Source organism: Streptomyces odontomachi (assembly GCF_024435355.1).
In the GTDB taxonomy this organism is placed as follows: Bacteria; Actinomycetota; Actinomycetes; order Streptomycetales; family Streptomycetaceae; genus Streptomyces; species Streptomyces odontomachi.
In genome coordinates, this window is record NZ_JAMJWG010000008.1 from 115,344 (window position 1) to 230,686 (window position 115,343).

77 protein-coding genes and 4 pseudogenes (2 of these 81 cut by a window edge) are annotated in these 115,343 nt (G+C 70.0%); 35 read left to right on the top strand and 46 right to left on the bottom strand.

Going from position 1 to position 115,343, the window contains the following annotated elements:
- The 4 genes from NQO67_RS18380 to NQO67_RS18395 form a co-directional block, all read right to left on the bottom strand.
- On the bottom strand, positions 1–1,758 hold the 5' portion of the coding sequence (locus NQO67_RS18380; RefSeq protein WP_255951130.1) for a glycoside hydrolase family 2 protein. The gene continues 1,077 nt to the left of window position 1, outside the view; only the first 1,758 of its 2,835 coding nucleotides appear in the window; its start codon is at positions 1,756–1,758; the stop codon falls past the left edge of the window.
- A gap of 278 nt (positions 1,759–2,036) precedes the next feature.
- Positions 2,037–3,074, bottom strand: a complete 1,038-nt coding sequence (gene ltaE / locus NQO67_RS18385; protein WP_255951131.1) for a low-specificity L-threonine aldolase — start codon at positions 3,072–3,074, stop codon at positions 2,037–2,039.
- A 139-nt stretch (positions 3,075–3,213) separates the two neighbouring features.
- Complete coding sequence (locus tag NQO67_RS18390) at positions 3,214–5,868, bottom strand: glycoside hydrolase family 48 protein (RefSeq protein ID WP_255951132.1); 2,655 nt, start codon at positions 5,866–5,868, stop codon at positions 3,214–3,216.
- A gap of 319 nt (positions 5,869–6,187) precedes the next feature.
- Complete coding sequence (locus NQO67_RS18395) at positions 6,188–8,170, bottom strand: glycoside hydrolase family 6 protein (RefSeq protein WP_255951133.1); 1,983 nt, start codon at positions 8,168–8,170, stop codon at positions 6,188–6,190.
- Between the two features lie 496 nt (positions 8,171–8,666).
- Between NQO67_RS18395 and NQO67_RS18400 the strand changes: the two genes are divergently transcribed.
- Together NQO67_RS18400 and NQO67_RS18405 are read left to right on the top strand one after the other, a co-directional pair.
- The gene (locus NQO67_RS18400; RefSeq protein WP_255951134.1) at positions 8,667–9,077 is read left to right on the top strand and encodes a hypothetical protein; all 411 of its coding nucleotides are present in this window, start codon (positions 8,667–8,669) and stop codon (positions 9,075–9,077) included.
- 235 nt (positions 9,078–9,312) lie between these two features.
- On the top strand, positions 9,313–12,906 hold the full coding sequence (locus tag NQO67_RS18405) for a protein kinase domain-containing protein (RefSeq protein ID WP_255951135.1): 3,594 nt from the start codon (positions 9,313–9,315) through the stop codon (positions 12,904–12,906).
- A gap of 110 nt (positions 12,907–13,016) precedes the next feature.
- Here NQO67_RS18405 and NQO67_RS18410 read toward each other — a convergent pair whose 3' ends face one another.
- The 3 genes from NQO67_RS18410 to NQO67_RS18420 form a co-directional block, all read right to left on the bottom strand.
- Positions 13,017–15,137, bottom strand: coding sequence for an MMPL family transporter (locus NQO67_RS18410; RefSeq protein ID WP_255951136.1), 2,121 nt, complete (start codon positions 15,135–15,137; stop codon positions 13,017–13,019).
- 190 nt (positions 15,138–15,327) lie between these two features.
- Positions 15,328–15,642, bottom strand: coding sequence for a hypothetical protein (locus NQO67_RS18415; RefSeq protein ID WP_255951137.1), 315 nt, complete (start codon positions 15,640–15,642; stop codon positions 15,328–15,330).
- Complete coding sequence (locus NQO67_RS18420; RefSeq protein ID WP_255951138.1) at positions 15,639–15,992, bottom strand: ArsR/SmtB family transcription factor; 354 nt, start codon at positions 15,990–15,992, stop codon at positions 15,639–15,641. Before NQO67_RS18420 ends, NQO67_RS18415 begins: the two co-directional genes overlap by 4 nt.
- Positions 15,993–16,277: 285 nt before the next feature.
- On the opposite strand from NQO67_RS18420, the gene NQO67_RS18425 reads away from it, so the two are divergent.
- The gene (locus tag NQO67_RS18425; protein ID WP_255951139.1) at positions 16,278–16,643 is read left to right on the top strand and encodes a hypothetical protein; all 366 of its coding nucleotides are present in this window, start codon (positions 16,278–16,280) and stop codon (positions 16,641–16,643) included.
- A 187-nt stretch (positions 16,644–16,830) separates the two neighbouring features.
- Entirely contained in the window at positions 16,831–20,727 is a 3,897-nt protein-coding gene (locus NQO67_RS18430; RefSeq protein ID WP_255951140.1) for a glycoside hydrolase family 2 TIM barrel-domain containing protein, read from the top strand.
- A 140-nt stretch (positions 20,728–20,867) separates the two neighbouring features.
- Here the strand turns inward: NQO67_RS18430 and NQO67_RS18435 are convergent, their stop codons facing one another.
- A complete protein-coding gene (locus NQO67_RS18435; RefSeq protein WP_255951142.1) occupies positions 20,868–22,121 on the bottom strand; it encodes a glycoside hydrolase family 5 protein in 1,254 nt (417 codons plus the stop codon).
- A 637-nt stretch (positions 22,122–22,758) separates the two neighbouring features.
- A complete protein-coding gene (locus NQO67_RS18440) occupies positions 22,759–23,064 on the bottom strand; it encodes a helix-turn-helix domain-containing protein (RefSeq protein ID WP_255951143.1) in 306 nt (101 codons plus the stop codon).
- Positions 23,065–23,605: 541 nt separating this feature from the next.
- On the opposite strand from NQO67_RS18440, the gene NQO67_RS18450 reads away from it, so the two are divergent.
- Both NQO67_RS18450 and NQO67_RS18455 read left to right on the top strand, forming a co-directional pair.
- Positions 23,606–26,455 carry an alpha/beta hydrolase gene (locus NQO67_RS18450; RefSeq protein ID WP_255951144.1) on the top strand — a complete coding sequence of 950 codons (2,850 nt, stop codon included), beginning with the start codon at positions 23,606–23,608 and terminating at the stop codon, positions 26,453–26,455.
- Positions 26,456–26,880: 425 nt separating this feature from the next.
- Positions 26,881–27,855 (top strand): YihY/virulence factor BrkB family protein, encoded by a 975-nt coding sequence (locus NQO67_RS18455; RefSeq protein ID WP_374119025.1) that lies wholly within the window; start codon positions 26,881–26,883, stop codon positions 27,853–27,855.
- Between the two features lie 79 nt (positions 27,856–27,934).
- Here NQO67_RS18455 and NQO67_RS18460 read toward each other — a convergent pair whose 3' ends face one another.
- Positions 27,935–29,011, bottom strand: a complete 1,077-nt coding sequence (locus tag NQO67_RS18460; protein ID WP_255951145.1) for an NAD-dependent epimerase/dehydratase family protein — start codon at positions 29,009–29,011, stop codon at positions 27,935–27,937.
- A 655-nt stretch (positions 29,012–29,666) separates the two neighbouring features.
- Between NQO67_RS18460 and NQO67_RS18465 the strand changes: the two genes are divergently transcribed.
- The 6 genes and pseudogenes from NQO67_RS18465 to NQO67_RS18490 all read left to right on the top strand — a co-directional run bounded on the left by NQO67_RS18465 (position 29,667) and on the right by NQO67_RS18490 (position 34,255).
- Positions 29,667–29,990, top strand: a complete 324-nt coding sequence (locus NQO67_RS18465; RefSeq protein WP_255951146.1) for a plasmid stabilization protein — start codon at positions 29,667–29,669, stop codon at positions 29,988–29,990.
- A 317-nt stretch (positions 29,991–30,307) separates the two neighbouring features.
- A pseudogene (locus NQO67_RS18470) lies at positions 30,308–30,421 on the top strand (NAD(P)-dependent dehydrogenase); the annotation flags it as partial.
- Positions 30,422–30,581: 160 nt separating this feature from the next.
- Positions 30,582–31,967, top strand: a complete 1,386-nt coding sequence (locus tag NQO67_RS43855) for an FUSC family protein (protein WP_305125975.1) — start codon at positions 30,582–30,584, stop codon at positions 31,965–31,967.
- 215 nt (positions 31,968–32,182) lie between these two features.
- Complete coding sequence (locus tag NQO67_RS18480; RefSeq protein WP_255951147.1) at positions 32,183–32,863, top strand: HemK2/MTQ2 family protein methyltransferase; 681 nt, start codon at positions 32,183–32,185, stop codon at positions 32,861–32,863.
- The gene (locus tag NQO67_RS44290; RefSeq protein ID WP_255951148.1) at positions 32,847–33,149 is read left to right on the top strand and encodes a CDGSH iron-sulfur domain-containing protein; all 303 of its coding nucleotides are present in this window, start codon (positions 32,847–32,849) and stop codon (positions 33,147–33,149) included. Before NQO67_RS18480 ends, NQO67_RS44290 begins: the two co-directional genes overlap by 17 nt.
- The gene (locus NQO67_RS18490; RefSeq protein WP_255951149.1) at positions 33,146–34,255 is read left to right on the top strand and encodes an iron-containing redox enzyme family protein; all 1,110 of its coding nucleotides are present in this window, start codon (positions 33,146–33,148) and stop codon (positions 34,253–34,255) included. The genes NQO67_RS44290 and NQO67_RS18490 overlap by 4 nt, the downstream gene beginning before the upstream one ends.
- 31 nt (positions 34,256–34,286) lie before the next feature.
- On the opposite strand, the pseudogene NQO67_RS18495 reads toward NQO67_RS18490, so the two are convergent.
- The 4 genes and pseudogenes from NQO67_RS18495 to NQO67_RS18510 all read right to left on the bottom strand — a co-directional run.
- Positions 34,287–34,521 (bottom strand): annotated as a pseudogene (locus tag NQO67_RS18495) (hypothetical protein); the annotation flags it as partial.
- 26 nt (positions 34,522–34,547) lie between these two features.
- A complete protein-coding gene (locus NQO67_RS18500) occupies positions 34,548–34,943 on the bottom strand; it encodes a DUF2267 domain-containing protein (protein ID WP_255951150.1) in 396 nt (131 codons plus the stop codon).
- A 104-nt stretch (positions 34,944–35,047) separates the two neighbouring features.
- On the bottom strand, positions 35,048–35,443 hold the full coding sequence (locus tag NQO67_RS18505; protein WP_255951151.1) for a DUF2267 domain-containing protein: 396 nt from the start codon (positions 35,441–35,443) through the stop codon (positions 35,048–35,050).
- A 99-nt stretch (positions 35,444–35,542) separates the two neighbouring features.
- A complete protein-coding gene (locus NQO67_RS18510; RefSeq protein WP_255951152.1) occupies positions 35,543–35,974 on the bottom strand; it encodes an Hsp20/alpha crystallin family protein in 432 nt (143 codons plus the stop codon).
- 128 nt (positions 35,975–36,102) lie between these two features.
- Here NQO67_RS18510 and NQO67_RS18515 point away from each other — a divergent pair, with 128 nt between their 5' ends.
- Positions 36,103–36,771 carry a type III effector protein gene (locus NQO67_RS18515; protein WP_255951153.1) on the top strand — a complete coding sequence of 223 codons (669 nt, stop codon included), beginning with the start codon at positions 36,103–36,105 and terminating at the stop codon, positions 36,769–36,771.
- Positions 36,772–36,788: 17 nt separating this feature from the next.
- Here the strand turns inward: NQO67_RS18515 and NQO67_RS44585 are convergent.
- A pseudogene (locus tag NQO67_RS44585) lies at positions 36,789–37,061 on the bottom strand (Tn3 family transposase); the annotation flags it as partial.
- Between the two features lie 728 nt (positions 37,062–37,789).
- On the opposite strand from NQO67_RS44585, the gene NQO67_RS18520 reads away from it, so the two are divergent.
- Positions 37,790–38,026, top strand: a complete 237-nt coding sequence (locus NQO67_RS18520; RefSeq protein ID WP_255951154.1) for a hypothetical protein — start codon at positions 37,790–37,792, stop codon at positions 38,024–38,026.
- 278 nt (positions 38,027–38,304) lie between these two features.
- On the opposite strand, the gene NQO67_RS18525 is transcribed toward NQO67_RS18520, so the two are convergent.
- The gene (locus NQO67_RS18525) at positions 38,305–40,896 is read right to left on the bottom strand and encodes a penicillin-binding transpeptidase domain-containing protein (RefSeq protein WP_255951155.1); all 2,592 of its coding nucleotides are present in this window, start codon (positions 40,894–40,896) and stop codon (positions 38,305–38,307) included.
- Between the two features lie 515 nt (positions 40,897–41,411).
- Between NQO67_RS18525 and NQO67_RS18530 the strand changes: the two genes are divergently transcribed.
- The 4 genes from NQO67_RS18530 (at position 41,412) to NQO67_RS18545 (ending at position 54,497) form a co-directional block, all read left to right on the top strand.
- The gene (locus NQO67_RS18530) at positions 41,412–41,807 is read left to right on the top strand and encodes a hypothetical protein (RefSeq protein WP_255951156.1); all 396 of its coding nucleotides are present in this window, start codon (positions 41,412–41,414) and stop codon (positions 41,805–41,807) included.
- A 1,058-nt stretch (positions 41,808–42,865) separates the two neighbouring features.
- Complete coding sequence (locus tag NQO67_RS18535) at positions 42,866–43,846, top strand: hypothetical protein (RefSeq protein WP_374119026.1); 981 nt, start codon at positions 42,866–42,868, stop codon at positions 43,844–43,846.
- 466 nt (positions 43,847–44,312) lie between these two features.
- Complete coding sequence (locus NQO67_RS18540) at positions 44,313–47,831, top strand: laminin G domain-containing protein (protein WP_255951157.1); 3,519 nt, start codon at positions 44,313–44,315, stop codon at positions 47,829–47,831.
- 156 nt (positions 47,832–47,987) lie between these two features.
- Complete coding sequence (locus tag NQO67_RS18545; RefSeq protein ID WP_255951301.1) at positions 47,988–54,497, top strand: RHS repeat-associated core domain-containing protein; 6,510 nt, start codon at positions 47,988–47,990, stop codon at positions 54,495–54,497.
- 809 nt (positions 54,498–55,306) lie between these two features.
- Here the strand turns inward: NQO67_RS18545 and NQO67_RS18550 are convergent.
- Positions 55,307–55,540, bottom strand: a complete 234-nt coding sequence (locus NQO67_RS18550; RefSeq protein ID WP_255951159.1) for a hypothetical protein — start codon at positions 55,538–55,540, stop codon at positions 55,307–55,309.
- Positions 55,541–55,810: 270 nt separating this feature from the next.
- Positions 55,811–56,725 carry an IPT/TIG domain-containing protein gene (locus NQO67_RS18555; RefSeq protein WP_255951160.1) on the bottom strand — a complete coding sequence of 305 codons (915 nt, stop codon included), beginning with the start codon at positions 56,723–56,725 and terminating at the stop codon, positions 55,811–55,813.
- A gap of 478 nt (positions 56,726–57,203) precedes the next feature.
- On the opposite strand from NQO67_RS18555, the gene NQO67_RS18560 reads away from it, so the two are divergent.
- On the top strand, positions 57,204–58,106 hold the full coding sequence (locus NQO67_RS18560) for a class I SAM-dependent methyltransferase (protein ID WP_255951161.1): 903 nt from the start codon (positions 57,204–57,206) through the stop codon (positions 58,104–58,106).
- A 733-nt stretch (positions 58,107–58,839) separates the two neighbouring features.
- Here the strand turns inward: NQO67_RS18560 and NQO67_RS18565 are convergent.
- The 8 genes and pseudogenes from NQO67_RS18565 to ychF all read right to left on the bottom strand — a co-directional run bounded on the left by NQO67_RS18565 (position 58,840) and on the right by ychF (position 68,354).
- Positions 58,840–59,910, bottom strand: coding sequence for a Dyp-type peroxidase (locus NQO67_RS18565; RefSeq protein WP_308295672.1), 1,071 nt, complete (start codon positions 59,908–59,910; stop codon positions 58,840–58,842).
- Positions 59,907–60,392 carry an Imm21 family immunity protein gene (locus NQO67_RS18570; RefSeq protein ID WP_255951162.1) on the bottom strand — a complete coding sequence of 162 codons (486 nt, stop codon included), beginning with the start codon at positions 60,390–60,392 and terminating at the stop codon, positions 59,907–59,909. Before NQO67_RS18570 ends, NQO67_RS18565 begins: the two co-directional genes overlap by 4 nt.
- Entirely contained in the window at positions 60,382–61,632 is a 1,251-nt protein-coding gene (locus NQO67_RS43865; protein ID WP_308295673.1) for an RHS repeat-associated core domain-containing protein, read from the bottom strand. The genes NQO67_RS18570 and NQO67_RS43865 overlap by 11 nt, the downstream gene beginning before the upstream one ends.
- Positions 61,633–62,383: 751 nt before the next feature.
- Positions 62,384–63,109: pseudogene (locus tag NQO67_RS44880) on the bottom strand (hypothetical protein); the annotation flags it as partial.
- A 452-nt stretch (positions 63,110–63,561) separates the two neighbouring features.
- A complete protein-coding gene (locus NQO67_RS18590) occupies positions 63,562–64,614 on the bottom strand; it encodes a hypothetical protein (protein WP_255951163.1) in 1,053 nt (350 codons plus the stop codon).
- Complete coding sequence (locus NQO67_RS18595) at positions 64,595–65,716, bottom strand: AAA family ATPase (RefSeq protein WP_255951164.1); 1,122 nt, start codon at positions 65,714–65,716, stop codon at positions 64,595–64,597. Before NQO67_RS18595 ends, NQO67_RS18590 begins: the two co-directional genes overlap by 20 nt.
- Positions 65,713–66,891, bottom strand: a complete 1,179-nt coding sequence (locus NQO67_RS18600; protein ID WP_255951165.1) for a DUF262 domain-containing protein — start codon at positions 66,889–66,891, stop codon at positions 65,713–65,715. Before NQO67_RS18600 ends, NQO67_RS18595 begins: the two co-directional genes overlap by 4 nt.
- Positions 66,892–67,265: 374 nt before the next feature.
- Positions 67,266–68,354 (bottom strand): redox-regulated ATPase YchF, encoded by a 1,089-nt coding sequence (gene ychF, locus NQO67_RS18605; protein WP_255951166.1) that lies wholly within the window; start codon positions 68,352–68,354, stop codon positions 67,266–67,268.
- A 788-nt stretch (positions 68,355–69,142) separates the two neighbouring features.
- Here ychF and NQO67_RS44295 point away from each other — a divergent pair.
- Positions 69,143–69,934, top strand: a complete 792-nt coding sequence (locus tag NQO67_RS44295; protein ID WP_308295674.1) for a DUF6542 domain-containing protein — start codon at positions 69,143–69,145, stop codon at positions 69,932–69,934.
- A 207-nt stretch (positions 69,935–70,141) separates the two neighbouring features.
- On the opposite strand, the gene ppgK is transcribed toward NQO67_RS44295, so the two are convergent.
- Positions 70,142–70,891, bottom strand: a complete 750-nt coding sequence (gene ppgK, locus NQO67_RS18615) for a polyphosphate--glucose phosphotransferase (protein ID WP_255951167.1) — start codon at positions 70,889–70,891, stop codon at positions 70,142–70,144.
- Between the two features lie 119 nt (positions 70,892–71,010).
- The gene (locus tag NQO67_RS18620; protein WP_255951168.1) at positions 71,011–72,051 is read right to left on the bottom strand and encodes a 4-hydroxy-3-methylbut-2-enyl diphosphate reductase; all 1,041 of its coding nucleotides are present in this window, start codon (positions 72,049–72,051) and stop codon (positions 71,011–71,013) included.
- Between the two features lie 126 nt (positions 72,052–72,177).
- Here NQO67_RS18620 and xseA point away from each other — a divergent pair, with 126 nt between their 5' ends.
- The 4 genes from xseA (at position 72,178) to NQO67_RS18640 (ending at position 78,423) form a co-directional block, all read left to right on the top strand.
- Positions 72,178–73,557, top strand: coding sequence for an exodeoxyribonuclease VII large subunit (gene xseA / locus NQO67_RS18625; RefSeq protein ID WP_255951169.1), 1,380 nt, complete (start codon positions 72,178–72,180; stop codon positions 73,555–73,557).
- Between the two features lie 9 nt (positions 73,558–73,566).
- Positions 73,567–73,881, top strand: coding sequence for an exodeoxyribonuclease VII small subunit (locus tag NQO67_RS18630; RefSeq protein WP_255951170.1), 315 nt, complete (start codon positions 73,567–73,569; stop codon positions 73,879–73,881).
- Between the two features lie 202 nt (positions 73,882–74,083).
- Positions 74,084–74,674 (top strand): malonic semialdehyde reductase, encoded by a 591-nt coding sequence (locus NQO67_RS18635; protein WP_255951171.1) that lies wholly within the window; start codon positions 74,084–74,086, stop codon positions 74,672–74,674.
- Positions 74,675–74,973: 299 nt separating this feature from the next.
- Positions 74,974–78,423: an AfsR/SARP family transcriptional regulator gene (locus NQO67_RS18640; protein ID WP_255951172.1), complete on the top strand. Its 3,450-nt coding sequence runs from the start codon at positions 74,974–74,976 to the stop codon at positions 78,421–78,423.
- A gap of 504 nt (positions 78,424–78,927) precedes the next feature.
- Here the strand turns inward: NQO67_RS18640 and NQO67_RS18645 are convergent.
- Positions 78,928–79,446 (bottom strand): DUF4245 domain-containing protein, encoded by a 519-nt coding sequence (locus NQO67_RS18645; protein ID WP_255951173.1) that lies wholly within the window; start codon positions 79,444–79,446, stop codon positions 78,928–78,930.
- A gap of 285 nt (positions 79,447–79,731) precedes the next feature.
- Here NQO67_RS18645 and glpX point away from each other — a divergent pair, with 285 nt between their 5' ends.
- A complete protein-coding gene (gene glpX, locus NQO67_RS18650; RefSeq protein ID WP_255951175.1) occupies positions 79,732–80,760 on the top strand; it encodes a class II fructose-bisphosphatase in 1,029 nt (342 codons plus the stop codon).
- Between the two features lie 275 nt (positions 80,761–81,035).
- Here glpX and NQO67_RS18655 read toward each other — a convergent pair whose 3' ends face one another.
- Positions 81,036–81,413, bottom strand: coding sequence for a WhiB family transcriptional regulator (locus NQO67_RS18655; RefSeq protein WP_255951176.1), 378 nt, complete (start codon positions 81,411–81,413; stop codon positions 81,036–81,038).
- A 244-nt stretch (positions 81,414–81,657) separates the two neighbouring features.
- Positions 81,658–82,338 carry a DUF1707 SHOCT-like domain-containing protein gene (locus tag NQO67_RS18660; protein WP_255951177.1) on the bottom strand — a complete coding sequence of 227 codons (681 nt, stop codon included), beginning with the start codon at positions 82,336–82,338 and terminating at the stop codon, positions 81,658–81,660.
- Between the two features lie 147 nt (positions 82,339–82,485).
- Here NQO67_RS18660 and NQO67_RS18665 point away from each other — a divergent pair, with 147 nt between their 5' ends.
- From NQO67_RS18665 to NQO67_RS18685, 5 genes are all read left to right on the top strand, one after another.
- Complete coding sequence (locus tag NQO67_RS18665) at positions 82,486–84,186, top strand: fumarate hydratase (RefSeq protein WP_255951178.1); 1,701 nt, start codon at positions 82,486–82,488, stop codon at positions 84,184–84,186.
- A gap of 262 nt (positions 84,187–84,448) precedes the next feature.
- Complete coding sequence (locus tag NQO67_RS18670; protein ID WP_255951179.1) at positions 84,449–85,918, top strand: class II fumarate hydratase; 1,470 nt, start codon at positions 84,449–84,451, stop codon at positions 85,916–85,918.
- A 131-nt stretch (positions 85,919–86,049) separates the two neighbouring features.
- Positions 86,050–86,826 (top strand): cytidylyl-2-hydroxypropylphosphonate hydrolase, encoded by a 777-nt coding sequence (gene fomD, locus NQO67_RS18675; RefSeq protein WP_255951180.1) that lies wholly within the window; start codon positions 86,050–86,052, stop codon positions 86,824–86,826.
- Between the two features lie 140 nt (positions 86,827–86,966).
- Positions 86,967–87,623, top strand: a complete 657-nt coding sequence (locus NQO67_RS18680) for a class I SAM-dependent DNA methyltransferase (protein WP_255951304.1) — start codon at positions 86,967–86,969, stop codon at positions 87,621–87,623.
- 75 nt (positions 87,624–87,698) lie between these two features.
- A complete protein-coding gene (locus NQO67_RS18685) occupies positions 87,699–89,963 on the top strand; it encodes an ATP-binding SpoIIE family protein phosphatase (protein ID WP_255951181.1) in 2,265 nt (754 codons plus the stop codon).
- Positions 89,964–90,204: 241 nt separating this feature from the next.
- Here the strand turns inward: NQO67_RS18685 and NQO67_RS18690 are convergent, their stop codons facing one another.
- Together NQO67_RS18690 and NQO67_RS18695 are read right to left on the bottom strand one after the other, a co-directional pair.
- Positions 90,205–92,475, bottom strand: coding sequence for a transglycosylase domain-containing protein (locus tag NQO67_RS18690; RefSeq protein ID WP_255951182.1), 2,271 nt, complete (start codon positions 92,473–92,475; stop codon positions 90,205–90,207).
- A 370-nt stretch (positions 92,476–92,845) separates the two neighbouring features.
- Complete coding sequence (locus NQO67_RS18695) at positions 92,846–95,794, bottom strand: discoidin domain-containing protein (protein ID WP_255951183.1); 2,949 nt, start codon at positions 95,792–95,794, stop codon at positions 92,846–92,848.
- A 423-nt stretch (positions 95,795–96,217) separates the two neighbouring features.
- Between NQO67_RS18695 and NQO67_RS18700 the strand changes: the two genes are divergently transcribed.
- The 4 genes from NQO67_RS18700 to NQO67_RS18715 all read left to right on the top strand — a co-directional run bounded on the left by NQO67_RS18700 (position 96,218) and on the right by NQO67_RS18715 (position 102,468).
- Entirely contained in the window at positions 96,218–98,584 is a 2,367-nt protein-coding gene (locus tag NQO67_RS18700) for an ABC transporter permease (protein ID WP_255951184.1), read from the top strand.
- A 322-nt stretch (positions 98,585–98,906) separates the two neighbouring features.
- Positions 98,907–99,431, top strand: coding sequence for a PadR family transcriptional regulator (locus NQO67_RS18705; protein ID WP_255951185.1), 525 nt, complete (start codon positions 98,907–98,909; stop codon positions 99,429–99,431).
- Positions 99,428–100,117, top strand: a complete 690-nt coding sequence (locus tag NQO67_RS18710) for an ABC transporter ATP-binding protein (RefSeq protein WP_255951186.1) — start codon at positions 99,428–99,430, stop codon at positions 100,115–100,117. The genes NQO67_RS18705 and NQO67_RS18710 overlap by 4 nt, the downstream gene beginning before the upstream one ends.
- Positions 100,114–102,468 (top strand): ABC transporter permease, encoded by a 2,355-nt coding sequence (locus NQO67_RS18715; RefSeq protein WP_255951187.1) that lies wholly within the window; start codon positions 100,114–100,116, stop codon positions 102,466–102,468. The genes NQO67_RS18710 and NQO67_RS18715 overlap by 4 nt, the downstream gene beginning before the upstream one ends.
- 209 nt (positions 102,469–102,677) lie before the next feature.
- Here the strand turns inward: NQO67_RS18715 and phtC are convergent, their stop codons facing one another.
- From phtC to NQO67_RS18775, 12 genes are all read right to left on the bottom strand, one after another.
- On the bottom strand, positions 102,678–103,451 hold the full coding sequence (gene phtC, locus NQO67_RS18720; protein ID WP_255951188.1) for a 3,4-dihydroxyphthalate decarboxylase: 774 nt from the start codon (positions 103,449–103,451) through the stop codon (positions 102,678–102,680).
- The gene (locus NQO67_RS18725; RefSeq protein WP_255951189.1) at positions 103,448–104,770 is read right to left on the bottom strand and encodes an NAD(P)/FAD-dependent oxidoreductase; all 1,323 of its coding nucleotides are present in this window, start codon (positions 104,768–104,770) and stop codon (positions 103,448–103,450) included. The genes phtC and NQO67_RS18725 overlap by 4 nt, the downstream gene beginning before the upstream one ends.
- Positions 104,767–104,970 (bottom strand): ferredoxin, encoded by a 204-nt coding sequence (locus NQO67_RS18730; protein ID WP_255951190.1) that lies wholly within the window; start codon positions 104,968–104,970, stop codon positions 104,767–104,769. Before NQO67_RS18730 ends, NQO67_RS18725 begins: the two co-directional genes overlap by 4 nt.
- 70 nt (positions 104,971–105,040) lie before the next feature.
- Complete coding sequence (gene hcaB, locus NQO67_RS18735) at positions 105,041–105,826, bottom strand: 3-(cis-5,6-dihydroxycyclohexa-1,3-dien-1-yl)propanoate dehydrogenase (protein WP_255951191.1); 786 nt, start codon at positions 105,824–105,826, stop codon at positions 105,041–105,043.
- Positions 105,823–106,176, bottom strand: coding sequence for a hypothetical protein (locus NQO67_RS18740; protein WP_255951192.1), 354 nt, complete (start codon positions 106,174–106,176; stop codon positions 105,823–105,825). The genes hcaB and NQO67_RS18740 overlap by 4 nt, the downstream gene beginning before the upstream one ends.
- Positions 106,177–106,199: 23 nt before the next feature.
- Positions 106,200–106,829 carry a 3-phenylpropionate/cinnamic acid dioxygenase subunit beta gene (locus tag NQO67_RS18745; RefSeq protein WP_255951193.1) on the bottom strand — a complete coding sequence of 210 codons (630 nt, stop codon included), beginning with the start codon at positions 106,827–106,829 and terminating at the stop codon, positions 106,200–106,202.
- Positions 106,826–108,247, bottom strand: coding sequence for a Rieske 2Fe-2S domain-containing protein (locus NQO67_RS18750; RefSeq protein ID WP_255951305.1), 1,422 nt, complete (start codon positions 108,245–108,247; stop codon positions 106,826–106,828). Before NQO67_RS18750 ends, NQO67_RS18745 begins: the two co-directional genes overlap by 4 nt.
- Positions 108,248–108,421: 174 nt before the next feature.
- Positions 108,422–109,342, bottom strand: a complete 921-nt coding sequence (locus NQO67_RS18755) for an ABC transporter ATP-binding protein (protein WP_255951194.1) — start codon at positions 109,340–109,342, stop codon at positions 108,422–108,424.
- Positions 109,339–110,160 (bottom strand): ABC transporter ATP-binding protein, encoded by an 822-nt coding sequence (locus NQO67_RS18760; protein ID WP_255951195.1) that lies wholly within the window; start codon positions 110,158–110,160, stop codon positions 109,339–109,341. Before NQO67_RS18760 ends, NQO67_RS18755 begins: the two co-directional genes overlap by 4 nt.
- Positions 110,157–111,182: a branched-chain amino acid ABC transporter permease gene (locus tag NQO67_RS18765; RefSeq protein ID WP_255951196.1), complete on the bottom strand. Its 1,026-nt coding sequence runs from the start codon at positions 111,180–111,182 to the stop codon at positions 110,157–110,159. The genes NQO67_RS18760 and NQO67_RS18765 overlap by 4 nt, the downstream gene beginning before the upstream one ends.
- Positions 111,179–112,057, bottom strand: a complete 879-nt coding sequence (locus tag NQO67_RS18770; RefSeq protein ID WP_255951197.1) for a branched-chain amino acid ABC transporter permease — start codon at positions 112,055–112,057, stop codon at positions 111,179–111,181. Before NQO67_RS18770 ends, NQO67_RS18765 begins: the two co-directional genes overlap by 4 nt.
- A gap of 10 nt (positions 112,058–112,067) precedes the next feature.
- A complete protein-coding gene (locus NQO67_RS18775; protein ID WP_255951198.1) occupies positions 112,068–113,231 on the bottom strand; it encodes an ABC transporter substrate-binding protein in 1,164 nt (387 codons plus the stop codon).
- 196 nt (positions 113,232–113,427) lie between these two features.
- Between NQO67_RS18775 and NQO67_RS18780 the strand changes: the two genes are divergently transcribed.
- Positions 113,428–114,222, top strand: coding sequence for an IclR family transcriptional regulator (locus tag NQO67_RS18780; RefSeq protein ID WP_255951199.1), 795 nt, complete (start codon positions 113,428–113,430; stop codon positions 114,220–114,222).
- Between the two features lie 202 nt (positions 114,223–114,424).
- On the opposite strand, the gene NQO67_RS18785 is transcribed toward NQO67_RS18780, so the two are convergent.
- A protein-coding gene (locus NQO67_RS18785; RefSeq protein WP_255951200.1) for an AI-2E family transporter crosses the window boundary here: on the bottom strand, positions 114,425–115,343 show its 3' portion. The gene runs 533 nt beyond the window's last position; only the last 919 of its 1,452 coding nucleotides appear in the window; its start codon lies off the right edge, out of view; its stop codon occupies positions 114,425–114,427.

Sequence of the window (115,343 nt, forward strand, 5' to 3'; positions counted from 1 at the left end):
CAGGAAACGGTTGATCGAGTCGAGCGTGGGGACGGTGTTGCCGGCGCTCTGCTCGCTGTCGAAGCCCCAGGCGCCCCCGGAGTTGGTCAGGTCGCCGCCGCCCGAGTGCGTGGTGTCGTACCAGTAGGAGGGCGGCACCCAGTCGTAGGGGCCCTCCTTCTCCCCCGCGGGGCCGAGCTGGGGGCTGCTCTTGTACTCGGCGGACGCGATGAACGGGCCGCTGTAGTCGGCGGCGTCGAAACCGGCGAGCGCCAGGGACTCCTGGGTGGCCGTGGGGCTGTTGTCGCTCCACTCGAAGGCGAACACGGCGGGATGGTCACGCAGGCTCTCCCCCCACTCCTGCGCCGACTGCTGGTAGACGGCCTGCTCGGCGCCGGTGTAGTCGGTGGACTCCCAGAAGTCGCAGCAGGTGAACCCGGCGAGGACCAGGATGCCGGCGGCGTCCATCTGCCGGTACCAGTCCTGCGGCATCAGGTGTCCCTCGACCCGGATCGAGTTGACCCCCATGGACTTCATCAGCGCGATCTGCCGGGCCGTGTCGGCCCGGCTGTAGCGCAGGAAGAGGTCCGGGTCCCAGCCGCCACCGCGCATCACCAGAGGCACGTTGTCGATGTGGAAGGAACGGACCCCGCTGGGGGCCAGCTCCGAGGCTCCGACCAGCGACGAGGTGACCGTGCGTATCCCGAACGAGTCGCTCGTGGTGCCGAGCACGGTGCCGCCCTGGGCCACCGACGTGACCACGCGGTACATCGGCTGGTCGCCGAGCTGGTAGGGCCACCAGATCTCGGGGTCGGTGAGCGTCAGGCCGGGGTGGTCGGCCGGGGTGAACGACACCGTCCGTGTCGTGTCGGCCGGCACCGACACCGACTGGCTCACGGTGATCGGCGTGCCGCCGCCGGGCGGGGTCACGGTCGCCGTGACGGTGCCGGTCTGCGCGCTCGGCGTGGGATTGGTGACGTCGGTCCGGACCGTCAGGGCCGAGCGGCCGAGGTCGGCGGCGGTGTCCTGGAGGACCCGGGTGTTGCCGTCGATCAGCGAGCCGCCGCTCCGGAGCTGCACGGGGAACTGGATGCCGGTGTTGTTGTCCGGCGGGATCTGGCTCCAGTCGAGGCTGCTGAGGGTGAACATCGACGAGGGGTCGTTCGGGTACATCTCGATCGCCACGGAGTTCGTTCCCTGCCGCAGCAGGCCGGTCACGTCGAAGGCATGGCGCGCGTAGGCGCCCGCGACGGTGTCGGAGGTGGCCACCTCGGTGCCGTTCACCCAGACGTCGGCCTTGCCGACGACCCCGTTCAGGACGAGCTCGGTGTGCCGGCCCGCGGCCGGTGCCGTGAAGTCGGTGCGGTACCACCACGGCATGGAGAACAGCGGGAGCGTGTCGGGGCCCCGCTTGGTCATCTGGCCGTAGCACGACCGCATGGTGTCGGAGAAGAAGACGTTCGGGCAGGACCCGTTCTGGAGCAGCGCGTTGATCTCGGTGCCCGGCGCTCCCGCGTCGTCGTTGGTGACCGAGAGCCAGTCGCCGGTGGGGAAACCTGGAGTGGAGATCTCGGCGCCCGGCTGGGTCGCGGTGCTGCTGGTGAGCACCTTCCACCCGGTGTCGGCGCCGAGCGTGGTGAGCGCGCTCGCGCCCGGATCGTCCGCCGTGGCCGCGGCGGAACGCACCGCCGCGGCACCGCTGTCGGCCGCGCCCGCGGTCGACACCGCCACGGCGTCGGTCTGTGCCAGCAGCGCGGCCAGCCCCAGACCGACCACCATGACGGCCAGCCGTCGTCTTCGGAGTCCTCCAAGTCCTCGAAGTCCTCGGAGTCCTCGCTGTCCTCGGAGTCTTCGGAGTCTTCGGAGTCCGCAAAGTCCGCGAAGTGCCATGTTCTTCCGCTCCTCGGCCTGGGGTGGGGGGACAGGCGGGGGCCAGGCGCGGGGAGGCGCCGGGTCCACCGGGATCTGAGCGCGCGCGGGTCCACGACGGGGCACATCAATTAAGTTAAGGAGCTTTCCTTATTCCAGGGTGAAAGTAATGCGCCTTCCGGCGACCGTCAACGTGTCCCGGCCAGGGTCTCCCTCACCACGCTCGCCGCGCGCTCCGCATCCCCGCGCGAGACGTCCAGGTGGAACACGAACCGGAACTCCGGGCGCCCGCCGGTGCACAGCACGCCCCGGGCCGCCAGCCGCTCCACCAGGTCCGGCGGTGTGACGCCGGCAACGGGCCGCGCGAACACCATGTTGGTGCGTGCCGCGCCGACCTCGAGCCCCGGCACGTCGGCGAGGGCCTCGGCGAACAGTGCGGCGTTGGCGTGGTCCTCGGTCAGCCGCTCGACGTGGTGGTCCAGCGCGTACGACGCGGCCGCCGCCAGCACGCCCGCCTGCCGCATCCCACCGCCGAGCGCCTTGCGCCACCGCCGGGCCCGGCCGATGAACTCCCGCGAGCCGAAGAGCAGCGAGCCCACCGGCGCCCCCAGGCCCTTGCTGAAGCACACCGACACGCTGTCGAACTGCTCCGCGATCTGCCGCGCACCGCTGTAGGGATCGCCGCCGCCGGCCACCGCGGCGTTGAACAGCCGTGCGCCGTCCAGGTGGGTCGCCAGGGCGTGCTTGCGGGCCACGCCCGTCGCCGCCTGGAGCTGCTCGCGAGCGATCACCCTGCCGCTGAACGTGTTCTCCAGACACAGCAGCCGGGTCCGCGCGTAGTGCGGATCGTCCGGCTTGACGGCCGCCTCGATGTCCGCCGGGTCGAGCGTGCCGTCCCCCCGGTCCGGCAACGGCTGCGGCTGGATCCCCCCGAGCACGGCAGCCCCGCCGCCCTCGTGGGTGTAGAGGTGCGCTTCCCACATGGCGATGTACTCGTCGCCCCGCCCGCAGTGGCTGAGCAGGGCGCAGAGATTGCTCTGGGTGCCCGACGAGACGAACAACGCGGCCGGGAAGCCGAGCAGGTCGGCCGCCCGCTCCTGGAACGCGTTCACCGTGGGATCGTCGCCGAACACGTCGTCGCCCAGGTCGGCCCGTGCCATGGCGGCGCGCATCGGCTCGGTGGGGCGGGTGACGGTGTCGCTGCGCAGGTCGATGACGTTGTCCATGCCTCATTCCTACCGGTCGGCCCGGGCACCGTCGACAGGGGGACAGGAGCACGGGGACGGCGGAGCCCGGACCCTCCGGCCTCACCTGTACGTGAGGCCGGAGGGTCCGGTCGCTTCCCGCGGTCGCCCGTGGCCGGGGTCAGCCCGCGGTGACCGTGAGCGTGGGTGCCGCGTTGCTGCCGCTGTACGTGGCCTGGAACCCGAACGAGGTGCTGGATCCGGGTGCGACGACCCCGTTGAAGCCGGCGCTCTTGGCGGTCACCGACCTGCCCGAAGAGGTCACCGTCGCGTTCCAGGAGTTGGTGATCTGCTGGTTGCCCGCCCAGCTCCACGCCACCTGCCAGGCCGACGTCGGCGCGGTGCCGTTGTTGGTCACCGTCACCGTCGCCGTGAAGCCGGCGCCCCAGTCGTTGTCGACGTGGTAGGTGGCCGCGAGCGTGCCGCCTCCCGTGCCCGCCTTGGTGGTTCCGGTGACGGGGGCGGACGCCGCGGAGGTGTTGCCCGCGGCGTCACGTGCCTTGACGGTGTACGTGTACGCGGTGGAGGCCGTGAGGCCGGTGTCCGTGTAGCTGGTCGAGGAGGACGTGCCGACCTGGGTGCCGTCCCGGAAGACCTGGTAGGCACTCACCCCGATGTCGTCGGTCGACGCCGTCCACTTCAGCGACACGCTCGACGTCGTGGTCGACGTCACCTGGAGCCCGCTCGGCACGGACGGCGTCTGGGTGTCGCCGTTCCCGGGGTCGCTGCCGCCGCTGCCGAACAGTTCGGCGTAGACGGCCAGGGCCATGGCGATGTCCGCCTGGGCCCAGAAGCGGTGGTACGTGAGCGTCGGTACGGAGCCGCCGTCCAGGTAGGCCTGCACCTTCGGCCAGTCGGGGTCGTCCTTGTACCAGGACCGCAGGGACAGGAAGGTGGCGTTCGAGTCGATCTTGTCGCCTCTGGGCATGGTGCCGGTCCAGCCGGACGGGATGTACACCGTGTCGTTGAACCGGTTGTAGTCCTTGCGGGTCTCCGGGACCGCGATGCCCTTGGCGTCGGTGTTCGCTGCGACGGCGTCCAGCAGCTTCTTGGCGACGTCGGCGGTGGAGGTGTCGTTCGCCTTCTTCGCGTAGTACAGCAGCGCCTTGATCAGCGCGGCCGCGACACCGACGTCACTGCCGCTGTCGACGACGGAGACGTGCAGCCCGGAGTTCTTTCCGGGGCTCGACGGGTTCCAGGTGTCGGGCTGGCCGGTCCAGCTCAGCGTCGACGGGATCGAGAAGGCCCCGCCGGAGCCGACCGTGATCAGCGGCACGACCCACGAGACCCACTTGTCCAGGATGGCCTTCGTGGTGGCGTCGCCGGTCACGTAGTAGTACTCGGCGACGCGTTCCATGCCCCACGCCTGCATGCCGAACCAGTTGTTGCTCGGCGGGTCGTGGTAGACCGGCTGCCAGTCGTAGGCCATGCCGTAGAAGGTCGGGGTGCCGGACGGCGGCTGGCCGTACTGGCCGTCCCAGCTGTTGGTCGCACCGCCCGCGATGGCGCCCTCCGCGGACTGCAACCACCGGATGAACTCCAGCTGGCGGCCGAGGCTGGTGGTCCAGTCGCCCTTCGCGGTCGCCGACTTCGGCGTCAGCTCGGACACGCTGGACAGCGCCCAGGCCGCGAGCAGGTTCTGGTAGCCGTGGTGCATGGCGCCGTCGCTGATCCGCCAGGACCAGCCGCCGCTGCCGACGGCGCCGCCCCAGGCGTAGTACCAGCCGAGCATGTAGTGCTGCGAGCCGCGCCCGGTGCCCGCGGGGCAGCCGGTCGGGCTGGTGCAGTCACCGATCTTCTTGAAGTACTTGTCGAACATCGCGTAGCGCAGGTAGTCGCCCATCTTGGCGGCCTTGGCGACGGTGGCCGAGACGGCGCTGGCGTTGCCCTGGTCGGAGGCCCACTTGTAGGCCCAGTACGCGGCCTGGACGGCGCGCGCGTCGGCGTCCGGCGCGTTGGTGTACTTGTACTGCTGGGAGTAGCTCTTGTCCCCGGTGAACAGGTCCAGGTAGCCGTTGGTGCCGCCGTACTTGAACAGGTCGGTGCACGGCTGCGGCACCGTCTCCCACACGGACTCCTGGGCACCGCGCTGGTAGCTGTTGATGAACGACGGACCGGACGAGGACGGCCCGTCCTCCGAGCCCTTGCCGGGCGTGTTGCCGTAGCCGTAGACGTTGTCGACGTCCATCAGCCAGTGCATGCCGTAGATGTCCGAGCTGCCGTAGGCGGACTTCAGCTCGGCGGCGATCGGGTCCGAGCCGACCGGGACGGTGCTGTCCAGCTGGCTGGGGTACTTGGACGGGTCGGACCACTCGGGCGCGTACGTGGCGGGGCTCGCGGCGTTGTACGAGTCGTTGCTCGGCTGGTCCGCGTGCTGGGGGATGATCGACTTCTCGGCGGTGGCCCAGGCGTTGTTGAAGGGCGCCCAGTCGCCGGTCACCCGGCCGTAGGTGGCCTCCAGCCAGAACCAGTAGCTGAACGCCTCCGAGGTCGTCTCGTGCCCGTGGTCGGGTGCCTCCACCATCAGGGTCTCCACCGAGTGGTAGGGGATGCCCTGGGGGCTGAAGTACCCGTTCGCCGGGTCCTTGATCTTGTCGTACTGGTCCAGGAACGCCTGCGCGTACGGGTCGTCGGCGGCGGCCGCGCTGCCGGCGGACCTGGACACGGGGACCGGTGCGGCCTGGGCGATCCGGGGCACGGCGGCGATGGCGGCCGCGGCGCCCGCGATGGCGATCAGCTGTCTTCGTGACAGGGCGGGCCTGGGGGAATCGGACATGTGGAAGGCACTCCTTATGCGGATGCGTCGAGGGGTGACGCCTGCGAACGCGTCGAGGGGTGACGCCGCCGGAGAGGAGGGCGACGGAGCTGGTCGAAGCGACTGCTGAGGTGTGGGGGGCGCGTTGACGGTGGTGGGGTTCCGGCCCGGTGGTGGGGTGGCCGGACGTCCGGTCCGCGCTCTGGGGGTACCCCCTGCTCGAAGAGCCTGGGGGATTGCAGTCGCCCCGCACAGCCCCGTGCCCTCGGCGCCTGGGGTCCCCGAGTTCTCGGGCGGCGCGTGGCTGAAGTCTGCGAGCGGCGTCAGGCTGCGCGTGGCGTCAGCCGGCGGTGCAGGTGAGGGTGGGTGCGGCGTTGCTGCCGCTGTAGGTGCCCTGGAACCCGAACGAGGTGCTGGCTCCGGGGTTGAGCGCACCGTTGTAGGAAGCGCTCTTGGCGGTCACCGACGTGCCCGACTGGGTCACCGTGGCGCTCCACGAGTTGGTGATCTGCTGGCTGCCCGGCCAGGTCCAGGTGACCTGCCAGGACGGCACCGAGGCCGTCGAGCTGCTGGTGACGGTGACCGTCGCGGTGAAGCCGCTGCCCCAGTCGTTGTCGACGTGGAACGCCGCCGTGCAGGCACCGTCGCCGGGGTCGCCGGGGTCGCCGCCCGAGCCGGCGGTCGTGGCGGTCACGGCGCTGGACGCCGCGGAGGTGTTGCCGGCCGCGTCACGCGCCTTGACCGTGTACTGGTACGCGGTGGACGCCGACAGACCGGTGTCGGTGAACGTGGTGCCGGTGGCCGTGCCGACCTGGGTGCCGCCCCGGTAGACCAGGTAGCTCGCCACGCCCACGTTGTCGGTCGACGCCGTCCACGACAGCGACGCGCTGGCGGCCGTGGTGCCGGTGACCTTCAGCCCGGTCGGGGCGCTGGGGGCCTGGGTATCCCCGGTGCCGGGGTCGCCACCACCGCTGACCGGCGGGTAGGCGTTGGCCAGGAGCTGCCGGAACTGCGCGGAGAACCAGTGGCCCGCCAGCGGCGAGTTGGGGAGTGCACCGGACATGCTGTTGCCGTTGCGCCCGTTGCCCGTGTAGGTGGGGTCGCACATCTGGTCGAAGCCCTTGCCCTCGTCGTTGTCGACGGCCTGGCTGGCGCCATCCGACTCGCCCGGCGGCTTGATCCAGACGTAGGCGTCGACACCGGCCTCGGGTGCCGCCGCCGGCCGCTCGCCGAGTCCCGCACCCGACTGGTTGCACCAGTTGCCGGGGTGGATACGGCGGTCGATGCGGCCCCCGTTGACGTAGTCGTCCACGCTGGTCGTCGGGCCGGCGGAGGTGGGCCGGTCGGAGCCGCCCCAGCCGTTGCGGGACGTGTCGATCAGCATGCCGATGCCGGACTCGAAGCCGGCCGAGACCGCGGCACCGCGCATGCCCCCGGCGAACGACTCCTCGTCGACGTACTGGTTCCAGTCGACCCACTTCGACTGCCGCACGCTGGTGCCGTTGACGGTGTCGGTGACGGAGAAGTTGGGCTCGTGCAGGGCGCTGTAGTTGGCGGTGTTGACCGCGAACCCGGCGACGTCGGCCGGCGTCGCGCCGGTCGAGGTGGCCGCCTGGTACGCCATCTTGGCGAACGGTGCCAGGTTGGTGTCCCAGCCGAGCCATCCGTGGTGGCCCGCGTCGATGTAGTTGTACACGTTCGACAGCGCGCCGAGCTGCGCCAGCGCGTAGCCGACGCCCTTGACGTAGTTGCCGTTCTGCTTCATGGTCGCGCACGCCGCCGTGGCGCCGGCCTGGCCGTCCGCGTTGGTCACCAGGTTCGGCAGCGAGTCCGGTTCGATGACCGCGGCGATCTTCAGCCCCGCGTACGCCGAGTCGGCGAGGATGGCCTTGATCGGGTCGATGTAGCTGTGCTCGTAGGCGTCGAGGTCGTCGGGGCCCAACTCACCGTTGGACGCCAGCGCGGCACAGTCGCGGCCGGGCAGGTCGTAGACGACGATCTGCACGAGGTCGGCGCCCTGCGCCTTGGCGGCGTCCAGGTGGTCACGCAGACCCATGCCGCCGTTCACGCCGTCGATCGCCGCGATGCGGTCCAGCCACACGTAGGTCGGCTGGTCGGAGACGGCGCTGCCGCCGGGCTCCGCTTCGGCGTTCGCCTGCCATTCCGGGTTCACGTACGGCGTGGCGCCGACGTAGGGGTTGTCCACACGGGCCGCCACGGCGCCCTGCGCCGCGTTCGCCGGTCCGGACGCCACGGTGAGCGCAGCGCCGACGGCGAGAGCGGACCCCAGGGCCAGCCCCTGCCAACGTCTCTTCCAGTGCATGGTCAGTGTCCCTTTCCCATCCCGGCCTGACGGGCCAGAACCTCTCTCCCTGGCCCGGCAACCCGGAGAAGTGTCGATCCGGCACCGGCGTCTCTCCCGCCGCGCGCACGGACCCGCGGGTGGGCGGATCCGGAGGTGCACGGTGCGGGGTCGATGCCGGTGAAGTGCGGATTCTGCCTGTACCCACGGGAGGTCCCGAATGACCGAATGGGAGCGCTCCCATTCGAAAGCTAGCAGCCCGTCACGACATACGAACAGAGGTAGTTCACAACTTCTCCACCCCGCCTTTCCGTGCGAACGGGTCCGGCACTTCAACTTGACGGAGGAAACCGCACGGTATGCATGTATATGACAGGATGTAAGCCACGATTCTGACGTGCCGTCAGTCCGGCTCGTCGGCCGGCGCGGGACAGCGGTCGCGAGGTGCCGAAGCCGCACGGAAACCGGCCGCCCCTCGCTACCATCGTCCGGCTCCACGCACCCAGGGGGGAATGGCATGGCTTCCTACGGACGGCCGGACAGCGAGTGGGACGAACTCACCGACGCGGGCCGGGAGTTCCTGATCGAGGTGGCACGCAGACGCGCGTTCACCACCTACACCGACCTCAACACGGCCCTCGTCCAGCGCACCGGATGCCGGCCCTTCGACTTCGCAGGCCCCGGCGGACGGGCCGCGATAGGGCACCTGCTCGGTCTGATCGTGACGCGTGACCAGGACCTCGACCCCCAGGACCCGCCGGTCATGCTCTCCGCGCTGGTGATCTATCAGGGCGGAAACGACGCCGGCACCGGCTTCTACCAGCTGGCCAAGGAGCTGGGCCTGTTGTCCATGGGCGCGTCGAAGGACGAGCGGGATGTGTTCTGGACGGAGCAGGTCAAGCGGTTGCAGAAGATCCACGCCGGCTGACGTCCGTACCCGTGGTGCCGCCGCCCGGCCCGCCCACCGGTGCCGACCCGGACCGCCCGGACCGCCCGGACCGCCCGGACGCCGACACCCCACGCCCGAACGGATCGCCTCGGCGGGACCGCACCGGGACTTGTAGCGTGAGGTCAGGCATCCCGACTCCACGAACTCGGGGCGGCTGAGAACCCCGTGGACGGTCGACCGCGGGGTTCGCGAACCACTCAGGCGGAGGGCAGCGGTGACAAGGCAGCCGGCATGGGATGACCCGGAGCGGATCGGCGGGTACTGGATCGCCGCCCGGTTGGGTGCCGGCGGGCAGGGCGTGGTGTACGAGGCGTACGACGGCGCCGGGGCACGGGTCGCCCTGAAGGTCCTGCACCGGGAGGCCAGCCCGGCGATGCAGGAGCAGTTCCAGAAGGAAGCGCAGGCCGCTCGGGCGGTGCCCCCCTTCTGCACGGCGCGCGCCCTGGCGGTCTCCTCGGACCGGGGAAGGCCCTTCCTCGTCAGCGAGTACGTGCCGGGGCCGACCCTCTCGGCCCGGGTCGGCCAGGAAGGACCGTTGGACGAGGGCGGCCTGCTCCGGCTGGCGATCGGGGTGGCGACGGCCCTGGCCGCGATCCACAGCGCCGGCGTGACCCACCGCGACCTGAAGCCGGGCAACGTGCTGCTCGGCCCCGACGGGCCACGGATCATCGACTTCGGTATCGCCCGGACCTCCGAGATGTCGCTGACCACCACCGGCGCACTGCTGGGAACACCGGGATACATGGCACCGGAGGTCCTGGACGGGCAGCGGGCCACCCCGGCGTCGGACGTCTTCGCGTGGGCCGCGGTGGTGGTGTTCGCCGCGACGGGGACGGAGCCGTTCCGGGGCTCCCACATCGGCGAGGTCGTCTACCGGACCAGCAAGCTGGACCCCGACCTGTCCGCGCTGCCCGCGCAGATACGTCCCCTGGTGGCCGCCGCCCTCTCCAAGGACCCGCAGCAGCGTCCCACCTCCGTCGGGCTGCTGGCCGGGCTGGTGGGAACGCGGCCGGGACCGCAGGCTTCGTCCACCGCGCTCCTGGAGGACGGCGCCCAGCAGGCGGACCGCGCCGGAGGCCCCCGGTGGGCGCCGCCCACCCTGGTGCGGCCGCCGTTGGGGCAGGTGGCGGAGGCCGCCCTGCGTGAACTGCCCCCGTCAGCCCAGTCGGCAGCCCGAGAACTCCTGCTGCGCATGGTCGAACCCCGAGACGTCCCGGACGGCTCGGAGGACACCGTGCGGACCACCACGTGGGAGGAGCTGTACGCCGGGCGCTCGGACCACGAGCGGGACGCGATCTGGCGATGCGTGGACGCCTTCGCCCGGGCCGGTGTCCTGAAGACGTCCGACGACGGGTCGTGCTGGCCGGTCAGCGCGGCCCTGCTGCCGGCGTGGCAGCGGCTGCGCGAGTGGATCGCCGCGGACCGCGAGCACCTGCGCACCCATCGCGCACTGAGCCAGGCCGCGCACGCATGGCACACCCACGGCGAGCGTGCCGAGGACCTGCTGCACGGCAGCACCCTTCAGACCTACCTCCAGTGGGCGGCCCACGCACCCACCTGGATACGGCCCAACCCGCTCGAACGAAGGTTCCTCGAAGCCGCGCGTGCGCGCACCGCGCGTACGGTGCGCCGCAGGCGCCAAGCGCTGTCCGCGGGAGCGGTGCTGGTGGTCATGGCCCTGACCGCGGGGGGCGTCTTCTGGCACCGGGCGAGCGAGAGCGCACGTCAGCGCGATCGCGAGACGGCCCGCTCCACCGTGCGGGCCGCCGAGGACCTCCGCACCAGCGCACCGGACACCTCCAAGCTGCTCACCCTGGCCGCCTGGCGCATCGCGGAACTCCCCGAGACCCGTGGCGCGCTCCTCTCCGCGGCAACCCGTGGAGCGGACGAGACGATCACGCTTCCGGCGGCCAGCGGTGGCGCTGAAGGGACGGCGCTGTCCGCCGACGGCATGACCCTGGCCCGGAACACCCCCTCCGGCCTCGAGTCCTGGGACCTGAGCCGGCACCAGTCCGGAGCGGAAAAGCCCGTCCTGCGGGACGACGCGGTACTCACCGCCCCCGGCACGACGGTGCCGATCGTGAGTCCCGACGGCCGTACCGCCCTGGTACAGGACGAGCCGTATCGCCGCGTGTCGACCCGGAAGCCGACCGACAAGGGAACGCCGGTCGGCGGCTTCGGTGCCTTCGTGCCCGTGCAGCTGACGAATGCAGGAGACCTGCTGCTGCGTTCCGGTGGCACGGACAGGGTGGTGGACGCGACGGGGAAGGAAGTGACCAGCGCCGCCGGCATCAAGGCGCTCTCCCCCGACGGCCGTTACCTCGCCGGTTGCGGGGGCGACGACCTCACGATCCGGCCCTTGCGCTCTCCCGCGGCGTCAGCCGTCAGCACGGACAGTACGTGTGCCGAAGTGGAGAGCGCGCAGTTCTCCCCCGACGGCCGGACCCTGGTCGTCTTCGGGGGCGGCGAGGTCGACGAGGTCACGCTCTACGACACCCGCACGGGGCGAGCGCTCAACGACACCTGGCTCCAGGGATTCCACCGTCCCGCGTTCAGCTCCAAGGGCAGCTACGTCATCGGCCAGTCGGAGGACAACGGACTGGAGGTACGGTCCCGGGAGGACGGGTTCGGCAGCCCCCTCTTCTCCACGGCCGAACCCGGCGGCGAGGTCGAGCAACTCGCCCTGGACGAGGCGACGGGGACGCTCTCCTACCTCACCCCCGGGTCGCGCGAGGTCCACCAGATCGATCTGGCACCCGTGCTGGACGGCGGCCGGAAAGCGCAGTTCCCCAGCGCGGCGTCCGCCTCCGCGACGCAGTTCTCGTACGACGGCGGCAGGGCCCTCGTCCGGATCAGTCCGCTCGGCAAGGACCCGGTCCTCCGTGTGGTCGACACGGACACCGGACAGGCGGTCAACGACCCCTTCACCCAGACCGGCTGGGGTGCCACCGAGGGAGCCCCCTCCGCCGCGCTCTCCGGCAACGGCCGCCGGCTCGCCTACGACCGGATATCGGGCGCCGGATGGCAACCCCGAATCGTCGACCTCACCACCGGCAAGGAGACGACACCACCCGTCTCGCTGCCCTCGGGGCACCAGCCGGAAAGCATGAAGCTCTCCCCCGACGGACGCTATCTCTCCTTCACCTCCCATGTCGCCGGGGCGGGCATTCCGGACACCGACTACACCACCCAGATCTACGACCTGCGCGCGAGGAAGAAGGTCCACCAGTACCAGGGCAAGCGGGACGACGATGCCTTCACCCCGGACGGCCGCCACCACGTCACCTCACGCGGCGAGTTGCTGGACCTCACCTCGGGCACCGTACGCAAGCTCCCCTTCAAGGGAACCGGGTACGCCAAGGTCGCCGTCGCCCCGGACGGCACACGCCTGGCGGCCGTGGACTCCTCGGGCCGACTCGACCTCTGGGACCTGGAGAAGGCCACGCGGATCGCCCGGATCTCCCCGGACCGCGTCAAGAACGATCCTGATTCCGCCGCGCTGAACGGTGCACCCGTCTTCTCCCAGGACGGCACCCTCCTGGCGGAACCCCTCTATTCCGGTGGAGTCCGCCTCTGGGACATCTCCAACGAGGCGTACCTGAACACCCTCACGCCGCTCGTCCCCCACCTGGACAGCATGACCTTCCGGCACGACAGCCTGCGCTATCTCGACCACGGCTGGCTGCACACCACGGATCTCTCATCCGACGCCCTGGCGACGACCATCTGCAAGGACGTCGGACGCGACATCACCCAGGCCGAGTGGCAGAAATACATTCCGAGCATGGAGTACCGCAAGGTCTGCTGACGCCGACCTGCTGGTCTCGCCCGGCACGAGACGCAGCAGCGGGTCAGACGGCGTCGACGCGGGTGGCGGGGAACCCGCGTCGACATCGCCCCGTGTCAGGCCGGTCCGTGTCAGGCCGGTCCGTGTGCCCGGCCGCGTCCGGAAGGCTGGGTGTCGCTGCCCGGCGCGGCTTCACGGTCGTCGGCCGGCCGGCGGAAGAGCCCGCCCGGCCACCAGAACCAGCGGCCCAGGTCCAGGGCGAGGGCGGGGACCAGCACCGTGCGGACCAGGAACGTGTCCAGCAGGACCCCGACACCGACGAGGACCCCCATCTGGGCCATGGTGACCAGCGGCAGGCCGGCGAAGATCGAGAAGGTCGCCGCGAGGACGACGCCCGCGGCGGTGATGACGCCTCCGGTGCTGGTCAGACCCTCCAGGACGCCGTGCGTGTGACCGAGGCGTGCCGTCTCTTCCTTCACGCGGTGCATGAGGAAGATGTTGTAGTCGTTGCCGAGTGCGACCAGGAAGACGAAGCCCAGCAGCGGGATCGACCAGTCGACGCCCGCGAAGCCGAGGACGTGCTCGAAGAGCAGGTTCGACGCACCCAGCGCTGCGACGTACGACAGAACCACGGTGGCCAGGAGCAGCAGGGGGGCGACGAGGGCCCGCAGCAGCCAGATCAGGACTCCCAGGACGACCAGGAGCACGATCGGGATGACCGTGGTCAGGTCGCGGTCGGCGGCCCGCTGGGTGTCGAGGGTCTGCGCGGTGGTACCGCCGACGAGGGCGTCCGCGCCCTGGACCCGGTGTACGGCGGCCCGCAGATCGTCGATCGTGTCCTTGGCAGCCTGGCTGTCCGGGGCGTCCCGCAGCACCACGGAGAGCATGACGAGTCGGCCGTCCCGGGTGGGGTCGCCGCTGTTCTCGATGCGGGCCACGCCCTCGACGGCGGCCGCGGCCGCCCGGACTTCGGCGGCCTTCCCGGCGCTCGTGACGATCTTCGCGGGGTCGGAGGCGCCCGACGGGTAGTGCGCCGAGATGTGCTCCTGAGCGACGACCGACTCGGGGGTGTCCTGGAACGTCTGGGCCTGCGTCAGTCCCATGTCGATGCCGGCCGCGCTCAGGGCGAGGACACCGGCGACGGCGCCGGACATCATCCAGGACCAGCGGGGCCGCCGGGCGACGGCGGTCGCGATACGGGACCAGACGGTGCGCGGTCTGCGGGCGGGCGTTCCGTGGTGCGGTACGAACGGCCAGAACACCCAGCGGCCGGCGATGACGAGCAGCGCGGGGAGCACCGTGACCATCGCGAGGAAGCCGCAGACGACGCCGACCGCGCCGACCAGCCCCAGCGAGCGTGAGGAGTTGATGTCGGCGAAGGCGAGGCAGGCCAGGCCGGCGGCGATGGTGCCGGCCGACGCGAGGATCGCCGGGCCGGACCGGCCGAGCGCGCTGCGCATCGCCTCGTGGCGGTCGGACCGGCGGTGCAGTTCCTCGCGGTAGCGGGCGATGAGCAGCAGCGCGTAGTCGGTACCGACGCCGAAGACGAGCACCATCAGCACTCCCGCGCTCTGCGGGTCCACCGGCAGCCCGGCGTGCTTGGCCAGCAGGTAGGTGGTGACCTGCGTGAGGACGGCCGCGAAGCCGACGGCGAGCAGGGGGAACAACCAGAGGATCGGGCTGCGGTAGGTGATCAGCAGCAGTACGGCCACGACCAGGCCGCTGGCGAGCAGCAGGGTCGAGTCGAGGCCGTCGAAGACCGCCACCGAGTCGGTGAGGGAGCCGGCCGGCCCGCCCACCTCGACCGCCACGCCCGGCGGGGCGTTCGCTGCGGCGATCTCACGCAACTCGCCGATCTTGTCGGTGACGTCATCCTCGCTGTCCAGCGGTACGACCGTCATCAGGGCCGCGCCGTCCTCGGACGGCAGCGGCTGCGAGACCTCCTCGCCCGCCGGGACGAAGCGCGCGAAGGCCGTCCGGTCGGCGGCCGCCTTCCCGTCCGCACCCGCACCGGTGTAGACGACGACGGCGGGCATCACCGTGTCCGTACGGAACTTCTCCAGCTCGGTGGTGACGCGCGCGGACTCCGCACCGCGCGGCAGGAAGGCGTTGGCGCTGGAGTCCTCGACGTCGCCGAGCTTTCCGGCCAGCGGCCCGAGGGCGACGGCCACGATCAGCCAGGCTGCCAGGACGAACCACTTGCCACGCCGCCCGCCTGGGGCACGGGCGGCGAGTTTGAGCAGCGCACGCATGAGTAGTCTCCTTCGTGGGAATGCGCGCCGCCGGTAGCCGGTGCGGCACACCGGCACAGGGCGCACGCGGCCCGCACCACGGCGCATGAGGTGTGACGACCTGCCGTGGTACAGGATGTGTGTCCGGGATGAGTGTGTTTCCCGGTACGGCCGGGAGTTGGCGCTCCCGGCCGTACCGCTACGGCCGCTGTTATTCGATCTCGCGCATCATCTTCTCCATCGAGCCGACCGCCAGCCGGGTCTGCGTCAGCTCGTCGAGGGTCTGCCGCTGCTCCTCGACGGTCCGACGCTGCACCTCCACGGTCTCTTCGAGCAGTTGGGCGTATTTCGTGGCGAGTTCCTTGTATTGCTCCTCGCGCGCTGCGAGCATCCGCGCCCGCCAGGTGGCGGCGGACTGCCAGACGATCACGATGAGCAGGGCGAAGACTCCGGCTGCGCCAACGGCGCCGACCAGAGCCTCCGCTCCGGATCCGTCGACGGCGAGAGTCAGCGGTTCCTTGTTCACTTCACTTCCTTCTTCGCGGTCCGACCGGCGGTCTCGGTGATCGTCGCGGCCGCCCGGGCGATGGCGTCCGGCGTGAGCTCGTAGCAGAACGGGGCCACGTCGAAGTACTTCATGACCTTGCCGTCCTCCGCGGGTTCGAGCGTGCCGACGACCAGTCCGGCGGCCTCCAGACGCTGTAGGTGCATGTGCAGCAGCGGGCGGCCCATACCGATCTCGCGGGCCAGCGCGCTGACGTAGTTCCGGCTCTCCATCAGTGCCGCGATGATCCGCATGCGGTGTGGGTTGCCGAGCGCGGAGAGCACCTTCAGCAACGCGTCGCCGGTTGCTGCCGGAGGTGGGTCCTCGGGCATGGCGGCACCTTTCCGTTGCACCTGTCAGAAAAGGCTGACGGATGCTTTGGGCACCTGTCAAAGATTGCTGACACATCTCGGGGTGAGATTCGGGGTGAGACTCGGGGTGGCATGGGGGACGTCTCAGGGTCGACTCGGGGACACCGCTGCGTTCCAGACGCCACCGAGCCCCGCGCCCTCGGTTCTCGACCCTCGACCCTCGACCCCCGGCCGAGCAGAGCCAAGGTGTTCACGAGGGGGGCCGCCTATGCTGGCCTCGGAGGAACCCAGGGGGAGGGGCAACAGGTGGACTGGTTCTGGTGGGTTCTCATCGCCTTCTGGACGGGCGGCTTCGCATGGGTGGCCGACAACGTCCGCACCGCACTGCGCAATCGGCACGCTCGGAAACTCCAGTTGATGGAGGCGGCGAAGCAGGAGCGCCTGGCCGTCGAGGCCGCGAACAAGCCGCCGGAGCCGGTCTGCGGATGCACGCACCACCTCGCCAAGCACGACAAGCAGGGCCGGTGCCACGAGCGCGTCGAGATACCGACGGCCTGGGACGAGAACAAGAAGCCCCTGCGCTACGAGGCCGGCCGGTGCAACTGCCAGCAGTACGTGGGCCCGCAGCCCCTGTCACAGGTGTTCGCCGAGGACCTGACGGACCGGCTTTGACCGGGCCGGCGGGTAGCTCGGCGACGGGCAGCCGCCGACGGAGGCCGACGGGCCGCTCCTCACCCCTGCTTCATCAGAAGGCCACACAATCGCACGGAGTTATTGAATCGTTTCTGTGCGAGTTCTAGTGTGAGCGCGGCTCAGCGGTCACCCCGGGACACCACCGTCCCCTAGGAGGGTCATGATCATGCCTCGCTCGCCCATGTCACCCGTGGTCATCAGCCGTCGCCGGCTCCTGGAGGGAGGTGCCGCCGTGCTCGGCGCGCTCGCGCTGGGCGCGGGACCGGACGGCATGACGTCGGCGCACGCCGCGGCGGACGCCGCGCCACCCGAGTGGAACGGGGCCGTCGACCTGTTCCAGGTCGGCACCGAGTCCCCGCACACCACGCTCATGCCGTACGCGGACGTCACCCAGGCCCTCGCGGCAGACCGCACCCGCTCTCCGTTCCGCGTCGGCCTCGACGGCACCTGGAAGTTCGCGTACGCCGACCGTCCCGACGACCGGGACGAGGACTTCTACCGCACGGACCTCGACGACGGCGACTGGGACTCGATCCCCGTCCCCTCGGTCTGGCAGAAGCAGGGCTACGACCGGCCGATCTACACCAACATCACCTATCCGTACTGGGGCGCCAACGGCCTCGGCGAGGAACCGCAGCCGCCGGCCGCGCCGACCCGCTACAACCCCGTCGGCCAGTACCGGCGCACCTTCACGGTCCCCGACAGCTGGCGGGAACGGCGGACGTTCCTGCACTTCGAAGGGGTCAAGTCCGCGCACTACGTGTGGATCAACGGCGAGTTGGTGGGCTACCACGAGGACTCGTACACGCCCGCCGAGTACGACATCACCGACCATCTGAGACCCGGCACCAACCGGATCGCCGTCGAGGTCTACCGCTACAGCGACGGCGACTGGATGGAGGATCAGGACATGATCCGGCTGAGCGGCATCTTCCGCTCGGTCTACCTGTACTCCACGCCGCCCGTCCACCTGCGTGACTTCAAGCTCGACACCCCGCTCTCCGACGGCTACGAGGCCGCCGACCTGGCGGTCACCGCCGACGTCCGCGCCTACGGCACCGGCGCTGACGGGCGGTACACCGTCGAGACCCAGCTCTACGACGCCCAGGGCCACCCCGTGTGGCCGCGTCCCTTGCAGCAGACCGCGGACCTCGCCTCCGCGCCCCGCGGCCAGGACGTCACCGTCCGGGCCTCAAAAGCCGTGCCGAACCCGAGACTCTGGTCGGCCGAGGACCCGTACCTCTACACGGCCGTGCTGCGCCTGCGTGACCCCGCGGGCAAGGTCACCGAGACCCTGTCGCACCGCGTGGGCCTGCGCGAATTCGCGCTGAAGGACGGGCTGATGCGGATCAACGGCAAACGGGTCACCTTCCGCGGCACGAACCGCCACGAGATGCACCCCGACCGCGGCACCGCCCTCACCCAGGCGGATCTGGTCAGGGACATGGAGATCATCAAGCGGCTCAACATGAACTCCGTCCGCACCTCGCACTACCCGAACAACCCCCTGTGGCTCGAACTCGCCGACGCGTACGGCATCTACCTGGTCGGCGAGACCAACCTCGAGACCCACGGCATTCGCGACGAGTACCCGGGCGACCACCCGGACTGGACCAAGGCCTGCGTGCAGCGCGCCCAGAACATGGTCCACCGGGACAAGAACCACGCCTCCGTCGTCATCTGGTCGCTCGGCAACGAGGCGGGCAGCGGCTCCACGTTCACCGCGATGCACGACTGGATCCGCTCCTACGACCCCACCCGCGTGATCCAGTACGAGGGCGACGACCGGCCCGAGGTGAGCGACATCCGCTCCAGGATGTACGAGACGCCCGCCCGCGTGGAGGAGCGCGCCAAGGACGCCTCGGACACCCGGCCCTACGTCATGATCGAGTACTGCCACGCGATGGGGAACTCCACCGGCAACTTCAAGGAGTACTGGGACCTCGTCCGCCGCTACGACGTCCTCCAGGGCGGCTGGATCTGGGACTTCGTCGACCAGTCCCTCACCTGGCCCACGCCGACGAGGAAGCTCGTCACCGAGCAGGGCCCGCTCGGGCTGCGCGGCGAGATCATCGCCGCCGGCGGCACGTTCGACCGGGACAAGGGGGTCTCCGGCGCGACCGTCTTCTCCCGGGACACCCGCCTGGACCTCACGGGCTCGCTCACCCTGGAGGCCTGGGTCACCCCCAAGGCGATCGGCTACCACCAGCCCGTCATAGCCAAGGGCGACACCCACTACGCCCTGAAGCAGAACGGCGGCAGCCTGGAGTTCTTCATCTACTCCGGCGGGCAGTGGATCACCGCGACCTGGACGCTGCCGGACGACTGGACCGGCAGCGAGCACCACGTCGCCGGGGTCTTCGACGCGGACGGGGGCACGCTGACCCTCCACGTGGACGGTACGGTGCGGGCGACCCGCACGACCACGGCACGCCCGGACGCCAACACCGCCCCGCTCGCCCTCGCCACCGACGTCGACAACCCGACCCGCGAGTTCAGCGGCACCATCCGGCGGGCCCGGGTGTACGCCCGCGCGCTGAGCCCCGCCGACCTCGCCTCGGACGGGCGCGGGCCGGACGACGACGGGGTGCGGTTCTGGTTCGACGCCGGGTCCGCCGGGTTCGGCGAGCAGCGCCCCGGCGAGCGGACGTTCCTCTCGTACGGCGGCGACTGGTGCGACAACCCGAACGACGGAAACTTCGAGGCCGACGGCCTCGTCACCGCCGACCGCGCCCTCAACGGCAAGACCACCGAGGTCAAGCGGATCTACCAGTACATCGGCGTGAGCCGGGCCGACGACGCGGCGCCCGGCGCCGTGACCCTCACCAACGAGTACCTGTTCACCAACCTCCGTGCGTTCGACGCCTCCTGGCGGCTCGTCGCCGACGGAAAGCAGGTCGCGCACGGCACCCTCAGCCGCGAACAGCTCGATGTCGCCCCGCTCACCGGCAAGGACATCACCCTGCCGGTGCGACTGCCCGAGCGTCCGGCGCCCGGCACCGAGTACTTCCTCGAACTCTCCTTCACCACACGCGAGCCGCAGCCCTGGGCCAAGGAGGCCGGCTTCGAGGTGGCCCGAGCGCAGCTCGCGCTCGACGCGGGCAGCCCGGCCGTGGCACCGGTCCCGCTGCGGGGTGTCGCGAAGCCGCGGCTCGACGACGGCGACGACACGGTCAAGGTCTCCGGCCCCGACTTCTCCGTCACCTTCTCCAAGGCGGACGGCGTCATCACCTCCTACGAGACCGGCGGCGTGTCCCTGATCGGCTCCGGCCCCGCCCCCCACTTCTGGCGGGCGCCGACCGACAACGACCACGGCACCGGCCAGCACACCCGCAACCAGACGTGGCGGGACGCCGGCGCCCGGCGCAAGGTGACCGGCGTGACGGTACGCCAGCTCGACGGCGGGGCGGTGGAGATCAAGGTCGCCGGCACCCTGCCGACCACCGTCGAGTCCACGTACACGACGACGTACACGGTGTTCGGCAACGGTGAGATCGAGGTCGGCAACACGCTGCACCCCGGGGCGGATTCGCTGCCCTACATCCCGGAGGTCGGCACCCTGCTGTTCCTGCCGGGCCGCCTGGAGCACCTGCACTACTACGGACGCGGGCCCGAGGAGAACTACTGGGACCGGCATGACGGCACCGACGTGGGCCTGTGGTCCGGGACCGTCTCCGGCCAGTGGACGCCGTACATCCGCCCCCAGGAGAACGGCAACAGGACCGACGTCCGCTGGGTCGCCCTCACCGATGCGCGGGGAGCCGGCCTGCTGGCCTACGCCGAGCCCGGGTCGCTGGTGGAGTTCAACGCCTCGCACTTCACCCCCGAGGACCTGTCCGTCGGGGCCCGCCACGACTACCAGCTCACCCCGCGCGAGGACGTCGTCCTGCGCCTGAACCACCGGCAGATGGGTGTGGGCGGCGACAACAGCTGGGGCAGCCCCACGCACGACGCGTACAAACTGTTCGCGGACCGGGACTACGCATACACCTACCGGCTGCGCCCGATCACGGACGTGAAGGAGGCCACGGCCCTGTCCCGGCGGCCGGCCGCCGCGGAGTAGCCGGCGCGCCCCACGGATGGACGGCTGCCGTCGTGTCGCGCTCCGCGACCACGGCGATGCCCCGGGCCCGGCGTCATCCGGCCGGGCCCGGGGCTCTTTCGCGCTGGTCGGTCAGGTGGGACGGCGGAACCAGGGTGCCGTCAGCCGCTGACGCCGCTCATGATGGCGTCGATGATGCCCTGCTGGGTCACGGCGTGGGTGTTCCGGTCGAACAGCCCCAACCCGTACTGTCCGTTGAACCCGTTGTCCCAGTACACCGCGGCTGCTCCGTACTTCTTGGCAGCGGCCGTGACGGTGTGCGCGTAGTCCTGACGGCACTTGCTGTTCAACGAGTCGTACGACGACTTGTCGATCGAACCGTATTCACCGACGACCACCGGGTAACCCTGCACGACGAACTTGTCGTGCACCTTCTTGAACTGCCCGTCCAGATAGTCTTCCTGTCCCCAGGTCGACGTTTTCGACGAGTTGGTCGCCGAGGGACCCCACTGCGTGATGGTCCCGCTCTCGTCTCCGGCGAAGTCCCAGGGGTCGTAGTAGTGAACGGAGATCATGATCCTCTTCTCGTCGCTGGGGATGGACGAGGACCGGTACTGATCACTCGGAATCGCGAAGCCGTAGTCTCCGACGGTGTAATCGATGTTCGTGTTCCAACCGGGCACGAGCAACCACCGTGAACTGTTGTTCCCGCCGGCCTGCCGCACGGTGTCCACGAAGATCTGGTTGTACGCGTTTATGTTCGAGTAGCACGGCTGGGTCGGATTGCCGTACTGACCGTCGAACTCCTCGTTCATGGACTCCATGATCAGGTGATCGTCGTAGCCCTGGAACTTGGTCGCGATCTGCTGCCAGACCTTCTGGTACTTGGCCTTGATCGTGGTCTGGTCGGATGAATCACAGATCAGCCAGGAACCGCCGACTGACTTGTAGCCGTCGCCATGCATGTTGATCAGCACATACATGCCCTGGTCGTAGGCGTAGTCGACGACTTGCTGGACCCTGTTCAGCCAGGAGGAGTCAATCGTGTAGTTCGGACCGGACCCTATGTCGTTCAGATAGGACACCGGTATCCGGATTGTCTTGAACCCGGCCGCCTTCACCTTGTCTATGAGACTTTGCGTGACGGCTGGATTACCCCACGCCGTTTCGCTGGGCACTCCATTGGAGTTGGCCTCCAGCTGGTTCCCCAGATTCCAGCCTGCACCCATGTCGGCAATGATCTCCGAGGCGCTTGCCTGCGCCGTGGCATGGGCCGGCGTCTGGCTCACCAGACCGGTCAGGGATACGACCGCCGTCAACACGACGGCAATGAGGATGGTTCTGATCCGCCTTACTGCTGAAACCACCGGTATTTCCTCTCTTTCGGCCTTGAGGGACCAGAACATGCCTGACATGGCGCGGTGGTGTGCACGGCATGGATCGGGGCCCCGATGCACCGTCAGCAGCCGCACGCCTACCCCCGCGTCGCGTCGACCGCGGGCGTGCCCAACCCCTGAAAGGCCACACCCACGAAGACCCTCAACCCGGGAGGGGCAGTCCCGGGGCGGACGGGCGCGGCTCGATCAATGACTCTGCATTCAAGGGGAATTACCGGACACGGGAGGCATAGCCTCCAATAGCGCACAGCATGTGACCGTGTACAGTCAACTATAGGGGATCCGATCGCCCACGGACGATGGTTTCAGGTCTTGGGCAGCGACCAGGGCGAACGTTCCCTCCGCGCGTCCGAGGCAGCGCTGACCCGGCAGGCCCATCCAGCTACGTGCCCCGCCTGCCGAGAACGCCATCCGCACAGCTCAGCGGCGCGCCCGGCGTCGCGACAGAATGAGCCTCGCGCCGCTTCGTCCCGCCTGCCTGACCGCCACCAATACGATCGCCGTGCTGCGGCTACTACCGGACGAGTCCGCAACACGAAGACAATCCGGACAGCACACACACGGGAGTGACCACTCATACACACTGGCCGGCCAGCGCCACAGACCGCCTCAACACAGACACGGAAAGCACCCAGCGCGCCCCTCTCGCTCGGGCTCAGGCAGCATCGCCGAAACTGATGTGCAGAGGCTGCTCGAGCGCAGCGGCAACGCGCAGCAGGGTACGAGTGGACGGCAACGTGAGGCTGGTCTCCAGCCGGGCGATGGCCGGCTGCGACATCCCCGCCCGCCGCGCCAGCTCCGCCTGCGACCAACCCTTCTCGGTGCGTCGACGGTAGACGGAACGGCCGATCTCGATCGCCAGGCCGGTCTCGTCGTAGACCCGCCGCCCCTCCGGTCCGAGATCATCGCCTACCCCCGAGAGCTTCTTGGCCCGGCGGGTCTTCCAGGTGGCGTGCTTCACAGCTCCTCCTCCTTCACAGCCCTGTCGTAGACCTCGTGCTCCTCGGCAGGCACGTGCCTGGCCTCGCATTCTTCCTGCGCTCGTCGCGCGCGCTGTACCTCCGCGGTCTCTTGCATCCGCGTCTTGCGGAACACGGTCCTGCATCGCCTCGACCAACCATCCGTGCCCGTAGATCCGCGGCCATGCTCCGCGTACTCGGCGTCAGGCTGGGGCGGGCCACCGGCAAGGTGTCGGCGGTCGCCGAGGCCGGGCACCAGCCACGTCGAAGGGCAGTCACCGACGACCTGCCCGAGCGCCGACCTTCACGATCGACGCTGGCGACGTCAACGACTGCACCCAATTCGAGGATGGCATGACTAACTGTCAGGTCTTCCGGCAACGTGAGGCCGAGCGCGTCCGTCAGGACGAGCACGCGACGGGTTCGCCGCCCGCGGTCCACACCCTGCCCCTACGTTATGATCCGCCCGGTGCCGGCCATGAGCGGTCATGACTTGGGGGTTACGGCGGGCCTGTGCGGCCCGGTCCGAGTAAAACTGTCACCATGTCACATGACACCTGTCGCAAGAGACGTGCGGGGCGTTCGCTCCGCGTCGCCGCCGTGCTCGTCCTCGGGGCCCTGAGCCTCACCCAGGTCGACGGGGCCGCCGCCGCGGACGAGCCGGCCGCCGCCCACCATTGGTCCGTCACGCGTGTCGCGGGCGGCTTCCGCGTCACCCTCGATCTCGACAAACCCCTCCCCATGACCGCCGGAGTTCCCACCCTCTCGGCGGACGGCACCCTCCTCGGCCCTGCCACGGAGTCGGCCGACGGCACCTTACTTTCCCTCGTCACCACCGATCCCTCGGTGCTGCACGCGACCTCGGTGACCACCGACGCCGTCACCACGCCGTCCGACACCGGCCCGGCGTCCCCCGCCCACCCCCCGGCCGCGCCCGAGGCCCCCGAGGCGTCGAAGACGCTTTCGGTGGACCCGTCGGAACCCGGTCCCCACCATGTCTCCGAGGCCGTCTACGACTTCGGCGACGAAGCGATACCCCTGCTCAACATAGGCGGCGTCCGGGGCGAGCTGAAGGGCAAGGTCTACCTGCCCGACGGCACCGGCAGAAAGCCTGTCGTGATCTTCGAGCACGGCCGCCACACCCCGTGCTACGGGCCGGACGAGCCCAACCCGGCCGGCTGGCCCTGCCGCACCTCGCCCGACAGCACGGAACAGGTCTGGCCCATCCCCAGCTTTGAGGGGTACGACGCGCCCGCCCGCGCCCTCGCGAGCAACGGATACGCCGTCATCTCCGTGTCGGCCAACGCGATCAACGCCACCGACAACCAACTCGCCGCCGACTACGGCGCCCAGGCCCGCGGCGAGCTGATCCTCGACACCCTGCGGATGCTGAAGAAGGCCGACGCCCAGGAGAACGTCGTCTACCACGACGCGTTCACCGACCGCGACGTCAGCCTCGCGCAGGCGCTCGACGGCGACATCACGCCGTCCGACCTCGCCGGCAAGCTCGATCTGCAAGACGTCGGCATCATGGGGCACTCCCGCGGTGGCGAGGGCGTCGTGGCCGCCGCCACGCTCAACGACGCCCTGCCCGTCTCCGACCAGTTCGGGATCAAGGCGGTGCTGCCGCTGGCGCCCGTCGACTACGACCGGATCTCCCTGCCGAACGCGGCGACGGCGACGGTGCTGCCGTACTGCGACGGCGACGTGGAGAACCTGATGGGCCAGCACATCGTCGACGACTCGCGGCACGCCTTCGACGACAACGTGCTGCGCTCCGCGGTGCTCGTGATGGGCACCAACCACAACTTCTTCAACACCATCTGGACGCCGGGCGGCTTCCCCGCCGAGACCGCCGACGACTGGACGACGCTGGCCCCGAACGCCGACGACCCCGTGTGCGACCCCTCGTCCGCCACCACGACCCGGCTCACCCCCCAGCAGCAGGTCGCCGTCGGCACCGCCTACGTCTCGGGCTTCTTCAGGCTCACGCTCGGCGAGGAGGAGCAGTTCCAGCCGATGTTCGACGGCTCGGACGCGATACCGCCCTCGACATCGTTCGCGCACATCAGCGTGGCTGCCACCCAGCCCGCGAAGTCCCGCGTCGACATCGCCACCTTCGAGCACGCCTCCGACGCGGTCGGCACCACCGGTGACGCCACCGCCGAGGTCTGCGAGAGCATGGGCGGCACCGGAGGCGTCACGCTCGAGCAGCCGCTGCCGTTCTGCTCCACCACCCTCAACGAGGCCGCGGTGCCGCACTGGTCACCGGCCCTGTGGGCGTGGAACGTGCCGGCCTCGCCGATGCTGCACATGAAGTGGACGTCGGCGAGCGGCCAGGTGAGCGTGGCGGTTCCGGCGGACGCGCGGGACGTGAGCTCGTTCCAGCAGGTGTCGGTGAAGATGGCCGCGGACGAAGCGGTGGCCACCGGGACCGACCTGGCGGTCACCGTCGCGGACGGCTCCGGGCACACGTGGTCCTCGCCCGTCTCCGCGCTCAACCCGGCGGCGGTGACCCGGATGCCGGGAGTCAGCTCGCCGTGGCTGCGCAAGGTGATCCTGCAACAGGTGACCATCCCGACGTCCGCGCTGGAGGGCCTGAACCTGAAGGACGTACGCGAGGTGCGGTTCTCCGCGACGAAGGACGCTCCCTCGGGCGGCGTCTACCTCTCCGACCTCTCGGTGGAGGACCGGGCGGTCGGCGCGCGGGTTCCCGAGCAGCAGGCGGGTGTCGACGTGGCACCTGCCCGCGTCGACGAGGGATCCGGGTCCGGCACCGCCGAGGTGGCCGCCGTGCTGTCCCGACCGGTGGACCATCCGGTCACCGCGTACGTCAGCGCGTTCGGCGCGGTGGACGGCAGGGCCGGGGACGCCATGCACGAGGTGACCTTCGCCCCGGGGCAGGTGTGCGTCGCGGTGCGGGTTCCCACGTACGGCGACACCCAGCGGAGCGCCACGGCGACCACGTCGTTCAAGGTCTCGGCGACCGACGTGTCCGGGGCGGTCATGGGCGACAAGGGCTTCGGCACCCTCACCGTGCGCGAGGACGACGGGGTCATCGCCGGCGACCCGGCGCCCGAGTTCGGCGTCCCCGGTGACGCCTGCGCCGAGTACGCGGCCTCGCGTACGCCGGGCACCCTCGACGTCGACGGCACCGTCACGGCCGGTACCACCACGCCCGTGACGGCACGCGGCTACCGGTCCGGCGAAAGCGTCGAGTTCCGCCTCGGTGAGGTGACGCTGGGCAGGGCGGTTGCGGACTCCGACGGCACGGTGACCTTCACGGCGCGGATACCGGCGGACACCCCCGTCGGCGCGACGACGCTGACGGCGACCGGCGCCGGTTCCGCACACAGTGACACGGCGACGGTGCAGGTGCGCGCCGCGGGCTGACACGAAGTAGGCCGGCCCACCGGCCGGCCGCCCACCGGACACCCTCTGGCCTGCTCTTATGCAGGCCAGAGGGTGTCCGGCCACCCTGAAGCGTGCGTGTTCGTCCACCGTTGCCGGGTTGCCGGTCCTGCTGTGCTGCCCGACGTGATGGGTGCCGAGTCGCGGGTGATCGGCATGCTTCGCGCGGTGTCCTTCAGGGGCCGATGGTGTGGTGTTCTGCGGCAGGCGGGCGGATTGCGGGCAGCAGTGACGGCGCCCGCGGGCCGGCGGGCCCACAGTGCTGGTGAGCAGGTACAGCAGCGCCGAGACCATCACCCTCGGCTCGGTGGCGGCGATCGTCGACGACACCCGCGGCGCCCTCCGAAAGGCCACCGCCAAGAGCAGGTGACAACCAGCAGGAAAGAGCCAACCAGCAGGAAAGAGCCATGGTGGAGCACCGAGAAGGGCCCCACGGCAGCCACCGCGCCGAAGCGAACGGGCAGCCGCCGGCCAGGAAACCGACGGACATGCCCAAGCGGTCGTGGCAGGCGGCCCTCAAGCGCACCCCGAAGGAGTTCAAGGCCGACAACCTGACCGACTGGGCTGCCGCCCTCACCTACTACGGAGTCCTGTCGATCTTCCCCGCCCTGCTGGCCCTGGTGTCGATCCTCGGTCTCCTGGGCGCCGGCACCATCAGACCGTTGATCGACAACGTCGGCAGTCTGGCCCCGGGTTCCGTACGCAACGTCCTCAACAGCAGCCTCAAGCAGCTGGAGGGCGGCCAGGGCGGGGCGAGCATCGGCCTCGTCGTCGGTATCGTGATCGCCCTGTGGTCCGCTTCCGGATACATCGCGGCCTTCATGCGCGCGTCCAACGCCGTCTACGACATCGGCGAGGGCCGACCGGCGTGGAAGACGCTGCCCCTCCGACTCGCCATCACCGTCGTCGTGGTCGTACTGCTGGCCGCCATCGCGGTGGGCGTGGTCTTCACGGGGGCCCTGGCCAGGCGCACGGGTACGGTCCTGGGGCTCGGCGACACCGCCGTGACGGTGTGGAGCTTCGCCAAGTGGCCCGTGATGGTCTTGCTGTTCATGCTGATCGTCGCCCTGCTGTACTGGGCGTCCCCGAACGTCAGGCGGCCCTTCCGCTGGGTCAGCCCCGGCAGCACCGTCGCCGTGGTCATCTGGATCGTCGCGTCCGCCGCCTTCGCCGTGTACGTGGCGAACTTCAGCAGCTACAACGAGACCTACGGCAGCCTGGCCGCGATCATCGTCTTCCTGGTCTGGCTGTGGATCTCCAACATCGCCATCCTGCTCGGCCTGGAGTTCAACACCGAACTCGAACGCTCACGCGCCATCGACAGCGGCCACCCACCCGGTGAAGAGCCCTACGCCGAACCCCGCGACACCCGAAAGCTCTGAACGGTGACGGGCCATGGGAGCCGTCAGCCGGCCGGGGGCGTGTCCGGGCAGGCGGTCTGCGGCGCCCGGGTGCGTTCGTTCAGGGGCGCCGGCCGACGCCGGTCATCACCTCTTGCGCGCGTCCCTTGGCCAGCCGCGGGACGAGGGGCGGAGTCGGTAGGCCAGTCCTGTCGCGCAGCCCCGCCAGGAACTCGTCGAGGGCCTCGCGCGAGGAGTACCGCGGGCTCCAGCCCAGCTCCTCCCTCGCCCGGCGCGTGCTCATCAGCGGCAGATGCAGCACGGCTTCGAAGAGGTGGGGTGAGGCCGGCACGAGATGCAGATGCCAGGCTGCCGCCAGGGCGCGTCGCGCAGGCCCTGCGGCGAGCGGCACCCGCCGGGCACGCAGCAGTTCCGCCAGCAGGCCCGAGTCCACGACGGGCTCGGCCGCGAGGTTGAACGCCCCGTGCACCGGCCGTACCACAGCCAGCCGATAGCCCTCGGCGGCGTCGCGGGCGTGCAGCGCCTGGAAACGCAGAGCGGAGATGTCCGGCACGGCCGGCACCGTGCTCGGGCGGACCAGCGCGTCCGGCACCAGCGGCCCCGCGAACAGTCGCCGCTGCTGAGGCGCCGCGCCGTGCTGGAAGATGAATCCGGGACGCATGCGCACCACCCGGAGGCCGGTGTGGTCACGCTCCACGCTGTCCAGCACGCGTTCGACGTAGGCCTTCTCGCGGCAGTAGGCGGCGTCCGGCCAGCCGTGCGTCGGCCAGCTCTCATCCACCAGCCGGTCCTTGGGGCCCGGCGAGTAGGCACCCACCGACGATGCGTACACGAGGGCCGGGACGCCCGCCGCCACCGTCGCGTCGAACACACGCATGCTTCCGAGCACGTTGGTACGCCATGTGACCACCGGTTCGTGCGTGGGCTGGAAGAGCCATGCCAGGTGGATCACCGCGTCGGCACCGCGGAAGTGCCCGGCGAGTTCCTCTTCGGACGCCCGGGCGACGTCGACGCCCGCCCACCGTGTCTTCGGGGGCGACCACTGAGGCACCCGACGAGCGATGCCGAGGATCGAGTCCACCTCCGGATCCTCGCCCAGAGCCTCGACGACGGCGGTCCCCACGTTGCCCGTGGCGCCGACGACGACCACACGCAAGCCGCCCTCGTTCCTTGCCATGAACGACCTCCCACGCCCGGCCCGCCCCGAATCCGTCCTGCGGCCCGCCAGCCCGGTGGACCGGTGTTCTGGTGATCCGGTGGACCGGTGCTTTCCGCCCCGTGCGGCTCGCGCCTCCCCGCGGCCGATCAGGGCCTCCCGGCGGGTGCCCGGGGCCGTAACGGCGAAACAGCAGCGGCCCACGCTTCCTGCTTCGTCACCCCGGCTTCGTCGCCCCGGCGGGTGCGAGTAGCAGGGGTCGGGTAAAAGTGTTCATATGGGTACGAACAGCGGAAAAACCTATCGACCCGGTGAGATCGTCCCGGCCAGCGGAATCTACGAGTGCTCCTGCGGCCAAGGCCACCGGGCGTTCGAGAGCACGGACGTGAAGGGGCACACCTTCCCGCCGCCTCCGCAGAAATGCTCGGGAGCCGAGTGGCGGCTGGTGACCCCTGCCCACCCGCCGGAACCCGCACAGGACGAGTGACACCGCGGGGCGGGTACTCCCTGCGGCGAGTGTCGTGCACGGACAGTGGAGAGACGCCGTCCGGAGTCTTACGGGTGCGCCGGCGGACGAATCAACCCGGCCGCATCGGGAACCAGGGCGTACAGCAACCTGTGCCGCACCGGCGTCGTACCACGTCGCGCGTGTGTGGACGCGAAGGAGGGAGAATCAATGCCTGCCGGATCCAACAAGAAGCGGGAAAGGCAGTACGAGCACATCAAGGAGGGCGCCGAGAAGCGCGGCACCAGCAAGGGCCGGGCCGAGGAGATCGCCGCCCGCACCGTGAACAAGCAGCGCGCTCGCACCGGAGAGGCCCGCCGTGCAAGCCGTACCTCCACGCGGGACATGTCGGCCTACGAGCGAGGCGGCCGGCGTTCGCACTCCGGCCCGCAGGGGCCGACCAAGGACCAGCTCTACAACGAGGCCAAACAGCGCAACATCAAGGGCCGCTCCACCATGAACAAGCGGCAACTCGAACGCGCCTTGGGCCATTGAACCAGCGGCACGCAGACCGTGCCGGGACCCGGCTGGCGGGCCCCGAGAAGGCAGTGACCGCACCTGCTGAGCAGTCCACCGCGGCCCATCACGCCCAGCCGGTGCGAGTGCGTCCGGTACCAAGGCCCAGGGGCCGGGACCAGGCTGTGCCGGCGAGGGCGGGCGGGGCGGTGATCGCCGAGCGGGTGGGGCAGTGATCGCCGAGCGGGTGGGGCAGTGGCGCAGGGACGGCGGAGCACCTCGCAAAGCTCCAGTGGGCCCTCCGGCTGGGTGACAAGGCCCCCCGGGTGTGGCGTCCCGGGAGCGCGACCGATGAAGCGCCCGGCCCGGTGTGGATACCCCTGATCCCGGCGCCCCTCCCCGACACCGCGGAGTTCCGCAGGACATCACCGCTGGGCCGTCCCGCCCAACCCGCCGAAATGGCTCCCGCCTGCGCCTGTCCCCTGCCCCGTGCCCCCCATGCCCCGTGCCCCCTCCCTGCCCCGTGACCCGCCTGCCAGCTGACCGACGCGGTCCTGCACACCCAGCGGACGGCAGTGCAGGGCAATGCACCGAAGACGCGGCCTCGGCAACAAGAGGGAGCTGACGACGTTGACATCGACCGAGCGACTCGCCCTCGCGGGCAGGCGACTCGGATGGGAGGCGGCCGAACTGCGCCGTGCGGCGGGCCGCGCGGTGCGTGGACCGGGCCCCGATCGGGACACCGGCGTGCAGTCCTGCAAGGCTGCCGGTGCCGCGATCGCCGCGTGGGCGCTCACCGGGTGGTGGCTCCGGGCGCCGATGGCCCTGCTCGCCCCCTGGACCGCCCTCACACTCGTCGAGGCCACCGTCTACCGTTCGTTCCGCTCCGGGGTACAGCAACTCGCGGTCATCATGGCCGGCACGCTGGGCGCTTCCGCGGCGATGGCGACAACCGACGGCAGCACCCTCGGAGCGATGGCCATCATCCTCCCGATCATGATGCTGTTCGGCAGTTACCGCCGCTTGGGGGCGCAGGGCCTCTACGGGGCGACCACCGCGCTGTTCGTGATCACCTACGGCGACGTCTCGCTCTCCACGGTCGGCCACCGGCTGCTGGAGACGCTGATCGGAGCGGCCCTCGGGATCGCTGTCAACGCTTTCGTCCTGCCGCCGGTCCACCTGCGCAACGTGCGCGAGCAACTCCACCGGCTCCCCCGTGACAGCGCAGCCCTGCTGCACACGATGGCCAGCGGGCTGGACGCTCGATGGACCGCCTCGGACGCCGCCGCCTGGCACGACCGCGCCCGCCGGCTCGCCCGGATCCCGGCAGTGGTCGCCGAGGCCCGGCGGTGGACGGCGGAAGGCTCTCGGGCCAACCCCGGCGCACGGTTGCGCCGCACCGGGCCGCCACCCCCGGCGGTGGAGCACGACGCCCGTTGGGAGAGCGTCGCCTCCCACCTCATCGCCATCACCCGCACCCTGGAATCCACCGCCGGCGACCGGTTCCGGCTGACCGCGCCGGGCACGGCGTTCCTCGCCCGGTACGCAGAGCTGGCCGAACGGGCGGCGATCCTCTGCGAGGCAGAGGCCGACCTCATCCAGGCAGGTGCCGAGCCTGAGTCGCCACACCGACGGCACCACGACGAGGACCGCCGCAGGACGCCGGACCACCGTGCTCAGCCGCAGCGGCACGCGACCCCTGCTCGGTGCGGCCGTGCGCGGGACGAGGCCTGGCACATCCACGATCACCTGGCCGCGGACTTCGCCGAGCGCCCCGGACCCGCTGCCGCGGTCTGCGGCGAACTCCTCGTGGAGACCACCCAGATGCTGTCCGTCCTCGCCCCGCCGGAGACCACCGCCGCCGATGAGGCAAGCCCCTCCCCGGCCGCCGGCCCGAAAACCCACCACACCCCGGCGCTCGGCACCGGCACCGACACCGGCACCGGCACCGGCACCGCTTCCCCGCGGGGTGAAAACGCTCCCATCAAGGCCCGTAGGCTCGGGCAAAGAGCCTGATCCCCCCGAAGGACCCCCATCGCGTTCCCATGTGTAATCGCCGCCGACGGGGTACACGTCGAAAAGTTCCAAGTACGGGGCGGATGTGACCTCAGTGATCCCTGTGACCCGCTAAAGGGGAACGAACGATCGCCATGCCGAGGGGCTGAATCCGAATCTCGTTTCCAGGGTTTTCGCCCGGGAACGAGAGCGCCGACAGGACGGAGACGTCGTCGATGACCCTGGCCGCGGAACCGTTGATCGAACGATCCCTACTGCGTCTACCGGGGGTGTACCCGCCCCAGGAAGACACACTGCTCCTGGCCCAGGCTCTCGACCGTGAGGAAATGCCTCCCGGGACGGAGGTGCTGGACGTCGGCACGGGGAGCGGTGCGCTGGCGCTCCGCGCGGCACACCCGGGGGTGCGGGTGACGGCTGTCGACCGTGACAGGCGGGCCGTCCTGACGGCACGGCTCAACGCGCGACGCTTCCATCGGCGCGTGCGGGTGCGCCGGGGGGACCTCTTCGACGCCGTCGCGGGTCGCGACTTCGATCTGATCGTGAGCAACCCGCCGTACGTCCCGGCTCCGCCGGCACCGCTCCCCCGGCCCCTGGCCAGCCGCGCGTGGGACGGCGGCACGGACGGCCGCGCCGTGGTCAACCGGCTCTGCGACGGCGCGCCGAAGATGCTGCGCCCGCACGGAGTTTTGCTGATGGTGCAGTCCGGGCTCTGCGGCACCGACAGGACGATGCACCGCCTCGCGCGCTCAGGCCTCCGTGCCACGGTGCACGACCGCGCACACATCCCGTTCGGGCCGGTGCTCCGCTCCCGGGCCGAGTGGCTGAGCAGTGTGGGCCTGCTCGAGGGGAGCGAGCAGCACGAGGAGCTGGTGATCATCCGTGCCCAGCGACCCTGACCACGCCACCCACGCCACTCACGTCTGCCACGCCACCCACGCCACCCACGCCTGCCACGCCAGCCACGTCTGCCAGGTGACGCTCGGCGCCGAGGGACCGATCCTGCTGTCCGGACCGGTGGAGGTGACGCTGGAGGACGGCACCGTGGCACGCTCCGACCGTTTCACCGTCGCCGTCTGCACCTGCCGGCGCACCGCGATCCCCCCGTGGTGCGACACCAGTCACCGCCGCCGGCGCACCCCGCACCGGGGTCCTGCCGCCGACGAGAAGGGAACGGGGACGTGACCGCGCCAACCTCGGCCCCGGACCAGGCGGGGCCCGTGCTGCCGCAGGCCCGCGGGGAGCTGTCGGCTCATGTGCTGAAAGCACTGACCGAACTGACGGAACTGACGGAACTGAAGGCACCACCGGGGACATCATCCGGGGCGGCGTGCGCCGTCGAAGCCGTCGAAGCCGACCCGTACGGCGACGACCTTCAGCTCGCCCTGTACCTCCTGTACGAGTTGCACTACCGCGGCTTCGCCGGAACCGACGCGGCGCTCGAATGGAACCCGGGCCTGCTTGAGCTGCGCGGCAGCCTGGAACGACTCTTCGCGTCGGCCCTCCGGCAGGACACCGCAGAGAGCACTCGCACGAGCCCCGAGGAAGCCCTCGACGCCCTGCTCGTAGAGCCTGCCGGGCACGACCCGGACAGCGTCAGTCACTTCCTTGCCCGCCACGGACAGCTGTGGCAGCTGCGCGAGTACGCGGCCGCACGCTCGCTGTACCACCTCAAGGAGGCGGACCCGCACGCATGGGTCATCCCCCGGCTGTGGGGGCGAGCCAAGGCAGCCATGGTCGCCGTCGAGTACGACGAGTTCGGCGCCGGACGCCCGGAGGGCATCCACGCGGCGCTCTTCGCAGCCCTGATGAGCGACCTCGGACTCGACACCACTTACGGCGGTTACCTCGACGCGGCACCCGCCGAGACGCTGGCCACCGTCAATCTGATGTCGCTCCTCGGACTGCACCGGGCGCTGCGCGGTGCCCTCGTGGGCCACTTCGCATCCGTCGAAGTGACCTCGTCACCCGCCTCCGCGCGCCTGGCCAGGGCCATGCGGCGCGCCGGCGCGGGCCCCGCGGCCGAACACTTCTACACCGAGCACGTGGAAGCCGACGCGGTGCACGAACAGGTCGTACGCCGAGACGTCGTCGGCGGGCTGCTCGCGCAGGAGCCCTGGCTCGCGGACGATGTGGTCTTCGGCATCGCCGCCACGGGACTGCTGGACCAGCGACAGGACACGTGGCTCCTCGCCCGGTGGCGGGCGGGAGACAGCGCGCTCCGGACACCGCTCGGACCGCATCGCGCCAGCGGGCCGGGCCGTGATCCCGACCAGACCAGTGGCCGATAAGCGTGGCGAATCGTAGAGCGGCTGACGGCCTGCGCAGGCCGGTGGCGCGAGCGGCGCGGATGCGGCCCTCGGCCCTCGCGCCCCGGCGGTGCCGCAGTTCGAGTGCGGCGACCCGGGCGCCGTCACGGATCTCGCCGCCCGGGAGGCGTGGGTGATGGTCGTGCCGACCGAGTACGCCGGCCACCTTCCCCGCTGGGCGAGCCGGGTGACGACTCGTGGGCGCCGCCTGCGGAGTCGGTCCTGACCAGCGTCCGACGCCCGCGCCGCTACGTCTTCGGCATTCGGGCTTCGCCTATGCGGCTTGGGTGAGTTCGGCGCGGCCGAACAGCAGCGCGTAGCCGGCGGGGAGCTGGCGCAGGACGTCGGTGAGAAGCTCAGAGCCGGCCAGGGCTGCGACGACGCAGAGGACGGATCCGGTGCCCCAGCGGGTGGTTGCCAGGGGGGCGCCGGTGCGGGCGGCAAGGTCCTTGACGAAGGCCCAGCCGGTCAGCGGCTGGGTGTCGGGGATCTGTGCGGTGAGGATGCGTGCGGCTTCGAGGGGGAGCCGGGCGGCCAGTTCGACGCGTTCGTCGCCGGTCAGCTGGCGTCCGAGCCCTGCGAGGACCAGGCGGACGGCTTCCTCGGCCTTCTCCCGGGTGGGGTATGCGCCTTCGTAGCGGACCTTCTCCAGCATCTGCTCGTACGTCATCACGGGCGTGTGCCGGAGGGGTGGACGCCTGTCGGACATGACTGCGGTGGTTGCCTTTCTGTCGCCGTGCCGGTGCACTGGCACCGGCTGTGTGGGTGGTCCCGTCAGGCGGGCCGGGGGTGGCCGAAGAGGAGGTCGTAGCCCGCGGGGAGCTGGAGCAGGATCTGCCCCAGCAGGTCGTCGCCGGTGGCGTCGGCGACCGTGCTGAGGACGGCGCTGACGTCCCAGGTGGCGGTCTGCTCGGTGGCCCCCTCGATCCAGGCCGCTGTCGCCCGCACGAACCGCTCCGGAGTCAGGGGCTCGGCGCTCTGGAGCGGGTTGAGGAGGATCAAGGCGAAGTCCTCCGGCAGGCGGGCCGCCAGCTGGGCGCGGACCTCACCGACCAGGTGCGCGCCCAGCAGGGCGAGCACCACACGGGCCGCGCGCTCTGCCTCCTGCGAGCTGCTGTACTCGCCGCGTTCCTTCACGCGGTCGAGGAACGCTTCCCATCGCAGGGTCACCTCGGCCACCCCCTTCTTCCGTCCAGTGGGGGCGGAGGACGGGATGAGGGGGAGATCAGGTGCCCGTCCTCCGCCGCTGTTCGGCCCGTGCCGCCCGGTTCAGCCGGAGATCTCCTTGCGGTCGGATCCGACGCCGATGGAGATCTTGCGGGGCTTGGCGCGCTCGGCGATCGGGATGCGCAGGACGAGCACGCCCGCGTCGTAGTCGGCCTTGATGTGCTCGGTGTCCAACGTGTCGGCCAGCACGATCTGCCGCGAGAAGACACCCAGCGGCCGCTCGGACAGTTCCATCTGCACGTCGTCGGCCTTTGCGACCGGGCGGCGTTCGGCCTTGACGGTCAGCATGTTCCGCTCGACGTCGATGTCGATCGCGTCCGCGCTGACGCCGGGGAGGTCGAAGGCCACCACGTACTCGTCACCCTCGCGGTAGGCGTCCATCGCCATCGCGGCCGGCCGCGACCAGGTGCCAGGGCCCATCAGCTGCTGAGCCAGCCGGTCGAGCTCACGGAAGGGGTCAGTGCGCATCAACATCACGAAACACCTCCAGCAGGTTCGGACAGTTGCTGCCAATGTGCTGCACTGGAACCGTTGTAACATGTCATCGGAAGGATGACAAACGCAGTGTCGTCCAGTGGACGACAGATCCGAGGGAGGTGCCCGTGACAGCGGCCGACCAGCCAGCCTCTTCCAGCGCCGACGCCCAGAGCCCGGCCTCGTTCCTCGCCGCCGCGGCGGCACTCGAAGCCATAGACGACGCCCTGCACGCGGCCCACCAGCACGAGGCGCCCGAGGCGCCCGAGGTTCCCGGCGCTCCCGGCGTCGGCCCGGAGCAGGCCCTGGCCTCCCTCCTGCTGCTGCGGCAGGTACGCGAGCAGCTCGCCGGATGGGAAACCGGCCTGATCGAAACCGCCCGCCACGCAGGCGCCAGCTGGGCCGACCTCGCCCACCCCCTCGGCGTCGCCAGCCGCCAGGCCGCCGAGCGCCGCTACCTGCGGGGCAGGCCCGGCCCCGCAGGAACCACCGGCGAACAACGCGTCCAGGCCACCCGCGAACGCCGCGCCGCAAGGCGCACCACCGCCACCTGGGCCCGCCGCAACGCCGCCGACCTGCGCCGCCTCGCCGGCCAGATCACCGCCCTCACCGACCTGCCCACCGCGGCCAGCCACCCACTCGACCAGCTGCACGCGGCCCTCGCCCACAACGACCCCGCCGAACTCATCCACCCCCTCAACGCCACCCGCCCCCACCTGGCAGCCGCCCACCCCGACCTCGCCGCCCAACTCGACACCCTCACGAACTCCGCCACACTCCCGGCACCGCCCGACTGACCGAAGTAGCGCGTGAACAGTGCGATGCAGGTATCCGAGACCTGGCGGTACGCCATGCCTCCCGGCTTCCCGTACCGGACGGACGTCTCGGCGAGCAGGTTGTCGAGGTAGAGGTAGGTGTCCATGTGCATGCCGTCCGCGGCCACGGCGGTCCCGTCGCCCCACGCCGGGGAGAAGTCCAGCTCGGCGTGCGCGTTGACCAGGCCGGCGACCGGCTCGTCCGGCAACACGATGGAGAGGTACCGGTTCGCCGTCCACGAGGACGCTCTCGGGCACCCACCTGCCCCCATCGACAGCCGATCTTGACCAGCCACTCAAGCCGATCCAGGAGCGCGTGGCCGCGCGGCTTCGCGACTCACCCGGCCATCACCGCCGAAGGGAAGCAGCTTCCACCACTCGCCGAGAACCGGCCATCCGTAGCTGACGCCACGTCAAGCCATCCCGCAACAATCCAGCAGCCGTCACCGTGAGCACGTCATCACTCACCGCATCGACGTGATGCATCATGCCGCCGACCTACAAGAACACGGAAACGGCTATCAGTGCGCCACATTTGAACGTTTCGCGAGAGTGCCACATGAAGCAGTGGCCGCAGACCACGACAAACCCCCTGACCTGCGACTCCCGCGCCTGAGGTTGAGTGGAGGCGCTTTCAAACGTTGAACCGGAACGTCGGTCCGGCGCTGCCACCTGCGGAAACGACGAAACCAGCCGAACGTTCCAGCACTGATCCAGCACAGGGCACCGCACCACTGGATCAACTCGCCGACCCGCCGCCCGTCAGGGACTCAGCTACCACAGCGCATCCATCGGTAGGGCCGCGTCCGGCCTGGCGCCTATATCGACGCCTACGGCGTCGGTTACGTCAACCGCCTGTTCTTCGTGCTGCGCACGGCGACGGGGATGCCCGCCGGCAACCTCTCGGAGACCGCCGACGCTCAGGGCTCCGTCGAGGGGGTGTCCACCCTGCTGCGGCCCCCGCCGTACGCGTGGCCCGGGGCTCGGCCTCGACAGGCTCATGGCATGCGCGGCAAGCACCGACGGCGATGTGGCCTACTGGTACACCGATGGCCCTGACCCGGGCAAGTGGCCGATCGTGCTGCGCGACAGGAACGGGGCGCGGTGGGAGGCGTACCCGATGTCGCTTGTTGAGCTGCTGCTCGGCATCTACACCGACACGCTCGGCGACCGGTTCGCCGAGGCCGGCTACCTGACCACTCCGATCCGCTTTGAGGCCGACCCGTTCCCCGGGTGAACCGGCCGCGTCCGGTCGGGAGTCGGGGGTACACGCCGCGCGCTGACACCCCCGGCGAAGGGTGCGACAGGCCGTCGCCAGCCTCAAAATCGCAACACGGAGAGAGCAGTTCCTGGCGCATCCTCTCGGCCACACTGCGGACGAGTTCGAGCCCGTCCGCCGAACGTAGTGACTCCAACATCTGGTGGGTCGTGACTCCACAAGAACCGCAACGGCCGTGAGAGGCCAGCACCGGATACCGCTCGTTCGCGGGCGAACGTCGCCTGCCACGGCGTTCGCTAGCCGAGTGCGGCCTTCATGATCTGCCGGGCGATGCTGGCTGGCGCCCTGTCCCCGTGCGCCGTGTCGCCCTCCACGACCACGGCGACGACCACCTGCCCTGCGCCGTCCGAACTCCGGGCGTATGAGGTGAAACAGCTGGCCGGATGTCCGTTGTCGACCACACCGCCCGGCACGCCGCCGACCTCCGCACCGTCGATCCGGGCGGGGGCGCCGGCGCCGTGCTCGACGACGTCGGTCATGGCTCCGCGCAGCGCCTCGGCCGTGCGAGCGCTGACGGGCCGGGCGAGTGAGCGGCGTTCGTCCTCTTCGATCGTCTTGCCGGTCCCGTCAGTCACCCGGGCAACCAGGCGCGGGGCAAGGAGACTCCCGTCGTTCTCCAGGGCGGCGGACACCATGGCCATCTGGAGCGGCGTCGCGGTCACGGAGAACTGTCCGAGGCCCGACAGCGCGGTCTCGGCGGGATTGATGTCCTTCGGGAACTCGCTCTGGTTGGCGTGTACGGGCACCCTCAGTTCGGTGTTGAAGCCGAACTTCTCAGCCATGCCGCGCACCTTGTCTGCGCCGAGATCGGCGGCTGCCTTGGCGAAGACGTTGTTGCAGGACTCACGCAGCGCGGTACGCAGGCTGACGTTCCCGCACGGGGCGTCGGTCCCGTTCTGCACAGTGGTGGTGGAGCCGGGGAGCACGTACGGCGAGGGGCTCTCGGTGGGTTCGTCGAGCGACGTGTACAGGCCCTTGTCCAGCGCCGCCGCTGTCACCACCAGTTCGAAGGCGGCACCCGGCGGATACGTCTGCAGCAGGGCGCGGTCCAGCATCGGCTTCGCCTTGTCGCCCGTCGCCTTCTTCCAAGCAGTCTGGTCACTGCCGGTGCGTCCGCTGAAGGACCCCGGGTCGTACGAGGGCGTGCTCGCCAGGCCGAGTATCGCGCCGCTGGCCGGATCGATTACGACGGCCGCGCCCGTGACACCGCCCAGCGCCTGGTACGCGGCGTCCTGGACCTTCGGATCGATCGTGGTGACGACGTCGCCGGGGGCGCTCAGCCGGTCGTCGGTGCCGTCGAGGACGTCCCGATAGACCCCTTCGAGCCCGGCAGCCCCGAAGGCCATGGAGTTGTACCCGGTCACGGCGGCGTACTCCGGTCCATCGGTGTAGGTGCGCCGGTAGTGGTATTTCCCTGAGGGCAGCCGCTGGGAGCCGGTGACAGGCTTCCCGGCCACGAGGATGTCGCCCAGCGGGCGGGCGTAGCGCGAGACGGCGTCGCCCTTGTGGGCCTGGGCGGGCTGGTCCTTGCCGTCGTCACCGTCGGCCACGAGCTGGGGGATGAGAAACGCGGCCCCACCGACGACCACGAGCGCCGCCAATGCCGCCCCGGCGACGCGGAGCCGGGAGCGTCCGGAACGCCGGGGCACCGGCACGGGAGACGTCGTCGGATGCGGGGGCGGAGGCACGATGAGGGCCTGCGGCATGGCGTGCCGGGGTGGGGATGTGGAGGGCGCTCCTGGAGAGGGGTGGATGGCCGGCGAGGGGGTGGGTGTCCCTGGGGTGTCGTACGTGGGCGGCGCAGTGGGTGGCTGCGGGGGTGGGGTTGCCTGAGGTGTGGGTGGCGCGGGTCTTGATGGCTGCGGTGGCGACGCAGCGGATGCGGTGCTCACGTCGGTCGGGGCGGGTGGGCCCGGCGGTTCCCGGTCCGTGGTGGGCCCGCCGGTCGAGGCTACGGAGGCCGCTTGCCCGGCTGTCATGGCCGGCGGCAGCCAACCGCGGTGGTCGCGCTCCAGCGACCCGCCCGTGGCCCGCTGCCGGCACAACTCGATCACCTCGGCCGGCGTGGGTCGCTCACCCGGCTCCTTGGCCAGACAGCGGCTCACCAGGTCGCGCACCGGCTCAGGGCAGCCGGAGAGCCGGGGTTCCTCGGAGACGATCCGGTACAGCAGCGCGTGTGAGGGGCCCTTCCCGAAGGGATGCTCGCCGGTGGCGGCGTGATGGGCCAGGAGGCCGAGCGCGAAGACGTCCAAGGCCGGGGTGATCTCCCCTGAGGTGATCTGCTCCGGTGCCATGAAGTTGGGGGTGCCGGGACGGCCGTCCGGCCCGGTCAGCGCGGTGGCCTCCACCGCACGGGCAATGCCGAAGTCGATGACTCTCGGCCCGTCAGGGGCCAGCAGGACGTTGGACGGCTTCAGGTCGCGGTGCACCAGGCCGGCCCCGTGGATGGCCTGGAGCGCCTCCGCCACACCGGCCACCAACTGGAGGACGGTCGCGGGCGGCAGCGGGCCGTGCTCCGCCACCGCGATGCCGAGCGCGGGCCCCGGGACGTAGGCACTGGCCAGCCATGGCCGGACGGCCTCCGTGTCACTGTCCAGGACGGCGGCGGTGTACGGCCCGTGAACCCGCCGAGCCGCCTCCACCTCGCGGGTGAAACGGCGCCGGAACTCCGCGTCGTCCGCATACTCGCCCCGGATCACCTTCAGGGCCACGGGCTGGCCACCGGGGGTGTACGCGAGGTAGACGGTGCCCATGCCGCCGGCACCGAGTCGACCCCGCACCCGATACCCCCCGATCTCGTCGGGATCGTCGCTGCGCCGCTCCTCCAAGCCCCGTTCCTCCCCCTTCTTCCTGGGGTACGACGCCGCCAGAGCACCGCACCGTGACAGCGCCTCATGCTACGTGCCCCGGGGGTCGCAGGGAGCCGGGCGACGGATGCGGGTGAACGTCCTGGATGAACGGATACGGGGTGGGTGAGCGTGGACCGTGCACTCGCGCGTGCCAGGGCCCGCGGCGGCGAAAACATGCAACGGCGGGCATGGCCGTCCGTCGGACCGTGCGCCAGGTCAACCTCAAGACCAAGAGTCGTTCAGTCGTTCAGACGGAAGGTCTCTGGTCACCCAGCCGCACGAGCGCTGGGCATTTGGATGGACGAACCACGCCGACCTGCACGAACGCCCCATGCCACGCCAGGCACCCGAGCCACGGGCGGGCGCCGTTGCGGCGCGTGCTGCGGGGTCTCTTCGACGACGACCGCAGGGCCGCCGAGTGACTTTGCCAGGCACTGGACGACGAGGCAGGCGCGCTGGAAATCACCGCAAGGCTCGCTGACGAGGTCGGCCGGGTGACCGACACGCTCACCCAACAGCTCCTGCACCAGCACCCGCTGGTACAGACGCAGAGTGCCCGTCTGGGCGGCCTGCTCATGGCGCTGACAGCGGTCCAGGCACGGGGCTACCGCCTCCCGCTGGCCGGTCCGCTCCGGGCCCTGGTCATCGTGCAACCGGCCTGCCTTGCGCTGTCCCTGCTGGGCGCCTCCACCGGATGGCTCACGATCAGCGCGATCTGGCTGGCCGCGACCGGACGGCCAGCCGCTCCGGCTTGGCCGGTGCTGTGCACGGCTGCCCTCGTGGCAGCAGCGGTCACCCTGGGCGTGCGAGCCCCACACCACATGGCGCCCGCCCGGGTCACAGGAAACGCCGCCGTGGCGCGCCCTACTTCCGGCCACACCAGTACATGACTACATGTCAGACCATCCCGCAACGACCCAGCAACCGGCACCGTGACCGAGCCATAACTCACCGCACTCAGTACATTCGTTACGCCGCCGACCTGCGGAAACACAGAGACAACTGCCATTGCCCCGGCGACTGAACGTTCCCCGAGAACGCCGCAACAAGCAGCCGACACCTCCGGCGGCAAGCCACTGACCTGAGGTTTCACACTCAAGGCCAGAAGGATGAGATTCTCATACGTTGAACCGGAACGTTAGCCGCGACGCAGTCACCTGCGGAAACGCCGAGCCTTGCCGATTGATCCAGCATCTATCCAGCAACCGGCATAGGGTCCGCCGGATCACCGTCCAAACCCCCACCATCCATCAAGTCTGAGTCCCAGGTGCGCCCATGGCAGAGTGCGGATCCGGTCGCCGAACGACAGATGCCGCAGGACGTAGACGACACAGTAAGCGAACTGGCCTGAAGCGGATTCGCGAGATCGCGCACTACTAAGGGGGATACTCAGCACGCACAGTGGCGCCTGCCATGATCTCGACATCGGTCACCCCACTCCGCGGAGTCTCGGTGAAGGCGCCCCTCCACCTTTGTCCTGGGTCGGATAGTGGCAGAGGTGGCCTCGCTGCTTGACGGGCGAGCTCCATGCCACCGTGCGCGAGCCGCAGGAACAAACCGTTTTAGGTCAACATTGCTAGCGGGAGCGTTCCGCCAGCGTTAGCAAAAGGTGGGCCGACTCGGGCCTGAGAAAGTCGGAATGAGCACCAGCGGGCGAGAGTCGGATGTGGCGTCCACCCCGATAGAGCCAGTCGGCGTTGATGTTGACCACCCGATGATCCAGGGTCTGGGGCGGGTATGTCTCGTCCGTGCCTAGCAACTGTGTCGAGAACTGAGGGACCGGGGCCGACCCTGTTCCCGAGTGCCCGATGCCGGGTGCGCCTTCGGCCCGCAGGTGCCAAAAGCCGGTGGCTCTGTCCCAGCGGGAGTGTGTCAGCACGAGTGGGCCCCCAGCGGGGCGCCGGGATTCTCGTCCGTGGGGAAGAGCGTCGCAAAATGGCGGCCGAACATGTCCCTGGGAGCCGCCATCTGGAAGATCAGTGCGCTGTCGATGGTAAAGGGCCGCAGGGCCGAGCAGACAACTCCTTGGGCCGTCGGCGGCCGACCGGACTGGTCCCCGCCCGCCCGAGAACGACGAAGCGCCACCGGAACCGTCGAGCGCGCCGCCGTCCTCCTCGACGGAGACAACGACGACGAAGCCGCCGCCCATCTCGTCGGCGTCGGAGAACTCCTGGATGCGGTCGCCCAGACCTCCCCAGCTGCCACCTGCGCCGAGCTGGCTGCTGCCGCCCGCGCCTTCGAGCGTGCCACCCGCAGCCACGTCCGCGCAGCGCGCGCCGATACCCGAGCGCTCCGCTCGGCTGTCCGGGGCATCGTCCGGGCCGGAGGCGCGCTCGGTCGGGGCGAGGACGGCGGCGCCACCGCCATGCTCGTCTCCACCCTGATCCTGATCACCCTCGCCGCCGCCCGTTGGCACTCCGCCCGCGGCCACGCCCAGCAGGCCCACGCCTCCCGACAGACCGCCGAGCATCTGCGAGCCGCCTACCGCCAGGCTGCTGTCACACCCATGAAGGCACTACACGACCAAGGCCGCGCCCTGCCCGAAACCGAACGCCGAACTCACGAGGCCACGATCCGTGCAGCCCTGCCGGAACAGGGGCCGCGAGCAGCCGCCTCGTCGACGAGGACCGATGCCCTGGCCGCCACCCTTGCGCACGCAGAGAAGGCAGGCCACGACCCCAAGGCCCTCCTCCAGCAATCCATCGACATGCGCGAACTCGACACCGCCGAGGACGTGAACGACGTCCTGGTATGGCGCCTGCGCCGCCTCGCGCAGCTCCCCGCTCACCCTGGCGAAACAACTCGCCGCCCGCAGGCCGGTACTAGCCACTGCAAGACCTCGGTCAACCGCACCAGCACCCGGACGGCACCCACGATTGCAGCTGGCCCCGCCGACTCCGACCTGCGCAACCGCCCACCACGCCGCTGACCGGACTTCGCGAAGCCTCGTAACAACCGGTTCCACCGGCTATTACGGAGGGAACAGGAGGCCCTCGACCGGGCGATGACGCTCGTGCTCAGAACCACCCACCGCCCCGCCGAGCCGACGCCCTTGCTGCCTATCGGCACCTACCTGGACTAGAGCAGAGCTAGTGGCGGGTGTGACGCGTGTCGCCATTGACCGAACACACCAGATCATCACATCATCTTCATCTGTTCTCTTTTGGGTGAATATTTTGGGGCGGGGTGGAGTCGTGTACATGCGCGATCGAAGACGTAGTTGGCGTCAGGCGTTATGTAGAGGGGTGATTACCGTCGCGCTGCTTGGGGGCCTGGCTCCGATCGCAGGGGCGGCGGAGGCTTCAGTACCCACCGGTGAGGCGGCGAACTCGGTGGCTGCCGGGGGGACTGCCAGGTCCAAGGCGAGTGTCTTAGCCGCAGAGACCGGTGAGCGAGTGGAAGTGGACACGGCCACGTCCGAGTCCTCTCAGTTATTTGCCAACCCTGATGGCACCTTCACACAGGAGATGAACGCAGCACCGGTCCGGGCCCGACAAGGTAGCGGGGCATGGGCGCCCATCGACACCACCCTCCTACGCGAAGCGGACGGCTCCGTGCGGGCGAGAAACACGACGGCCGACGTGACCTTCTCGGGTGCGGGCAGCGGGGACGAGGTCGTCACGTTGGAGGACAAGGGGCATGAGCTGCAACTCGGGTGGCCGACTGCGCTCCCCGAGCCAGAACTCGACGGCTCCACCGCCACCTATGCCGGTGTCTTTCCGGATGTCGATCTGAAACTGACGGCGCTGAGCACGGGCTACACCTCGGTGCTCGTGGTCAAGACCGCGGAGGCGGCGCAGAATCCGGCCCTTGAGACGATCAAGATGACCGTATCGAGCGAGGGCCTGGACATCGCTTCGACCGCTGACGGCGGTTTCGTCGCACGCGACGCAGACGGCACCCCGGTGTTCGAGAGTCCCGCAGGACGGATGTGGGACTCGGCCGGTGACACCCCGGCCGGGCTGGCCCCGCAACTGGCCCGCTCGACTTCTTCAGCAGATGCTGGGGACGAGCCGACGGTCCCACTGCCTGCCGCCGGGGGTGAACCGGCTCCTACGGAGGGCCCTAGCAGTGGTGACGCGAAAGCCGACGTCCCGCTCAAGGTCACGAACAGCACGGTGCAGGTACAGCCCGATCTGGGTCTGCTCCGTGGCAAGGACACCGTTTTCCCGCTCTACATCGATCCGCCTACCAAGGGCATCGCATTGGGCGACTGGACCGCGCTGTCCTCGGACGGGGACAAGTTCTGGGAGTTCGACGGCGACAAGGGCGTGGGACGCTGTTCCAACTACGCCGGATACCTGTGCTCGTACAGCCCATATACCCAGCGCCTGTACTTCGAGTACCCGCTGTCGTCGATCCACGGCAAGAAGATCCTGGACGCGACGATGGAGGTGTACCAGAAGTGGACATTCACCTGTGACCCTCACTGGTACGACCTGAGCCGGGTGGACAAGGGCATCGCCTCCAGCACCACATGGTCGTCCCGTCCCACCGGGGTGGACCTGATGGGCGACCGGAACGTGGCATACGGACGGGGCGACGAGTGCAAGCCGTCGCAGCCGGCGAACTGGGTGCGCTTCAGCGACAACGTAGACGAGGAGACGAACGAGAACCTGACCACGACCCTTGCTTCCTATGCTGCCAAGAAGACTTCCCAGATCACCTTCTCTCTGACCGCCCACGACGAGTCTGACGCTGGCGCCTGGGCCAGGTTCCGCAATGACGCGAAGCTGTCGGTCACGTACATCTCCTACCCGGACAAGCCCACGTCGACCGGTGTTCAGCAGGGCACTACGGGGCATGCCTGCAACACGTCCACGCTGCCGTTTGCCACCGGCGACACGACCCCGAAGATGCTGGCCACGGTGCAGTCCGTGGATGGCTCCAATGCACAGCTGCGCGCCATGTTCGAGGTGTGGAAGGCCGACGGTTCTAGCCGCACCTGGTACGCCTACTCACCCGACGGTGCATGGGTGGCCGACAATGCTCCGCGCACTGCGAGTTCCACGGCGCTGCCGGCGCAGACTGACTATCGCATGCGGGTCAAGACTCAGGCGTACTACAAGACCGACCGCGGAGCCACGGGTGTTCTGGACTCGCCCTGGTCGTCCTGGTGCTATTTCCGAGTCGACACCGATTCACCGCCCTCCCCGATAGTGACCAGCGCAGATGGCATCTACCAGCCGGCCGAGACGGATCCGGCAGCTGGGGGCGTGGGCGCTCCCGGCAAGTTCACCTTCACCCCGGCGGACACCGACGCGGCCCAGAGCGGCATCCAGTCCGACGTCACCAGCTACAAGTGGCGGCTGAACAGCGGACCGGTCTCCGACCCGATCACTGTGGACACGGGCACGGCCACCATCCAGACGATCACTCCGAACCAGGCCGGTGAGAACACCATTCAGGTCTGGGGGTACGACGCGGCCGGCCACAGCTCGCTCACGGGCTACTACAGCTTCCTGGTGAAGGGCGCCGAGAAGCCTTCGGGGATCTGGCATCTGGACAATGGGACGGCTGATTCCACAACGGCTATTCCGCACCCGTTGACTTCCTCGGGAGTGACCTGGGACGAGCTGGCGCGCAGCGGTACAGGCGCTGCGAAGCTGGACGGCACCAGCGCGTATCTGTCCACGTCTGGACCGGTGTTGGACACCACGAAGTCCTTCACCGTCTCGGTCTGGGCACGCCTGGCGAAGAAGGGCATCAACTACACCGTCCTGTCTCAGTCAGGCACGAACGCCGCTGGGTTCCAGCTGTACTACTCCAGCACCTACAACGCCTGGATATTCAACCGCCACCAGACCGACGTCACTTCCCCTGTCATCATCCGCTCGATCAGTGCAAAGCCTCCGGTGCTGAACGCCTGGACCCACCTGGCAGGTGTGTACGACGCTGCGTCGCAGACCGTTCAGCTTTACGTCAACGGCGTCCCGCAGGGCAATCCGGTGGCGTTCACGAAGCCATGGAACGCATCTGGCGGTCTGCAAGTGGGACGGCTGGGGCATGCCTCGACCGGTACGGAGAACTTCTCCGGATCCATCGACGAAGTGAAGGTCTGGTCCCGCGCCCTGGCGGACACCGAGATCGCCCACGACGCCTGGCTGGAGGACGAGGACCTCAGCGACGGCACCTCCGGTGACCCGGTCCCCGCCCTCGTCGCGAAGTGGGATGCAACCGATGTGACCAACGCGACCGGTTCCACGGTCAAGGACACCAGCGGCTACGGCCGCGACATGACCCTCAGTGGAGCCGCTCTCACCCAGATTACGACCGGTGACCCGGCGGCAGGTGAAGATGTCACCACGACGCAGACCATGACCCTGAACGGCGCCAGCGCTTACGCCGGTGCCACCGGCCCGATCGTGGACGACTCCGGTTCGTTCACCGCGACCGCCTGGGTGACTCTGGATCCGGCCAAGCTCGCCGACACCAGCAAGGCGTACGCAGTGCAGGTGCTCGGGCAATCGGGTACGACCCAGCCCTCGTGGGGGATCTGGTACGAGCAGCCTGCAGGGAGTACCCAGGGACGGTGGACGTTCGGCCGCCCCGACAAGGACGGTACCGGTGCGGCTTGGACTGAGAGTGAGTCCACCGCGTTCACCACCGCCGAGCTGGGTGTTCCGACCATGCTGACGGTCGTGTACGACGCCCAGGCCGCGGCCGACCCCGACAACACCTCCAAGCTCGGCGCGCTCAAGCTCTACGTCGATAACGCGCTGATGGGTGACGAGGACGGCATCTCGTACTCGGCTCCCTGGCAGGGCAGCGGAGCCTTCGAGATCGGCCGGGCGAAGATCGACGGCGCTGCCACGCGCTACTTCCCCGGGACGATCGACAGCGTCCGAGTGTGGACGGGAGCTACTTCCACCAACACCGTCGCCGACCGGTACAACACGGAGCAGCAGCAGTAGCCGCTGGATCGGGCAGGGCGGGTGGAGACACCGGCCCTGCCCGGTTGTCTCTCCATCGGCGGGCATGTCCGAGGCCATGCCATCGAGATCCCGTGCTCCGGCACCGACCTTGCCGCCCATGCTTCCCCACCCACATCCACGAACCGGGATAACACCATGTCTAGAGCACCCGTCCACAGGCGTGTGCCAGGGGCTGTCTTATGCCGCTGGCTCGGTCGAGGCGCACTCGTCGTCTCTTTCGCGCTTCTCCCTCAAGTCGTGCCCCCGTCGGGCTACGGCCTCATCGCCCAGGCCCAGTCCGCGACAGCTGACAAGAAGCTCGAGGATCGGCCCGAAGCGAAGATCGACAAGGTTGGCGGCTTCAAGCCCGGCACGTCCAAGGCTCCGAAGGACAAGGCCGCTTCTGCCGCCCGCCAGGCACGTGAGCGGATCAAGAAGGCCTCGTGGCCCAAGGCCGGGAAGACCACAGCCTCGGTCGCTGCGACCGGCGAGGCCAAGGTCACCGTCGGTGGGCTCGGCGTGAAGCTCGCGCAAGAAGCCGTCCTGGCACCTCGGTCCGCGAAGCACAAGCAGTCGAAAACCAAGGCGATGGCCACTGGCCCCGCCGAGAAGGTCGCGCTCAACCTCCTCTCCCAGACGGCCGCGAAGAAGGCGGGCGTCAACGGTGTCTTGCTGACTGTCGACCCGGTCGGTGCTGGAAAGGACGCCAGTGTCGACACTGACCGTCTGCGTGTCTCTGTGGACTACTCCTCCTTCAGCGACGCTTACGGCGGCAACTTCGGCCCCCGACTGCGCTTGGTCACGCTTCCGGCCTGCACGCTGACCACTCCGGCCAAGACGTCCTGCCGTATGCAGACCCCGGTGGTGGGTGCCGGGAACGATGCGAAGACCCGGACTCTGACCGGTACCGTCTCCGCTCGCAGCTTGGCTGCGAGCCCTCCCGTGGTGCTGGCGGCGGCGGCCGACAATTCGGGAGCTGGCGGAGACTACAGCGCCACGTCGCTGTCTCCGAGCGCGACCTGGGAAGCCGGTGACAGTACGGGTGACTTCACCTGGGACTACCCGCTGCGGATGCCCCCGGCCACGGCCGGCCCGGAGCCGAACCTGTCGATCTCATACAACTCCGGCTCGGTGGACGGCCGCACAGCCGGGGAGAACAATCAGACCTCTGTTGTCGGTGAGGGCTTCTCCATGACGGAGTCCTACATCGAGCGCAAGTACGCCTCCTGCAAGGACGACGGGCACAGCGACAAGGGTGACCTGTGCTGGAAATACGCCAACGCCACCCTCGTCCTCAACGGCAAAGCTGTCGAGCTGGTCAACGCCTGTGACGACAAGACGGCCTGCGACGCCGCGGCCCTGTCGCAGGCCTCCGGCGGCACGTGGAAGCTGAAGGACGAGGATGGCACTCGCGTCGAGCACCTGACCGGTGCTACGGGCAACGGCGACGACAACACCGAGTACTGGAAGGTCACCGACCCCGCCGGCATCCAGTACTTCTTCGGAAAACAACGGCTGACGGGCTGGAGCGACAAGGGCACCTCCGACACCGCCGACGACGATCCTGTCACCAATTCCGTGTGGTCCGTCCCGGTCGCAGGCGACGACTCCGGCGAGCCCTGCTACAAGTCCACCGGCTTCGCCGACTCCTTCTGCACCCAGGCCTGGCGCTGGAACCTCGACTACGTCGTGGACACACACGGCAACGCCTCCAGCTACTGGTACGACAAGGAGACGAACTACTACTCCAAGAACGCCGACACCACCGTCGACGGTACGGGCTACACCCGCGGCGGCTACCTCAAGCGCATCGACTACGGATTGCGCGATGACCTGATCTACTCCAAGCCTGCCGCCCAGCAGGTCAGCTTCGATTACGCCGAACGCTGCATCACTTCCGATGGCTGCGACAGCCTGACCAAGGACACCAAGGCCAACTGGCCTGACGTGCCTTTCGACATGATCTGTGCGTCCGGCACCAAGTGCACCACCCAGATCGGCCCGGCCTTCTTCACCCGCAAGCGCCTGACCGATGTCACCACCTCGGTGTGGACCGGCACCGGCACGACCCGTCGCGATGTGGACACCTGGCACCTGGCACAGGACTTCCCAAACACCGGTGACGCCTCCTCGCCGAGTCTGTGGCTGAAATCCATACAGAACACCGGCAAAGCCAACAGCACCGCAGCTGTCATGCCACCCGTCATCTTCGGCGGCGTGCAGATGGCCAACCACGTGGAGGGAAGCGGCCCGGACACCCTGCGTTACATCAAGTGGCGGGTGCGCACGATCAAGTCGGAGACCGGCTCGACCCTCACTGTCAACTACTCCGACCCCGAATGCATCTGGGGCACCACCATGCCGGCGCATATCGACAAGAACACGCGCCGCTGCTTCCCCATCAAGTGGTCCCAGTCCGGGGCAGAGCCCGTAACCGACTGGTTCCACAAATACGTCGTCACCTCCGTCTTCCAGGATGACCCCTACGGCCACAACGACGCCCTTGAGACGGACTACGACTACGACAGCCCTGGCTGGGGCTTCGCCGACGACGAGGGCCTGACCAAGCCGTCCAACCGAACCTGGTCGCAGTGGCGCGGCTATGCCAAGGTCACACAGACGTCCGGTGACTCCGAGGGCCCCCGCAGCAAGAAGGTGACGCTCTACATGCGTGGCCTCGACGGCGAGAAGGAACTCGACGGCACCCCGAGGGACGAGAAGGTCACCGACTCCACCGGCACGTCCATCGACGACTCCCGCCAGTACGCCGGCTTCGTCCGGGAGACCATCGCCTACAACGGCACCGAGGAAGTTAGCGGCACCATCAACACCCCCTGGTCTCACAAGACAGGAAGCCACACCTACAGCTGGGGCACCACCGACTCCTGGATCCTCCAGGCAGGCGAGGTCGCCACCCGCACCAAGACCTCCACCGGCACCCGTACGGTCAAGACGAAGACCACGTACGACACCACGTACGGCATGCCGATGACCGTGGAGGACAGCGGCGACGCCGCCAAGACCGGCGACGAGACCTGTACGCGGACCACATACGCCCGAAACACGTCGGCCGGGTTGGTGGCCAACGTCAGTCGCGTCGAGGTGTACTCCGTCTCCTGTGACACCACCCCGGTGGTGCCCGACGACGTCGTCTCCGACGTCACCACGGCCTACGACAACGAGGCGGTCGGCGTGGCGCCCACCAAGGGCGACACCACCGCCACCTACCGGGTCGCGAATTACGACCCGGAGGACAAGACACCCGAATATCAGAAGGTCTCCGGCACTACCTACGACAAGCTGGGCCGCGCTGTCACCGAGACCAACGCCGTCAACGGCACGGTCAAGACCACGTATGTCCCCGACGATTCCGGCTACGGTCCGCTGACGTCCAAGATCTCCACCGACCCCAAGCAGTACACGTCCACCACGGAGGTGGACCCGGCCTGGGGCACGGCCACCAAGACCACCGACGCCAACGGCAACATCACCGAGTGGTCCCTGGACGCGCTCGGTCGCCTGCGGTCGGTCTGGAAGCCGGACCGCTCCCGCGGTCTCGGCGACGCCGCCAGCATCGTCTACGCGTACAGCATCAACAACGACAAAGAGACCTGGGTCCGCACAGACACCCTCAAGGCCGACGGCAAGACCTACAACAGCTCCTACGAGATCTTCGACAGCCTCCTGCGCTCCCGCCAGAAGCAGTCCCCCGCCCCGAACGGCGGGCGAGTGATCTCCGAGACCCTCTACGACGACCGCGGCTTGGCCTACCTCACCAACGAACAGGTCCACGACAACAACGCACCGTCGGGCAAGCTCGCCAACACCTACCCCGGTTCCATCCCCGCCTCCACCGAGACGATCTTCGACGATGCCGGCCGGGCCACCGAATCGATCTTCCGGGTCTACGACCAGGAGAAGTGGCGCACCAAAACCGACTACCAAGGCGACCGCACCGCCGTCACCGCCGCGGCCGGCGGCACCGGCACCATGAGCATCACCGACGCCCACGGCAGGCTCATCGAGCGCCGTGAGTACCGCGGCCCCGACCCAACCGGCGATGACTACACCCGCACCCTGTTCAAAAGCGACGCCGCCGGCCGGCTGACCAAGATGACCGGCCCGGACAACGCCGTCTGGTCGTACGGCTACGACCTGCGCGGCCGCAAGATCACATCCACCGACCCCGACAAGGGCACCGTCACTACCGCCTACGATGACGCCGATCGGCCGGTGACCACCAAGACGACTCTCGACGGGGTGACCCGCACTCTGATCACGGACTACGACGAGCTCGGCCGCAAGACCGGTACCTGGGACGGAGTGAAGGACAACACCCATCAGCTGACCAAGTTCACCTACGACTCCCTCGCAAAGGGCAAGGGCCAACTGACCGAGGCCGTCCGGTACGTCGGCGGTACCAGCGGCAAGAGCTACTCGCAGGCCGTCACCGGCTACAACAGCCTCGGCCGCCCCAAGGGCACCGAGACCGTCATCGACGCCAACGACCCCCTGGTCGCCGCTGGCGCACCGCAGACCTTCCGCACCTCCACCACCTACAACATCGACGGCACCATCCAGTCCACCTCGATGCCCGCGGTGGCCGGCCTGCCCGCCGAGACCGTGACCAATAGCTACAACGATCTGGGCATGCTCACCGGGACCGAGGGCATGACCGACTACGTCCAGGACATCGGCTACTCCCCATATGGCGAGATTGAGGAGACCCGGCTGGGCACCTCCACTGACGCCAAGCAGCTCCAGGTCATCAATCGCTATGAAGACGGCACTCGCCGACTGGCCAACACCCACACCGTCGATCAGACCAACGCCAGCTACACCAGCGACATCGACTATGTCTACGACGCCACCGGCAACGTCAAGTCGATCACGGATCAGGCGAACGGCAAGGACACCCAGTGCTTCGCCTACGACGGCTACCGCCGCCTGACCGAAGCCTGGACCCCGGCCTCCAGCGACTGCACCACGGCCCGATCAGCCAACGCACTGGGTGGCCCGGCCCCGTACTGGACCAGCTGGACCTACAAGACCAGCGGCCTGCGCGACACCCAGACCGAGCACAAGGCCGCGGGTGACACCGAGACGGACTACAGCTACCCCGCCGTCAATGACAACGGCACCGGCCAGCCCCACACTCTGACCTCCACCACCGTCGACGGCGGCACCGCCAAACCCCTTACGTATGACGAGCAGGGAAACACCACGCGGCGCTATGGCCCCACCGGCATCGCGCAGAGCCTCACCTGGGACATCGAAGGAGAGCTCGTCCGCCTCGCCGAAGGCACCAAGACCACCGACTACCTCTACGACGCCAGCGGCGAACTCCTCATCCGCCGCGGCCCCGACAACACCGTCCTCTACCTGCCAGGGCAGGAACTTCACTACGACACCGGAACCAAAAAGTTCAGCTGCCAGCGCTACTACGCGGCCGGTGACGTCACCGCCTTGCGCACCGAGACCGGCCTGACCTGGATGATCGACGACCATCACGGCACTACGTCGATGGCGGTCGACGCCACCACCCAGACCGTCACCCGCCGCTACACCAAACCCTTCGGCGAGAGCCGCGGCACCACACCGTCAACCTGGCCCGACGACAAGGGCTTCCTCAACAAACCCGTCGACACCACCACCGGTCTCACGCACCTCGGCGCTCGCGAGTACGACCCGGTCACCGGACGTTTCCTCTCCGTCGACCCGGTCCTCGTCCCCGACGACCACCAGTCACTCAACGGATACGCCTACGCTAACAACACCCCCGTCACCAAAGCCGATCCCACCGGCCTGCGGCCGCGCACGGCCTGCGAGACGGGATGCAGCGATGGCAAGGGCGGCGGCTACACGGACCACCTGGAGATGGGCCCCGACGGAAAGTGGGTCTACTACTCCACGCAAACCTACGTGACCAAGGTGCCCGGAACGTCGAACACATACCTTGGCACGACGGTGCGGACCAGAGGCCGAAAGACGACCGGGGTCGACATCGTCGTATTCAAGAAGGGGCCGAACCCCAAACCGGAACGGAAGGACGGTCAGAAGGGGCCCGATGGCGAGTCGACCGTAGACCTCTCAGCCGAGGAACTGGTCGCGCTCTGGGCAATCGGTGGACCGAAAGAGATCACCCTTCCCCCGGACGGCGAATTCGTCAGGCAGCTACGCACGGAGGACCACTTCCGATCCTTCACCAGGATGATCCGGGGCCTCATCAAGGACGGTGTGTACTCGACAACGAAGCATTCGTTCGACAAGGATCACTCAAAGCGGACCGATCTCGAGAAGGCATGGGAGGGACTTACCGACGTAACCGGGTTCTTCACATCGGGAATCTACGGAGCCAGCCCCGCAAGTCTCGCGCTCGGTTCCTACAACCTCGACTACCAACTTCTCGGGGTCACCTGCGTGCCGCCCCAGGTAGATTCAGAGTGGGACCATGGCGGATACGTCGGTCATGTGAACGTACAGATCTCCAACCGTATGACGGTAGCCTCGGCCACCCGCAGTCTGTCGGACGACGGGTACAAGAAGGGCAGCAGTAACCCCATTATGAAAGCGGGATCGGATGCCGTTAAACGAATCTTCCCTGATGGACAGAAGGACATCACAGTTAAGATCAACTGGATCGAGGACGTATATGTGCCGTACTAAGATAAAATGGCCGCTATTCCTCGCCATCGTAATCCTTTCCGCCCTCGTCACATGTGTGTCCGCGTGCGGAGTGGAAGATAATTATCCCGTCCCGACAGAAGGCCAAGTCATCGGTTCCTGGAGTAACCCGGGAGGGGACTGGATCAAGTTTCAGAAGGGGGGCACAGGCCTCATCTCCCGGGGCGCGCAACTTCAGCTGAGTGCACTGATGAAACCAGCCGACACCAAGGATGTGTGCACGTTCTCTTGGGGGGTGGACACGGTACCGGGAGGGGGAGGCAAGTGGGTATCCGTTAATATTAAGAGCGGACAGTGCAGAGGGGGTGAATTTGGTCTCTATAGCTACCACGGAGAAAATTCCGGGGAACTATTTCTGTCACCGGCCGTCGAATACCCGGAACACGACGAGGTCTATTCGCGATCGAAAGCCACTCCGTCGGACCCGTGATCGTCGTCACCCCCATCCCTCTCTACTTGCGAGCACTGCACGTGCTTTTGCCCGCGAGGGCGAACACCTTGCCACGCCTGTGCGTCTGCTGCCCCGTTCCTGAGTGGCAGCTGGCTGGGCGAACTGCTTGAGCCGACCGCCGCACCTGCGGGTATGCGGCAGTCTGGGTCGGGCCGCGACCGCCTCCCGGCGTGCGAAGCGCTGGGAGGCAGTTCGTTATGGCTGCACCTCTGGGGTGAGCAGGTCACTCAGCGCAGCCGCCCGCTGCCACAACATGGCGTTCGCCACCTGCCGTGATCCCACCCCTAACGACACCGCCCGTCCGGCTCCCGCCGATGGCGGCAGGCCAGTTGCTGGGTGGTCAGTCGCGGTTGGCGTTCTTCGGAAGTCCACCCCGGAAGTCGCAGCCGGGACACTCGTCCTCGCCTTGGAAGTGATCCTCGTACCAGCCGTGCACGGCCGCATGCAGGATCGCCTCCTCAACCGAGGGTTCGCCGCCGCGTACTGACGCGATGGCGTTGCCGACGACCACTCGGAGCACAGCATTGTCTGGTGAAGAGAACGGCGGGGACGGCATCGGTGAGTCGGACGTCATGGCCGCAGCCTGCGGGCGGGCAGGACTGCGGTCGGGTAGACGGAATGATCTCGTGCTGGGGAGGGCCATACAGGTCACTCCGGAACCCTCGGCCGACAGGTTGCCAACCGCCCCGCAAGATATCGGGCTTCCAGCGAGGCCGGTTCGGCACGCTGGTGTCGTCGCCATCGTGTCTTCCTCATTCGTCGGTGATGAGTACGCCACACGCGGTTGGGAATACGGCAAGGCCGCCCCTGCGGATCGGCGCGGAGCGGCCTTCTATGGTTTCGGTCAGACATGGGCGAGGCGATCCGAGAGGCCGAGGGCGGCGGTCGCGACCGCAAGGGCGGCACACAGGCCGAGCACCTCGTGGATGGTCGGGCGGACCAGGCGCGGCCAGTCGTCCGGGGCGGCAGGCCAGCAGGCGAGATGTTCTTCGGGTGGTGGCCAGGCCCAGGTGGGCGGTGACGTCCCAGCCTGCCCCTGAGGCACCCGCACCGTCACGGAGGTCGCTGTGGCGGACACCAGCCGGGCGGCCGTACCGCCGTTGAAGCGGACCACGTTGTCGGTGAGGTTCGCCGCGAACCCGGACCCCGACAGCACCACCTGCGTGTCCGGTACACCGGATGACGGCGTCAGCTTGGAGACTACCGGCGCCCCGGCGGCCACGGCGAAGGACTCGGTGGATTGCGCGGAGGCATCCCCCACGGCGACGGAGACCTTGCCGTCGGCCGCGCCGGAAGGCACGGTCACGGTCAGCCGCGTTGCCGACGCCGAGGAGACGGTCGCCTTGGCCCCGCCGAAGGACACCGCATCATCGGCCGCTGTCGCAGAGAAGCCGGTACCGGACAGCGTCACCTTCGCCCCGACTGCGGCCCCCGCCGGAACAACCGACAGCACCGACAACTGCGTCGACGGATAGCGATCGACGCCGAGCCGGTTACCCGCCTCGTCGTAGCGGTAGCGGGCCGTCTCACCATCCGGGTCAGTCACCCCGACCAAACGATCCGCCGCGTCATAGGCGTAGACCGCATGATCGGTGGTCGACTCGGCCGCCTCGGCAGCGGTTTTCCGCTTCGCGCCGGAGCTGTGGGCCCCCTCACCTAAGCCGCCCGCTCCGGGATCGTCGTCACGATTGCCGGGGGAATCGGTTGAGTGAGACGCCGTGGCCTCAGAGGACGTAGGGGCGGATGCGCTGGTGCCCACCCTCGCCCTCCCCGGCGGTCTGGTGTCCGGTGAAGCCGCCTGCGCCGACAGGGAACCGCAGGCCAGCGCCAGCACAAGCGCCCCCACCGTGACCGACCGCCGACGAGCCCCCATACGCCCCACGAACCGCTCTCCCCGCCCGCGCACCCCCCAGAGCGACCACACAGATCAGGAACTTCACATGACTGCCACTTTCAGCGCACAAACACGCCGCACTTTAGGCACAACCGCTCAGGAGTGCGAGAGATTATGGAGCGAATGGCCTGAATCACCACACCCCTGACCGTCACCCCCAAGGCTCGACAAGGGACTACTGAGACTCAATGCGTGATGTCGCAGGGCCCTACCGGTTGAACTGCGAAGACGCGTATCCGCCGCACGGCATCATGCGAAGATCACCAGTGACCGAGAGGTACATTGCCAGGAGCGACGGGCAAATCGGTGGCGCTGGCGCCACGAGCGTCGCTAGCGTCGCGCCGTGAAGCACCAGAATCCGCTCGCCTACTTGGTGGGCCTTGAAGGCACTGCCCTGCTGCGATCGTTCACCGGGGAGCACGATCGCGAGTTCGTCGATGCGCGTGTCGGCGAGATCCGGAGGCTGCTTGACGACGAGACGCTGGCGGATGCCGCTGTGGACGTTGCCCCGGTGGGCACCGTCGATGGATACCAGATCTGGTCGAGGACCTATGACGGCCCCAACTCGGCGTTCGACTTCGACGAGCCGGTGGTCGGGGAAATCCTCGATGGAATGCCGACTGGTGTCGCCTTGGACGCCGCCTGCGGCACCGGTCGGATGACGGTCCTGCTGGCCGAGCGCGGTCACCGGACAGTCGGCGTCGACAGCTCGGCGGACATGCTGGCGCGGGCACGTGAGCGGGTACCAGCAGGCGAGTTCCTCCTTGGCGACCTGCGCCGGCTGCCCGTGGCCGATGATGCCATGGACTTGGTGGTCTGTTCTCTTGCCCTGACGCACGTCGCCGACCTGGGGCCGGTGATGGCGGAGTTCGCCAGGGTTTTGCGTCCGGGCGGGCACCTCGTGACCTCGGACATCCACCCGGAATGCGTGGCGCGGGGTTCGATTCCCTCGGTGCGCTTGGCGGACGGGAGGCCGGGGCAGTTGGAAACCTATCGTCATCCGGTCGGGGACTACCTACGTGCCGCGCTTGCGGTGGGGCTACAAGTCCGGCGCTGTGAGGAACCCGAGGAGCGAGCCGGGGGACGGACCGGGGCACAGGATCCGCCACGGAAGCTCACGATCGACTTGGGTCCGTGGGAGGACTGGCCATGGTGCCTGATGGACCTGGTACCCGAGGCTGCTACAGCGGCCAACACCGGGGTTCCGGTGGAGATCATCTGGCACTTTCAACTGGCCGAGACCTGAACGCCCGCACATGACTTCGTCTGCCACCGGAACATCGCTTTCCGGCGCAGAATCATCGCCACCCACAGGCAGGGGGATCAGAGCGGGCGCTACAGTCCGCTCATCTACTGGTGGGTGATCTTCGCATGATGCCGTGCGGCGGATACGCGTCTTCGCAGTTCAACCGGTAGGGTCCCGCGACATCACGCATCGAACCTCAGTAGGACGCTCCCGGTCGACTGGCACACCCCAAACGACAGTTGATCTTGACCAGCCACCCAAGCCGACCTTGCAGCGCGTGACCGCATGGCTTCACGGCTCACCTGGCCATCACCGCCGAAGGGGAAAAGCCTTCACCACTCACCGAGAACCGGTCATCGGTGGCTGACGCTACGTCAGACCATCCCGCAACAATCCAGCAGCCCTCACTGTGACCGGATCATCACTCACCGCACTCAACGCGTACTTCACGCCTCCGGCCTGCGGAAACACACAGACGGCTGCCGCTGCCCCAGCTTTTGAACGTTCCCGGAGAACGCCACAACAAGCAGCCGACGCGTCCGGCGACAAGCCTCCTGACCTCGGACTTCACACCCAAGCCCAGAATGATGTGATTTTCATACGTTGAACCGGAACGTCCAAGATAACGCTGTCACCTGCGCAAACAAGCCTGATGCCGCCATCATCCAGCCCGGATCCAGCAAGGCGCCAGACTCCACCCAGCCGGGGTCCGCCACGGAATGGCACGGTCCCCTCACACCGGGAACAACACGTTGAGCCAAACATCTCCCGGTGGTGGCACGAAGAAGTAACCACCTCCCACGGTGAGGATGTACTTCGCCATGGCCTCGCCCTGCAACCTCTTCTGCACGGCTTCGAACCCAGCAGCCAGGTCCCTCTGGAAGCAGGAGAAGATCAGGCCGCGATCGCCATCGCCGCGATCGTAGTTGTAGCTGCGCCGCACGAGCGGCGGCGGATGACGACGGTCTGGTGCCGCTCGGCGCACGTGCGAGTCCAGAGGCGTGATCCTTCCGTGCGGATCAGGGGCGAAGTCGAGCCGTTCGCTGTTCGGTGTCCCGTCCAACCACCGCCCATCCCGTCCACGACCGATGATCCGTTCCTGCTCACGTGGAGAGTCCTGCCGCCAGAGCTCGTCAGCGAACTTGATGATCCGCACCACCTGGTAACTCCCGCCCACGGCCCAGGTTGGCTCACCCTGGTCTGGCCGAACCAACGCACGGCCGGCCATGGAGTCGTAATCGGCAGGGTTTCCATACCCTTCAGTGAACCCAAACGGATTCCGGGCCAGTCCCCGACCATGCTCCTCACGGTTCTCGGGACGGACTCCGTGAACCCGCCAACGGACTCGGAACTGCGGCAAGGCCCCAAGAAGGTCTTGGGTATTCTTCGCCACCTGGTGCGCCGAAGTCCCGGTGATCTGCACCAGAAGGTCACCGTGGGACAGCTCAGGATCCTGCAGATCCCCGAGAAAAGACGGCATAAGCTTGAGATGGCGGGGCCTTACCACGGGTTCGCGTAGAAGCCCGGCTCCCAGAGCAAGCCACACGGAGACAGGACCGCCGTCAACAGCCGCGACCGTTCGATGTGCATCTCGAACGGCTTCAGCGGCCATTGTTCTCGCCACGGCGAGATCAAGCGCCAAGATCTGCCCATGAGGAAATGGTGCAACGCCACGCAAGAATGCCGGGACTTTATCTCCGTTCCGACGGTCATCACATAGAAAAGGAGTGGCAATGGCGGCAGCGGACCCACCGCCGAGAGCCGCGAAGATGGCGGCGAGAAGGAGTCGCCTCCTACTACTCATCCATCGAACCGATTGAAGCGATGAACCCTGGCGCAGGTTTCATTGTCAAAGTCAATCTCAACCGTGTCGATTCGATAGCGACCCGCAGGCAGGTCTACTCGCGCATATTCCTCTCCGGACTCAACGCCGGGAAGCGCCGCGTCCATCATGAACAACGGCCCATCAATGTCGACCTCTGGCCCCGGAGACCATCCTTGGATCTCTCCCCAGAGATTTCGCAAACCTGAGAACAAAGCAGCCTCGGAAGGCGCTTGAACCCACTGCACAATGGCGGGGAATTCTCGCATGTAGGCCGCTGGGAGCGGATCGCCTCCGATCACGATCGCCTCTCCACGACCTTGGTCGAGTTCGATCAGTCCAACGCAGTCCTCGACTTCACAGGCGAGCTCATAATCACCCTGGTAACCGGACCACTCCTCAATCTGCCTGGTACCGAGTAGCACCAGCGGACCGCCTTCCGACTCGATCCACTCAGTTGACATATCCCCCAACCCTTGCGGCAGACTCGTATATCTTTTTCATCACCGGGGCCAGCTGACGCGCCCAACCCGCTTGCTTCCTGCTGCATTCCAGGCACTGCGGGTAGAGCCTCTGAGGAAATCCGTCCGGCACCCAAGAACTAATTGGCTGGTGATCGGGCACCCATCTCTTGCCGACCGGATCAAGAGTACCGCAGGTGTGGCATCCGTACTTGTATCCGAGATCATCGACTTGCTGCCGGATCCATGCGGGAAATCTTTGACTCTTGCTAATCGAAGGGATTGACTCAACGGCGTACGACCCAATTGTGCAGACGACTTCAGGATCACTTCGGCCAGCGTTGTGGACCAAAACCGCCGCGCCTGCCGCCACGTAATAGGTGTGCAGTCCCTCGACGCTGAGGTTGTAGACCGTGGCCTGCCCGATTCGGTGGCGTATCGCGGTGATCTGTACCCAGGTGCCGGCGCTACTCTGCAGCCACTGGCCAGGCTTGAGATCAGATGCCTGCATCCATTTGTGGAGTTCGGGAACCCAGAAGGGGTGACCGTCTGTGGCGGTGAGGGTAGTGGATTTCCCGTTACCTGAGCGTTCAGGGCCGTAGACGGCGATGGTGATCTCCGTTAGGCGTTTGGTGCCGGTCCCCTTAATGACTGTGTTGACGGTGCGTGGGCCGCTCTCGCCGGTTTCCGGGTCTGTGGAGGCGACTTCGTCACCGACTTGCACGTCCTTGATCGGCTTGGTGGTCCCGTCGGCCATGAGGACCGGTGTGTCGCCGGTGAAGCTGTTGGGCACACATACGTCGTCGGCGACCCGGCTGGCCCCCTTGGCCTCGCCCAGGGCGCCGAGCCCCTCGCCGAGCATGCCGCTGAGGCAGCCGGTCAGGGCCGAGGCGCCGACCTGCCCCCAGTCGACTTTGCGGCCGGACAGGCGCTGGGTGAGCCAGTCGATGCCGCCGTCGACAAGTCCGCCGATCACGCACCCGGCGATCAGCGGGTTGTCGCCGGACGGGTCGGTGTACGTGGTCGGGGAGGACAGGGCGTACTGGTAGAGGTTGGTGCCGCCGGCCTGGCCGGTCGGGTCCTGGGAGATGAACCGGCCGGTCTCAGGGTCGTAGTAGCGGTCGCGGTAGTACAGCAGGCCGGTGCCGTCGTCCTCGCGGCCGGTGAACCGGTACGGATTGGACGCGGCGTCCCCGGTCGCGGTGGAGCTGCCGTTGGGGTCGTAGGTGTAGCGGGTGGCCACCGTGCCGTCGGTGTTCGCCAGGCCCAGCACGCTGCCGAGGGCGTCGGTCAGGTAGACCTGGGTCTTTCCGTCCTCTGTGCGGGTGAGGAAGTCGTCCAGGCCGCCATGGCCACGGTTGCGGTGGTGTCACCGGTGGCGTTCTGCTCGGCCACCGGGTTGCCGCCGTCGGTGAGGTACTTGCCGGTCGTATCGCCGGTGGTCTTCGATGCGCGGCGGCCCAGGGGGTCGTAGGCGAAGCTGCCGTCCTGCCCGGTGCCCCCGGTGCCCGTGCCGTGCCGGTGAGGCCGGTGAGCTGGCCTCGGGCGTTCCAGGTGTAGCCGCGTTGGCCGTCGTCCTTGAGCTGGCCGTCCTTGTCGTAGGTGAAGGAGCGGCCGTTGAAGGTGGTGATGCGGTTGGCGTCGTCGAAGACGGTGCCGGACTCGGCCGTGGGAAGTGCGATGCCAGCGAGGGATCCGGTCAGGCCGGTCTGGAGGCCGCGTGCGTCCCGGGTGTAGTTCAGGTCGCCGATCGTCGCGCCCGTACCGTTGGCGTAGCTGATCGACTTGATGACGCCGGTCGTGTCGTAGCCGGTGGTGCGAGTGATGCCGCCCGGCAGGGTCGCTGTCTTCTGCCGGCCCACGTCGTCCAGGCCGAAGGTGATCTGCTGGGTGCCGGATGTGAGGGTCTTGAGGATGCCGGAGTCGTCGTAGTCGTAGCTGGTCGTCGTTCCGGCAGCGGTCATGGTCTTGCGCTGGTCGAGCGTGTCGTAGTCGTACGTGACGGTTCCGGTCGGGCCGGTGCTGACGTGCAGCCGGTCGTAAACGTCGTAGTCGAAGGACTGCTTGCCGTTCTGGCTGTCGGTGATGGTCTTCGGCAGGTCGACGTCGCCGTAGTCGTAGACGACCGTGGACTCCGCGGTGCCGTCGTCTTTGACGCCGTAAGCGGTGGTCTTCGTGCGGCCGAGCAGGTCGTAGTCGGCTGTCGCGATCTGCCCGGAGCGGCTGGTGACCTGCTTCAGTCGGCCCGCTGTGTCGTACTTGAAGATGGCCTGGGCGCCGAGCGGGTCGGTGACCGTCTTGGGTCGGTCGGAGTCGTCGTAGTCCCAGACCGTGGCGTGTCGGCGGGCGTCGGTGAGGGTCCGCAGGTTGCCGTTCGCGTCGTAGTCGTAGGAGGTGGTGTGGCCGAGCGGGTCAGCGACCTTGCGCGGCTGGTTGAGCGCGTCGTAGGTGACTGCCGTGACGGAGCCCGCTTCGTCCGTCATGGCGCTCGATCGGCCGGCCGCATCCGTGAACTGGCTACTGACGCGGCCTTCGGCGTCCTTGACGGAGATCAGGTCGCCGTTGCGGTAGGTGTACTCGGTCGTCGCGTCGGCGGCGTCGGTGACGGTCTTGACCTGACCGTCCGTCTCGTAGGTGTACTTCGTCACCCGGTTTTCGGGATCGGTGACGGTCTGCAGGTTGTCGTCGGCGTCGTAGCCGAAGACCGTCTTGTGGTTCATCGCGTCCGTTGTCGACGTGGGCTGGTCGAACGGACCGTCGAAGGAGATCGTGCCGGAGGAACGGGCGTCGGCCGTGCCCGCCAGCTCGATGGTCTCGGTGATGTGGCCGGCTGCGTCGTAGTGGAACTCGGTGCGGCGTCCGTAGTGGTCGGTCACGGCATCGACGCGGTGGTAGGAACCGCGCTCGTAACTGGTCTTGCGGGCGAGATCGGTGCCGTAGACAGCCGTCTCGGAGGTGCCGAAGCCGTCCGCGTCGAAGGTCACCCGGCGGACCGCGCCGCCCGGTTCGGTCACCTCGGCGGCCGTGACTTGGTTGTCGGCGTTGGTGGTGTAGCCGAAATAACCGGCAGGACGTCGGCGTACGTGCTGATCTTGTTCCAGAGGGCCTTTGCATATATTCCGTCTGCGGCCCGATCACGCAGCAGTCCCAGCTATAGGCCTACCGTCTACGTTCAGGTCGCCAGGTGCCCCACGAAGACTCCGATCAGTATGCGGTCGTCCCGCTCGGGAATCGGCAGGGAGAAGTGCACCCGGTCACGGTCCCACCGACGCTTGCCGTGCCACTCGCAGCGGTAGGTGTTGCCCTCATGGCTGACGTTGCGCTGTTCCCACGCCTTCGCGTTCTTCTTGGTATTCGAACTCTCGGGTGAGATGTCTAGGTCCATCGCTCTGAATCGGCGCATGACCTGATTCTGATCCCCCCCACACTCGGCCAAGAACCGGGCAAAGTGGTCGTCAAGTGCGCCCAGCAGCCGTACCAGCCAAGGCAGTACCTCGCCGTAGGCACCTTTGAAATGGTGCATACGCAGGGAGTCGGCGAACAGCAGCCGAGGAAAGGCGTGCCGGGCGAAGGCGAAGAAGCGCTCGGCCGGGACGCGTTCATGGGTGTACACGCCGCGCCAGAAACCGGGCATGTCCGCCGCGTAGCGCAGGACGTGCGCCCGTACCTCGTCGTAGCCCTCCTCCGTCTTCCGTGTCACGGCGAGCCACCCGGCGGGCCAATCGGGCTGCGAGACGTAGGGCGCGAGGAGGATGGACATGGCACGCCCGTCGGCGGCCCGTGCCAAGGCGTGAGTGATGCCCCAGGAGCGCTCCCGCTCAGAGCCGTCGGCCACCCGGACAGGCCGGGGCAGGTCCGCTTCGGCGGGCTCAATGACGCGGCACTTGTCCAACAGCTTCTGTAACCGGATCCGGTCGTCGTGGGACAGACCGCTGCCCGGCGAATACAAGGCATCGACCAGCTTGGTCGACGGCAGGCACTCAGCATCGTATGCCGCATCGACAAACGCAGCGGTACGCCCGTCGGCCAGCGGTTGGAGCAAATCTGCGAGCGCGCCGAGAGCGTCCCGCAGCGAGTCAGGTTCGGTCAACTCCCGCCAGTCGAAACACTCCTCGCCAACCACCACTCGATAGTCGTCGGCAGTTGCGTGGTCACTCGGCACGAGCACGCAGCCATCTGGTAAGTCCAGTCCGCTCTGGCCTGCCTCACTTTCCACGCCGGGCACGTGCCAACCTCCCGAGGTCAGTCTCGATCTGGTCGAAGAAGCCGCTGGGCCAGTGACTGAGCTCGCCCTTGTCGTTGATGCCGACAGGCAGCACCTGGTCGTTGTCGAAGTAGTGAGTGATCATGTCCTTCGCAAGGATGGCACGGTCCTGTGCCACGGCGAGCCGGGCGCCGTTGAGGACATGGTCGCTGTGCGTCTCCACCACGACCTGCACGCCGCTGCCCGCCACCCGGGCCAGGAACCGACCGAGCCGGGACTGTCCCGCCGGGTGCAGATGTGCCTCCGGATTCTCCACGATCAGCAGGTCGCCCGGCTCAGTGAGCAGACCGGCGACGATGACCGGTAGGGCATAGGAGACGCCGAAGCCCGTATTGACGGGCCGGATCTCCTCGCCAGTCAGGCCCGGCTCGCCGAACCGGATCGTCCCGGCCATGATGCCCACCGCCACCTGGGCAGTGATCCGCAGCGGACGGATGATCTGCGAGGCCCATGCCTCGGCCTGGAGCCTGAGTTGCGGGCCAGCGGCCTCCGGGCTCCGCAGCGGCTCGCGGACCGTCCTGCGGCTGGTCACCGCGCGGGTGTCGCGCAGCGCAAGGACTTGCGCGGTGTATTCGCCCCGAACGCCGACCCCGATCCGGTCCGGCTCCTCGGCAGATACCGCGAGTGTGTCACGCGGGCCAAGCCGCTCGGCGCACAGATAGGTAAACGCGGGGTCCCGGACGTCCCTCCCGACACCGGGCACGGACTGCACCGGCAGCCGTAGCGCCTGAAGATGCAGCGCCTGTTCGGAGTCGGGCAGACCGAGGACGTACACCCACGACTCGCCGTTCGAGCCACCCAGCCGTACGGTGATCTCCCGAGTGTCGGCCGTCCAGTTCAGCACGTCCCGGGCCTCCCCAAGGGCCAGCCCCAGTGGGCCGTTCAACCGGACGGCGTCCCCCGCCGTGCCGCGTGCCGCCTCAGCCAGCCGCGTCAGCAGCAAGGACTGGATCACCGTGCTCTTGCCTCCGCCGTTGACACCGGTCAGGACGGTCAGCGGGCGCAGGTCGAACGACTCGGCCTTGAAGCGTTTGAAGCTCCGGATCTCTAGGGAGGTGATCACCGGCCGGCTCCGGCATCCGCCACGGCAGCCTTGAAACGGTAGTCGACCCGGCCCCGGTCGGCTGTGGAAGACGTGATGGCGTTGAGGTAGGCCACGTCGGTGGTCATCCGCTGGCGAGCGGCCGTCACGATGGCTTGACGGCGTACGCGTAGGTCGTCCGCCGTGTGGTCAGGGTCAGCCAGGGCCAGCGACCAACTCTCGAACATGGCACGGTTGATTGGTCGCCGCCAGTTCTCCCCCTCGGGCCACTTACGGAACGCGTGTTCGCCGAAGACGAGGTACGCGTGAGCCATCGCTCGCTCAAAGGCGGCCTCCAACTCCGCCACCCGCTCGTCCGGGACCTGCTTGCGGTCGTCAAGCAGCTCGGTGGCATCCATCAGGAACGTCTCCATCACCGGCCGCTCCTGGTAGGTCACCAGCCCCTTCAACCAGAACGCAGCGAACCTCAGCGCCATCTCCCGGTCATTCATCCGAATGTGGTTGGTCAGGCGACCGCCGGTGGCCCTGGCGAAGGCATCCGTGTGGGTCATTCGGTGCAGGATGTCCCGGCTGCGCCGACTGCTCATGCAGTGCCTGATCTCCTGGCCGTTGAGCGGAGTACCTCCCGTGTTGATCCGCTTGAAGATCTCGTAAGTGACGCCACGGGGCGTGGTCGGGTCGATCACGTTGACGATCAGCTGGGTATTGTTGATTCGCCGCTGGAACGGCACGGGCAGATCAGCGAAACGCAGGTCCTTCAGGTCGTCCAGGTGCTCCAGTTTCCCCAAGGCGAAGCCGTCGGTGCCGCCCCGGACGAACGCGTGCAGTGTGGACAGCCGCTGCAAACCATCGACTACCCGGAACGATCCGTCCTTGTCCTCTGCGAAGTAGAACGCGGGCAGCGGGATCTGCAGGAGCAAGGACTCAACCAGCAGAGACTTCTGGTCGGCCCGCCAGACCCGCAACCGCTGGAAGTCCGGGGCGAGCTCGATGGAACCTTCGTCGATCTGGTCGAGGATATTACGCAGGGAGAACTGGCTGGTGTTCACCCTAATCTGGTCCGGGTTCCAGGGCCGCTGGATGCGAGTGGTGTCCTCGCCAGTGTCCTCTACCTCAATGTCCGTGGCGTGTCCCTCGAACACGTCCTCCACCACGGCCAGAGTCTCCGGAGCCGTCTGCGTACCTTCCATAACCATGGAGTCATCCTACGGACGGCCCCAACGGCGCAGTGACCTTATGCCAGATCCCCCCGTTTCTTCTCGATATGCATTGTCTCTACCGGCGGGCCACCGGCACTCCTTGACGCGTGACGGGAGCGTCGAACACCGGACATCGCAGATGACGAACTGTCAGTTCATCCCGCAGCGATCCAGTCACCGACTCCGTGACCGAACCACCACTCACCGCACTCACCGCGTACATCACGCCACCGACCTGCGGAAACACGAAGTCGCCCACCGCCACCCCGCTCTTTGAACATTCCCGGAGAACGCCACAACAATCAGCCGCCACGCCCGCGGCAACCCCCCTGACCTGGGACTTCACACCCAAGCCCAGAATGATGTGATTTTCATACGTTGAACCGGAACTCCACCACGTCCCCGTCCTGCATCACGTAGTCCTTGCCCTCCATGCGGGCCTTGCCCGCGGCGCGGACGTCGGCGACGGAGCCGGCGGAGATGAGGTCGTCGTAGGAGATGACCTCGGCCTTGATGAAGCCGCGCTGGAAGTCGGTGTGGATGACGCCGGCGGCCTCGGGTGCCGTGGCGCCCTTCTTGATGGTCCAGGCGCGGGATTCCTTGGGGCCTGCGGTGAGGTAGGTCTGGAGGCCGAGGGTGGCGAAGCCGACGTGGGCGAGGGTGGCCAGGCCCGGCTCCTCCTGGCCGACGGACTGGAGCAGCTCCAGGGCCTCGTCCGGTTCCAGCTCGGCGAGTTCGGCCTCCAGCTTCGCGTCGAGGAAGATCGCCTCGGCGGGGGCGACGAGGGCGCGCTGCTCGTCCTTGAACGCCTCGTCGGCGAGTTCGTCCTCGTCGACGTTGAAGACGTAGAGGAACGGCTTCGTGGTGAGCAGGTGCAGGTCGTGCAGGGGCTCGGCGGCCTCGGTGCCCTGGGCGATACCGGCCGCGAAGAGGGTGCGGCCGCCGTCCAGGATCTCCTTGGCCTCCTCCACCGCCTTCACCTTCGGCTGGAGGTCCTTCTTGATCCGCGACTCCTTCTGGAGGCGCGGCAGCACCCGCTCGATGGTCTGAAGGTCGGCGAGGATCAGCTCGGTGTTGATCGTCTCGATGTCGCTCTTGGGTGAGATCTTGCCGTCCACATGGACGACGTTCTCATCCTTGAAGGCGCGGATGACCTGGCAGATCGCGTCGGACTCGCGGATGTTCGCAAGGAACTTGTTGCCCAGGCCCTCGCCCTCGCTGGCGCCGCGGACGATCCCCGCGATGTCGACGAAGCTGACGGTGGCCGGGATCACCTTCTGCGAGGAGAAGACCTCGGCCAGCTTGTCCAGCCTGGGGTCGGGGACGCCCACGACGCCCACGTTCGGCTCGATCGTGGCGAACGGGTAGTTGGCCGCGAGCACGTCGTTCTTGGTCAGGGCGTTGAACAGGGTCGACTTGCCGACGTTGGGCAGACCGACGATTCCGATCGTGAGCGACACGTTACGACTTCCGTACGTCTGGGCCGGGCGGGCGGAGTGGGTGGGGGCTGGGTGCCACTGGGTGGCGTTGGGTGGCGCTGGCTTCCGGTGAGCCGGGGCCGGCGGGCCGATCCACCAGTCTACGGCGTGCCGCCCGTGCGCCCTGCCGCGAGGCGTCACGTCCTCGCGGCCCCGACGCGACCGGACCGGCTGGGCGATCGGCGCCCCGTCGCCGTCGGGCGCCCCGTCGCCGTCGGGCGCCCGGTCGTCGTCCAGCGTCCGGTCGTCGTCCGGCGTCCGGTTGCCGTCGGACGTCCGATCGCAGTCGAACGCGCGGTGGAAGCTCGGCAAAAGTGCGTGTCCCATGACCTGCTCGACACATGATCGGACCTAGGTTGGGCTCCGTGGACCACCCCAGGACGCGCCCCCCACAGTCCCTCCCACTAGCCCAGGCCCTTCCACAGGCCGGACCCTCGTCCCACTCATTCCATTCGCCCCACTCACCTCACTCATCCCGATCGTCGTCCCCGTCTCCCTCGTCTCGGCCTTCGTCCCCGTCCCCTTCATCCCCTTCGTCCTCATCCCCTTCGTCTTCGTCCTCGTCGCCGTCTCGCTCAGCCGCTCGGTCGCAGGCCGGATCGCAGGCGCGACCGCATCGGGTCGGGCCGCCGCTGCCGCCGCAGAGCGGGCCGCTGGGGGCCGGCGCCGCTGCTGGCGTAGCCGTGCCGGGGCACCCGGAGACGGGTTCGACAGGCCGGCGCCCTGCCACGCGCCCTGCACGCCGTGCCGTCGGCCTGTCCATCCGGATCGTGTACCGCTCCGTGCGCCTCGCGTTCCGGGGCGCACGGGCCACGCCGGGCGTCGTGCGGGCACTGGTACGGGCGTTGCGGAACGCGCCCAATCCGCGGCTGACCGCGCTTGGGGGCGGGCTGTTCTGCACCATGGTGATGGTGCTGCTCGCCTTTCTGGATGCGGTGCTGCTCGGCGGGTCGATGGTGGTCTACGGGGTGCTCTTCCTGCCGGTGAGCATGGTGACCGCGCTGTGGGTGCGGCGCATCGACGTGCTGTCCGCGCCGGTTTCCGTGCCGATCGGTTTCGCTGCGGGGGTGCTGCCGCTGGCGGCTGCCACAGGCGGGTTCGCCACCCGGGTGATGGGGTTGTTCACCGCGCTCGCGATGCACGCGGGGTGGCTGTACGGGGGCACGCTGATCGCGGGCGTGATCGCGACGGTACGGAAGATCCGGCTGCTGAGGCGCCGGGCCGCGGCACGTCGCACCGGCAGGGGCGTGGGGATGGGCACGGGTACGGGTCGTCCGCGGCCCACGGTGCCCGCCCGTCCCCGTACGGCACGTGACCGGGACGGCGCGACGGGCCCGAACCGCGCAGGCCAGACCCGTCAGGGACACGGCCGCGGGCAGCAGGGGCAGGGGCAAGGGCAAGGCCAGGGTCGCCCGGGTCAGCGCGGTTCCCAGGGGCGGGAACGGCAGCCGGACCGGTCCCGCGACCCGGACCGGTCCGGGTCGCGCGGGCGCACCCGGCTCTCCGGGGCACGGTCCGGACCACAGCAGTCGCCGCCTCAGCCCCGCCGCCGCCCGGTTTGAGGCGGGACGCAGGGCGGCTCGCAGGGCAGCCGCGGGCGAAAGCGGGGGCACCGAGGTGAACCGCTCGGTACACGACGCGGTGCCTGCCGCTTTCCCCTCCTCCCCACATACAGGAGTCACCCGCGCAAGCCATCACACAAGCCGCCCGCCCAAGCCGCCCGCGCAAGTCACCCGGCGTGTGCCCGCCGTGTGTGCCCGACCGTCGGTCTACTCCGCCGACTTCGCCGCCTGCATGGCCGCCCCGACGATCCCCGCGTTGTTCTGCAACTGCGCCGGCACCAGCTCGGCCTTCAGGCCCTTGATGAGGGGCAGGAACTTGCGTGCCTTGCGGCTCACTCCGCCGCCGATGATGAACAGTTCGGGCGAGAACAGCATCTCGACGTGGGCCAGGTACCGCTGGACGCGCTTCGCCCAGTGCTCCCAGCTCAGGTCGTGGTCCTCCTTGACCTTGGTGGAGGCGTGCTTCTCGGCGTCGTGGCCGTGCAGCTCGAGGTGGCCCAGCTCGGTGTTGGGCACGAGGCGGCCGTCGATGAAGAGGGCGCTGCCGATGCCGGTGCCGAAGGTGAGGACGAAGACGGTGCCGCCGCGGCCCTGGCCGGCACCGAAGTGCATTTCGGCGACGCCGGCGGCATCGGCGTCGTTGACGACGGTCACGGGCAGTCCGCCTATCCGGTCGCTCAGGAGGGCCCGGGCGTCGACGTCGATCCAGGACTTGTCGACGTTGGCGGCGGTACGGACCGTCGCACCGTCGGTGACGACCCCGGGGAAGGTGATGCCGACCGGGCCCTGCCACGCGAAGTGGTGCACGACCTCCTTGACGCTCTCCGCCACCTCGTCGGGGGAGGAGGGCTGAGGCGTCAGCACCTTGAAACGGTCGTCCGCGAGGTCGCCGCGGTCCAGGTCCACGGGCGCGCCCTTGATGCCGGAGCCGCCGATGTCCACACCGAAGATCTGCATGAGTCCTACGGTACGTGCGGACGCCTTCGGACACGCCCGCAAACGGCGGTCGCAAGCCCGCGGGGGCGCAGACGGCTCAGACGGTTCGGACCGTTCGGACCGTTCGGACGGCTTCGCGTCTAGGCCTCCGTCGTGCCGCCGGCGCCGCCGGCCCCCTCCGAGTCCGTCCGCCCGCCGGCCGCAAGGGACGCTGCTTCGGCGCGCAGGTCGCGGCGTAGCTCCTTGGGGAGCGAGAACGTGATCGACTCCTCGGCGGCCTTGACGATCTCGACGTCTTCGAAGCCGCGCGCCGCGAGCCAGTCCAGGACGCCCTCGACGAGCACCTCGGGCACGGAAGCACCGGAGGTGAGGCCGACCGTGCCGACGCCGTCCAGCCAGGCCTCGTCGATCTCCTCGGCGCTGTCCACGAGGCGGGCGTCACGAGCGCCGGCGATCTTGGCGACCTCGACGAGACGCTTGGAGTTCGACGAGTTCCGAGAGCCGACGACGATCACCAGATCGGCCTCGGCGCCCATCTGCTTGACGGCCAGCTGACGGTTCTGGGTGGCGTAGCAGATGTCGTCGCTGGGGGGCGAGATCAGCTGCGGATACTTCTCCTTGAGGGCGTCGACGGTCTCCATGGTCTCGTCGACGGAGAGCGTGGTCTGGGAGAGCCAGACGACCTTCGACGGGTCGCGTACCTCCACCTTGGCGACGTCCTTGGGGCCGTCGACCAGGGTGATGTGCTCGGGGGCCTCTCCTGAGGTGCCGATGACCTCTTCGTGTCCCTCGTGGCCGATCAGGAGGATGTCGAAGTCCTCCTTGGCGAACCGGACGGCTTCCTTGTGGACCTTCGTCACCAGCGGGCAGGTGGCGTCGATGGTGGCCAGCCGGCGCTCGGCGGCCTCCTCGTGGACGACGGGGGCGACACCGTGCGCCGAGAACATCACGATCGACCCCTCGGGCACCTCCGCCGTCTGCTCGACGAAGACCGCGCCCTTTCTCTCCAGGGTCTGGACGACATGCTTGTTGTGCACGATCTCGTGGCGGACGTACACCGGGGCCCCGTACTGTTCCAGGGCCTTCTCCACGGCGATCACGGCGCGGTCCACGCCCGCGCAGTAGCCACGGGGAGCGGCGAGCAGGACACGGCGCGCTGGCGAAGCAGTCATGCCCCCCATCGTAAGGGCGCCGTCCGCGCCCGCCGGATCACCCTCAGGGGTACCGCCAGGCAGGCCCCGAGCTCCGGCGCCGCTCGCCTGCCGGCAGCGCCGGGGATTGTCACCCCCGGCGACTACGCTCCCCCCATGGCTGTGAACACGTCCGCGGACGCCCCGCTGCCCGTCGGCCAGGTGTCGCGGCTCATCGGGGGGTGGATCGACCGCCTCGGTGCCATCTGGGTCGAGGGGCAGATCACGCAGATCTCGCGGCGGCCCGGCGCCGGCGTCGTCTTCATGACGCTGCGCGACCCGTCGCACGACGTGTCGGTGAGCGTCACCTGCTACCGCACGGTGTTCGACGCGGTTGCGGACGTCGTCGCCGAGGGCTCCCGTGTCGTCCTGCACGCCAAGCCCGAGTGGTACGCGCCGCGCGGCCAGCTGTCGTTGCGGGCCGCCGAGATACGGCTGGTCGGCATGGGCGAACTGCTCGCGCGACTGGAGCAGTTGAAGAAGTCGCTGACCCGTGAGGGGCTGTTCGCGCCGGAGCGCAAGAAGCCGTTGCCCTTCCTCCCGCAGCTCATCGGCCTGGTCTGCGGCCGGGCGTCGGCCGCCGAGCGCGATGTCCTGGAGAACGCCCGGCACCGCTGGCCCGCCGTCCGCTTCGAGGTGCGCAACGTCGCCGTGCAGGGCGTGCACGCGGTGCCGCAGGTGGTCCAGGCCGTCAAGGAGCTGGACGCGCTCGACGAGGTCGATGTGATCATCGTGGCGCGCGGCGGCGGCAGCGTGGAGGACCTGCTGCCGTTCTCCGACGAGCAGCTGGTCAGGGCGGTGGCCTCGTGCCGCACACCGGTGGTGTCGGCGATCGGTCACGAGCCCGACAATCCGCTGCTGGACCACGTGGCCGACCTGCGCGCCTCCACCCCGACCGATGCGGCGAAGAAGATCGTGCCGGACGTGGGCGAGGAGTACGAGCGGGTGCGCTGGCTGCGCGACCGCGCACGGCGCACCGTCGAAGCGCTGGTCGAGCGCGAGGAGCGCGGCCTGGCCCATGCGCTCGCCCGGCCGTCGATACAGGACCCGCACCGTATGGTCGCCGAGCGCGCCGAGCAGGTCACGGGGCTCGTCGAGCGCAGCCGCCGCTGCCTGCGGCATCTGCTGGACCGGGCCGACTCGGAGCTGCTGCACACCCGCGCCCGGGTGGTGGCGCTCTCCCCTGCCGCGACCCTGAAGCGCGGTTACGCGGTGCTCCAGAAGGCCGACGGCCACGCCGTGCGCGCCCCGCACGAAGTGGCGCCCGACGAGGAACTACGCGCCCGGGTCGCCGAAGGCGCCTTCACGGTACGCGTCGCCGCGGCCCCGGCCACGCACGCCGCGGCCCCGGACGACCGCGCTGGCCCTGACACGAACACGAACAAGGACAAGGACAAGGACAAGGACAAGGACGCGTCCACGAGCACGGATACAGCCACGGACGCGGACACGAGCACGGATACAGGCACGGACACGGACGATGAAACGGACTCCTAGGGTGGGCGCATGACCAGCAGCAAGACGGAAGCCGGTGCGGACGCCGGCAAGGAGGCGCTCGGGTACGAGCAGGCGCGCGACGAGCTGATCGAGGTCGTACGGCGCCTGGAGACCGGCGGCACCACCCTGGAGGAGTCGCTCGCCCTCTGGGAGCGCGGCGAGGAGCTGGCCAAGGTGTGCCGCCGCTGGCTGGACGGCGCACGCGCCCGGCTCGACGCCGCCCTCGCGGAGGACGAGGAGCAGGACGTGACCCGCGCGGACGTCACCGACGCGCCGGGGCTCGCCGGGCCCGGACCGGGCACTTCGGCCGAAGACGGAGCCTGAGCGCACGCCCCAGGCCTCCGACACCCGCCACCACACCTGGCACCCCGCAGGCACCGGCACCCGGCCACACCCGGCACCCGGCAGGCACCGGCACCCGACACGCGACACCCGTGAAGCCCATCACTTTTGTTGAACGTTAAACGTCCTGTGTCGTACAGTCGGCCGTGACCAAGTGATCCACACGTCCCGAGAAGGTCCGCCCATGTCTCTCGTTCTTGACCCCGCCGCCCAGGACCTGCTGTTCCGCGAGGCTCGCACCGCGAACACGTTCACCGACGAGCCGGTGAGCGACGAGCAGGTCCAGGCGATCTACGACCTGGTCAAGTACGGTCCGACCGCCTTCAACCAGTCGCCTCTGCGCATCACGCTGGTGCGCAGCGCCGAGGCGCGCGAGCGGCTCGTGCCGCACATGGCCGAGGGCAACCGTCCGAAGACCGCCACCGCACCCCTCGTGGCCATCCTCTCGGCGGACAACGAGTTCCACGAGGAGCTGCCGCAGCTCTTCCCGCATGCGCCGGGCATCAAGGACGCGTTCTTCTCGGAGCGCCCGACCCGTGAGCGCGCCGCCGGCCTGAACGCGGCGCTCCAGGCCGCGTACTTCATCGTGGGCGTCCGGGCGGCCGGCCTCGCCGCCGGTCCGATGACCGGTTTCGACTTCGCCGGCGTCCAGAAGGAGTTCCTGGACGACAACCACACGCCGCTGATGATCGTCAACATCGGCCGGCCCGGCGCGGACGCCTGGTTCGACCGCTCCCCCCGCCTCGACTACGAGCAGGTCGTCACCACCATCTGACCCGGTCCGGGCGGCCTCGCGCCGCCCTGGCCTTCTCCTTCCCCTTCCCCTTCCCCTTCCCCTTGCCCTGCCGCTGCCCCTTCCCCCGCACCGCTGTGCACCACGCACCACCCCGCACCACCACCCCGCCCCCGTGCCACCCCCGCCCGAGGACCCCGCGCCACGTCCCGCGGCCGCCGTGTCCGAGACTGTCTGGGCATGGCGCATCTCCAGCGCCGGGTATGTCGTGCCCGAGGACGCGTGCACGACGCGATCCGGAGGCTCGGGCGCCACGCGTTCGAGTAGGGGAAGGGGCCGGGGTGTCCAGCGCTGCCGACACGACCAAGTCGCCGGAAACACCGGGGGCACCGGTCACGGACATGCTCATCCTCGGCCCGGTGGCACTGCGCAGACGTCCCGCGCCCGGGACGTCCGGCGGCCCGGCGCAGGACACCGCGCCGTCCTCGCCGATCCTGCGCAGCCTGCTGGGCCTGCTGGCGCTCCGAGGCACCCGGGGAGCCGACGACGACCTGCTGATGGCCCGGCTGTGGGGGCACCGCGACGCGGAGAAGGCTCGGGCGGCCCTGCGGGTGGCCGTGCACCGCTTACGCCAGTGGATCATGCGGGAAGCCGGTGACGGGCTCGCGGTGCGACGGACCCCGACCGGTTACCTGCTGGACCTCGGCGCCGGCCGCACCGATGCGGCGCAGTTCCGCCAGCTGCTCTCCTCCGCCCGTTCCGCACACCCCACCACCAGGGCCGATCTGCTGACCGAGGCACTGGGGCTGTGGCGCGGCCGGGTACTGGAGGACGTCGAGGCGTCGGACGAGGATGCCGTGGACGTGGTCGCGCTGGAGCAGGACCGCGAGGCCGCCGTGCTCACCGCCGCGCGTACCTGGCTCGACCTCGGCCACCCCGAGCGGGCGAAACCGCTCCTGGAGCCCCTGGTGCACGCCCGCCCCCTGGACGAGCCTCCGCACGCTCTGCTGATCGAGGCGCTGGCCTCGGCGGGCCACCAGGCCGCCGCGCTGACCGTCTACGAGGAGGTGCGGCTACGGCTCCGCGACGAGCTGGGGGTGGGCCCGGGCCGGGAACTGTCCACGGCCTTCGCCCACGTCCTCGCCCAGGACACCCGGCCGGTGGTGCGCTCCGTCCCCGCCGTGGCCCCCGCCCAGCTCCCGGCCTCCGTGACCGCCTTCACCGGACGCGTCGCCCAGCTGCGTGCGCTGGACCGGCTGATGGCCGGACACGGGCCGCACGCACCCGTGGTGATCTCGGCCGTGACGGGCGCGGGCGGCGTCGGCAAGACGGCGCTCGCGGTGCGCTGGGCGCACCGGGTGGCCCAGCAGTTTCCCGATGGTCAGCTCTACGCGGACCTGCGCGGTTACTCCGCCGGCGCGCCGGAGCACCCGCTGCACGCCATCGCCGCGTTCCTGCGCGCCCTCGGCCTGCCCGACGAGCAGATCCCCAAGGACGTCGGCGACGCGGCACGGCTGTACCGCTCGGTGCTCGCCGGGCGGAAGATGCTGATCCTGCTGGACAACGTGCGGGATCCGGCGCAGGCCCGTCCGCTCCTGCCCGGCTCGCCGACCTGCATGGTCGTCGTCACCAGCCGCAGCCGGTTGGACGGCCTGGTCGCGGTGGACGGGGCGCGCCGGGTGGATCTCGACACCTTGCCGGCGGCCGACGCGGTCGAGCTGCTGGCGGCCCTGGTGGGCCGGGCGCGGGTCGCTGCCGAGCCCGATGCCGCGGTCGACCTGGCACGGGCCTGCACCGGTCTGCCGCTGGCTCTGCGGATCACGGCGGCGCACCTCGTCGGGCATCCGGAGCGCACCCTCGCCGAGCAGGCTGCGCTGCTGCGCGCGGACGCCCTCGGGGAGCTGACCGTGGAGGGCGACGAGCACGCTGCCGTCCGCCGCACCTTCGACCTGTCCTACCAGCGGCTGACCCCGGCGGCCCGGCGGCTTCTCCGGCTGCTCGGCCTGTCGCCGTGCGCCACCTTCGGCACGGCCGCAGCGGCGGCCCTGGGCGGCCTGACCGTGCCCGAGACCGGCCGGATCCTACGGGAACTGACTGCGGCCCACCTGGTGGCGCCGGCCGGTCCCGACCGGTACGGCCTGCACGACCTGATGAGCGCCTACGCGAAGGAGCGCGCCGAGCGTGAGGACACCCCGCAGGCCAGGGAGCGGGCCGCACACCGGCTGATGGACTGGTACCTGGACGGCGCCGAACGGGCGGCCCGCACGCTGTACCCCTTCGGACCCCGCATGCCCGTGCCCGGCGACGACCCGCGCGACGAGCACCCCTCCGGTGGCAGGGAGAGCCTGGCCGGCCGGGACGAATGGGTCGATCCGGCGAGCCTGGGCAGCCTGGCCGACCCGGCCGGTCCACGCGGTGCGCACGCCACACCGGTCGCTTTCGCCAGTGCCGACGAGGCCGCCCGGTGGTTCGGCACGGAACGCGAGAACCTGCTCGCGATCGCCGCCCGCGCCGCCGTGCAGGGCCCCCACCACGCCGCATGGCTGCTGGCCAACGCGACACGGCTGTACCTCAGCTGGCGCCGCCTCGCCCTCGACCTGACCCGGCTGACCGATCACGCGCAGACCGCGGCGCAGGCCTGCGGCGATCTGACCGGCCTGGCCGTGGCCGCCCTGTGCCGCACCGCAGCCCACTACGTGCACAGCGACGATCCCTCAGGTGCCCTTCGGCACGGCCTTGAAGCGCTGGCCGCGTGTGAGGCCGCCGGATGGCGGGAGGGGCAGGCCGCAGCACTGTCGAACAACGCCGTGCTCTGTGCCGAACTGGGCAAGCTCGACCTGGCCATCAGCACCGCCCGGCACAGCCTGGAGTGCAACCCGGCGACCGAGGCGCTCATCCTCAACAATCTGGGCCACTGGCACGTCTGCGCGGGGAATCTCGCCACGGCGATCGGCCATTACCGCGAGGCGCTGGCGAAGTACGGGCACCTGAGGGATGAGCAGGCCACCATGACGATGGCGAACCTCGGTGCCGTGCTGGGTTTCTGCGGCTCGTTCACGGAAGCCACCGACTGGCTCGACCGGGCGATGTCGGCGGCCTGCGACATCGGCAACGACGACCTCCGGGCCGCCGTGCACGTCAACCAAGCCTGGCTGGAGTGCGAACGGGGCCGGCACCACCCTGCGCTCGAACACTTCAGCGCCGCTCTGGACCTGGCGGTCCGGCTGCAGAACCGGCGCCGCCAGGCTCAGGTCCACACCGGAATCGGCACCGCGCGGCTGGAGCTCGACGAGTTGCGCACCGCCATCGACGAACTCCAGCAGGGCCTGCGCCTCGCCCAGGAAGTGCGCAACGCCGTGCTGGAGGTGCACGCCCTGAACGGCCTCGCCACGGCGTACCACCGGCTGGGCTCCCCGACCCAGGCACTGCGCTTCGTCCGAAACGCCCTGGCCCGCATCCACGAGTGCGGCTTCCGCGCCTACGAGGGCCATGCGCGTACCGTCCTCGCCACGGTGCTGCTGCACGACGGCCACGTCGAGGAGGCCACCCACGAGGCCCGGCGGAGCCTGCGGATCCACACCGAGACGGGCAGCAGGCCCGGCGTCATGCACGCCTCGCGCGTGCTGGGCAACTGCTGCGCGCGCACCGGCGGCCGGGCCGCCGCTCACCCGCACTGGCAGCGTGCGGACGAGACGGCGGCGGCGCTCGGCATCACCGGGCCGGAGGCCGACCGCCCACCACGCCGGGGTCGGGAAGGCGGCGGAACGGGCGAGGGCGACGTTCGACCTTGACGGAGCGGCCGGGGCACGACGCGCAGTCTCCAGCAGATTCCACCAGTTACCAGCAGCTGCAAGCGGAAGGTAATCGGGCGCTCCTACGGTCGGTGGGACGGCGCGCATCCTGCGCCCGAACATCCCGGGAACGATCCGGGACGGCACACGAACGACCCATGCCCAGAAACGCCAGGAGAGCCCCACATGATCCGGCCTGCACCACGACACACACCCACCACGGCACCCGAACGACAGCACCCTCCACACCCGCGCTGTGACGCGGCCCCGGACCTCGGCTGGGGTGGCGTGACCGCCACGCCCGGCCCCGGCCACCTCGCGGCGACGGACATCGGCTGGACCTGACGGGCGACGCGACGCCGCCCGGACACGGCTGACGGGTGCGGGCGGGACGCCCGGGTTGCCACCTCTGTCCTACCGGACGGACCCCGGGCGGACCCTCCGCACCTGCCGCACCACTGCACCACTGCACCACCCCAGGCGATACAGCCCGTGCGGACGATGTCAGGACGTCTGGAGCGCCTCGGCCATCTTCGTCAGCTGACCGAAGGACGCCGTGCCGGTCACCACGGTCGTGGCGCCACCGGACCGGTAGACCAGCGCGTCGTAGTGGCCACCCTCGTAGCGCTGCCAGGTGTGGCCGCCGATGTGCTGGGTGGCAGACGTCTTCCTGGCGCCCTGGCTGGCGTCCGCGATGAACGGGGCCGGCGACTGGGTGGACTGCTCGATGGCGACGTACTGGCCCTGCGGGTCCTGGAAGCCCAGGTGCCAGGCGGCGAAGTCGTCCCCGTTGTAGCGCACGGAGGTCGGCTTCCAGGACGCGGGCAGGCCTTCGGGCGCCGCCACCGGGTAGGGCGCCGTGCGGCGCGCCGTCTGGAGTTCGACGCGGTAGTCGACGCGCTTGACGGGATCCCTGGAGTCGTCGTGCGGGATGAAGAGGTAGCTGAAGCCTGCCACGAGGATCACGACCCCCAGCGACAACATCAGATTCCGCACGGTCTGCTTGCCTTGCCTGCCTGCCACGCTCCCATCGTCGCAGGCCCCCGCCGGTGCCCTGGCACCACCCCACCCTGTGTCGGCGACCACGCCGGGCGGCGCGTGCGTTCACGCCGGGCGGCACTCGCCTCCTGGGGTACCGCCCACACCTTTGAGGCGGTGCCGGATCCCCACCCGCGCGTAAGCGATACCACACCCCCCGTATGCGCTCATGCGTGGGCGCCCCTGCTCATTCGGTCAGCCTCCGGTTAGAGTCGGAGTACGCCGTCTATGTGCCCGTAAAGGGTGCCCGCAAAGGGAAGGTGCCCCCCGATGACCGAGCATCTGCCGTCCGAGCTCGAGGTTTCACCCGAACACCCCGATCGCAACCTCGCCCTGGAACTGGTCCGGGTCACCGAGGCCGCCGCCATGGCCGCGGGCCGCTGGGTCGGCCGCGGCGACAAGAACGGCGCGGACGGTGCCGCCGTGCGGGCCATGCGGACCCTGGTGTCCACCGTGTCCATGAACGGGGTGGTCGTCATCGGCGAGGGTGAGAAGGACCACGCCCCGATGCTCTTCAACGGCGAGCGGGTGGGCGACGGAACGGGCGCGGAGTGCGACATCGCGGTCGACCCGATCGACGGCACGACCCTGACCGCGAAGGGCATGCCGAACGCGATCGCGGTACTGGCCGCCGCGGACCGCGGCACCATGTACGACCCGTCGGCCGTCTTCTACATGAACAAGCTGGCGACCGGCCCGGAGGCCGCCGACTACGTGGACATCGACGCGCCGGTGGCGGTGAACATCCGGCGGATCGCCAAGGCCAAGCAGTCCACGCCGGAAGACGTGACCGTCGTCATCCTGGACCGCCCGCGCCACGAGCAGATCATCAGCGAGGTCCGGCAGACCGGCGCCCGCATCAAGCTGATCTCGGACGGCGACATCGCGGGCTCGATCCTCGCGGTGCGCGAGCACAGCGGCGTCGATCTGCTGCTGGGCATCGGCGGCACGCCGGAGGGCATCATCTCGGCCTGCGCCATCAAGTGCCTGGGCGGCACCATTCAGGGCAAGCTGTGGCCCAAGGACGACGAGGAACGGCAGCGCGCGCTCGACGCCGGCCATGACCTCGACCGGGTGCTCACCACCGACGACCTGGTCTCCGGCGACAACGTCTTCTTCGTGGCGACCGGGATCACGGACGGCGAGTTGCTGCCGGGCGTGGGGTACCGCCCCGAGACGGCCACGACCTCCTCGCTGGTGATGCGGTCGAAGTCCGGGACGATCCGCCAGATCGACTCGACCCATCGCCTCGCAAAGCTCCGCGCGTACAGCACGATCGACTTCGACCGCGCGAAGTGATTCCCCAGCGCCCTGTCCGGCGCCCCCGTCGACCTGACGGTCTCGTCGTGGCTGGTCGCGCAGTTCCCCGCGCCCCCTGCGGGGCCCGTGTTGGGCACGGAGTGCCCACTCAAGGGGCGCGGGGAACTGCGCGAGCAACCCACCACCGGCCCGCGGATCCGGACACGACGGCAACAACCCCACCGGACCGGCGACGATCCCACGATCACGTCACGCCTGATCGCGCCCTCACGGGCGCCCCCGCTCACGAAACCGTCGGCTGACCGCCGAGACGGTCAGCCGGCCGCGGCTATGGTGTCCGCCGCCACGTGCGCCTTCTGGAGTTCCAGATCACGCCGCCGGCGACGGGCCAGGACGACGCGTCGCTCCGCTGCGGTGAGCCCGCCCCACACCCCGTAGGGCTCGGGCTGGAGCAGCGCGTGCTCGCGGCACTCGATCATCACGGGGCAGCGGGCGCACACCCGCTTGGCGGCCTCCTCGCGGGAGAGCCGGGCCGCGGTGGGCTCCTTGGACGGGGCGAAGAAAAGCCCCGCCTCGTCGCGCCTGCACACCGCTTCCGTGTGCCAGGGGGTGTCCTGATCTCGTCCCCCCGCTGGCCCGCGCTGAATGGGGACGGCAGCGACCTGCAGGGACTGACGCGGCGATTGCAGCACGGTCTACTCCTGACGACGGCTTCGCGAGCGAGCGACGATGCAGCAAGGCCTACCCGCTGTACGTGCGCCTAAGCACTGAGTTCCGAAGCACGCATGTTCTCGGCCAGGTCTGGCCAGGCAGAAAGCGGCAGACGTCGGACCGGGCCGGGGCGGCCGTCAGGCCGGGTGGGGAGGAGACGGGGAGGAGCGAGGAGAAGAGCATGGAGAAGGGGGGAGACGCGGGACGGGAGGTGCCGCCGAGGCGTCAGTCGAGGTACTTGCGGAGCTTGTGCTGGAGGTCGCGGATGAAGCGTCCGCGCCTGGGCCGCGCCTCGATGTTGCCCAGCACCGCGAGGCCGTCGACGAAGACGACCGGCGCGTCATGCTCCGGGGAGTCGAGCGTGTGGACCTCGAAATTGCCGAAGACACCGCCGCCGTTGCCGCGCAGCGAGATGTTCTCCGGGACGGATATCTCCACGTTGCCGAAGACGGAAATGGCCTTGATGACCACCTGCTGGTACTCGAAGAGTGCCTCGCTGAGGTCTATCTCGACGCTGCCGAAGATCGAGTACACATGGGTGCGGCGACCGACCCGCCAGCGGCCCCTGCGGACCGTGCTGCTGAAGACGGCCACCAGGTTCTCGTCCGCCTCCGGGGGCACCGCGCCGGGGGTGGGTGCCGCGGGGCTCGCGGCAGGCGGGGACGCCGGCTCGTAGGCCGGGCGGGTGCCGGCGGCCGGCAGGTCCCGGACGAGGGGTTCGAGATCGCCGACCGTCTTGGCGCGGTAGACACCGTCGACGCGCTCGGCGTGCTCATCGGCCGTCAGGCGGCCCTCGGCGAGCGCTTCGCGCAGGATGTCGGCCACACGGTCGCGGTCGGCATCGGACGCGCGGAGCCCCGCGGGGGGCTGCTCCGGTGCGGGCTGGGGGCGCTTGTCGAGATCCACGGCACCAGACTACCCAAACGCGATAGATCGCGACTAGCCCCCGGGGCCTTCCCCTCCCTCTCACCTCCCCCGGATCCGCTCACAGCCGGGCGGATTACGCTAAGGGAGCGCTGCCGACGCTGGTGGTCGCCGTCTGTCGAGTGAGGAATGGGCGCAATGCCAGACTTTCAGTACTCCGATCTGCTGCCGACCGGTGCGGACCCCACCCCCTACCGGCTGGTGACCGCCGAGGGCGTGTCCACCTTCGAGGCCGACGGGCGGACGTTCCTGAAGGTCGAGCCCGAGGCACTGCGCACGCTCGCCGAAGAGGCCGTTCACGACATCCAGCACTACCTGCGCCCCGCCCACCTCGCCCAGCTCCGCCGTATCGTCGACGACCCGGAAGCGTCGGCGAACGACAAGTTCGTCGCCCTGGACCTGCTGAAGAACGCGAACATCGCGGCCGCCGGCGTGCTGCCGATGTGTCAGGACACCGGCACCGCGATCGTCATGGGCAAGCGCGGCCAGCACGTGCTGACCGGGGGCGCGGACGAGCGGGCGCTGTCCCGCGGCATCTACGACGCGTACACCAGGCTCAACCTGCGGTACTCCCAGATGGCGCCGCTGACCATGTGGGAGGAGAAGAACACCGGCTCGAACCTCCCGGCGCAGATCGAGCTGTACGCGACCGACGGGGACGCGTACAAGTTCCTGTTCATGGCCAAGGGCGGCGGCAGCGCCAACAAGTCGTTCCTGTACCAGGAGACCAAGGCGGTCCTGAACGAGACCTCCATGATGCGGTTCCTGGAGGAGAAGATCCGCTCGCTGGGCACCGCGGCCTGCCCGCCGTACCACCTGGCGATCGTCGTCGGCGGCACCAGCGCCGAGTACGCGCTGAAGACCGCCAAGTACGCCTCGGCGCACTACCTGGACGAGCTGCCCACGGAAGGCTCCGAGCTGGGCCACGGCTTCCGCGACCGGGAGCTGGAGGAGAAGGTCTTCGAGCTGACCCAGAAGATCGGCATCGGGGCGCAGTTCGGCGGCAAGTACTTCTGCCACGACGTCCGGGTCGTCCGGCTGCCCCGGCACGGCGCGTCCTGCCCCGTCGCCATCGCGGTGTCCTGCTCCGCCGACCGGCAGGCCCTGGCCAAGATCACGGCCGAGGGCGTCTTCCTGGAGCAGCTGGAGACCGACCCGGCGCGCTTCCTTCCGGAGACCACCGCCGCCGAGCTGGGCAGCGACTCCGCCGCGGCTCTCGACGAGGCGGGCGACGTCGTCCGGATCGACCTGAACCGCCCCATGGACGAGATCCTCGCCGAGCTCACCAAGTACCCCGTCAAGACCCGCCTGTCGCTGACCGGCCCCCTGGTGGTGGCCCGGGACATCGCGCACGCCAAGATCAAGGAGCGGCTGGACGCGGGCGAGGACATGCCGCAGTACCTGAAGGACCACCCCGTGTACTACGCCGGTCCCGCGAAGACGCCCGAGGGCTACGCGTCGGGTTCCTTCGGACCGACGACGGCGGGCCGGATGGACAGTTACGTGGCGCAGTTCCAGGCCGCCGGCGGCTCCATGGTGATGCTCGCCAAGGGCAACCGCTCCCAGCAGGTCACGAACGCCTGCAAGGAGCACGGCGGCTTCTACCTCGGCTCCATCGGCGGTCCGGCGGCCCGGCTCGCGCAGGACTGCATCAAGAGGGTGGAGGTCGTCGAGTACGAGGAACTGGGCATGGAAGCGGTCTGGAAGATCGACGTCGAGGACTTCCCGGCCTTCGTCGTCGTCGACGACAAGGGCAACGACTTCTTCACCGACCCGGCACCGAGCCCGACGTTCACCAGCATCCCCGTCCGCGGTCCCGGCCTGGCATGATCCCGGAGGTGCCGGCGACCGGCCGCCGGCACCCACCGCCGCGGCGCACCGTCGCCCGGCCCCCGGCCACCCGCCGGCCCTGCGCCCGGGGCCCCACGACGCGCCCTCCCCGGACCTCCACCGGGGAGGGCGCTCCTCGTCCGGAGTACATGCGCCGGCGACGGGAACACGGGGCGTAGCCCGCACGCTGACCCATGCGGGAGGCGCGACGCCGACAGGGGCGGGAGCGAGCACCCACCGGGCAAGGAGGAGGCACACCGCCATGACGGGCGACGAGCCGCACACCGACACCACACCGCACCCCCCTGCCGAGCCACCCGCCGGCACGGCACCCTCGGCCGAGGCCGCCGGCGGGTACCGCACGGAGCACGACTCCATGGGTGAGGTGAAGGTGCCCGCGCACGCCAAGTGGCGCGCGCAGACGCAGCGCGCCGTGCAGAACTTCCCGATCTCGGGGCGCCGCCTGGAGCGGGCCCACATCGAGGCGCTGGCCCGGATCAAGGCCGCCGCCGCCAAGGCCAACGCGGCCCTCGGCGTCATCGACGCCGACCTGGCCGGCGCCATCCAGGAGGCCGCCGCCGAAGTCGCCGCGGGCCGCTGGGACGAGCACTTCCCCGTCGACGTCTTCCAGACCGGCTCCGGCACCTCGTCGAACATGAACATGAACGAGGTGCTGGCCACCCTCGCCACCGAGCGCCTCGGCCGGGCCGTCCACCCGAACGACCACGTGAACGCGTCGCAGAGCTCCAACGACGTCTTCCCCTCCAGCATCCACATCGCCGCGACCGCCGCGGTCACCGCCGATCTGACACCGGCTCTGGAGCACCTGGCCCGCGCCCTGGAGCGCAAGGCGGAGGAGTTCAAGGAGGTCGTGAAGGCCGGCCGCACCCACCTCATGGACGCCACCCCGGTCACCCTGGGCCAGGAGTTCGGCGGGTACGCCGCGCAGGTCAGGTATGCCGTGGAGCGCCTCGGCGACAGCCTGCCGCGGCTCGCCGAGCTGCCCCTGGGCGGCACCGCGGTCGGCACCGGCATCAACACCCCGCCCGGGTTCGGCGCCGCCGTGATCGCCGAGATCGCCGCGCAGACCGGACTGCCGCTGACCGAGGCGCGCAACCACCTGGAGGCGCAGGGCGCCCGGGACGCGCTCGTGGAGACCTCCGGCCAGCTGCGCACCCTCGCGGGATCCCTCACCAAGATCTGCAACGACCTGCGGTGGATGGCGTCGGGACCGCGCACCGGGCTCGCCGAGATCAGCCTGCCCGACCTCCAGCCGGGCTCCTCGATCATGCCCGGCAAGGTCAATCCGGTGATCCCCGAAGCGGTCCTCCAGGTCGCCGCCCAGGTCACCGGGAACGACACGACCATCGCGGTGGCCGGCGCCGCCGGCAACTTCGAGCTGAACGTGATGCTCCCCGTGCTGGCGCGGAACCTCCTGGAATCCGTCCGGCTGCTCGCGAACGTCTCCCGGCTGCTCGCCGACCGCACCGTCGACGGCATCACGGCGCACGTCGAGCGGGCCCGCGAGTACGCCGAGTCGTCCCCGTCCGTGGTGACACCGCTGAACAAGTACATCGGCTACGAGGAGGCCGCCAAGGTCGCCAAGAAGGCACTGGCGGAGCGGAAGACGATCCGCGAGGCGGTGCTGGAGGCCGGGCACGTGGAGCGCGGCGCCCTCACCCTGGAGCAACTGGACGAGGCGCTGGACGTGCTGCGCATGACGCACCCGTGACGCATCACCCACCCGCGACGGGGGCGCGCCGTGCACCGGGCACGCGTGTCCCCGCCCGCGCTCCGTGTCGGAGCTGCCGTGCACCGGACAGGTCCCGACCCGTCCGTCACCAGGGCACATAAACTCGATGCATGGCAGACGAGTCAGCGACCCGGGCGGCGCACCGCGGGCCCGCCGACGGTCCCACGACCCCCGGCGGCACGGCGGAAGCCGCCTGCGCCGCACGGCACAGACCCGTGGGCGCCGCCGTGCCGCGCTGGGCCCCCGGTGACCACATCCTGTGGCGCTACCGCGAGAACGGCGGGGCGCGCATCCACATCTGCCGCCCCGTCACCGTCGTCCAGGACACCGACGACCTCCTTGCGGTCTGGATGGCACCGGGCACCCCCTGCGTGAAGCCGGTGCTCGCCGACGGCACACCCGTGCACGCCGAGCCCCTGACGTCCCGTTACACCAAACCGCGTGCGGTGCGCCGGGGCCGGTGGACCGGTGCGGGGATGGTGAAGCTGGCGCAGCCGGGGCGGCCCTGGTCGGTGTGGTTGTTCTGGGAGCCCGGTTGGCGGTTCAAGAACTGGTACGTGAACCTGGAGGAGCCGCTGGCCCGGTGGCCCGGCGGGGTGGACTCCGAGGACCACTTCCTGGACATCAGCGTCCGTCCGGACCGCAGCTGGCGCTGGCTGGACGAGGACGAGTTCGCCGCGGCCCAGCGGGCCGGACTGATGGATCCGGCGAAGGCCCGGGCGGTGCGGCGGGCCGGTCGGGAAGCGGTCGAGACCATCCTGGCCTGGGAGAAGCCGTTCTCGGACGACTGGCCGGAGTGGCGGCCCGACCCCCGCTGGACGATACCGGCGCTTCCGGACGATTGGGATCACACCCCGGCGCCCCGGTCGTCACATCAGTCCCCATGAGACTCTTGATGTGCACCCGTGGTTCAAACGTAGGATCGTGCCCCGCAAGGGCGCACAGTGACAACTCCATTGGTTTGTACCATGGCTGACATGACGTCATTCGAGGAGCGGCAGTAAATGTGAAAGGCAGCGAGGCCAGCCTGAAGGACGCACTCCCGGCACCGGATCGTACGCAGGTGATCAAGGCCTTCGACGCTATCGGCGCACGCTACGAGGAGGCCTTCCCGCACAAGGATGGCCAGCTCGCAGCGGGTGCCTGGCTGACCGCCGAGCTGCCTCAGGGCTCCCGCATCCTCGACGTCGGTGTCGGCACGGGCCGGCCCACCGCACGCCAGCTGGTCGACAGGGGCCACACCGTGGTCGGTGTCGATGTATCGACCGTGATGCTTCAGCTGGCCAGAACAGATGTGCCCGAAGCCGAGCTGCTGGACCGCGACCTGGTCACCCTGACCCCCACAGGCCCTACGGGGCTTGGCCAGTTCGACGGCCTCACCTGCTTCTTCACCCTGCTGATGCTGTCCCGTAGCGAGATCCCGCAGGCCCTGCGGACTTTCCACGGGATGCTGCGACCTGGTGGCCTGTTTACGCTGGCCATGGTCGAAGGCAGCCTGGACGAAGCCCCGATTCCGTTCCTGGGACAGATAATCCGGGTATCGGGATTCCTGCGGGACGAACTGCGCCAGGTCGTATGCGATGCGGGTTTTGAGATCGCCGGGGAGGCCGCTTTGTCGTACAGCCCGGCGAGTACCGACGCACCACCCGAGACACAGCTGTTCCTCAATTGCCGGCGCGTCTGATCTTTGCAAGGCGCACCTGGTGACGCAAGGACGGCGCGCGCGGCGCGCAGCCCCGGACGGACGGATTCGACACGCGTGACGGAGCACACCACCTCCCACGAGGACCGACAGCCCAGCGCTGCCCGGCCACCCGACCCCGCGGACTCCCGCGGGGCGCTGCTGCGTTCCCCGCAGGCGCCCGCCGCAGGCACGTCCCAGGCCCTCAAGGCGCCCGGTGAGCCCGGTGCCGCCGCCTTAACGGCACACGCGCGGCCGGGTGAACCCTCGAACCGCGCGGCCACCGGCACCGGAGCCTCCCTGCCCTGCCCCGCGGAGAGATCCGCTGCGCGGCACGATCGGGGCGGTGCCGCATCCGCACCGGACATCGACGGCGGCGAGCACACCCAGCCGTCCACCGACCACCCGTCCCCCGACCAGCCGGGTGCCCACCGGCCGCGCCCCGCTGACCCCGGAGCCATGACCTCGACGCCCGCCCCACACCCCGTATCCCCGGACCCCTCAGCCACCGGGGGTCTCCCCGCGCCCGGCCCGGCGCCCGGGGAGGAGTCCTCGCATCCGCTGTACTCTCCGGCGACGCAGGCCGCACTGCACAGAGACGGCGACCGGCTGCGCTTCGTCGGTGCGGCCACCCGGCGCATCGCGCGCGGCATGGACCTCGACGAGATCGTGATGGGGCTGTGCCGGGCCACCGTGCCCACGTTCGCCGACGCGATCCTGGTCTATCTGCGCGACCCGCTGCCGGTCGGCGACGAGCGCCCCACCGGGCCCATGGTGCTGCGGCTGCGCCGCACCGACCGGCTGCGGGCGCTCGAGGACGGCACCGGCGGCACCGACGAGCACGACAGCGAGAGCAGCCTGCTGTCCCCCGCCATCCAGCCGCCGCAGCCACCGCAGCCGGACCTGCCCAATCTGGCCGGCACGGTCGAGTTGTGCGAGGTGGAGGCGGGCGGTGCGCTCGCCGAGGTGCTGCGGGGCGTGCGCCCGGTCTTCGCGGACTCGCCCGCCGCGCTCGCCGCACTGCCCGAGCTGCTCGGCGGATCACGGTCCGTGCCGGGCGGGCGGCGCGCGATACTGGCGCCGCTGCGCGGCCGGCGACGGGTGATCGGCGCGGCGGTCTTCCTGCGCGGGACGGAACGCCCCGCTTTCGAGAGCGAGGACCTGCTGGTCGCCGCCCAGCTCGCCACGCACAGCGCCCTGGGCATCGACAAGGCGGTGCTGTACGGCCGTGAGGCCTACATCGCCGACGAGTTGCAGCGCACCATGCTGCCCGAAACCCTGCCCAACCCCACCGGCGTACGGCTGGCGTCCCGCTATCTGCCGGCCGCCGAGACGGCCCGGGTCGGCGGCGACTGGTACGACGCGATCCCGCTGCCCGGCAGCCGGGTGGCGCTGGTGGTGGGCGACGTCATGGGCCACTCCATGACCTCCGCGGCGATCATGGGCCAGTTGCGCACCACCGCACAGACCCTCGCGGGCCTCGACCTGCCGCCGCAGGAGGTGCTGCACCACCTGGACGAGCAGGCCCAGCGGCTGGGTTCGGACCGCATGGCGACCTGCCTGTACGCCGTCTACGACCCCGTGGCGCACCGCATCACCATCGCCAACGCCGGCCACCCACCGCCGGTCCTGCTGCACCTGGGCGGCCGCGCCGAGGTGCTGCGGGTGCCGCCGGGAGCGCCGATCGGCGTGGGCGGCGTCGACTTCGAGGCCGTCGAGCTGGACGCCCCCGCGGGCGCCACGCTGCTGCTGTACACCGACGGCCTGGTCGAGTCCCGGCTGCGGGACGTGTGGACCGGTATCGAGCAGCTCCGCGAGCGGCTGGCCGCGACGGCCCGGCTGACCGGTCCGGACCACCCGCCGCCGCTCGAAGCGCTCTGCGAGGAGATCCTGGACATGCTCGGCCCGGGCGACCGGGACGACGACATCGCGCTGCTCGCGGCCCGTTTCGACGGGATCGCGCCCAGCGACGTCGCCTACTGGTTCCTGGACCCGGAGGACGCCACGCCCAGCCGGGCCCGCCGGCTGGTGCGCAGCGCGCTGTCCCGGTGGGACCTGGAGGAGCTGACGGATGCGGTGGAGCTGCTGGTCAGCGAGGTGGTCACCAACGCGGTCCGGTACGCCTCCCGTCCCGTGACGCTGCGCCTGCTGCGCACCGACGTGCTGCGCTGCGAGGTCGGCGACGACGTGCCGCAGCTCCCTCGGCTCCGCCAGGCCCGCGCCACGGACGAGGGCGGCCGCGGGCTCTACCTGGTCAACAAGTTGGCCAGGCGCTGGGGCGCGACCCGGCTCAGCACCGGCAAGGTCGTGTGGTTCGAGGTACCGAGGCCGGGAGTGGCCTGACGCCGCACCGGCCCCGTCGCACGGCAGGAGCCCCGCGCCGACCCCCGGGTGGACATCCGCCCGGGACGCGTCGTGACGCGGGGCTCAGTGCTGTCGAGAGGGGGCATGCGGGCATCCATCCGGCGGGTCTCGTCGGACAGCTGATGTCCTTCGTTCGGATCGTGCCGGGCGCGTCGTGCCGGGCGCACGGGCCCGGCACGATCGAGACGACGACGAACCGACGACAGACCGACGACAGACCCTAGTTCCCGAATCCCCGCGTCGCCGGCTGCTGCGGCGGTCCGACCGTGGCGGTCGGTGGCACCGTCGGGCTGGTCGGTGGCGTCGACGGTGGTGTGCTGGGCCCGCCGGAGGGCGGCTCGGACGTACCGGTGCCGGGCGGCGGGGTCACCGGCGGGGCCGACGTCGTCGGCGGTGCGCTGTTCGAGGGTGACTCGCTGGGCGCGGACGTCGTCGGCGCGGGCGGCGGGGAGACCGCCGCGCCCATGTCGGTGTCCAGGTCGAAGTCGCTGGGCTCGCCCATCACCTTGAACGTGTACGCGGCCCAGATGCGCGCCGGGAAGCTGGCGCCGTCCACCCGGGGCAGCCCGCCGGCGCCCCGCATCGACACATGGGTGCCGCGCTTGACGACCTTGCCGTCGTCTCCCTTGCGGTCGTGCGCCGCCTCGCCGAACAGGCCGACCGAGGTGACCAGCTTCGGGGTGAAACCGGAGAACCACGCCGACTTGTTCTCGTCGGAGGTGCCGGTCTTGCCTGCGACGTCCTGCTCGGGGTTGCGCACCGCCGAGCCGGTGCCGTCGTTCACCACACCGGTGAGCACCGAGGTGACGGAGTCGGCGGCCTGGCGGCTGATGGCCTGGCTGCCGATCGCCTCGGGCAGCTCCACCGGGACTCCCTCCTGTTCCGCCGACTTCACGATCTGCGGGGTGACCTTCTGGCCGTGGTGGTCGAGCGTGGCGTAGACGCCGGCCATCTCCATCGGGCTGGCACTCATCGAGCCGAGGGTCTGCGCGGGGACCACCGGCAGGCCGTCGACGTCCATGCCGAGCGAGCCGGCCGTGTCCATCACCCGGTCCATGCCGACGTCCACGCCCATCTGCGCGAAGACGGAGTTGATGGACTTGTTCATGGCCTTCTGGACGGTGACGGGGCCGTAGTCGACGCCGTCCTCGTTCGGCGGCGCGAAGGCCACGTCGCTGCCGACCACGTGGCGCCTGCTGGTGCCGTCGTAGATGGTGTCGGCGGTGATCGGCTCGCCCTTCTGGGTCTTGGCGCCCCTGTCGAGGGCCGCGGCGAGGATCACCGGCTTGAAGGTGGAGGCGGGCTGGTAGTCCTTGCGGGTGGCGTTGGAGGTCCAGTGCTCGGTCAGGCCACGGCCGCCGTAGAGCGCGACGACGGCACCGGTCTTCGGGTTCACCGAGACGGCGCCGGCCTGCACGTCACCGTCGACCCGGCGGCTCTTGGGGTGCAGCTTGTCGTTGAGCTGCTGCTGGACCGCCTTTTCGAGCTGCTGCTGCTTCTTGCGGTCGATGTTCAGCGTGATGGTCCAGCCACCCGCCTTGAACTGCGCCTCGGTGAGGTGCTGGTCCCGCATGACCTCGTCCTCGGCGGCCTGTACGAGGTAGCCCTCCTGGCCCTTCAGACCGGCCGCGGGGCGCGGCGAGTGGGGCACCGGGAACTTCAGCGACTGGCGCTTGCCGGCGTCCAGCCAGTGCTCCTCGACCATGTTGTCCAGGACGTAGTTCCAGCGCTCCTTGGCCAGCTTCTTGCCCGTGTCGCTGGCGATGGCCCAGTCGTACTGGTTGGGCGCCTGGAGCAGCGCGGCGAGGTAGGCGCCCTGGGCGACGTTCAGGTGGGCGGCGTCCGTGCCGTAGTAGGCCTCGGCGGCGGCCTGGATGCCGTAGGCGCCCCGCCCGTAGTAGCTGGTGTTGATGTAGCCGGCGAGTATGTCGGGCTTGGACTTCTGGCGGTCGACCTTGAGGGAGATGACCAGTTCCTTCAGCTTGCGCGTGACGGTCTGGTCCTGGGTCAGGTAGTAGTTCTTGACGTACTGCTGGGTGATCGTCGAGCCACCCTGCTTGCCCTTGCCGGAGACCGTGTTCACCAGGCCGCGCAGGGTGCCTTTGAAGTCGACTCCCTGGTCCTGGTAGAAGGACTTGTTCTCGGCGGCGACGAAGGTGTGCTGGACGTCCTTGGGCACCTCGGAGAGGTCGACGTTCTCGCGGTTGATCTCGCCGGTGCGGGCCAGCACCTTGCCGTCGCTGTACTTGAAGACATTGCTCTGGAGCTGGGCCTGGGCGTTGCCCTCGGGCACCGGGACCAGCAGGTACAGCGCGATGAAGGCGCCCATGCCGAGCAGGCAGAGCCCGAAGAACGTCCCCAGGACCCGCTTGAGGGTGAAGATCCGGCGTATGCCGCCTCCGGAGGAGCGGCGCCGCCGCCGTGACGGTGCGGGTGCCGAACGGAAGGCACCGCGGCTCTGCCGTGCTCGTCTGTCGTCCGCTCGTCCCATGGGTGGGGGGCTCCGCTTCACTCGCTGCTGCACTGCCGCCGTATGCCGGCTCCGTCGAACCGACTTTCGGCCGACTTTGAAAACTAACACCACACCTGTGGACAAACGTGCGCCGATCCAGCCTTTCCGGACCCGCGCATCAGCCCGCACCTCGGGGACCCCCGCAATCTTCCACGAGGTTCCCCATGGAACCGACGCGGGCCGGGTGCGACAGGTTGCCAGGGATGAAGGTAGCGTTATCGCTTCGTTATAACATTGTTGGGGGACAATGATGTGAAATGGTGCATCTTCGCAGCAGCACCCTTCCCCGTTCGGCCCGGCGGGGCACACCGTTCGAAGTGTGCCCCGCCGCGGTGTCGTGTGACCGTCGTCATGCGAGACGGTGCACCGTGATCTCCGCGACACTGGCCACGTCCCGCACCCCCGCCGTCACCCGCAACCGCACGTATCGCGCGTCGACGACGGGCCAGGTCACCGTCTTGGCAGTGGACGTCGCCGCCCAGGTGCCCGCGGCGACCTTGCGGTAACCCGTTCCGTCCACGCTGGTCCAGATCTCGTAACCGCTGACGTATCCGCCCTCGTTGCCGTCCTGCCGCGGTGTCTGCGTCAGTTCCAGCACGGGCTGGCTGCTGCCCAGGTCGAGGGTCAGGTCCTGGGGCAGCGGCAGCTTCGGGTCGTACTGGGAGTGCCAGAAGGTGCCGGTGGAGCCGTCGACGGCCTGGCCCGCCGGGTATCCCGACTGGGCGCTGCTGGCGGTGGCCGTCATGGTCGTACGGTCCACCGGGACGATGCTCGAGCTGGTGGGGATCGGTGACGTGGCCACGCCCAACTCTCCGACCGACGCGTTGCCGTTGTCCCCCGCGTCAGCGCGCAACCGCACGTAGCGTGCGGCTCTCGGCGTGAAGGGGAGGGCCTTGGTGCCGGTGCCGAGTGGCAGGCTTCCGCTGTCCGCCTCGGTGAAGTTGGTCCCGTCGGTGCTGGTCAGCACCGTGTACTTGGTGATCATGCCGTTGCTGCCGCCGTCCAGCCGTGGCTGGTAGGTGATGCCGTGCACGGTCCGTGTCTGGCCGAGGTCGACGGTGAGGCTCTGTGGCAGCGCCGCGTCGAACGCGGAGTGCCAGTAGGTCTCCGGCCGGCCGTCCACCGCGCGACCGGCGGGGAAGCTGTAGCCGTGGTAGTTCGCCGCGTGCTCGCTCGTCGCGACGGCCGACATGCTCTCCGCCGGCACGAAGGAGGGCGCCGGGAGCGTCGGTGTCACCCTGATGTTGTCGAACTGCGCGCGCTCCCACTTGTCGGCGTCGGAGCGGTCCCGCACACCGAAGGCGACCTGGCCGGTCCTGCGGTAGTACTCGTGCGCGGTACCGACCGTCTTCCCGTCGATGACCACGGTGATCAGCTGGGCCTGGAAGCTGAGGTCGACATGGTGCCAGGTGTCGGATGCGAAGGGGACGGTGCCGGACGCGAGCAGCTTGTCGGCGCCGGTGCCCGAGCCGGCGAAGTCCTTCACCTCCTCGCCGTACAGCCGCCAGCTGCCGTCCTTGGAGATCTCCAGCCGGTCGTCCGAGATCTCGCCCTTGAAGCCGGCCTGGGTGGTCAGGCGGCCCGTCAGGTGCACGGTTTCCGCCTGGTCGGGCAGCACGTCCGCGCTGACGGTGTAGTCGCCCCACCACCGTGGATCGCCGACCATCGTGTCCGGGCCCAGCGCCCGGCCACCGCCCGCCGTCCACCCGACCGGCAGGGTGGTGACCTGCTGGCCGTAGCACATGCCGCTCCGCCCGCCGCGGCACGGCTCGGTGGCGAAGCCGCCGTTGAGGTCGGAGAAGTAGCGGGCCAGCCGGTCGGCGTCGTAGCCCTCGAAGTCCTCGGCGAAGGGCAGGGCCAGCGTGTCGCTCACCGTGCCGGTGGGCACGGCCGTGCCCTTGCCGCCGCTGGTCGTCGAGAAGGTGTACAGGTGGCCGGGTTGCAGCGTGGCCGTGAAGACGCCGTCCGTCGCCTCGAGGTCCCCGGTGTGCACGAAGTGGCGGGCGTGGTCGTGCGAGGACATGTCGGTGTCCCACACCTGCACGCGCCCGCTCGAAAGGCCGCCCTGCGGCTTGAGGTGCACCGTGACCGGGGCCGAGGCGTCGATCGTCTCGGCGACCGTGCTCCAGTCGCCGGTCGTGGGCGAGCGCAGGGAGACGTACGTGCCGCCGCCGTCGCCGGGCAGCCGGCCGCTGGCGGTGTCCAGGTACCGCCAGCCCGGTGCGGTGAACTGCGCGGTGTGCGCCATCGCCCAGATGCTGGTGTCGATGTCGTAGTAGCCGGACCAAGGACGGTCGGCGAGGGCCAGGCCGGTGTCGGCCAGGTTCACGTTGCCCAGCCAGCTGGCGCTCAGGCTCCAGGTGATGTGCCCGGTGATCCGGCCGTCGATGTACTGCCGGTTGAGCGCCCGGGCCAGCGGCCTGCCCCCGACGTCATGCGCCTGCGAGCTCATCTCGCTCGCCCACAGCGGCTTGTTCAGGTCCTTCGCGGCCTGCGGCGGCAGGTAGGGGCAGGTGATCTGCTCGGTGCGGGCGTCGCACGGGTTGTGCATGCCGACGACGTCGACGGCGGCACGGAAACCGGCGTCCGCGGTGAGGTCGTCCACCACGTCCCAGTTCTCCCACTGGTCGGCCGCGACCAGCTTGATGTCCGGGAACGCGGACGTGGCCAGCGCCTTCTTGAAGTCCTTGAACCACTGGACGTTCCCCGGGTGCTCGTTCCAGCCGCCGATGTAGTCGATGGTCAGCCCGTGCTGCTTCGCGCAGTCGAGCCAGGACGTGAGGTACGTGATGTACTGCGGTGTCCACGGCGTGTGGTCGGAGGTGCCGGTCCAGCCCGCCGAGCCCCAGGCCAACGCGGAGAGCCGGATGTCCGGGTTGCGCGCCTTCGCCTGCTCCATCAGCCACCATTCGTAGCCACGGTCGCAGTCGACCTCCGTGGACGTGCGCTGGTGGGAGGGCTCCGATCCGGACGTGGAGTCGGTGTCACCGCCGATCTCCACCTTGAGGATCTGGAGAGCGGCTCCGTAGTCCGGCTTGAAGAGGTAGTCGAGGACCTGGCCACGGGCCGGCTCGGGATAGTCGAACAGCAGCCGGCTCGTCCCCCCGGCGCTGATGGCGCCGACCCCGTCGAAGGTACGTCCCGGGCTGGTGCCGTCCACGGTGACGGTCGTCTCGGCCGCCGCTTCCTGCTGCCCCGCGCCGAACGCGGGCACGGCGATCAGCCCTGCCAGCAGCAGCCCCGTGGCCATGGCCCCGGCCATGGCGCGCCGCAGCCGGCGCCCCCATCTGTCTCTCATGCGGATCCCCTTGTCCCTCTGTCCCGCTGTCCCTCGCACACGGCAGGTCCCGGCGTGCGCATGTGTTTTGTCACGAGCATGGCGAATCTAGAGAGCACAAAATCGATCACACAAGGCCAGAAGGGATACGTGACCAGAAGGGGTCACGGAGCGGGGCCGATGGGTCAGGGCGGGGCAGGTCGCCCCTCCGGGCGGGACGGGTCACCCCTCCGGGCAGGGCGGGATCGCCGGCCGCGGGGAAGGCGTCGAGCGGGGGAGGGCGCCGAGGCCTACGCCCGGCCGACTATAAACCCTACGTATACATCATGTGTATAGTGCGTCCATGCCCCTTGGTCACACCCCTTGCGGCTCCCCGGAAGCCGATCAGCGCCTGTACGAACCGAGCCCTTCCCGCCCGGCCGGGCCGACCCGGGAGGTGTACTCATGACCGCTCCCGACGGCACCCCGCCCACCGCACACCGCCGCGCCGCAGCGCACACCTGGGTGCGGGACCTGGCCATGGGAGCGCGGTTCGCCGCCGAGGGCGGCCGGGAGAGCTGGGTGCGCACCCTGCTCACCGCCGTCGGCGTGGGCCTCGGCGTGGCGGTGCTGCTGGTCGCCGCAGCCGTCCCGGGTGCACTGGGCCGCCAGGACGCCCGCAAGGAGGCCCGCGAGAACGCGTGGACCAGCGACACGCTCCTCAAGAAGGCGGACGACACCCTGCTGTTCGCGGCCAACGACACCACCTACCGCGATCAGGACATCCGCGGGCGCCTGGTGCGGCCGGAGGGACCTGAGGCACCGCTGCCGCCGGGGGTGGCGGCCTATCCGGAACCGGGCGAGATGCTGGTCTCCCCCGCACTGAGGAAGCTGCTGGCGTCCGACGAGAGCGCGCTGCTGCGCGAGCGGCTGCCGTTCCGGATCGTCGGCACCATCGGCGACGAGGGCCTCGCCGGCCCCGGCGAGCTGACCTACCTCGCGGGGGCGCACCTGAGCATCGGCGACGCGTCGTCGGGCGTCCAGCGGATCAACGCCTACAGCACGCCCGCGCCGAGCCGGGACCTCGATCCGGTGCTGTTGCTGCTGGTGCTGATCGTGATCGTGGTGCTGCTGATGCCAGTCGGTGTCTTCATCGCGGCGGCGGTGCGGTTCGGCGGCGAGCGACGCGACCGCAGGCTGGCGGCGCTCCGGCTGATCGGCGCCGACGGGCCCATGGCGCGGCGGATCGCGGCCGGTGAGGCCATGGCCGGGGCCGCGCTCGGACTGCTCTTCGGTGCCGGTCTCTTCGTGATCGCGCGTCAGCTGGCGTCGCACGTCACGCTGTTCGGCAACAGCTTCTTCCCCTCCGACCTGACGCCGTCCCCGGGCCTGTCCGCGATGATCGCGTGCGCGGTGCCGGCGGCGGCGGTCGGGGTGACGATGGTCGCGCTGCGCGGCGTGGTGATCGAGCCGCTCGGCGTGGTCCGCGCTACCCGGCCGACCCGGCGCCGCCTGTGGTGGCGGCTGCTGCTGCCGCTGGGCGGCGTGGCCATGCTCTACGCGACGATCGGCCGGGTCGACAGCACCGACCCCCTCTACCAGTGGCTGGTCATCGGTGGCACCGTCCTCCTGCTGGCCGGCGTCACCGTCCTGCTGCCGTGGGCCGTGGAGACGGTGGTCGCCCGGCTGGGCGGCGGCCCGGTCTCCTGGCAGCTGGCCGTGCGCAGGCTCCAGTTGAGCAGCGGCACCGCCGCCCGGATGGTCAACGGCATCGCGGTCGCGGTGGCCGGAGCGATCGCCCTCCAGATGCTGTTCACCGGGGTCGCGGGCAGCTACACCACGGCCACGGACAACGACCTGAGCCGCGCCCGGCTGGCGGTGTCCCTGCCGGTCGGTGCCCCGTCCGCACCCATCGAGCGGGCACTGCGGAAGACCGACGGGGTGCGGCACACCATCGCCTTGGGCGAGGTCTCGCTGGGCGAGCGGGCCGAGAACCCGGACGCCTACACGTCCCTCACGGTCGGCAGTTGCGCCGCCCTGCGCGAGACGGCCCAGCTGCCCGAGTGCCACGAAGGCGACGGCTTCGTCATCGCGGGCACGCCCTCCGACGGGGCCACGGGCCGGGTGGCCAGGCCCGGCCGGACGATGTACGCGGACCCCACGGCCGACGGCATTCCGGGTCGGGAGATCCCCTGGCGGCTGCCGCGGGTCCTGCGGAAGGCCGAGAGCCGCACGGACCCGATGGGCGCGGTACGCGACGGTGTCCTCGTCACCCCTTCCGCACTGCCCGCGCAGCTGCTGGACGCCGTCACGAGCCACGTCTACGTGCGGGTCGACCCGTCGGCTCCGGACGTCGACGACCGGGTACGCACCGTCGCCGCGCAGGCCGGCCCGCTGGCCCAGGTCGACACGCTGGAGGCCCATCACCAGTCGGGGCAGTTCGCGTCGATCCGCACCGGCCTCCTCGCAGGGGCCACCTGCGTACTCGCCCTGATCGGCGCGAGCATGCTGGTCACCCAGCTGGAGCAGCTGCGCGAACGCAGAAAGCTGCTGTCCGCGCTGGTCGCCTTCGGCACCCGGCGCCGCACCCTGAGCCTGTCCGTCCTGTGGCAGACCGCCATCCCCGTCGCCCTGGGCCTCCTGCTGGCCTCGGTGGTGGGCCTGACGCTCGGCGGGATCCTGCTCAAGACGGCGGAAGAGCCGATCTCCCCGGACTGGTCGGGCCTGGCGACCATGACGGCGGCGGGCGCCGCCCTCGTCCTGGCGGTGACGGCCTTGGCGATGCCGCTGCTGGTGCGGCTGATGCGGCCGGACGGACTGCGCGCGGAGTAGCGGTGGCGCCGGTGGCGCGTGGCAGCGGCGCTCCGATCCCCCGCGCCGTTTCGCGCCCGCGGTTCAGCGGGGTCGGCTGTGGCTGGGGTTGCCTTCTGCTTCGTTGTGGGTCGGGGGCGTGGGGGATGTCGTGCTCGGCCGGCGCGATTGCCGTACGTCCGGCAGGTTCACCGGCACTCGGCGGCGGTCCGGCGCGCGCACATCCCCCACGCCCCCTTCCGTCCCGTACGCGCCTGCACCCCGTTGGGCGCCCTGGTGTGCAGTGGGGCGACGTCCCGGACGCCTATACACCCCACGTATACATCGCGTGTATAGTGCGCTCATGTCCATTGGTCACACCCTTCTCGGGCTCCTGGAGTCCGGGCCGCGCCACGGCTACGACCTCAAGCGCGCTTTCGACGAGAAGTTCGGGCACGACCGCCCGCTGCACTACGGGCAGGTCTACTCGACCATGTCCCGGCTGCTGAAGAACGGCCTCGTCGAGGTCGACGGCATCGAGGCAGGCGACGGTCCCGAGCGCAAGCGCTACGCGATCACCGAGGCCGGCATCACCGACGTCGAGCAGTGGCTCGGCAGCCCGGAGAAGCCCGAGCCCTACCTCCAGTCCACCCTCTACACCAAGGTCGTCCTCGCCCTGCTCACCCAGCGGGACGCCAACGTCATCCTGGACACCCAGCGCTCCGAGCACCTGCGCATGATGCGGACCCTCACCGACCGCAAGCGCCAGGGCGACCTCGCTGACCAGCTGATCTGCGACCATGCGCTGTTCCACCTGGAGGCCGACCTGCGCTGGCTCGAGCTGACCGCCGCCCGTCTCGGCCGGCTCGCCCAGGAGGTGCGCCGATGACCTCCCGTCAAGATCCCCTGCTCACCGCGCACGACCTGCGCAAGGCCTACGGCCCGACCACCGCGCTGGACGGCGCGCACTTCAGCATCGGCGCCGGCGAGGTGGTCGCCGTCATGGGCCCGTCCGGCTCCGGCAAGTCGACGCTGCTGCACTGCCTCGCCGGGATAGTCCCACCCGACTCCGGCACCATCACCTACCAGGGCCGCGAGCTGTCCGCGCTGAACGACACCGGGCGCAGCGCACTGCGCCGCAGCGAGTTCGGCTTCGTCTTCCAGTTCGGCCAGCTGGTGCCCGAGCTGACCTGCCTGGAGAACGTGGCGCTGCCGCTGCGGCTGAACGGCACCGGCCGCAAGCAGGCCCGGCAGACCGCCCTGACCTGGCTGCGCCGCCTGGAGGTCGACGACAGCGCCGACCAGCGCCCCGGCGAGGTCTCCGGTGGCCAGGGCCAGCGGGTGGCGGTGGCCCGTGCCCTGGTCACCGAGCCGCGCATCCTCTTCGCCGACGAGCCCACCGGCGCCCTCGACTCGCTCAACGGCGAGCGGGTCATGGAGTTGCTGACCGGAGCGGCCCGGTCGACGGGCGCCGCCGTGGTGCTGGTCACCCATGAGGCACGGGTCGCCGCGTACGCGGACCGCGACGTCGTGGTGCGGGACGGGAAGTCCCGGGACATGGAGCCGGTCGCATGAGCGCCACGCCGGCGCCGCGCGGCACCGCGCCACGCAGGTGGCTGCGGGATCTGGCGATGGGCGCGCGGTTCTCGGTCACCGGCGGCCGGGAGAGCCGGGCGCGCGCCCTGCTCACCGCCGTCGGCGTCGGCCTCGGGGTGGCCCTGCTGCTCCTCACCGCCTCGTGGCCGTACGCGCTCCAGCACCGGCACGAACGCGAGCGGGCCCGCAACGACATGACGTCCAGCTCGACCGTCCACGCGAAGGCGGCCGACACGCTCCTGGTCGCCACCACCGACACCACATACGACGACACCGACGTCCGTGGCCGCCTGCTGGAGCCGGAGGGCCCGAAGGCGCCGCGGCCGCCGGGCGTGGCGGAGCTGCCCGCGCCGGGCGAGATGGTGGTCTCGCCCGCGCTCCTGAAGCTGCTGGAGTCCGACGACGACGCGCTGCTGCGGGACCGGCTGCCGTACCGGGTCAGCGGCACCATCGCCGACTCCGGGCTGGTCGGCCCCGGCGAGCTGGCCTACTACGCCGGTGCGACCGGGCTGCACGCCGGTGACGAGGTGGGGCGGGTCCTGCGGATCGACTCCTTCGGCTCCAAGGACCCGCGCGAACCCCTCGATCCGGTGCTGCTGCTGCTCGTCGTGATCGTGTTCGTGGTGCTGCTGATGCCGGTGGGCGTCTTCATCGCGGCAGCGGTGCGGTTCGGCGGGGAGCGACGCGACCGCAGGCTGGCGGCGCTCCGGCTGATCGGCGCCGACGGGCGCGCGACACGCCGGATCGCGGCCGGTGAGGCACTGGCCGGTGCGTTGCTCGGGCTGGTCTTCGGCGCCGGGTTCTTCACGGCCGGGCGGCAGCTGGCACGCCGGATCACCCTCGCCGACGTCAGTGTCTTCCCCGCCGACCTCAGCCCGGCGCCCGGACTGCTGGCGTTGATCGTCTGCGCGGTGCCCGCGGCGGCGGTCGCGGTGACCCTGCTCGCGCTGCGCCATGTGGTGATCGAGCCGCTCGGGGTGGTCCGGTCCGCACGGCCGGCCCGACGCCGGCTGTGGTGGCGGCTGCTGGTGCCACCGGTCGGCCTCGCACTGCTCTACCCGATGCTCGACAAGGGCCGCAACCACGGCAATTTCAACGAGTGGCTGGTCATCGGCGGCACCGTTCTGCTGCTGATCGGCGTGACGACCCTGCTGCCGTGGGTCGTGGAGGCCGTGGTCGCCCGGTTGCACGCGGGCCCGCTCTCCTGGCAGCTGGCGGTGCGCAGGCTCCAGTTGAGCAGCGGCACGGCCGCCCGGATGGTCAACGGCATCGCGGTCGCGGTGGCCGGCGCGATCGCGTTGCAGATGCTGTTCGCCGGTGTGCAGGGCGACTACACCCGGCAGACGGACGCCGATCTGAGCCGTGCGCAGATGACGGTGGACGTGCCGCACGGTGACTCGCTGGCGGCGACCGACCGCGTCTTGCGGGCCACCCACGGGGTACGGCACACCATCCCGGTCAGCCAGGGCGCCATGGGCGAGAAGAAGCACGACCCGGACGCCTACGTCCCGCTCATGGTGGGCACGTGCACCGCGTTGCAGGAGATGGCCAGGTTGCCCGGCTGCCACGAGGGTGACGCCTTCCTCGTGCCGCAGGCGGAGGACCGCGGCGTGCTCCTGGCGGAGACCGCCAAGCCGGGGCGGACGCTCTACGTGGACCCGTCGTACGGCAACTCGCCCGGCCGTCAGGTCCCGTGGCGGCTGCCGGCGCTGAAGGCGGGAACGGGCCGCGCGGACCCGACGGGCATATCGCGCGCCGGCATCTTCGTCACCCCGTCGGCGCTTCCCCAGCGGGCGGCGGCCGCCGCCACCGGCCGTGTCTTCGTACGGCTGGACCCGGCCGTGCCGGATGCGCGCGACCGGGTGCGCACGGCCACGGCACGGGTCGATCCGCTGATGCAGGTCTTCGAGCTGGCCGCCACCGTCCGGGCCGCGACCTTCGCCTCCATCCGTACCGGCCTGTTCCTCGGCGCCACCCTGGTGCTCGTGCTGATCGGTGCGAGCCTGCTGGTCTCGCAGCTCGAACAGCTGCGGGAGCGCAAGAAGCTGCTGTCCGCGCTGGTCGCCTTCGGCACCCGGCGCCGCACCCTGAGCCTGTCCGTCCTGTGGCAGACCGCCATCCCCGTGGTACTCGGCCTCCTGCTGGCATCGGCTGCGGGACTGGCGCTCGGCGTGGTCCTGCTGAAGATGATCCAGGCGTCGGTGTCCGTGGACTGGTCGGGCGTCGCGTCCCTGACGGGGATGGGGGCGCTGGTCGTGCTGATGGTGACGCTGCTGAGCATGCCGGCGCTGCTACGCATGATGCGGGCGGACGGGCTCCGGACGGAGTAGGGACGGGGTCCCGGAGGGCTACGGTCCCCCGGGGCGGTGCCCGTACGCGGCGGCGGGGCGGGGTGGTTTCTGGGGGCGTGGCGGACTCTGGCGGTCCCGTCGTGGCTTGTCGCTCCCCCACTGCCTTGAGGGCGTGGGAGGTACCCCCATCCCCGGGGCGCGGGGAACTGCGCGCGCAACCGGTCACCGGGTGGCGGCCGGCCGCGGCCTCACAGGGCAGGGGCGTCCGTGGCGCCGCCGTCGGACAGCCGCGCCAGCTCGTGCCGCCAGGCGGTGCCCTGGTGGAACGACGGGCCCAGGTCGGGGAGTTCGGCCAGGTCCTCCTCGGGGAGGTCGGTCAGGGTGCCGCCGGCCTGGACGACGTCCAGGGAGAGGCGGGCGATGGTGTCGATGGAGACGGCGTGCAGCACCGCCTCCTGGACGCTGCCGCCGGTGCTGGTCAGGCCGTGTCCGCGCAGCAGTACGGCGGGCCGGTCGGCCAGGGCCGCGGTCATCTCGGCTGCCAGTGTGCGGTTCCTGATCAGGACCCCGCGCCGGTAGACCGGGATGCCGCCGGCGGCGAGCCGGGTGCCGGGGATGTCGAAGGCGCCGATGATCGGGCGGATCGCCAGGCCCGCGAGGTCGGCGGTGACCACCGCCGGGGGGTGGGCGTGCACCACCGCGCTCACGTCGGCGCGGGTACGGAGCACCTCGGTGTGCAGGGGGAGTTCGTTGGGCGGCTGCCACCCGCCGTCCAGCTCGCCGGGCGCCGCGGGGCCGCCGTCGAGGTCGACGAGCCGGATGTCGGCGGGGACGGTGTGGCGCAGGCCGCGCTCCTCGGGGCCGCGGCAGCGGACGAGCAGGGAGCGTTCGTCGATGCGGAGGCTGACGTGGCCGAGGATGCCGTCGGCCAGGCCACGGGCGGCGAGCACGCGGCAGGCGTCCGAGACGAGTCGGCGCAGCGGCGCCAGGTCGGGTGCGTACGGTGCGGGGGATGAGGTCATGAGCCGGCTCCGGACGGGGAGGTGGCGGGCGAGGGGGCAGGGCGTGCCGAGGCTTCGGCGAGGCGGTCGATACGGGTCCTGGCCGCCGCCAGGTCGGCGCCCTGGGCGACGAGACGACGGCAGTCGAGCAGGGCGCGCGGCCAGTTGACCGTGGCCGCGGCGCGCAACCGTCCGTCGGCGTCGCCGTAGAGCGCGGCGGCCCGGGCGTCCTCGCCCTCCCACCGGCCGATCAGCACGGGATCGCCGGGCACGGGGGCGTCCGGGGCCGGGCCGGCCGGGCGGCCCACGATCTGGATTTTGAAGTCGTACTGGTCGCTCCAGACGTACTCGACGGGGGCGTAGGGACGCATCGCCTCCGGGTGGGTGATGTTGTGGGCGACCTGGGCGGCCTGCTCGACGGCGTTGGTCCAGTGCTCGACGCGGACGTGCGCGCCGTGTCCGGGGTGGTACCAGCGGGCGACGTCCCCGGCCGCGAACACGTCGGGGACCCCGCGGGCGCGGCAGTACGCGTCGCAGAGCACACCGTCGTCCAGGCGGAGTCCCGAGGACGCGAGCCAGGTGTCGTTCGGGACGGCGCCGATGCCGACGACGACCGTCCGGGCGGCCAGCACCGTGCCGTCCGCGAGCTCGACGCGCAGGTCACCGGTGCCGCCCGTGACGGACCGTACGCCGGTGCCGAAGCGGGTGGCGACGCCGTGCCGCCGGTGCAGCGCCGCGAGGTGTGCGCCGACCTCGGGGCCCAGCACCCGGGCCATCGGCAGCGGGAGCGGATCGACGACGGTGACGTCGTGCCCCAGCCGCCGGGCGGTGGCGGCGACTTCGGCACCGATGAAGCCGCCGCCGACCACCACGACGTGACCGGTGCCGCCCTGGGCCAGGTCGCGCCGCAGGGCATGGCCGTCGCCGAGGGTGCGCAGGACGTGCACGCCGCCGGCCGTCAGCCAGGGGGCGGGGCGGGCGGCGGCGCCGGTCGCGAGGACGCAGGTGTCGTAGCCGAGCTCGGTGCCGTCGGCGAGCCGGACGCGGTGGGCGGCCGGGTCGAGGTGGGTGGCGGCGGCGCCGAGCCGCAGGGCGATGCCGGCGGTGGCCGCCTCGGCAGAGGTCAGCAGACCGATCCCGGCCTGGTCCCGGGTCCCGGACAGGAACTGCTTCGACAGCGGCGGCTTGTCGTACGGCAGCTCGGACTCGGCGCCCACCAGGACGATGCGCCCCTGATGTCCCTCCGTGCGCAGCGCCTGCGCGGCCCGCACGCCGGCAATGGACGAGCCGACGATGACCACGGTGCCGCCCGGGCCCCGCACGTTCTCCCCGCCGCTCATTCCGGCTCGGCCTCGACCGTCAGCGCGCTGACCGGGCAGCTGCGGGCAGCCTCCTGCACGCGCGGCAGGTCGGCGTCGGAGATGTGCTCCCTGAGCAGGACGACCACGCCGTCGTCGTCGATGTCGTAGACGTCGGACGCCGCCATGACGCAGTTCGCGTACCCCTGGCAGGCGCCGAGGTCGGCCTTCAGAACGGGCATGAGGTGGTTCCTTTCACTGGGTGGCCCATGGGCGGTCCGGATCACCGGGTGACCCGGACCGCACGCGGTCTCAGGCCTTGACGCCGATGCCGCCGTCCGAGTGGACGGCCCCGCCGGTGATGCCGCGGGACCGGTCGGAGGCCAGGAACACATAGCTCCAGGCATGGTCGGCCGAGGAGAGCGCGACCTTCAACGGCACCCGGCCGGCGAGTTCCTCGGCACGCCCCGGGGTGTCGCCGAGGCTGCGCTCGTCCAGGCCGAGGCTGCCGAGCCCGCGCAGGTCGGTGCCGAGGGTGCCGCCCGGTGCGACGCCGTTGACCCGGACGTCGGGGGCGAGTTCATGGGCGAGCGCGGTGACCAGACCCCGTACCGCGAACTTCGACGCCACGTACAGCACACCGCCGCGCCCCGGGTAGTAGCCGGAGGTCGACTCGGTGAGGATCACCGAGCCCCGGGACTCCTTGAGCGCGGGCAGCGCCGCCTTGACCGAGTGGACGTGGCTGCGCACGTTCACGCCGAACATCTCGTCGAACGCGGTGTCGATGACGGCCGTGTCCAGGTCCGTCAGGCCCCGGTAGAAGTCGAAGATCCCCACGCAGCTGACCAGCACGTCCAGGCCGCCGAAGGCGTCCAGCGCGGCCGTCACCGCCCGCTCGTTGGCGTCTGCCGTGGTGGCGTCCCCGACGACGACGGGCACGTCGGGAGCGCTCTCGCCGAGGGCCCCGGCCTTGTCGGCGTCGCGTTCCAGCACCGCCACCCGCGCACCCTCGGCGCGGAAGGCGTCGACGACGGCGCGTCCGATGCCCGACCCGGCGCCCACCACGAGCGCCCGCTTGCCCTCCAGCCAGCCGCTCACCGGTCGCCCTCCGCGCCGCCCGCGGCCCCGGCGACGTCCTCGTCCACGCCGTTGTCCGGGATCAAAGGACCGAACGGGTTGCCGATCATGGCGGAGAACGTGGCGGTGTTCTGCCAGGTCAGGGCCTCCAGTTCGAGGGGGCACAGGGCGACCCACTGGCCGGAGCGGGTCGACTCGACCAGCAGCCGCGAGCCGTTGCGGGTCTCCACGCGGCTGATCCTGATCTCGGCGAACTCGTTGCCGAGGGTGATCGGTTCACCGACGGTGTGCGCCGCCAGTGCGGCCCGCTCGGACGCGGCGCGGCGCGCGGCGCGGGCATCCTCGTCCTCGCCTTCCCAGTGCAGGTTCATAGGGCTCCTCAGGGAACGTGGGCTCACAGGAAGATCGCCAGGTTCTGCATGCGGATCACCGAGTCGTCCACGAGGATCGTGCGGCGGGCCAGCTTCCAGCCGTCCCCGTCGCGCCGCAGCAGGTCCTCGCGGCCCGCGGAGACCTGCGCGGCCTCGCGGACGTCACCGCGGCTGCGGTACAGCAGCACGCCGGAGTCGACGACGAGGTGGTCGTCGTCGGGCGTGGCGAAGGTCCGTACGTTGGTGAGGTGGTGCCGCAGCCGGGAGGGCGGGTCCTCGGTCCAGGCGTGCTCGGTCAGGAAGCGGGCGACGCGGCGGGACAGGGAGTACCTGTCCTCGTCGAAGTGCGCCATGCCCGGTGCCGTGTCGAATCCGGCGCCCAGCGCGGTGGTGACCCGTACCGGCATCACGTAGTGGATGTCGTCGGTGAGCAGGTCGAGCCACTCCTCGTAGGCCTGCGCGTCCAGCAGGTACGCCTCGTCGACCAGCCACCGGTGGGCCAGCAGATGGCGCGGGTCGTCGAACGGCAGGGTGCGTCCGGTGCGCTGGACGCGGGACGCGCCGCCGCCGAGGACGGCCTGCTCCGAGTGCGTGCCGGTGCGCCCGGCCGAGTAGGTGCCGGCCCGGTAGGTTCCGGTCGGGTTCGTCGTCATGCCTCGCTCACCACCGGGTGCGTCGCAGGTGCGCCCGTGGTGTCCCTGGGCGCGCGTTCCCCGACCGCGTGCGGCGCGACCGGCTCGGCGACCGGCTCCGCGAGGTGGTCGGCCCACCTGCGCAGCAGCTCGCGCTGGTTGTACTCGCCGTATCCGGTGTGGGCGGTGCCGGGCCCGGCGAACTGCTCGGGGGTGAGCGCGGGGACGACCTCCGTACCGTCGGCGAGGATGCCCATCCGGCTGTTCAGCAGCAGCCGGCGGGCCATCGCACCGGCCGCCGTGTTGGTCAGCGAGACCCAGTTCTCCACGTCGTCCTGCTCGAACATGCCGGTCGAGCCGAAGCACATCAGATACGCCTTGTACGACAGCTCCTTGAACTCCTGGGGAGCCTCGGCGTCGACGGCGAACCAGGACAGCACCTCCGTCTCGTCCCGGCTGATCGGCTGCCACTGGCGCAGCGAGATGAAGGGCAGCACGTCGTCGCTGTCGGCCACCCGCGGCCAGTTGTGCACCAGGCTGAGGTTGGGGAAGACGGAGGCGGCCGAGATCATGAAGCCGTCCTCGCCGACCACCCTCAGCTGCCCGGCCGACCAGGACGCCTTCATGCGCTCGATCATCTCGTCCGGGTAGCCCACGTACCGCAGGCGTTCCTCCAGGCCGCCCGGTGGCAGCTTGTACGTGGTGCCGCCGCCGTTGCCGGCCCAGTAGGTGCAGCCGTCCTTGCGCTTCTCGGCCTTCGGCTCGCGGAACAGGCCGATCTCGACGACGCTCGTGTGGGTCTGCGGGGTGTGGTACATGTCGCCCGCGAAGTTCTCCGCGCCGATCTTCCAGTTGGCCTTCACCCGCCAGCGCTGCGGGCCGCGCAGCTCGATGCCGCTGGGGCTCTGCCGGGTGTAGTAGTCCAGGTAGAAGCGGAAGTCGCCCAGGTAGTCGGCGAGCGACGGGGCCTGCGGGTCCATGCTGAGGAAGATCAGGCCGTTGTAGGTGTCCAGGTTCGGCGCGGGCAGCAGCCGCTGGCCCTTGCGCCGGAAACCGGCCTCGCCACCGTAGGCGTCCTGGTGGAAGGGCAGGCCCACGATGCGCCCGTCGTTGCGGTACGACCAGCCGTGGTACGGGCAGCGGAAGTGCGAGGCATTACCCATTTCCGCACGACAGACCTGCATGCCGCGGTGCAGACACATATTGAAGTGGGCGTGGATCCGGCCCTGCTCGTCCCTGGCGATGATGAACGAGTCCTCGAGGACCCGCCGCACGACGTAGTCGCCCGCCTGCGGAATCTCCGACTCGTGCCCCACGAACAGCCAGGCACGGCTGAAAAGACGCTCCTTCTCCAGCTCGAAGATCTCCTGGTCGTTGTAGATGTGCGCGGGGATCATCCCTTGGCGCACCTGCTCCAACACCTCGGCGTGACCCGACATCACGACCCTTTCGTAGTACGCCTGCCGAAGAGACCTCCGAAGGACTGGTCGACGGCTCGGCCGACGACCCGGCGGCAATCCCGCCGACCATCCGGTTCGGAGTTTTTCTCCTGTACAGATTCTTTCTCTGCTAAGTAGAGCAATCGGGGGGCGGCCCCGTCAACCGCTCCCTGGTCACACGTCGAGCCGGTCAAGACCCGCCGGCAACCGCCGGGGCGCGGTGGCCCCCGTGCCGTCGGCACCGTCCCCGTCCGCGCCGTCCGGGTCCGCGTCACCGCCGTCACCGCCGTCCCGGCCGCCCGCGCCCATGCCCAGGTAGTGCCGGCTGACGTCGTCGTCGTGCAGCAGTTCCGCTGCCGGGGCGCTGTGGGTGAGCACGCCGTTGGCGAGCACGACACCCCGGTCGGCGGTGCGCAGCGCCGCCCTGGCGTTCTGTTCCGCGAGGACGACGGTCATGCCGTCGCGCGCCAGCTCGGCGACCACGTCGAGGATCTGGGTGACGTAGGCGGGCGCGAGGCCGAGTGACGGCTCGTCGAGCAGCAGGATCCGCGGCTCCCCCATCAGGGCCCTGCCGATGGCGACCATCTGCTGCTGGCCGCCGGAGAGCATGCCGGCCCTGCGGTCGGCGAAGTCGGCGAGGATCGGGAAGAGCGCGTGGACGCGCTCGAACTTCGCCCGGGTCGCCGTGCCGTCCCGGTCGCGGCCCAGCCGGTGGCAGCCCATCAGCAGGTTCTCGGACACCGTCAGGTCCGTGAAGAGCTGGCGGCCCTCCGGCACCAGGCACAGGCCGCGGCGCGCCACCTCGTGCGCGGGCCGGCGCGTGGTGTCCTCGTCGAAGATCCGGATGGTGCCGCTGCGGGGTGCGCGCAGTCCCGCCAGGGCGCGCAGGAACGTGGACTTCCCGGCGCCGTTGGCTCCTATGAGGGCCAGCACGTCGCCCTCGACGACCCGGCAGGAGACGTCCCGCAGGGCGCGCGTGGCGCCGTAGCGCACCTCGATCCCGTCCACGTCCACGACCACCCGGCCACCGCCGCCCGAGCCCGACCCCGTACCGCTCACCCGGCCCACACCGCTCACCTCACCCGTAGCACTCACGCCGCCGCTCCCAAGTACGCCTCGATGACCGCCGGATCGGCGCGGACCTCCGCCGGGGTGCCGTCGGCCAGGACGGTGCCGGCGTCCAGTACCAGGACGCGGTCGCTGACCTTCATCACGAGGTCGATGTTGTGTTCGATCAGGACGAGGGCGACGCCGGAGGCGTGCACCGCGCGCAGCACGTCGGCGAGTTCCGCGGTTTCGGTGTCGTCCAGGCCGGCGGCGGGCTCGTCGAGCAGCAGCACGCGCGGCCCGCCGGCGAGCCCGCGGGCGACCTCGACCAGCCGCTGGGCGCCGGCGGGCAGGTCGGCCGCGTGCCGGTCGGCGAACGCCGCGAGGCCGAGGAAGTCCAGCAGCGCGTCCGCCCGCTCCCGCAGCGCCCGCTCCTCGCGCCGGGCGCGCGGCAGCCGCAGCCCGTCGGAGAGGAAGCGGGAGCGGGTGAAGCGGTGCGCGCCGAGCATCACGTTCTCCCGGACCGTGAGCAGCGGCACCAGCCGGGCCGACTGGAAGGTGCGCATCAGGCCCCGCGCGGGGAGCCGGTGCGGCGGCAGCCCGGTGATGTCCCGGCCGTCCAGGACGATCGTGCCGCCGTCGGGCCGGGTGAAGCCGGTGATCATGTCGAGCACGGTGGTCTTGCCGGCGCCGTTGGGACCGATGATGGCCCGTGCGCTGCCGGGCCGCACCGCGAAGCTGACGCCCTGGACGGCCCGCACGCCCCCGAAGCTGCGGGTGATGTCGCGCACCTCCAGCAAAGGGGCGTCCTCGCGGGCGCCGGGCAGGGGGCCGCCTTCGGGCGGGGTGCCGGTGGGACCGGTCATCGGGTGCTCCTTCGGGTGATGAGCGCGGTGCCGAGCGCCTTGGCCGTCCCCCACAGGCCGCGCGGGAAATAGGTCATGACGACGATCAGGACGACGCCCGCGACCAGCGGCTCCCACCGGGAGAACGTCTGCCCCGCCTGGGGCAGCCCTTGCAGCACGAGGGCGCCGAGCAGCGGGCCCACGAGGGTGCGCGAGCCACCCAGCGCGAGCATGATCACGACGCTGAAGGCGACGGTCACGCTGATCACGTCGGGCGACACGAAGCGCAGGTAGAAGGCGTAGAGGCTGCCGGCGACCGAGGCGAGGACGGCGGAGGCGACGAAGGCCCGGGTCTTGTAGGCGGCGCTGTCGATGCCGAGCATCGAGGCCGCCGGGGTGTCCGCCGCCACCGCCGTCAGGGCGCGCCCGGTCTGCCCGCGCTGCACGCCCGCGACGAACCAGGCCCCGGCGGCGCAGACCACCAGCAGGACGTAGTAGTTGGCCCGGTCGGTGAAGACGGTCCAGCCGCCCAGCTGGAGGCTCGGCACGGCGACCAGACCCGAGGGCCCGCCGGTGAGGTCGACGAGGCCGGTGGCCAGCGCCTCGGTGATCACCGCGAGGCCGAGCGTGGCGAGCGCCAGGTAGTAGCCGCGCAGCCGCAGCAGCGTGCCGCCGAGCAGCGCCGCCACGAGGGCGCTGACCAGGGCCATGACGACGGTGGCGAGCGTGGTGGGCCAGTGCAGCCGCAGGGTGAGCAGGCCGGCGCCGTACCCGCCGAGCGCCATGAACAGCGTCTGCCCGAGCGAGACCTGGCCGGCCAGCCCGGTGAGCAGGTTGAGGCCCAGCACGACGAGGAAGAAGATGCCGACCACGACGAGCAGTCCGGTCCAGCCGGGCACCAGGAACGGCAGCGCGGCCGCCACGACCAGCGCGGCGCCGGCCGCGACCGCGCGCCCCGGCCCCCGCCGAACTTCCTTCCCGTTGCCCGCGGTGGCCGCCGGTTCACCGGCGAGCGGCCCGGGGGTGGTTCGTACGGCAGTCATCGGCGCACCTCACTCGGCCTGCCGAGCATCCCGCTCGGGCGGAACAGCAATACGGTGATCAGCGCGCCGATGGCCACCACCTCGGCCAGTTCGCTGCTGATGTAGCGGCCGAAGACGGCCTGGAGCAGACCGAGTACGAGGCCGCCGACGACGGCACCCGCGGTGCTGCCGAGCCCTCCGGCGACCGCCGCGACGAACCCGGCCACCGCATACGGCGTGACCGTGCTGAACTGGAGGAACGTCACCGGGATCACGGTCGTCCCGGCCAGCGCCGCCATCGCGCCGGCGAGGCTGAAGGCGATCAGCCGCACCCGGTCCACGTTCACCCCGAGCAGCGCGGCGGCCTGCGGGTTGTTCGCGGTGGCCCGCATCACCATGCCGAGCCGGGTGCGGTGCAGCAGCGCCCACAGGGTGACCACGGACAGCGCCAGGACCCCGATGATCCACAGGTACTGGGAGGCGATCCGCACCCCCGCGACCTCGGTGGTGCTGTCCGGTGGGAACGGCCGCATGGTGTACGGGAGGTTGCCCCACACCAGCAGCAGGAAGCCGCCGATGGCCTGGAGCAGCCCCACCGTGACCAGCAGCATCCGGTCCGGCGTGGTACGCCGGGAACCGGGCAGGATGATCAACCGGTCCACCGCGGCACCGCCGGCCGCGAACCCGACGACCACGATCGCGGCCACCGCGAGCGGCGCGAGGCCGGTGTGCTGCTGAAGCGAGACCGCGGTGAGCGCGGCCAGCACCACGAAGCCGCCCTGGGCGAGGTTGATCACCCGGCTGATCGAGTAGACCAGCGTCATGCCGAGCGCGATCAGGGCGTAGACACACCCGTCGACCAGCCCGGACAGCACGATCTGAAACGTGTCCGACACAGCGTCGTCCCTACTTTCCCGCGTACGTGAAGCCGCCTCTGCCGGCGCGCACCACGGCCACGTCGTCGATGGTGAGACCGCGGTGGTCGGCCGGGCCGAAGGTGTAGGTGCCGAGCACGCCCGGTACGTCCCGCAGCCGGGTGAGCTCCTTGACGGCGTCCTCCCGGTCGCCGTCCGCATGCTCGAGGGCCCGGGCGACGAGCATCACCGCGTCGTACGCCACCCCGGGACCGAAGTCGGGTGACTCGCCGAAGCGGGCGCGGTAGGCGTGCTGGTAGGAGCGGACCCGGGCGGCGGAGCCGGCGTCTGAGCCGCTGGCCTGGTCTCCCCAGAAGTCGCGGGTGGCCGGGATCAGCAGGGTCTTCGGCGCGTAGTCCGCGATGCGCCCAAGGAAGGTGTAGGTCAGGTTGGCGTCGGTGGTGGCCACCGGCAGCGTGCTGCCCGCCTGGGCGAGTCCCTTGAACGCCACGCCGGCCGCCGCCCCGCTGGCCCACACCACCAGCGCCTGCGGTCGGCCCGCGCGTGCGGCCTGCAACTGGGGCGTGACCGAGATGGCGTTCGGGTCGTAGCCCGCCGCACCGGTCAGGTGCATCCCGGGCACCTTGCGCACCGCCTCGCGTACCGCGTGCGCGCCGTCCAGGCCGCTGGCGTCGGTGGTGTTCAGCAGGCCGATGCGGGTGACGCCGCGCCGGTGCCAGTAGTCGACGAGCCGGTCGGCGAGCGCCTCGGTGTCGGCGCTCGCCGACCAGGTGGTGGAGTCCGGGGTGGGGCGGATGCCGGGCGAGAGGCAGTAGTCGATCTGGTGGCCGCTGGTGGCGAGCGGGGCGACCGCGTTACACGAACCGGCCACCGACGGGCCGACGATCGCGCCGGTCTGCCCCAGCATCTTCCGCGCCGCGAGCACCGCCTGCGCCGGATTGCTCTGGTCGTCGGCGGTGCGCAGGGTGAGCCGGTGGCCGTTCACGCCACCGCGTGCGTTGAGCTGCGCCACCGCGAGTTGTGCACCGCGTAGCTCGCCGACGCCCAGCTGGCTGGCGCTGCCGGTCTGGCTGGTGACCAGCCCGATGGTGTACGGGTCGCCGCTGCTCGCCGACACCCCGCCCCCGCAGGCCGAGCACAGGGCGACCAGGGCGGCAACCGCGGCGGCGCCGGTGACTCGACTCGGCCACTGCATGCCATCAGCCCTCTCTTCTGCTTTGAAGAATTGAGCTCTGTTCTACAGTGGCCCCCGAAACTCGTCAATAGCCGGAAGCAACGACTCCGGTCCCAGGTCACACCGCTGATCCTGGCATCCGGCCAGGGTGAGCGCGCAAGGGCGAGGCATCACAAGCCGTCACGATCCGGCCCGCCGCATCCCCTATTCTTCTGCTATGAAGAAGACCGAGGAGCCCACACCGTCCATCGGTGGCCCGGCGCCCCAGTACCCGATCGAGTCGGTCGACAACGCGCTCAAGATCCTGCTGCTGCTCGGCGAGCGGAGCGAGCTACGGCTGACCGAGGTGGCCCACTACCTCGGGGTGGCCACCTCGACGGCCCACCGGCTGCTCGCGATGCTGCACTACCGCGGCTTCATCCGGCAGGCGGAGCGCGGCAAGGCCTATGTGGCGGGCGGCGCGCTCACCGGTGTCGCCTTCTCGATCCTGCAACGCTTCGACGTGCGCGACGCCCTGCGCCCGTTCCTGGAACGGCTCAACACCGAGCTGACCGAGACCGTCCACCTGGGCATCCTGGACGGCACGACGGTGCGCTTCATCGACTCGATCGAGAGCCCGCGCGCGGTGCGCGTGGCCTCACGCCTCGGCCAGTCGATGCCCGCGCACTGCACCTCGACCGGCAAGGCGATGCTCTCCCAGCTGTCCACCGACGACCTGTACCGGCTCTACCCCGACGAGGAGTTGCCGGGCCTGACCGCCAACTCCATCCGGCTCCGCTCCGAGCTGGAGCACGAGGTCGAGGTCGCCCGCCGGCTCGGCTACGCCACCAGCCAGGAGGAGAGCGAGGAAGGCGTCGGCTCGGTGGCCGTCGCGTTCCCGGCCCGGCGGGCGCCCGTGCAGATGGCCATCAACGTCTCGCTTCCCGTCAGCCGTATGACCCGCACGGATCTGCGCCGCATGAGCGACCTGCTGCGGTCGACGGTGGACGAGGCGGTGGAGGTACTGCACTGAGGCGTGCCTGTGCGGCTGCGCCGCGGGCTCGCCCCGCCACGGTCCGGGCTGCCCCTCTGGGCCGGTGGCGACCTGACGGTTTCGTCGTAGCTGGTCGCTCCCCCGCTGCCTTAAGGGCGTGGGAGGTACCCCCATCCCCGCGCCCCTTAGTGGGGCGCTGCGCGCCCCATCCAGGGCGCGGGGGCTGTATTGCTGACTCCCCCTACGCCCCCTTGTCCTGCGTCCCCCTGGACTCCCCCGTATCGGCGGTCCCGAGTGCGCCCGCGGGCGTGGTGGAGGCGACGCCTGCGGTCCCCAGCGTCGCGGTTCCGGGAGCCGGGCCCGTTACCGCTGGTGTGCCGGGTTCCGGGTGCCCCTGTTCTCCCGTGGAACCCGCCGCCGTCCGTTGCAGGGCCGTGCCCTGCCCGTACGCCCGGAGGTAGCCGACCACCGTGTTGGTGACCGCGACCAGCGGTACCGCCACCACCGCGCCGCCGATACCGGCGACCAGGCCGCCGGCGGCCACCGACAGCACCACGGCGAGCGGGTGCACGCGCACCGCGCGCCCCAGGATGAACGGCTGGAGGATGTGGCCCTCGATCTGCTGCACGGCGAGCACCACCACCAGCACCATCACGGCCGTGAACACGCCCTGCGTCACCAGCGCCACGACCACCGCGAGCGCTCCGGAGACGACCGCCCCGACCAGCGGGACGAAGGCGAACAGGAAGATGAAGACGGCCAGCGGCACCGCCATCGGCACCCCGAGGAAGAAGATTCCGAGGCCGATGAAGATGGCGTCGATGAGGGCGACGATCACCGTGCCGCGCACATAAGCGGTGAGGGTGCGCCAGGCGCGCGGGCCGGCGCCCGCGATACCGGGCCGCGCCGGGGCCGGGACCAGCTTGAGCGTCCACTCCCAGATGCGCCGGCCGTCGTAGAGCAGGAACAGCGTCGAGAAGACCGTCAACAGGATGCCGGTGAGCGCCTCCACGATCACCGTGACGCCTTCGAGCCCGGCACTGGTGATCTGGTCGGTGTTGGCCCCGATGGCGTCGCGCAGGCTCTGCGCGATGTCGTTGATCTGCTTGTCGGTGACGTGGAAGGGGCTGTTCAGCAGCCAGTTGCGCAGGTCGTCGATG

Bases quoted from the DNA above. Each gene is read 5' to 3' on its own strand.
- NQO67_RS18710 (WP_255951186.1), top strand. From the start codon at position 99,428: ATGACCTCCCGTCAAGATCCCCTGCTCACCGCGCACGACCTGCGCAAG.
- NQO67_RS18465 (WP_255951146.1), top strand. From the start codon at position 29,667: ATGCCTGCCGGATCCAACAAGAAGCGGGAAAGGCAGTACGAGCACATC.
- ltaE (WP_255951131.1), bottom strand. From the start codon at position 3,074: ATGGACAACGTCATCGACCTGCGCAGCGACACCGTCACCCGCCCCACC.
- NQO67_RS18665 (WP_255951178.1), top strand. From the start codon at position 82,486: ATGGGCGCAATGCCAGACTTTCAGTACTCCGATCTGCTGCCGACCGGT.
- NQO67_RS18745 (WP_255951193.1), bottom strand. From the start codon at position 106,829: ATGACGACGAACCCGACCGGAACCTACCGGGCCGGCACCTACTCGGCC.
- NQO67_RS18635 (WP_255951171.1), top strand. From the start codon at position 74,084: ATGTCTCTCGTTCTTGACCCCGCCGCCCAGGACCTGCTGTTCCGCGAG.
- NQO67_RS18690 (WP_255951182.1), bottom strand. From the start codon at position 92,475: ATGGGACGAGCGGACGACAGACGAGCACGGCAGAGCCGCGGTGCCTTC.
- NQO67_RS18565 (WP_308295672.1), bottom strand. From the start codon at position 59,910: ATGAGTAGTAGGAGGCGACTCCTTCTCGCCGCCATCTTCGCGGCTCTC.
- NQO67_RS18760 (WP_255951195.1), bottom strand. From the start codon at position 110,160: ATGACCGGTCCCACCGGCACCCCGCCCGAAGGCGGCCCCCTGCCCGGC.
- NQO67_RS18430 (WP_255951140.1), top strand. From the start codon at position 16,831: ATGCCTCGCTCGCCCATGTCACCCGTGGTCATCAGCCGTCGCCGGCTC.
- NQO67_RS18400 (WP_255951134.1), top strand. From the start codon at position 8,667: ATGGCTTCCTACGGACGGCCGGACAGCGAGTGGGACGAACTCACCGAC.
- fomD (WP_255951180.1), top strand. From the start codon at position 86,050: ATGGCAGACGAGTCAGCGACCCGGGCGGCGCACCGCGGGCCCGCCGAC.
- NQO67_RS18535 (WP_374119026.1), top strand. From the start codon at position 42,866: ATGTCCCTGGGAGCCGCCATCTGGAAGATCAGTGCGCTGTCGATGGTA.
- ppgK (WP_255951167.1), bottom strand. From the start codon at position 70,891: ATGCAGATCTTCGGTGTGGACATCGGCGGCTCCGGCATCAAGGGCGCG.
- glpX (WP_255951175.1), top strand. From the start codon at position 79,732: ATGACCGAGCATCTGCCGTCCGAGCTCGAGGTTTCACCCGAACACCCC.
- NQO67_RS18740 (WP_255951192.1), bottom strand. From the start codon at position 106,176: ATGAACCTGCACTGGGAAGGCGAGGACGAGGATGCCCGCGCCGCGCGC.
- NQO67_RS18695 (WP_255951183.1), bottom strand. From the start codon at position 95,794: ATGAGAGACAGATGGGGGCGCCGGCTGCGGCGCGCCATGGCCGGGGCC.
- phtC (WP_255951188.1), bottom strand. From the start codon at position 103,451: ATGACCTCATCCCCCGCACCGTACGCACCCGACCTGGCGCCGCTGCGC.
- NQO67_RS18780 (WP_255951199.1), top strand. From the start codon at position 113,428: ATGAAGAAGACCGAGGAGCCCACACCGTCCATCGGTGGCCCGGCGCCC.
- NQO67_RS18630 (WP_255951170.1), top strand. From the start codon at position 73,567: ATGACCAGCAGCAAGACGGAAGCCGGTGCGGACGCCGGCAAGGAGGCG.
- NQO67_RS18670 (WP_255951179.1), top strand. From the start codon at position 84,449: ATGACGGGCGACGAGCCGCACACCGACACCACACCGCACCCCCCTGCC.
- NQO67_RS18480 (WP_255951147.1), top strand. From the start codon at position 32,183: ATGACCCTGGCCGCGGAACCGTTGATCGAACGATCCCTACTGCGTCTA.
- NQO67_RS18550 (WP_255951159.1), bottom strand. From the start codon at position 55,540: ATGACGTCCGACTCACCGATGCCGTCCCCGCCGTTCTCTTCACCAGAC.
- NQO67_RS18545 (WP_255951301.1), top strand. From the start codon at position 47,988: ATGTCTAGAGCACCCGTCCACAGGCGTGTGCCAGGGGCTGTCTTATGC.
- NQO67_RS18460 (WP_255951145.1), bottom strand. From the start codon at position 29,011: ATGGCAAGGAACGAGGGCGGCTTGCGTGTGGTCGTCGTCGGCGCCACG.
- NQO67_RS18435 (WP_255951142.1), bottom strand. From the start codon at position 22,121: ATGTCAGGCATGTTCTGGTCCCTCAAGGCCGAAAGAGAGGAAATACCG.
- NQO67_RS18620 (WP_255951168.1), bottom strand. From the start codon at position 72,051: ATGGGGGGCATGACTGCTTCGCCAGCGCGCCGTGTCCTGCTCGCCGCT.
- NQO67_RS18765 (WP_255951196.1), bottom strand. From the start codon at position 111,182: ATGACTGCCGTACGAACCACCCCCGGGCCGCTCGCCGGTGAACCGGCG.
- NQO67_RS18500 (WP_255951150.1), bottom strand. From the start codon at position 34,943: ATGACGTACGAGCAGATGCTGGAGAAGGTCCGCTACGAAGGCGCATAC.
- NQO67_RS18750 (WP_255951305.1), bottom strand. From the start codon at position 108,247: ATGTCGGGTCACGCCGAGGTGTTGGAGCAGGTGCGCCAAGGGATGATC.
- NQO67_RS18725 (WP_255951189.1), bottom strand. From the start codon at position 104,770: ATGAGCGGCGGGGAGAACGTGCGGGGCCCGGGCGGCACCGTGGTCATC.
- NQO67_RS18390 (WP_255951132.1), bottom strand. From the start codon at position 5,868: ATGTCCGATTCCCCCAGGCCCGCCCTGTCACGAAGACAGCTGATCGCC.
- NQO67_RS18700 (WP_255951184.1), top strand. From the start codon at position 96,218: ATGACCGCTCCCGACGGCACCCCGCCCACCGCACACCGCCGCGCCGCA.
- NQO67_RS18570 (WP_255951162.1), bottom strand. From the start codon at position 60,392: ATGTCAACTGAGTGGATCGAGTCGGAAGGCGGTCCGCTGGTGCTACTC.
- NQO67_RS18455 (WP_374119025.1), top strand. From the start codon at position 26,881: ATGGTGGAGCACCGAGAAGGGCCCCACGGCAGCCACCGCGCCGAAGCG.
- NQO67_RS18450 (WP_255951144.1), top strand. From the start codon at position 23,606: ATGTCACATGACACCTGTCGCAAGAGACGTGCGGGGCGTTCGCTCCGC.
- NQO67_RS18420 (WP_255951138.1), bottom strand. From the start codon at position 15,992: ATGCCCGAGGACCCACCTCCGGCAGCAACCGGCGACGCGTTGCTGAAG.
- NQO67_RS18715 (WP_255951187.1), top strand. From the start codon at position 100,114: ATGAGCGCCACGCCGGCGCCGCGCGGCACCGCGCCACGCAGGTGGCTG.
- NQO67_RS18510 (WP_255951152.1), bottom strand. From the start codon at position 35,974: ATGTTGATGCGCACTGACCCCTTCCGTGAGCTCGACCGGCTGGCTCAG.
- NQO67_RS18775 (WP_255951198.1), bottom strand. From the start codon at position 113,231: ATGCAGTGGCCGAGTCGAGTCACCGGCGCCGCCGCGGTTGCCGCCCTG.
- NQO67_RS18520 (WP_255951154.1), top strand. From the start codon at position 37,790: ATGGCATGCGCGGCAAGCACCGACGGCGATGTGGCCTACTGGTACACC.
- xseA (WP_255951169.1), top strand. From the start codon at position 72,178: ATGGCTGTGAACACGTCCGCGGACGCCCCGCTGCCCGTCGGCCAGGTG.
- NQO67_RS18600 (WP_255951165.1), bottom strand. From the start codon at position 66,891: ATGGTTATGGAAGGTACGCAGACGGCTCCGGAGACTCTGGCCGTGGTG.
- NQO67_RS18705 (WP_255951185.1), top strand. From the start codon at position 98,907: ATGTCCATTGGTCACACCCTTCTCGGGCTCCTGGAGTCCGGGCCGCGC.
- NQO67_RS18395 (WP_255951133.1), bottom strand. From the start codon at position 8,170: ATGCACTGGAAGAGACGTTGGCAGGGGCTGGCCCTGGGGTCCGCTCTC.
- NQO67_RS18730 (WP_255951190.1), bottom strand. From the start codon at position 104,970: ATGCCCGTTCTGAAGGCCGACCTCGGCGCCTGCCAGGGGTACGCGAAC.
- NQO67_RS18410 (WP_255951136.1), bottom strand. From the start codon at position 15,137: ATGCGTGCGCTGCTCAAACTCGCCGCCCGTGCCCCAGGCGGGCGGCGT.